The following is a 115,343-nucleotide window of genomic DNA, read 5'->3' on the forward strand; positions in this document are numbered from 1 at the left end:
CGTCCTGCTCAGTTCTCGTGGCCACATGTGTGTGCCCGCAAAACACGCGGTCAATGCGTCCCTGCTTTGCATAAGCGATGGCGCCGCGCGAAACCTTGGAGCACAAACGAAGCCACCGCGTATTGATCCGGTCCAGGAAACGAGAGAACGTTTTCTGGCTACCGTCGAGCTTCTGAATTTCGTAGTACAGGTGTTCGCCGATTCGGCTGATCAGAAAATTGCGCGAGATGAAGCGATCGAATTGATGTCCGTGGATCGCCAGGTGCCGCTTGCCTTCGTAGTGCCACACATATCTCTGGTACACCGGAATCCCAACCAGGTGTGACATCACGTTTGACAGTCCCTGGTCATGATTGCCCTCCACCCACACAACTTCTGTTTTGCGCTTGGGATTTGAGAGCTTGCGAATGTAGGAGAGAAATCGCCAGTGCTCGCCCGTCAGTCTCCGAAAATTCAAATCGGAGAAAATGTCGCCCAGCAATATCAGCCGCCGGAACGAAAGTGATTGCATCAGCTCGAGTGCATCCTGCGCCCGGCTCACTTCGGACCCAAGATGAACGTCGGAGATCAGCACTGTGTCGAGCATCTGGTTCGACATGGTTCAAGTCTGCCGAACCCCGGTTACATCCCTGTGAAGGCCAGATGAATATCTGGAGAACTCGCGTCAGCAAGCGGCATCGCAAAACTCCTGCGAGTTCGCGCCGCATGATGTACATTCATCATGTCCCATGCACCGCCTCAACTACCATCACCTGCTCTACTTCTGCACCGTCGCGCACGAGGGCTCGGTGGCGCGCGCCAGTTCGCGCCTCGGATTAACGCAGCCCACCATCAGCGCACAGATTCACGAGCTCGAAAAGAAACTCGGCTGGCAGCTTTTCGAGCGCAGCGGGCGAGGCCTGCGCGTCACCTCGGCCGGGAAAACCGTTCTGCGTTATGCCGAGAGCATCTTCACCCTCGGTGAACAACTGCTTTCCACCCTCGACGGTCAGCCAGCCGAAATCGCCACGCTCAACATCGGCGTCAGCGCATCGCTTTCTCCCTCGCTACTCGCTCAGATTCTCAAGCCGTTGCTCTCACTCCAGCCGATGCCTGCTCTCACCATCACCGAGGCCGCATCGGAAACACTTGCCTCCAAACTTTCATCGCAGGAATTTCAGTTCGCGCTCGATGACTGTCCTCCGCCATCCACCATCGCGCTGCACAGCCGCGTCCTGCTGCAAAGCCCGCTCGCGCTTTTCGCGCCCGCGCCGCTCGCACAATCCTTGCGCAAGAGCTTTCCCAAGCGACTGGCCGACGCTTCGCTTCTCATGCCTGGTAACCCTGCCATTCGACGCGAAGCTGAACATTGGCTCGCCTCGCATAGACCGCCCATCAACAAACCTGCCGAGCTGCCGCATCCCGAACATTTCGCTTCCGAGGCAAACGCTGCGATCTTTGCTCCTGCGGTCCTTGCCAACTCGCTCAAGAGTTCGCACGCCCTTGTGCTCGTCGCCGAATTACCAGGCACGCACTGGCGGCTTTACGCCATCACCGGAGCTTCCAGCTTCCGGCATCCCGCGCTCGCGGCCATCACCCGCGCCGCAAAAGCTCTTCACTGAGGCCGACAAATGCGATCACGCGCAATGAGCTTTCGGATCACGATCGCCTTCGCCCTCTCACTTGGCCTTCTTGTCTCCTGCAAGAGCGCCAGCGAACAAGCCATCACCGAAGCCCGCCAGCGTGTCGGCGGAGATCCCACTCGTGGTGCTTTCCTCATTCAGCGTTACGGATGCGGCGGCTGCCATCGCATTCCCGGCGTCATCGGAGCCGGCGGCAAAGCTGCTCCTTCGCTTGAGCATCTCACCACCGAGCCGTACATCTCCGGAAACCTGCCAACCACGCCCGATAATGTCATGCGATGGATCGAGTCGCCCCACACCATCCTGCCGCGCACCAAAATGCCCGAGACCGGAATGAGCCATGCTGATGCCCGTGACATCACGACCTATCTTTGGTCCCTTCGCTAACCTGCTGATTTTTCAATTGACCTCGTCCGCCATACGTCGTACTCTTTTTTCGTGAGCATCGCTTCTCCAACCTGCGTTCCTTGCTCCTCCCGTCGATGGTGGTCCTACACCGTCGTGTGCCTCTAGTCCGGGCACGTCTTCTTCGTTTTCCCTACATCCGAACTCAACTTTGCTGCAACGCATTTGCGTTTCGCGCAGGACCAATAGGACGAACTACATGCAAGCAGGCTCAACAAACTCTTCGGCTATTCCGACTACAGCTGCACAGGCTGGGGCCGACAACGTGTCCAACTCCATAGCAGAGTTGCTGCCCCTCCTGCTGGCCTCGCGCGATCTCACGCGCTCCCAGGCCGCGCAACTGGTCAATGCAATGCTTTCGTCCGAAACTCCCGACGCCCAGATCGCCGCTGCCTTCGCCTTGCTCGTCGCCAAGGGAGAAACATCCGACGAACTCGCCGGATTCGCCGATGCTCTCTACGATCGCGTTCAGCCCATCGACATCTCGGCCAATGTGCTCGATACTGCGGGAACCGGTGCAAGCCCGGTGAAGACCTTCAATGTGTCCAGCGCCGCCGCCTTCGTCATCGCTGCCGCCGGATGCGATATCGCCAAGCATGGAGCCCGCGCCTCCACCAGCCGATGCGGCAGCGCCGATGTGCTCACCGCTCTCGGCGTTCGCATTGACTGCGAAACCCAAATCGCCGAGCGATGTTTGCGCGAATTAGGAATCTGCTTCCTCTTCGCGCCCAAATACCATCCCGCCCTCGCCCGCGTCGCCTCTATCCGCCGTGCTCTCGGCATTCGTACCACTTTCAATCTTGTAGGCCCCATGGTTAGCCCCGGACGCGCACAGTACCGCCTGCTCGGCGTCGCCGATGAAGCCCGCATGCCGGTCGTTGCCGGAGCTCTTGCCCGCATCGGCGTCACTCGCGCTTGGGTCCTGCGCGGCGGAGATGGTCTTGATGAGATCACTACCTCCTGCCCCACTCGCATCCTCGAAGTTCATGACGGCCACGTCCGCGAACTGACGTTGTCGCCCCGAGATTTCGGCCTCACCCAGCGCTCCACCGGCGAAGCCAAAGCCGCTACCGTCGAGCAGAATGCCGCCACGGTTCGCGCCGTACTTTCCGGCCAACGCCGGGATGTCGCACGCGATCTCGTCGTGCTCAATGCCGCCGCCGCTCTCCACGTGCGCACCGGCGAAGGACTTCGCGAATGCGCCGAACGCGCCCAGTTTGCCATCGACGACGGCTCAGCCCTGCATAAGCTGGAGGCGCTTGCCACCATGTCGCACACGGCCTGCGAAAACGTCGATGGAGCTGCCCAGTGAGCGCCGAATTCCTCCAACGTGTGATGGACGCGAAGCGTCACGAACTCAGCCAGCTTGGCGACGAGATTCGCGAGCAGGTACGCGATCAGGCCATCGCCGCTCGCCGCGACCGCGCTCCGCGCTTCCGCCGTGAGCTGCTTTCGCACCCTACCGCCATCATTTCTGAGTTCAAGCGACACTCACCCTCCGCCGGAGAAATCCAGGCCGGAGCCGATCCCGTTGCCGTTGCCAGGATGTATGAGCAAGGCGGTGCCGCCGCCATGTCCGTGCTCACCGAGCCCGAGCACTTCAAAGGCTCACTCGACGATCTTAGCCGCGTAGCGTCTGCCGTTTCGCTTCCGCTCCTGCGCAAAGATTTCGCCGTTGATCGCCACCAGGTTTACGAAGCCGCCATCGCCGGAGCCGAAGCCATTCTCGTCATCGTCGCCGGACTCACCGATGCCGAAGCCCTCAAGCTTATGGACGCCGCGCACAACGTGCATCTTGATGCTCTCGTAGAGGTCCACACCGAGCAGGAATTCCGTCGTGCCGTCGCCCTCGGAGCCACGCTCATCGGCGTCAACAATCGCAATCTCAAAACTCTGCAGGTCTCGCTCGATACTTCGCTCGCACTTGCCTCGCTTGCTCCAGCCGAAGTCACTCTTGTTGCCGAGAGCGGTCTTCGCACGCGCCAGGACCTCGAGCGCCTTCAGGCCGTCGGCTACAAGGCATTCCTCATCGGCGAAACTCTCATGCGCTCCGGCGATCCGCTTTCGACCCTGCGCGAATTGCAGGGCATGGAGCAGAGAACGCGATGAAGCCCGTCGAGATCAAGATCTGCGGCATCACCCGCGTTGCCGACGCGCTCGAAGCCATCTCGCTCGGGGCCTCCATGCTGGGGCTGAATTTCTACCCGCGCAGCCCGCGCTCCGTCACTCTCAAGCAGGCGCAGTACATCGCCACTGCCGTCGCCAGGCGCGTAAAACTTGTCGGTGTATTCGTAAATATGAATCTACCGGAACTCCTCGACATCGCCCGCGCCGTGCCACTCGACGCCGTGCAGTTACACGGTGACGAGTCGCCTGCCGACTGCGAAGCCGTTGCCTTCGAGTTCCCGGTCATCCGCGCCCTCAAGGTCGGACCAGACTTCGACGAACGCCGGGCCGCTGCTTATTCCATCTGCCGAGGCCTGCTGCTCGACACACCCAGTCCCGCGCACGGCGGTACGGGCCATAACTTCGAGTGGAACCTTGTGCCATGGGCGCGCCTGCGCCATTCATCTGGAGTATCGCGTCTGTTTCTTGCCGGAGGTCTAAATGCCGCGAACGTCGCCCACGCCATCTCGGTCGCTCATCCCGATGTGGTCGATGTATGCAGCGGTGTCGAGTCGTCCCGAGGCGTAAAAAGCATCACCAGAATGCGCGAATTTGTTGCGGCCGTACGGGCCGCAGAGAGGCAACAGCAATGAAGGATCACGCAGTGTTGGAGAGCCTTTTAAGCGTCTCCGGCGAAGGCTACTTCGGCCCCTACGGCGGCCGCTTTGTAGCGGAAACCCTCATCGAGCCACTCGATGAACTCACCGCCGCCTTTGCCAAAGCGCGCCGCGACCCCAGCTTCCAGCAGGAACTCAGCTCCCTGCTCGCCGAGTTCAGCGGACGTCCCACGCCGCTCTATTTCGCCGAGCGCCTCACGGATTACGCTGGCGGCGCGCGCATATTCCTCAAGCGCGAAGACCTCTCGCACACCGGTTCGCACAAGATCAACAACGCGCTCGGGCAGGTCTTGCTCGCCCGCCGCATGGGCAAGCGCCGCATCATCGCAGAAACCGGAGCAGGGCAGCACGGTGTCGCAACCGCCACCGTCTGCGCGCGCTTCGGCCTCGACTGCATCGTGTATATGGGTGCCGAGGACATGAAGCGGCAGGCCCTCAACGTCTTCCGCATGCGCCTAATGGGTGCCGAAGTTCGCGGCGTCGAGGCCGGTTCCAAGACCCTCAAGGACGCCATCAACGAAGCCCTCCGCGACTGGGTCACCAACGTTCGCGACACTTACTATCTGCTTGGCTCCGCTCTTGGTCCGCATCCCTATCCCACCATGGTGCGCGAGTTCCAGCGCGTCATCGGCGACGAGGCTCGCGCCCAGGTGCTCGCCCGCGAAGGCCGACTGCCCGATGCCGTCGTCGCCTGTGTTGGCGGCGGGTCCAACGCCATCGGCGCGTTCACTGCCTTTGTTCCAGACAAAGACGTTCGCCTCATCGGCGTCGAAGCCGGAGGCCGTGGCGAATCTCTCGGCGATCATGCCGCCCGCTTCCACGGCGGGCTTCCCGGCGTTCTCCAGGGCACCTACAGCTACGTTCTTCAGGATGAAGACGGTCAGATCGCCGCGACCCACTCGGTTTCCGCCGGATTGGATTACGCCTCCGTCGGTCCCGAGCACGCGCATCTTCGCGAACTTGGCCGCGCCGAATACGTTTCGCAAAACGACCGCGAAGCTCTCGAAGCCTTCGATCTGCTCTCGCGTCAGGAGGGCATTATTCCCGCCCTCGAATCCTCGCACGCCGTAGCCTACGCGGTGAAACTTGCCCGCGAGCTCGGCAAGGGTAAATTGATGATTGTCAATCTTTCAGGACGCGGCGACAAAGACGTCGATACGGTCGCCAAGCTCAAGGAAGCTGGTGCCGAATGACCACTCGCTTGCAGCAGGCTTTCCAAGCCCTTCGCGCCACCGGACGCAAGGGCGTCATCCCCTACATCACCGCCGGTGATCCCGATCTCGACACCACCTACGAGCTGCTCGTCTCCATGGCGCGCGGTGGAGCCACAGCCATCGAACTCGGCGTGCCCTTCAGCGACCCTGCCGCCGACGGCCCAGTTATCCAGCGTGCCTGCGAGCGCGCCCTCGCGCGTGGTGTGAAGCTCAACGATGTGATCGAAGTCGCCGGCCGTGCTGCCCGCGATTCTGGCGTTCCCATCGTGCTCTTCAGCTATCTCAATCCCTTGCTGCGTCATGGCCTCGACCGACTCGCTGAAGATGCCGCCCGTGCCGGGCTCGCCGGAGTACTCGTTACCGACCTTCCCGCCGAATCCGCCAAGGGATTCTCCCAGGCGTTGCAGCATCGCGGACTCGACCTTGTCTCGCTAGTCGCGCCCACATCCACCTCCGAGCGCATCGCGCAAATCGCCGAGCACGCCACCGGATTCCTCTATGCCATCTCGGTCACGGGAGTCACTGGCGCGCGCCAGCAGTTAAGCGCCGATGCCTCGGCCCTGCTCGAGCGCATCCGCCGCGTCACTAATCTTCCCGTCGCTGTAGGCTTCGGCATCAGCAACGCCGAGCAGGCGCGCGAAGCGTGGTCTCAGGGTGCCGACGCCGTAATCGTTGGTTCCGCAATCGTCCGCAAGATCGAACAGTCTGGAGCCGAGGCTCCCCAGGAAGTTGAACGTTTCGTGCGCGAAATTCTTGCCGCACAGGCGGTGGAGGCGTAATTTCATGCTCGTATTAATGAATGTGAATGCAACAGAAGAACAGACTCAGGCGGTCTGCAAAAAGGTCGAGCAGCTTGGCTATCGTCCTCATCCGTTGCCCGGAGCCACGCGTTGCGCCATCGGCATTACCGGCAACAAGGGCGCAGTCGAGGCCGATGCGCTCAGCGAAATGCCCGGCGTAGCGGAGGTCATTGCCGTCTCCAAGCCTTACAAACTCGTTAGCCGCGACATGAAAGCCGAGGACACCGTTGTGCGCTTCACGGGTTCCGATGCCACCGTCGGCGGCCCTGAACTGGCCGTCATGGCTGGCCCCTGCTCGGTCGAGAGCCGCGATCAGCTTTTCCGCGTTGCTGAAGCGGTCGCCAAATCCGGCGCGCGTTTCCTCCGCGGAGGTGCCTTTAAGCCGCGCACCTCGCCCTACGCGTTCCAAGGCATGGGCGAAGCCGGACTCGAACTCATGGCTGCCGCCCGCGAGGAGTTCGGGCTGCTCGTCGTCACCGAGGCAGTCGATCACGAGTCGCTCGCGCTCGTCGATCAGTACGCCGACATGATCCAGATCGGCGCGCGCAACATGCAGAACTTCGCTTTGCTCAAGCTTGCCGGACGCGCCTCCCGCCCGGTGCTGCTCAAGCGCGGCATGGCCGCTACCCTCGACGAACTGCTCATGGCTGCCGAATACGTCATGAGCGAAGGCAACTACAACGTCGTTCTCTGTGAACGCGGCATCCGTACCTTTGCCGACCACACCCGCAATACGCTCGACCTCAGCATCGTCCCTGCCGCGCGCAAACTCACTCATCTGCCCATCATCATCGATCCCAGCCACGCCGCCGGAAAGCGCGACAAAGTTGCGCCACTAGCCCGCGCCGGAGTTGCCGTGGGAGCCGACGGCATCATCGTCGAGGTCCACTGCGAGCCCGAGAAGGCTCTCTCCGACGGCGCGCAGTCGCTCTACCCCGATCAGTTCGCCACCATGATCGCCGACCTCCGACGCATCGCCGAAGTCGTCGGACGCACCATGTACGATCCGCAACACTCTGAAGTCGCCGAGGTCGCAGCCAAGTGAGCGCCGTGATTTCCGATTTCGCCGATTTCTGTCGCCTCGCCTCGCACGGTGGGCTCGTCGCCGTTACCGAAACGGTTTCCGCCGACCTGCTCACGCCGCTGTCGGCCTATCTGCGCATCGCGCAATCCGCCGAGCGCTCGTTCCTGCTTGAGTCCGTCGAGGGCGGCGAACACCTTGCGCGTTACTCGTTCCTTGGTGCGGGTCCTGCCATGGTCGTCCGCACCCGCAATGGCGTAACCACGGTCGAAGACGAAAGCGGCACCCGCGAGGAGCCAGGTACTGCCGTCGATGTCCTCCGCCGCGAGTTTGCCAACCGCAAGCTATCTGCTGCCGAGAGCACCGCTCCCATGGCCGGGGGTTGCGTTGGATATCTTGGCTACGCCGCCTCCGCCTGGTTCGATGGAGCCATGCAGGCCGTCCCCGGCTCCGGCGACGAAGCCTGCTTCCTCATCTTCCGCACCGTGCTTGCCTTCGATCACGCGCGCCAGCAGATCCAGATTCGCACCCTCGCCGAAGTCACTCCCGGCGCGTCCGAATCCGAGCTTCGCCAGCGCTTCGACGAAGCCACGGCCAAGAATCGCGAAGTCGTTCGCAAACTCAGCGCCGCCGTCGAGTTGCCGCTCAAATCCATCTCCCTTGCCGGAGCCGGAGAAGCCGATTTCCAATCCAACTTCGCCCGCGTCGAGTTCGAGCGCGCGGTAGCCGAAGGCAAGGAACTGATCTATGCCGGTGAGTGCTTCCAGATCGTGTTGTCGCAGCGCTTCCATCGCAAGACTCGCGCCAACGCCGTCGCGCTCTATCGCGCCCTGCGTGCCACCAATCCGTCGCCCTACATGTTCCTTTTGAATTTCGGACGCACTGCTGAAGGAGGCGAGCGTGCTCTCATCGGAGCCTCTCCCGAAATGCTCGTCCGCTGCCGCCATAGCGAGCTCACCTATCGCCCCATCGCAGGAACCCGGATCCGCGGCGTCAACGCCGAAGAAGACGCCTTGCTCGCCGAGGAACTGCTTGCCGACGAAAAAGAGCGAGCCGAGCACATGATGCTCGTCGATCTCGGACGCAACGACCTTGGCCGCGTCGCCCGCTACGGCACCGTGAAAGTCGCGCGCCTCATGACCGTCGAGAAGTATTCGCACGTCCAGCACCTTGTCACCGAATTGAAAGCCGAGCTCCGTCCCGAGCTCGACCGCTTCGACGCGCTCGGTGCCTGTTTCCCCGCCGGAACCGTCACAGGTGCGCCCAAGATTCGCGCCATGCAGGGCATTGCCGATCTCGAACGCGGCCCGCGTGACGCCTACTCCGGCGCCGTGCTTTACGCCGATTACGCCAACAATCTCGACTCCTGCATTACCATCCGCACCATCGAACTTTCCGGCGACGAAATCAGCGTCCAGGCCGGAGCCGGAATCGTGGCCGACTCCGTCCCCGCCATGGAGTGGGAAGAAACCATCAACAAGTCACGTGCGCTGCGCCGTGCCGTAGCCTTGGCTGAAATCAACGGCTAGCGGAGACAAACTTATGTTGCTTGTCATCGACAACTACGATTCGTTCACCTACAACCTGGTGCAGTTCCTCGGCGAACTCGGAGCCGACCCCGTCGTGCGCCGCAACGACCAGATTCCGGTCGAGGAAATCGCCAACAGCTCCTATCGCGGCATCGTTATCTCACCCGGCCCGGGTGTGCCCAGTGACGCCGGTATCTCGCTCGATGTCATACGCCAGCTCGGAGGCCGCCTTCCCATTCTCGGCGTCTGCCTTGGCCACCAGGCCATCGGAGAGGCTTTTGGAGGCCGCATTGTTCGCGCACCGCAGCCCATCCACGGCAAGAGCAGCCGCGTAAAACACGATGGACGCGGCATCTTCGCCGGAGTTCCCAATTCAATCGAGGTCGCTCGCTACCATTCGCTCGTCATCGAGCCGGAAACTTGCCCACCCGAGCTCGAAGTCACGGCCCAGACCTCCGATGGCATCATCATGGGTGTGCGTCACCGCACCTTGCCGATCGAGGGCGTACAGTTCCATCCCGAATCTGTCCTCACCAGCAACGGCATGCTGATTCTTTCCAATTTCGTACAACTATGCGGTCGAGCCTCCGTTTTGGCATGAACGGATACATCTTTTCCACTTCGATTCGCGTTCTATCTAGCAGGGTAAGAAGGAGATAGAAACGCTATATGAACAACGGAAAGCTGTGTTCCCTCGCTCTTGCGCTCTCGCTGGCTGTGCCGGCCCTTGCCGCTCCCCAGCAGAAGGATGCAGTGCCTCCCGCTGCGGCTCAGGCCGCTGCGCAGAGCTTGGATGCCATCCCAGCCTTGCCGGTACACAAGTCAAAAACTCAGCCGGCCAACGAGGAAGATCGCATCGCACGCGAGGTCCGGCACGAGCTCGTCATGCAGCCCTACTACACCATCTGGGACTGGCTCGCCTTCCGCGTCAACGGCAGCACAGTCGAACTGCTCGGCGACGTCAACAGCAGCGGCCTTCATAGCGACGCCGTCAACAGCGTCAAGCACATTGAAGGCGTCGAGAAGGTCATCGATCACATCACCGACCTGCCGCCCTCGCCCATGGACGACCGCATCCGCCACGAGGTGGCGCGCTCCATCTTCGGCTGGGCTGATCTGTCGCGTTATAGCTGGTCTGCCGTGCCCAGCATTCACATCGTCGTAAACGGTGGCCGCGTCCGCCTCGAAGGCGTTGTTGACACCAAGCAGGACAAGGATGCCGCCTTCCTGCGTGCCAACCAGGTCCCCGGCGTATTCCAGGTGACCAATAATCTCCGCGTCGTCAAAAGCTAATCGCGCAGCAAGAGTCCTCAGGGTGCCCCACCTTTAACTCGCTTGCGAGTTTAGGGTGGGGTCGTTGCTCTTGCTTTTGCTCTTGTGTTTGCTTTTGCCTTTACCCTTGCCTTTGCCCTTGCCTTTAAGTTGTCATCCCGAGCGAAGTTGAGGGACCCCTACCCCCGCCACCGCCCTCGATTGCCCTCGCCCTCGCTAGTGCGCACCCCCCATCCGTCCCTGTCCCAATGTTGCACTTCTCGGTGTCGCCAATCCTTGCATACCGGCAGCTTTTCGGGCTAAGGTCATTCCCGGTCAGGGTTACACAGCAACACCTCGGGAATGAGGCACTTTGCCCTACTGTGCCAGAGTTCACCAAAGATTTACACTGGCTTTATAGCCCTGAAAAGTTAAGGGCGCAGTATTGGATCATTATGCTTCGCAGCACCATGACAGAGAGCACTCCAACACCGTTTGCCAACCTTGGGAAGAAGATCCCCTGGGCGCGTCCGTTTCTCCCTCTCCGCCGTCTGGATCGCATCTACGCAGGCGCGCTTGCCAATCCCGGCGACAACCTTTTCGACGGCATTCTGCGCGAGATGCAGGTTGAGTACACCACGCCCGAGGCCGAGCTCAAGCACGTCCCGACCACAGGACCCGCCGTTGTTTTTGCCAATCATCCTTACGGCATGCTCGACGGCATCCTCATGGGCTCGTTGCTTCTGCATATCCGTCCCGACGTCAAGATTCTTGCCAACCAGCTCCTTGGCTATCTCGAAGAGCTCGCGCCGCACTTCATCATGGTCGATAACATGATGGGCGAGGGGCACGAAGAGGCCAACCGTCGTGGAATCCGCGAAGCTCTCGACTGGCTGCGCAAGGGACACATGCTCGTCGTTTTCCCCGCCGGGGAAGTCGCCTCCTGGAGCCGTCATCACCGCCGCGTGCTCGATCCGCAGTGGAATCGCAACATGGCCCGCATCGCGCGCATGGCCAACGCCACCAGCGTCCCCTGCTACATTTCTGGAAAGAACAGTGTCGGCTTCCATCTCGCCGGAATCATCAACCCGCGCCTGCGTACGCTCTTCCTGCCGCATGAGCTCATCAACAAGCGCGGACGCAACGTCGAGATCCGTCTCGGTGCTCCGGTCGAAGCCGAAACCCTCAAGGCCGTGAAAGATGATGAGAAGGCCATCGACCTTCTCCGCTGGAACAGCTCCTTGCTTTCGTTGCGCGACCGCATTCGTTCTCCGCGCACCCGCTTTTTCCCCACACGTTGGCAGCCCCGGCACGCCGTAGCTCCGCCGCAGGATCCCGCCGTGCTCCGTCGCGAACTTGAGTCGCTGCCGCCCGAAGCTCTGCTCGTCACGGCGAGCAAAATGAGCGTCTATGCCCTCAGTTCCCGCCAGGCGCCGCACATCGTCCGCGAACTCGGACGTCTCCGCGAGCTCACCTTCCGCGCCTCGGGTGAGGGAACAGGCAAGGCTCGCGACCTCGACCGCTTCGACGTGTACTACACCCATCTCGTGCTGTGGAACGAAGAGCGCCAGGAGATCGCCGGAGCCTATCGCGTTTGCAATGTGCAGGATGTCGTGCGCCGCTATGGCCTGCGCGGCCTCTACACTGCCACGCTGTTCCGCTTCAAGCCGCAGTTCTTCGCCAAGGTCGGCCCTGCCATGGAGCTTGGCCGCTCCTTCGTTGCTCTCGATTACCAGAGACAGTACGCACCGCTGCTCATTCTCTGGAAGGGAATTGGCACCTATCTTGTGCGGCATCCGGAGACCCCGATTCTCTTCGGAGCCGTCAGCATCAGTGCCGACTACACTCCGGCCTCGCGCCAGGTGCTTACCAGCTTTCTCAGCGCTCATACGGTCGATGCCGAGTTGCTCAAGATGCTGCGTCCCAAGAATCCGCCGCGCACCTCTGCCGAAAATGTGCAGGAGCCGGAACTCTTCGCCCGCGTCTTCTCTCTCGAAGACATTTCCGATTGGGTCAGCATGTTCGAGAGCGACGGCAAGGGTGTCCCCATTCTCGTCAAGCACTATATGAAACTCGGCGGCAAGTTCCTCGGCTTCAATGTCGATGCCAAGTTCTCCAACGTGCTCGACGGACTTCTTTTAGTGGACCTGCGTCAGGCCAAGCCCGACCTGCTTGCCCGCTACTTTACCCGCGAAGGCGCAAACGAATTCCTCCGAATCCACGGCGCTCTTCCCGCTCCCAAGGTCGAGGAACCCGAGCCCGAACCCGCCCTCGTGCCGTAGCTCTTTACCGGTGCTCCGGTTAGCGCCTTTTCTGGGCCCTACCCGGGTGCCAAACTGTCAGGACCCATGTTCGCCGCAAGCTTTCTCTTCACGGCAGCATGGGATTTTTTTTCGTCTCGATCTTTCAAAAGGCCGACCTCAATCCCCGTTCACTCATACAAACCTCCTGCATTTGCTCCCATCCCAATGATTGCGATATCGTTTTCTTCCCATGGCGGCGACCAACACAAATCAGTGGAATCCGGCAGTGCTCTCCATCGGGCTGCTCACGTTGCTCGACAAGGTCCCTGACCGCGCCAGCAAGAAAAACGTCCATCGTCTGCGCACCACCGTCCGCCGTCTCGAAGCCCAGCTCGACGGCTGTCCTCGCAAGGTGGCGAAATCCCTGAAGTCTCTCCGCAAGAAAGCCGGAAAAGTTCGCGACATCGACGTGCATCTCGGAATTCTCGACACTCCGCTTGTTCACTCGCCCAGCGGTTCTCGCCGCCGCGCCAATGCCAATGCGGATGCAAAGGAGCAGGACAAGCTCTGCCGAATCCTCAAGTCTGATCGCAAGCGCCAGTCCAGCGGCTTGCGCCAGCTTGTCTCCGACTCCGCGCCGCGACTTAAGAAGAAGCTTCCTCCCCTCGCCGAGCAGGCGTCGAAAAAAGAGCCCAATGCGCAGGATGCTCATCAGCTCTGCGCCCGTGCCCGCAAGCAGTTCATGCAGTGGACGCGCACTGTTTCCAGCGATGAAGCCCGCCTGCATCGTCTTCGCATCAACACCAAGATGTTGCGCTACCAACTCGAACCGCTCGAGCACTTTGACGAACCCGCCGAGCTAGCCGAAAAATTCAAGCAGGTGCAGGATGCAATTGGCATCTGGCACGACTGGTCCACTCTCACGCAATTGGCCGAACGCGAGCTGAAGTCTTCAAATGATGGCCGTCTCCACGCTGCGCTTCAGTCCGGAACCCGCCGCGAATATCGCAAAGCGCTCCGGGCCACTCAGAACCTTCACGCATGGATGTCTCGTCCTGCTCACCCCGCTTCCCGGTCCCTCAGACTCGTGCGTAAGGCAAGCTAATCGATGGCGACACTGGCCGCCGTTGATATCGGTGCAAACTCGGTTCGTTTGAAGATTGCGCGTCTCGTGCGCAAGCGCCTTCAGGTGCTGCACGAGGATCGCGAAGTCGTGCGCCTCGGCGAAGCCGTTTTCCGCGGAGGAGCGCTCGACCCTGCGGCCATGGAGCAGACCGTCCGTGTCCTCCGCCGCTTCGGCAAAGCCACTCAGGCTTACGGAGCCAACCAGGTGCGTGTCGTCGCCACCAGCGCTCTGCGCGACGCCAACAACGGACAGGCTTTCGTGCAGTGGGTTCGGGCCGCCACCGGCTGGCGCGTCGAGGTCGTCAGCGGAGTTGAAGAAGGCCGCCTCATTCACCTCGGCGTCATGGCCAACGCGCGCGTCGGCAGCGGACGCGTCCTGCTTATCGATCTCGGAGGCGGGAGTTGCGAACTCATCGTCTCCAGCAAGGGCCAGATCGAGCACGTGTACAGCCTGCCTCTCGGAGCCGTCCGCCTCACCCGCGAATTCCTCAAGCACGACCCGCCGACCGAAACCGAACTCGACCAGATGCGCAGCTACATCGGCGAAGAAGTCGGACGCGTCCGCCGCATCCTCACCGAGCACAAGATCAACCTGACCATCGCCACCTCCGGCACCCCCGCCGCCCTCAGCGACGTATGGTCTGCCGGGCAGGATGCGCCCACCCCGACCGTTCCTCGCGCCGGACTGCTGCGCCTGACCAAGAAGCTGTCTAGCCTCCCCGTCGAGCAGCGTCGCGCGCTCAAGGGCATCGGTCCTCGCCGCGCCGAAATCATCATTGCCGGAGCCCACGTCTTCTCCGAACTGTTCACCGCGCTCGACCTCACCAGCTTCCGCTACCTGCCCTACGGGCTTCGCGACGGAGTCCTCGCCCAGATGGCTGCCGACGTCGAAGACATCGGCATCAGCAAGCAGCTCGAAAGCGAACGCGACAACGCCATCCTTAATCTCGCCGCGCATTACCAGGTCGACTTGCGCTTCGCTTCGCACGTTGCCGAACACGCGCAGCGTTTCTTCAAAATTCTCGAACCCATACACCACCTGCCGTCCGAGTACGCGAGCCTGCTCAACGCCGCCGCGATGCTGCACGAGGTCGGCTCGTTCGTTAGCCGCGCCGGACGCCGCCGCCACGCTTTCTACATCCTCAGTCACTCGGAACTGCTCGGCTTCACCATGCCGCAGCGCCGCTTCATTGCCGCCATCGCGCGTTACCTGGGTAAGTCAAAAATCACGCCCACCAGCCCGCCCGTGCGCGTGCTTGCGCCCGCCGACCGTCTTCTGCTTCCTCGTGCTGTCATGTTGTTGCGTCTGGCTCGTGCGGTAGAGCAGGGGAGACGCGCCGCGGTGCTCAATTTTCGTGCGCGTATTTCGCCCAAGGCCGTGCACCTCACGCTCGTCACTCGCCCCACTGGAGCAGAGTTAGAACTGTGGGCCTTGGCCCGCGAAGCCAATCTTTTTCAGGAAGTCTTTGGCCGTTCGTTGACCTGCGTCGAGGTGTAGGCCGTCTTCAGCAGGCGCGGCGTCACCAGCCAGTTCAGCACGCTGCGCTTCGGACCCATCTCCACCCGCGCCACGCTGCCCTTCTTCATCTCGACTGCCTTCTGGCTCGTGCCATTCGTCACCAGCATCGAGAGAAACTGGCTGAAATTCGGATTGTGTCCCACCACCATCACCGATTCCAGATCCCTGATCTGCATCAGCAACTGCCGGAAGCGTTCGAAATCCGCCGTAGGCAGCAGCGCCGGAGTCCGCTCAATCCGCAGCTCATAATCAATCTCATTACCTACGAATGAAGCCGTCTGCATCGCCCGTTTCAGTGGACTCGACAGTATCAAATCCACATGCGTATCCAGCGCATTCAGAAACCGCCCTGCATACCGGCACTGCTCGATGCCTTCCTTGTCGAGCGGACGCTTGTCGTCCTGCGCCGGATTCGCCCGCTTCTGCCCCGCATTCGCGTGCCGCAAAAAATAGACAATCATCGATCTTCGCGCGCCTTCACTCTCGCCTTTGCCTTCGCTCTTGCCTTTGCCTCTGCTCTTGCCTTTGCCTCTGCCCCTGCTCTTGCCTTTGCCTCTGCTCTTGCCTTTGCCCTTGCCTTTGCTCCAAGTTTCGGTGTCATCCTGAGCGCAGCGAAGGACCCCAGCCGCCGTTAGCATTTGCTCCCCCGCCCCAGGTCACCAACCACAAGGCCCTAAATCTACCGATGCATCACCCTGACCCTCGGCTTCGCCACTCTCCTCCGCACCGGCCTCACCGGAACATCCGGAATCGCCGAAACATCGCGTTTACCTTCGGCCACGTCGATCAGGAAATCCTGTGCGCTGAACGGCGCTGGCTTCCCTTTGTGCTGCAGGTGAACATACGTCCCGCCGCGTTGCAGAATCCGCGCTTTCACGTTGTCCGCCAGGTAGGCTTCCAAAATCTCGTGCCGCACCCGATCCCTCAGCAGCGGATCGCGCAACGGGAACACCACCTCGACACGCTCATACAGATTCCGCGGCATCCAGTCGGCGCTTCCAAGATAAATTTCCTCTTCTCCGCCGTTCTGGAAGTAATAGATGCGGCTATGTTCCAGGAAGCGGCCTACAATGCTGCGCACTCGAATTCTGTCGCTCACTCCGCGAATCCCCGGATTCAGCGAGCATATCCCGCGTACGATGAGGTCGATCTGCACTCCCGCCTGCGATGCGCGATACAACTCCTGCACCACGTTCTTGTCGAGCAGGGAATTGACCTTCGCGATAATCCTTGCCGGCTTGCCTGCCCGCGCATGGTCGGCCTCGCGTGCAATCAGGTTCGCCACACGTTCCGCCAGGTCCACCGGAGCCACCAGCAGCGGGTTGTAGTTCGGCTGCTCCGAGTACGCCGTCAGGAAATTGAAAACATTGTGTACGGCAAACGTAATGTCCGGACTCGCCGTCATCAGGCTCATGTCCGTGTAAAACGCGGCTGTCGTGGGATTGTAGTTCCCCGTCCCCAGATGGCAATACCTTCGCATGACTCCATCCGGATCCTTGCGCACGATCAGCGTCAGCTTGCAGTGCGTCTTCAGCCCCACCAGTCCGTGAAACACCTGCACGCCCGCGTCTTCCAACTCACGCGCCCACTTGATGTTCGACGCTTCATCGAACCGCGCCTTCACCTCGACAACGGTCGTGACTTCCTTCGTTGCCGCCGCCCGTATCAGAGCTTCGATAATCGGAGAATTCGAATTCGTGCGATACAGCGTCTGCTTGATCGATAGCACCGCCGGGTCTTCCGCCGCCGCCTCGATAAACGACACCACCGTGTCATAGTTGTCAAAAGGATGATGCAGCAGTACATCTCTCTGCCGCAGCGCAGCCCATATATCGCGCGTCCCCTTTGGCAGCGACCATTCCTTCGGCTGGAAAGGCTTGAACTTCAGGTCCGGGCGATTCACGCTCGTGTACAGGTCCATCAGCCGCGACAGGTTCACCGGCCCCGGCGTGCGATACACCTGCCAATCCTGCAACTCAAACACCGTCTGCAAACGTGAAACGATGTCGGCGCTTGCGTCCGAATCAATCTCCAGCCGCACCGCATCGCCCTTGCGCCGATTGTGCAGCTCCGTGCGCACCGACTCCAACACCGAGCGCGATTCTTCTTCCTGCAAATACAGATTGCTGTTTCGCGTAATGCGAAACGCGCCTTCGCTCAGAATCTCGTATCCCCTGTACATCCGCCCTGCGTGCAGCCCCACCAGGTCGGCCAGCGGAATAAACGAATCCCCCCGCGAATCAGGTAGCCGCACAAGCCTGGGCAACGAGCGCGGCACGGTTACCACGCCCATATAGTTCGGAGCGTTTGCCCGCGAGCGACGTCTGCGCCGCAGCAGCAATGCCTGGCATAGCGCCTTGTGTATCACTCGTGGAAAAGGATGCGCCGGATCGACCGTCACCGGAGTCAGCAGCGCATCGAGTTCATTGCGGCAGTACTCGTCCACCACCTCGCGCTGCGTATCGTTCAAATCGTCCAGCGAATGCACCCGGATGCGGTGTTCGGCCAGCGCCGGAAGCAGCTTTTCGTTCCAGCACTCATACTGCTCACGCACAAATTCATGCGTAGCGCCTACCAGCAGTTCCTGCTCATCCGCCGGAGTCAGTCCATCCGGCCCGGGCTCCACCTGTCCTTCTTCCAGATGCTGCAACAATCCTGCAATTCGGATTTCAAAAAACTCATCCAGGTTACTGGCCGTGATTGCCAGGAACTTCACTCGCTCCAGCAGGGGATTGCTCTCGTCCTCCGCCTCGGCCAGCACACGACGATTAAAGGCGAGCCACGATAAGCTTCGGTTGAGGTAAAACTCCGGATTCGCAAGCGAGCGAGGCGGCATAGCCAATCAGTGTACTGCGTTCAGAGCTCTCAACGGCGCACCAGCCGCGAATTGTAACCTTGCGTTCATAAATCCCAGCCCGCGCGTCCGCATCCAACTGCTCAGGGTGGCCTCCTCCTCAGGGTGGCCCACATCCGCTATTTTTTGGCGAGTGTGGGAGAGCAGTTCAGCGGATGCCTCTTTGGGAGAGCAGCCCCGGAACGCCCTCTTTTGGCGAAGTAGGAATAGCGGCCTGTTTTACATGCACCCGCCCCTGACCGCATACTTGAACTGTATGGCTCGTTTTTGGCAATGGAAATCCGGACTCGCGCTGGTGCTCTTATTGCACCTGCTCGTGCATCCGGCGGTCCACGACCAGCGTATCCCCGAGCTGCTTTTCGGAACCACCTCCGAGCACACAGTCATTCGCGAAGAGGCCTCCGGACCCTATGATGTCTGCTCGTTGTGCCGAGTGGCTAACGCGCTGCATGCTCCAGCGCCCATGCCCGCCGAAGGCCAGCCGCTGCTTCAGGTTGGCAACCAGACTGCCCCTGCTCCGCTCGCGCCCCGGCCCATCGCAATTTCGCAGCACGCCTCCCGCGCTCCGCCCACCTTCGCCTAGGTCTCATCTCCAGTCGATCGCCTCCGCCCTCAGCAGCGGATATCCGAATTCGAAATAAATCGCCAAGCGATGCGTCGCAGTAAATGGTGTTTATGAAGTCAGCCACTCTCGCGTGGCAAGCGACTTCGACCTATGCGGCTCCGGCGCGATTCGAACACTATGGAGTTTACGAAGGTATGAAAGTTTCCTTTTTTGCTGTAGCCACGGTCCTTGCGGCCAGTTTCTGCGCAACACTTCCGGCTCACTCCGAAGCTGTCCCGGCCCCGGCGCTCAGTTCAGGAACCATCCAGGGCTCCATTACCGATCCCTCCGGCGCCGTCATCCCCGGCGCCACCGTCCAGATACAGAATCGCAATACCAACTACAGCGCCACCGCCACAACCGATGTCGGCGGCCAGTTCGTCTTTCGCAACGTCCCGTTCAACCACTATCACCTCAGCATCAGTGCGCCTGGCTTTGCTCCCATCGAGCGTGATGCCGACGTGAATTCCCCGGTCGCCATCGCCCTCAAGCTCACGCTCAACATCGCTGCCTCGCAGACCGTCGTTGAGGTCCATGGCGGAGAAGCTGAGCTCGTAGAGACCGATCCCACGGCTCACGTGGACGTCAGCAGCGGCCTCATCGATCGTCTTCCGGTCACGGGCAGCTCCGGGCTCAGCTCTGTCGTGCAGCAGACAGCTCCCGGCGTCGTCAGCGACTCCAACGGACTCTTCCACCCGCTCGGCGAACACTCCGATACCTCGTTCGTCATCGACAATCAGCCCATCAGCGACCAGCAGAGCCGCACCTTCTCCAACCAGATTGCGACCAGCACCATCGATTCCATGGAAGTCGTCAGCGGCGTCGCTCCCGCCGAGTTCGGAGACAAGGCCAGCCTCGTCGTCCGCACCTCAACCAAGAGCGGACTCGGCACCCACGGCATCCACGGCGGCATCAGCGGCCAGTACGGCTCCTTCGGCACCGCCTCCACGTCGCTCAATCTCAGCGCCGGCAATGAGCGTTGGGGAAACTTCATCGCCATCGACGGCCTCAACTCCGGACGCTTCCTCGATACACCCGAGTTTCGCCCGCTCCACGCCCACGGCAATTCCGAGAACGTCTTCAATCGCTCCGATTTTCAGCTCACGCCCAACGACACCCTGCACCTCGATCTCTCCGCCGCCCGTTCCTGGTTCCAGCAGCCCAATACCCATGATCAGCAGGCCACCGGACAGGATCAGCGCCAGCAGGTGCGCAGCTTCAACATCGCGCCCGGCTACAACCATCAGTTCAACCCCAGCACCTTGCTCAGCACCAACGCCTGGCTGCGGCAGGATCGCGTCGGATACTTCCCCAGCGCCGACCCCTTTGCCGATCAGCCCGCCACCCTCGCCCAGCAGCGCCGTCTCACCAGCACCGGCATCAAGAGCGATCTTTCCATCGTGAAAGGACGCCACAACTTCAAGGCCGGAGTGCAGTGGCAGCACACCTTCCTCTCCGAGTTCTTCCAGCTCGGCATAACCGATCCGAGCCTGGTTACCCAGTCGCTTGCCCCGTTCGACCTCACCAATGGCGGCTCACTCTTTTCCTTCCGCGGCCGTGCCGATGTCAAAGAAGAGTCCATCTACGCGCAGGACTCCATCAAGCTCAAGAACCTCACTCTCATGGGCGGCCTTCGTGCCGATGTTTACAATGGCCTCAGCAGCGATCACGCCGTACAGCCCCGTGTCGGAGCCAGCTACCTCCTGCCCAAGACCGGTACCGTTCTCCGCTTCTCCTACGGACGCCTCATGCTGACTCCGTACAATGAGAACCTCGTGCTCTCCAGCTCAACCGGCACCGGAGGCCTCAGCGCCAACGTCTTCGGAGCCCAGGCCGAGCATCCTCTCACCGCCGCCCATCGCAATGAATTCGAAACCGGATTCCAGCAGGGCTTCGGCAGATACCTGCGCCTCGACGCCGGATACTTCTGGAAGTTCACCAACGGCGATTTCGATTTCGACACCCTCTTCAACACTCCGCTTGCGTTTCCCATCCAGTGGCGCAAATCCAAAATCGATGGCGTCGCCGTACGACTCAACATGCCTGAAATCCACGGCTGGACCGCCTATTCCGTCCTCGGACACACCCGTTCGCGCTTCTTCGGACCCGAAACCGGAGGCGTCATCTTCAACTCTCCCGTCGATGCCTCGGTCTTCCGCATCGACCACGACCAGGCCTTCCAGCAGAACACTCACCTGCAATACCAGTTCGGCAAAAACCTCCCTTGGCTAGGCTTCTCCTGGGATTACGAAAGCGGCATGGTCGCCGGAAACGTTCCCGACTACACCACCGCGCTCGGCTTCACCGCCGACCAGCAGGCCGCCATCGGACTCTTCTGCGGATCGACCACCGCCACCCTCAACTCGCCCATTCGCTCCTGCGCGCCGGGACTCACCCAGGGTGCCTCACGCATCCGCATCCCCGCCCCCGGCACCGAGAATGACGACCGCAATCCACCGCGCATCGCTCCGCGCCACATCTTTGACGCGGCCATCGGAGACGACAACCTCTTCCGCTCCGACCGGCACAAAGTCTCGCTGCGCTTCACCGTCAGCAACCTGACCAACAACGTTGCGCTCTTCAACTTCCTCTCCACCTTCAGCGGAACCCACTTCCTCGCCCCCCGTAGCTACACCGCCCAACTCGGCTACAGCTTCTAACCTCCTCCGTGCAAACGAAAAGCCTGCCACCCCGGCAGGCCTTTTCTAACTTACTCTCGCACTTGTTTTGTTCTTGTCTTTGTCCTTGCTGTTGCCTTCGCCTTGCTGTTGCCTTCGCCTTGTTGTTGCCTTCGCCTTGCTGTTTTTGTCCTTGCTGTTGTTTCTGTTTTTGTTTGAGGTGTCATCCTGAGTGATCTTGCCCCTGCCAAACGTACCCCATGCTGAGCGATCATCCAATCGCAGTAGGGAGAGCGGAGATGGGGAAGGGGAGACGGGCGCGGTACACGCTGGAGTACAAGCAGGAGGCGGTGCGACTGGTTGAGTCTGGCCAGAGTATCGCTTCGGCGGCGCGAAGTCTGGGTCTGATTGAGCAAACACTGTCCAACTGGGTAAAAGCGCACCGGGAGGGCAAACTCAAGGGCGCCGACCATGGCAAGGCGGTCAGCGCCGAGCAGATGGAGATTAGCCGTCTGCGGGCCGAACTGGCGCGGGTCAAGATGGAGCGCGACATCCTGGAAAAAGCGACGGCGTACTTCGCGAAAGGCCAGAAATGAAATACGCCTTCATCCAACGCCACCGGCGTGTCTGGCCGATCCGTGTGCAGTGCCGGGTACTGCGGGTGAGCGTGGCCGGCTACCATGAACACTTTGCCCGTCGACGCAACGCTCTCCGCCACCTGAGCGACGAAGCACTGCTGGTGCACATCCGCGCGGTGTATGCCGAGCATCGCGGAGCCTACGGGTGGCCGCGCATCTGGCGGCAACTGCGCGAGCAGGGCGTGCGCGTCGGCAAACAGCGGATCCAACGACTGATGCAGCAGCACGGCATTCGAGCCCGCGGCAAACGGCGCTTCCGAGTGATGACTACGAACAGCCGGCACAACCTGCCGATTGCGCCGAACCTTCTGGATCGTAACTTCGCGGCCGCCGCTCCGAACAAAGTCTGGGTTGGAGACATCACCTACATTCCAACCGACGAAGGATGGCTGTACCTGGCGGTGGTGATCGACCTGTTCAGCCGCCGTGTTGTGGGTTGGTCTCTGCGCGATCATATGCGGAGCGAACTGGTGATCGACGCTCTCGAAATGGCTTGGTTCGAGCGCTGTCCGGGCAAACACAGCGGGCTGATCTTTCATAGCGATCGGGGCTGCCAGTATGCCAGCGATGAGTTCAGCCAGCGACTGAAAGAGCATGGAATCCAAGCGTCCATGAGTCGCAAGGGCAACTGCTGGGACAACGCCGTGAGCGAAACCCTGTTTGCCTCGCTCAAAGTAGAGCGGCTGCACGGCAAACGCTTCGCCACCCATCGCCAAGCGAAAGATGAAATCCTGAACTGGCTACGGTGGTATAACCAAACCCGGTTGCACTCAGCTCTGAACTACCTCAGCCCGATTCAGTTCGAACAAACACGAACCAAAGCAGGCTATGGAAAAGCAGGAAAGCAAAAAACGCTTTCCAACTTTCCCACAGCCACGACGACTACGGGGTACGCATTCTGAGGGCAAGGTCAGAGCGAAGCGAAGGACCTCGGGGTTGCTCTTGCTCTTGTTGTTGCTCTTGCTCTTGTTGTTGCTCTTGCTCTTGTTGTTGCTCTTGCTCTTGTTGTTGCTCTTGCTCTTGTTGTTGCTCTTGCTCTTGTTGTTGCTCTTGCTCTTGTTGTTGCTCTTGCTCCGCTGTCATCCCGAGCGCAGCGAGGGACCCCTACCCACCGCAACCCCGCACGCCCACCTTGCGAAACCTCTCCCTACCCCTTATGCTCATGCCTCAAATACGGCGACAAATGCTTATGCGCCATCCCCCCATGCACATGTCTGTGGGAATGAATTAAGTTCGCCGACTCCAGCAGTTCCGTATTCCCCAGCACATCAGCCGGCGCCGCATCGGCCACCACCACCCCACGTTGCAACACCACCGCGCGTTCTGAAATCTCGCTCAGCACTTCCAACTGATGCGTAGCCGTGATGATTGTTTTCTTGCCGTCATTCCACGACTCCAGCAACTCAATCACCTGGCTCTGGCTTCTCGGATCGAGCGATGCCGTCGGTTCATCCAGCAGCAGCACATCCGGATCGAGCACAATCACCGAAGCAATCGCCACACGCTTTTTCTCTCCGCCTGACAATCGGTAAGGCGCGCGGTCCTTCAGATGCGCTGCCCCAATCCACTCCAGCACGCCATTCACGCGATCGAGAATCTGCTCCCGAGGCCAACGCAATTGCAGCGGACCAAACGCAACCTCATCGAACACCGTAGGATTGAAAAGCTGAATATCCGGATTCTGAAACACCAGCCCCACTCGCCGCCTGAAGTCCAACGCAACTGCATCATCTTCCATCGCAGCTTCCTTCAACTCCGCGCCGCGAAAACGAAGCGTCCCTCCGCAGGCAAAATACAGACCATCCAGCAACCGAAGCAGAGTGCTCTTTCCGCTGCCATTCGCTCCCAGCAGCGCAATCCGCTCCCCGGCCTTCACCCGCAGCGAAAGTCCTTGCAGGGCCGCGACGCGCTCATACTCATAGCGCACCTCCACGGCCTCAAACTCCAGCGTCGCTTTGTCTTTCGTGAAAGTCTCTTCCAACGCCTTGCTCGCTATTCCTTATCGTCCCGCCACCACCGCCATCGCAAACGCCACCGCAAATCCGCTCATCGCGACATAATCCCGCCGGCGCATTCGGAAATCCGTCAGCAGCCGCACCTCGCCGCGAAACCCTCTCGCCTGCATCGCCATGAATACCTGGTTCCCCATCTCCAGCGTCTTCGACATCAGCACGCCGCCCGTATTCACCATCAGCCTGCGCTGCTCGCGACCATCCAGAGTGCCCACCATGCGGCTCTGTCGCGACTCAAACATCGAGTTCGCCGTCTCCATCAGCAGCACCACATACCGATGCGTCATCGCCAACAGCGCAATCACTTCTACAGGAACCATCAGCGTGCGCAGCGCCTTCAGCAAATGCATCCACGGAGTCGTCAGTACCAGCAGCGTGCTCAGCGTCACCGCCGTCTCAACTCTTGCAACCAGCAGCATCGCCGCCCTCAACCCCTGAGCCGTAATCGCCAGCGGCCCTAGCATGTACACCGCCTGCCCCGGCGTCAAGAAGAGCGCTGGCAGCGCGATCATCGATGTGAACCCCAGCACCACCATCCACACCCGCTTCGCCAGCGACCACACACTCAGCCGCGAAGCCACGGCCAGCAACACCCCAAGCGCAAATAGAGCGCCCATCACCGCCAGCCTGCGCGACAACGCCGCAGCCACCACCAGCGCCAGCAATCCAACCAGCTTGACTCTCGGATCCAGGGCCTGCAGCAAGCCACGCTCCTGTGCTGTGTTTTCCAGCAGCAGAGTCTTTTCCAGCGCGCGCGTAAATCCGCGAACGGTCTTCGCCAGCACACCCGCGCTCATGACTTGCTCCGCTGCGAAAGGCTCTCCTGCGCGCCACCCAGCTCCGTAAGTTGCGAGTCACCGGAGACGTCTTCTTCGTCTCCCGCCCGTCCGCCAACTCGCTGCAGCACCCACGCCACCGCTACGATCAGTCCCACGCCAAACATCGCCGACAGCATGTAGCCAAATGCCACGCTCTTTATGAACCTCGGAGCATACTCCGGCATCGGAGCCGTCCACACATTCGCCAGCCTTGCCAGCCCCGTCGGCGTCGCCACCGGAGCCTCCACATGCCCGCTCGCCGCCGCAATCTGCGCACGCGATGCTTGATCAGCGAAGTCCTTCGGAGCCCATTCGCCCCACGCCGCACCACTCGCAAGGATTCCCAGAGGCGTCATCAGCAGCACCAGTGCCAGCGCGCCCCACAGCTTCACAGGCCTCGCCGTCTCTGCTCCGGATATCCCCAACAGCGCCGGTTCATTACGCCGCAAATAGCTGAACAGCCCGGCGCTCATCACCGCCTCAGCCGCCCCGGCAATCGTCAAGTGCCCCGCCATCATCGCAGGAATCGCCACGCTCAGCGAGTACGGAGCATACAGCGGCGCGCCTGTCGCATCGCGAAACAGCATCGGCTGAATTCCAAATTCAATCGCCGCCAGCAGTGCCGAGACATTGATCGCCCCGTAGCCCGCCAGCGCTGCGGCCACCAATCTCCGCCGCGAATCCGCAGCCGCCCCCGCACTCACTACTCGGTAGATGGCCCACGCTGCAAACGATCCCGCTATGGCCATGTTGAAGCAGTTCGCACCCAGCGTCGTAATGCCGCCATCGCCAAAGAAAAGTGCCTGAATTGCCAGCGCCAGCGAAATTGCCAGCAGCGAAGCCCACGGCCCGAGCACAATGGCCGCAATTCCCACGCCCACCGCATGTCCCGTCGTCCCGCCCGGCAGCGGCAGATTGAACATCATCGTCACAAACGAGAACGCCGCAAACAGAGCCAGCCTTGGCAGCGTGCGCCCAAACAGCTTCCGCCGCGTCTTGCGCAGCGCCGCCCACCAGCACGGAGCGCTCGCCGCATACATCGCGGCACACGTCGATGGGCTCAGATATCCGTCTGGAATATGCACTTTGGGCTCCCCGCCTAGTTTACTGGATAAAGCTGGCGGTTGCCCCTGCCATACGCAGCATCCCAACATTCATGGGCATCAGTGATCCAGAGCGGCTGATCCTCGCCTGGTCGCAGCAATTCAGTGCCGCCGAACTCACTGTGGAGGACATTCAAGATCGCTTCGCCGTACTTGAACCCCCCGAGAACCTGCCGCCCGCCATCCGAAAGCGCATCCTCGAAGCCAGGCAGGAACTCGACTTCATTCGCTTCGGAATGTGCGAGCGTGGCCAGCGCGACGAAATCACCCGCATCTTCCGCGAACTTGAAGCGCTCATCACCGAGCACAGTTCTGGCTGAGCATTTCAGGAGTGAAGTGGAGTAGCCGTGGCAGCGGCTCTTATTTTGCGATCAGTGTTTACGTCGCCTTGCCTCATCCGAACACTGTGGACATTCACCCACTCGCTCCATCAGATCGTCGGCCAACTTCTCGTAAGTGCTATGGGCACCCGACCCAAGGCCTGACTCCGCGACAGTGAATTGCTGCATCAGCAGCTCGTCATCTTCTCCAGACAAAACCTTTCCTGTCATCGGAAACAGCAGATATTCTTCCTTCCAGATATGTGCCGGATATAGAGCAATAAGACTCTGCAAAGACTCCATCAGTCTCAGGCGTCCACCTTCGGGATCGGCAATGTACAACGCAATGGCCTCAGCGAATTCATCCGTCGATTGCCGTCCTTTGACATGCTCTCCCTTCAGCGCCGCCAGCGGACAGCCCGTAGATGGAACGCCCCTGCTCTCCAGTAACGGAAACAAATAACTCTCCTCTTTACCGTGATGGCATTGATCGCCAAACTCTCTCATGAACCGCACGAGTTCCCGCAGAACATCTGCGTCAATCGCGTGCTTCAATTCCAGTTGTTCGAGAATTCGTGCCATAACGGCAACTGCTTTCTGAATCACTTGATGCTCACGTTCGAGAGCTTCTATTGCTTTGCCCAAAGCATGCTCCTTTCGCTTCACTTTGCATTGATCATAGTGAGATATGTGAGCTGAAGCGAACCGCATCCCGCCCGTTCGCCGCCTGCCTTCGCTTCCTCGCGCTAACCCTGATGAACGCGCCTCAGGGCCGCAATGCGTGCGTCACCAGCAATACACTCTCTTGGTCAGCAGAAACGGCATGCGGAACTCCGGCCGCTACCGGAAGCATGTTCCCGGCAGGCAGTGCGAATGGGTGACCATCTACCGTGAGCACCGCGTTGCCGAGCAAAGTGTGCACCGTGATCGCGCCTGTCACTTGATGCAGTGGCACGTTTCCGTCAGCCCTGACGTAAAGTAGAAAAACCTGCAGCCCCGGAGGGGACGTAATCGTCTTCTTCTTTCGTTCAACAGTACCGGCCACCTCGGCTGCAAACTCGCGAGCTGCCTGCGACAGGTCAATCGCGGCGAACGCTGCAATCTGCTCAGTTCCCATATGCATCACCTCTTCATCTTTCATGCTCAATCAGGCACACGCTGCCCGCTATGACTTTTGTCCCATATGTTCTAAGCAATCACGGCAACTGTTTGATGCCGCATCTGTACCTTCCAACGGAATGCAGTGGCCCACCGGCTGTTCCTGCATTTTGCTTTTGAGATGTCATCCAGAGCGCAGCGAAGGATCCCATCCGACGCCACGCAGCAGGACGAATGTCCAAGGTCACCTCCACGGTCAATGTGCTAATCTTCGGGCTTATGAATTCCGACCTTTATACCAAAATCACTCTCACAATCATTGCTCTCTTGCTTTTCGCAATAGCGAGCCATCAAGGACAACAAGTACCAGTACCAGGCGTAGAGAGAACCAACGTAGTACATAATCTCTATGATGGAGTGCAAATTGTCGCCGGGAACGATTCGATCTACTTCTTCGACATGCGTGCCGGGGACGTTTGGGAGTACAAGGACCTGGGCAAGAAGAGTACGGCCCAATATAGGCTGGAGGCACTGGGTTATCCGCTCCGGTTGCAAAGCGCGAGTGTGACAGCAGTGTACCCGTCAGTCGCAAAGTAACTCTAAAGAAATATGAGCGGGTCCATTTCAATTAGCTGGCCAACAACCGCTATGGCTTAGGCAAACACTGGCGGCTTTGTCGTCCGCAAATTGATCCAGTGTAGAATTCGCCCATCAGAAGCTGGGGATTGCTACTGATCGGAGCGGTTTGGGCTGGCAGCAGTGGTCGCGCAAGTTTTCAATCTCTATTTAGGAACCGGAATGGTCGGAATACGTATTACTGTTTCCGCGCTTAAGTGGCTTCCGAGACAAGCCTCACTTGCGATTGTCTGGTTCTATTATGCGTAATGCTGTTCGGCTGGCTAATCCCCATTTCCCTTCGCATCCGTGGACTGCTCTCGAAAGATGACCACGGAATAGTGAGTGGAAAGCCCTGTTATCGCTAACTAACTGGAACGTGCTGAATTTGGTCTATCCGACGCGAGGTGCGACGTACACAAAGAAGAAGATTCCTAGCATCGTGACAATGGCAAGGATCGTTCCCATTGTCGTGAGCAGCCACACGATTACAGGCTCTCGTCGTTCACTCCTTGAATCGGCAATGAAGAATACGATCCAAGAAACAGATATGACGATCAGCAGAGCGAGCGAAAACAGAGACGCTGCTCCTCTTTGTGAAAGTTCCTGCCTGTACTCCGGAATGCCTACCATAAGGAATCCTGCCCACACTCCGATCCAACTGGTCCACCAGATTCCATTCAGCGTATCCGTCCAGCCCCCGCTGAGTTGCGAGTCCTCAACGACGAACTCGGAGATACCTTCAACAGATTCGATGTGAGCGGGCTTGGCAGTGGAAACCCGCACAAGGCTTCGTCCGGTTGAGTCCTGCCAGCGGGAAACAACTTTGCAGCGGGCTGCACCCAGATGTGGATAGGTTAGAATCGCACGCAGTGGCGTATATGTGAACGATGGGAGTTTGCCTACTAATGTGTGCTCCTGCCCTCCCGCGTCCGTGAATTTGGCAGCAACCGTACCCGGCTGACTTCGGTCTAAGCAGCGGACGATTTGTACGTAGAAGAAGCACATACCGCAATTATAACTATCGATAAATCGCCTTGTAGCTCAGTATCCTGTTCCGGGACAGGTGGAGGGAAGCCCTTCAGTACTCAACAACCGTAGCAATGTCCTCGTCGGCGCAGCAGCTCTTAGCCCAGCGGCGTTGAAGCAGATTCGGCTCCTAGTCGAAAATGGTGAGTCGCTGTCGAAGTTTGCTGTCAGTGGAAGTGTGTCCGTCACCGAGAATTTCGAGCAGATACGCAAAGTCCAGCTTCGTGGCGGCGATTTTGAAGTTAGTTCAACGGAATAGCTAACGTACATCGCCCAGTGTCGAGTACTCCCGAGATGCCTCCCCAGTGCCATAATTCCCCATGCACTACGCCGCCCGATCTTCCATCCACTCTCCCTACACTCACGCCGCGAAGCTCGCTTCTCCGGTTCGCTTCGACCTTCGCTCCAGTGCCGTCCGCCCGGTCTCGCTCGAAGAACTTCCCATCCGCCCCGAGGACCTCGCCCTCGGCCCGTCTGACTCCTACGGCGATCCACTGCTCATCGAGCGCCTCGCCCACCGCACCGGAGTTGCCTCGGAATGCATTGTCCCCACCATCGGCACCTCGCTCGGAAATCATCTAGCTCTTTCCGCGCTCTTCGATCCCGGCGACGAAGTCCTCATCGAGGAGCCGACCTACGACCCACTGCTTCACACCGCGCGCCTCCTCGGAGCCATCATTCGCCGCTTTCCCCGCCGCGCCGAGAACGCCTTCGCCATCGATCCCGACGACATCCGCCACGCCATCACTCCGCGCACTCGCGTCATCGCCCTCTGCAATCTGCACAACCCCACCTCCGCCGCCGTGTCGGCATCCACCCTCCGCGCTATCGGAGAAATCGCCACCAGCAACGGCGCCCACGTCCTCGTCGATGAGGTTTATCGCGAATGCATCTGGGGAGCCGCCCACCAGCACGCGCTTTCTCTCGGCCCGCAGTTCGTCGTCGCCACCAGCCTCACCAAGGCTTACGGCCTCGGCACCCTTCGTTGCGGATGGATTCTTGCCGCCCCCGAACTCGCCTCGCGCATGCGCCTCATGCAGGATCTCTTTACCGGCAGCGCCCCGCACATCTCCGAACACATCTCTGCCATTGCTCTCGGCGCAATCTCGCAACTCGAATCCCGCGCCCGCCTTTCGCTCGAACCCAATCGCGCCGCTTCCGTCGAAATACTCTCCCGCCGCACCGACCTCGACCTCACAATCCCGCCGCACGGCACCGTCATTGCTCCGCGCCTGCTCTCCGGTCCCGTCGAGGACTTCTGCCACCTCCTGTTAAGTAAATATGAAACCGCCGTCGTCCCCGGACACCACTTCGACATGCCCAACTACTTTCGCGTCGGTCTCGGAGGCTCTCCCGATACCACTCGCGAAGCTCTCCAGCGTCTTGCCTGCGCGCTCGATGCCTTTGCCTCTCACTGACCAACGCGAGCCGCTGCCAATAAAAAACGCTCCCTCTTGTGGGGAGCGTTTTCCATTGCACTCTGTTTCAGCTAGGCCGCGTCCTCTTCCTCACTCGGGTCAGGAATCGTCGAGGGCGGGTCGCTGGTCGGGAACGAGTCTGCAAGAGTTTTGTCATGCGCTCTTTCCCTCGTCTGCTGCTGCTCATCTACATCTTCGCCCTTCACCTTCGGACGCTCTTCCGGATCGCGTCGCGACCCGACGTGTTCACGTTCTTCCGGAGTAATCTGCGGAGTTCCTTTTCTGTTCTGTGTCTCTCCTGCCATGTCTCCTCTCGTCCGAATTCGGCCATGCCGAACCCTTGCAATCATCGTTCTGTGTTCAACGTTTTGCTTGCAAGAAAATTAGATGCTCCGGCGAGAGGCGAGGCCGTGCGTTTCGGTCCTCATCAAGGAGGCGCAGATATGTCACTTTGCAGAGGGAAGGGAATAGATCAGGAAGATTTATCCGTGTGCTGCCAGCGCTTTTTCGACTTTCTTAATCACTTCAGCAGGATGCACCGGCTTCAGCATGATTTCAAAGTGGAAGCCTTTCTGTTCGGCCTCGCGCAGCAACTCCACCGTCGCGGCCTGCCCTGAAAACAGCAGTACCTCCACGTTCGGCAGAGTGGTGCGAATCTCAATTGCCATCGCCACTCCGTCCAACCCCGGCATCACCACGTCACTTAACACCAGGTTCGGAGACAACTCGCGCGCAGCATCCAATCCGAGCTGCCCGTTGTATGCCGTGAACGTCTCATACCCCGCGTGTCGGAAGATGATAGAAAGGGTGTCGGCAATTGTGCGTTCGTCATCGACGATCAGTATCCGAGCCGCTGCCATGCCGACATTCTAACCAGATTCTCTCCTCAGAGATGTAAACAAAATGTAAGAAGTTGGACAATGTGTAGTCACATACTCCAGATTACCAACTGAGCATTACTCCCCCGCCTTATCAAATCCTGCTACCCCACCCCCTCCACCCCATGTTAGCCTTCCGAGCAAGCGCATTTATCTCGCTAATTTGGAGACCGCTCGGTGCACGTCATCGCGGCCCGGCGCAGTGCTGTCATACGTTTTAATTACGAAGTAACTATTTTCACCGGATCTTCATGACCTTATCTCTTCTCGATTGGCTCGCCATTCTCGGCTATCTCGCCGTCACCGTTCTTCTCGGCTTCTGGTTCCGCAAGCGCTCCGCACGCAGTGTTGACGACTACTTCGTCTCCGGACGCAACGTGAACTGGTGGCTTTCCGGAACCTCCATGGTCGCCACCACCTTCGCCGCCGACACTCCCTTGGTCGTCACCGGCCTTGTTTACGCCCAGGGCATCAGCGGAAACTGGCTCTGGTGGGGCTCGCTTCTCTCCGGCATGATGACCGTTTTCCTCTTCGCCCGCCTCTGGCGCCGCAGCGGCCTCCTCACCGACGTTCAGTTTGCCGAAATTCGTTACAGCGGACGTCCCGCCGCCTTCCTTCGCGGGTTCCGCGCTCTCTACCTCGGCCTGCTCATGAACTGCGTCATCCTCGGATGGGTCACCAAGGCCATGACTTCCATTGTCGCTACCACTTTGGGCGGCACCCCTCTGCTCCTCACCGTAGCCCGATGGGTCGCGCCCCTCGGAGGCATCTGGGCCTCGCCCGACGGCGCTGCGCTCGCCATCTGTGTCTTCTTCCTCATCCCCTTCACCGGCCTCTACGTCTCTCTCGGCGGCCTCTGGGGAGTCCTCTGGACCGACCTTTTCCAGTTCGTCCTCAAGATGTCCATCGTCATCGCCATCGCCTTCTACGCTATTCGCGCCATCGGAGGCACCTCGGCCCTCATCGCCCGCCTCGCCTCCATGCACGCACAGGCGCCCACTTCCGGCGACCCGCTATCATTCTTCCCCAGCCTCTCCAGCGGCCTCACCGCCGAAATGCTCTGGACCATCCCCGTCGCCACGTTCCTCGTGAACATCGGACTCCAGTGGTGGGCCTTCTGGTACCCCGGTGCCGAGCCCGGCGGCGGAGGCTACATCGCCCAACGCATCTTCTCCGCCCGCGACGAGCGCCAGGGCCTGCTTTCTGTCCTCTGGTTCAACGTTGCCCATTACGCCATCCGCCCCTGGCCGTGGATCATCACTGCCCTCTGCGTCATCGTCCTCTACCCCGGCCTCGCCCATCCCGAAACCGGATACATGCTGGTGATGAACCACTATCTGCCCCACTCCATGCGTGGCCTCGCCATCGCCGGATTCCTCGCCGCCTTCATGTCCACCGTTGCCACCCAGCTCAACTGGGGAGCCTCCTACCTCGTCTCCGACTTCTACCGCCGCTTCCTGCATCCCACGGCCTCCAACCGCCATTACGTCATGATCTCGCGGCTCGCGACCGTTCTCCTGGTCATCGCCTCCGCCTGGGTCTCCGTCCACCTCGACTCCATCGCCAGCGGCTGGCAGGTCGTAATGGAGGTCGGCGCCGGCACCGGAGCCGTCTATCTCCTGCGCTGGTACTGGTGGCGCATCAATGCCTGGTCTGAAATCTCTGCCATGGCCACCTCGCTCGCCGTGACCGTCGCCTTGAATCAGCTCCATCCTTTCCACGGAACCTCACCCGTCGTCTTCGCCAAAACCGCCATGACCACAACGGCCATCACCACCATCGTCTGGGTCGTTGTCACACTCCTTACCCCGGCAGAACCTCGCACGACCCTCGAGGCCTTCTACCGCCTCGTGCGCCCCGACGTCCGCGGCTGGCAACCCATCGCGCGCGAAGTTCACGACCTTCCCCCCACCCGCGACCTCGGAGGTAACCTCACCGCGTGGATGCTCGGCTGTGCCATGGTGTACCTCGTCCTCTTCGGCACCGGCAAACTCCTCCTGCACCACCCAGCCCAGGGCTTCACGCTGCTAGCGATTGCCGCTCTCAGCGCCTTCGCCCTCTATCGCAACTTCATCACCAGCTTTCAACGCGATCCCGACGCCCTCGATCCACGCGAAACCTCCACCACCCTATCCACCCCATAGCATTCCCGAACAGCGGACCTGCGCACGAAACGAGTGGGTAGTTGTCGTTGCTCTTGTTGTTGTTCTTGTTCTTGCTGTTTGATCTTGCCCCTGCCAAACGTACCCCATGCTGAGCGATCATCCAATCGCAGTAGGGAGAGCGGAGATGGGGAAGGGGAGACGGGCGCGGTACACGCTGGAGTACAAGCAGGAGGCGGTGCGACTGGTTGAGTCTGGCCAGAGTATCGCTTCGGCGGCGCGAAGTCTGGGTCTGATTGAGCAAACACTGTCCAACTGGGTAAAAGCGCACCGGGAGGGCAAACTCAAGGGCGCCGACCATGGCAAGGCGGTCAGCGCCGAGCAGATGGAGATTAGCCGTCTGCGGGCCGAACTGGCGCGGGTCAAGATGGAGCGCGACATCCTGGAAAAAGCGACGGCGTACTTCGCGAAAGGCCAGAAATGAAATACGCCTTCATCCAACGCCACCGGCGTGTCTGGCCGATCCGTGTGCAGTGCCGGGTACTGCGGGTGAGCGTGGCCGGCTACCATGAACACTTTGCCCGTCGACGCAACGCTCTCCGCCACCTGAGCGACGAAGCACTGCTGGTGCACATCCGCGCGGTGTATGCCGAGCATCGCGGAGCCTACGGGTGGCCGCGCATCTGGCGGCAACTGCGCGAGCAGGGCGTGCGCGTCGGCAAACAGCGGATCCAACGACTGATGCAGCAGCACGGCATTCGAGCCCGCGGCAAACGGCGCTTCCGAGTGATGACTACGAACAGCCGGCACAACCTGCCGATTGCGCCGAACCTTCTGGATCGTAACTTCGCGGCCGCCGCTCCGAACAAAGTCTGGGTTGGAGACATCACCTACATTCCAACCGACGAAGGATGGCTGTACCTGGCGGTGGTGATCGACCTGTTCAGCCGCCGTGTTGTGGGTTGGTCTCTGCGCGATCATATGCGGAGCGAACTGGTGATCGACGCTCTCGAAATGGCTTGGTTCGAGCGCTGTCCGGGCAAACACAGCGGGCTGATCTTTCATAGCGATCGGGGCTGCCAGTATGCCAGCGATGAGTTCAGCCAGCGACTGAAAGAGCATGGAATCCAAGCGTCCATGAGTCGCAAGGGCAACTGCTGGGACAACGCCGTGAGCGAAACCCTGTTTGCCTCGCTCAAAGTAGAGCGGCTGCACGGCAAACGCTTCGCCACCCATCGCCAAGCGAAAGATGAAATCCTGAACTGGCTACGGTGGTATAACCAAACCCGGTTGCACTCAGCTCTGAACTACCTCAGCCCGATTCAGTTCGAACAAACACGAACCAAAGCAGGCTATGGAAAAGCAGGAAAGCAAAAAACGCTTTCCAACTTTCCCACAGCCACGACGACTACGGGGTACGCATTCTGAGGGCAAGGTCAGTTGTTTTTACTCTTGTCTTGCTCTTGTCTTGCTGTTGCTCTTGCCTTTGTTCTTGTTCTTGTTCTTGTTCTTGCTCTTGCCGTTGCTGTTGTTCTTGTTTTTTGCACTTGCTCTTGTTCTTGTCTTTGTAGCTAGGTGTCATCCTGAGCGCAGCGAAGGATCCCAGCACAGCTCAAACATCAACCGCTACCCAAAGGCACTTCGGCCACCGACACGATTTGCCTTTCAAAAAAGAACGGGCGCTCTTCGAGCGCCCGCACCATTGATTTTACCTTCCTACTTCGCTACCTTCTTCAGCTCCTCCAAAAATTTCTTCGCCACTCCCTCCGGCAGTTCCGACCTCTCTGCCGCCGAGGAAGTCGTGCCATTGAACCAGAACGAAGCCGTCTGCTTCACAATCTTCGTCCACAACACGTCGCCTGTTTCGCTGTCCTTCAGCGTGAACTCAAATCCTGCGTGCGCGCGTCCCGTGCCAAATCCCACCATCAGCCGCTTCGCTGCGCTGCCTGGTTCAAAGTCCACAAGTTTTGCTTCCAGCACCAGAGTCTTCTCCGGCTTTGGCGCTTCTGTCTTTGTTGCCGTCACCAGCGTCGCCTGCTCGAGTTTCGGTTTGTCGGAGGTGACAGCAGCCGCCATTGCTCCAGGCGCAGGCGGTTTCTCTCCCTCCACCGCCGCTCTCAGGCCTGTAGGAGCCGCTGGCGCCGCAGGTTGTGTAGGAGTTGCTTTCTCTGTCGCTGTCGTCACCTCTTTGAACATTGCGCTTTCTTTCAGCGCTTGTGTCACTGCGTCTTGCGTTGCCGCAGGCAGTCCGTACGCGCCCTTCACCGTCGCGTCAAACGGCTTGATCAGCACTACCTTATAGTTGTTGAGATTGATTTTCTTCTCGATCGCCTGCACCGTGGACACAGCGCAGAACACGAACAGCACTACAACACCAAAACAGATCAATCCTGAACGTTTCATTCGAGTGCCCTCTCTTCGCGAAGATGAGAACCACAGGGCCCCAGGCAACATCAGCCATCTCGCGGCCAACGTCGGCCCCGAAAAGCGCAAGAAGTATACTGCTGAAACTGTTTCAGTGCTGCTGAAAAGCTGCCAAGATGGTGGCGACAATTCAAGTGCGATATCCTGCGGGGTATTTCCTCTCCACAGAAACTCTGAGACCCTGAACCACTAAACCTTAAACTCACTTGTGTTCCAAGTTTTGTATCCCCAACGCCTGCAAATGCGGCTATGCTGTAGCTCGTGGCGGTCTCCATCACAGTTCTAGCCTCCGGAAGCCGAGGCAACAGCACGGTCGTCGCGACCTCCCAAACCCGTGTCCTTATCGACTGCGGACTTTCGTGTCGCGAAACATGCCGCCGTCTCGCCGCGCAGGGTATCGCGCCGGAGTCTCTCTCTGCCATCCTCGTTACGCACGAGCACGCCGATCATGTGGCTGGCGTCAACGTCATGGCCAGGAAATATAAGCTTCCGGTTTACATGACGGCCGCGACCCATGGCGCATGGCAGCGACAGTTCAAGGACTCAGCAGGCAACCGCGTACAAGCCGAGCGCCTCGAACTGTTCTCATCAGGTAAGGTCTTCAGTGTGGGAGACATCGAGGTAACGCCGTTCACCATCCCGCACGATGCCGCCGATCCCGTGGGGTTCCGCTTTGTTGCTGAAGGTGTACGAATGGCCATTGCAACTGACCTCGGATTCATGACACAGAACGTCAAGCACCAGCTACGCGGCTGTGACGGCCTCGTCCTCGAATCCAACCACGATCTCGAGATGCTGCGCGTTGGTCCTTATCCGTGGTCCGTAAAACAGCGTGTCATGTCCCGCGTCGGACACCTGTCCAACGAAGCTCTCGCGGAATTCCTTACAACAGATTATGATGGACGGGCAGCATTCCTGATTCTGGCTCACCTATCCGAGCAGAACAATCACCCCGACTTGGCCCGCGTCACCGCCGAGAGGGCATTGGGAATGCGACAGGGGCTGTGGGGCAACCGGCTGGTTCTGGCTTCGCAGGACGAACCTCTGGAAACCCTCACGCTATAAATTCATATGAGTAAATGTATCGATCCATTCGTCGGCAATATCCTCGCGGGTTGGCGCTATGACATCACTGGCCTCGCGCCGGAGATGAGCGGCGACTACGAGGCGCATCTCGCCGAATGCGATCACTGCCGCTCGCGGCAGAAACTCCATCGCACTATCGACATCACGCTGATCGCATTGGCGACAGTCTCGGCCATCGTTTTCGTTTTCGCCTTTGCCGTCATCCATCACTTCAGCCCGCCGCACGCCATCCTCTTCGAGATCGGCTCGCTCTGCGGATTCGCCTTCTCGGCACTGGTCTGGTTGATCGTCGCCGTAGCCACTCCGGCTCCTCTCGTCGTTAAGGATGCGGCTCTTGTCGGAGCCCGAACCCTTCACGACCGTCTTCCGGAAAACCTCCGCGACCGCCTCCCCGAAGAGCTCAGGCTGAAAATCTCCGGCCACTGACCTTCACCATTATCGAAATAGAAAACCCCTCCACCGTGGAGGGGTCACTTATTTCTATATGCATGCCCGCTTGTTAAGCCTAGTTATCGGGGTGTTAACTCCCGCCCACCACCCAGTACCCATCTAACCAAGAATCACTCCGCCGCGCAGACTCGCCACGCTCTCGACGTGTTGCTCCAGACACCAGCGTTCCAACTGCTTCACCAGCCGCTCGCAAGCCCTCGGATCCCAGAAATTCGCTGTCCCCACCTCGACTGCCGTCGCGCCCGCCAGCAGAAACTCCACTACATCCTCCGGCGTACTGATTCCGCCCATGCCAATCACTGGAATCCGCACTGCCTGCGCCACTTCGTAAACCATGCGCACCGCTATGGGCTTGATCGCCGGACCGCTCAACCCCGCTGTGACATTGGAAATACGCGGCCTCCGCGTCACCGGATCAATGGCCATTGCGAGGAATGTGTTCACCAACGACACTGCGTCCGCACCCGCATCTTCAGCGGTCCGCGCCATCTTCGCAATGTCCGTCACATTCGGCGAAAGCTTCACAATCAGAGGTCGCCGAGACACCGCGCGTGCTCCCGCAACAACATCTGCCAGCAGCGAAGCGTCCTGTCCAAACGTGATCCCGCCATGCCGAACGTTCGGACACGAGACATTCAACTCATACGCGGCAATCCCTTCGCCTTCGTTCAGAATGCGAATCGTGGTCTGGTAATCCTCCGAGCAGTACCCATAAACATTGGCGATAACGACCGCATCTCTGATCTTCGCCAACCTCGGCAGCTTCTCTTCGACGAACGCGCGAGCCCCGATATTCTGCAACCCAATCGCATTCAGCATCCCCGCCGCGGTTTCAAACAATCGCGGCGGAGGATTGCCCGCCATCGGTTCACGCGACAAGCCTTTGACTACGAAGCCACCAAGTCGGTCGAGCGAGACTATGTCTTCGAACTCCACTCCATAACCGAACGTGCCCGAGGCCGCAAGAATCGGATTCTTCAGCCGAATGCCCGCAACTTCTACCGCCATGTCCACACTAAGCGGACCCTGCTTTGGCGCGGTCTTGCTGGGCGTGGACTCCGGGGCAGCAGCCTTCACTGGCTCCTGTTGCGAGGCTTTCACGGCGGTGTTGGCTGACTGCTTTGGAGTTCTTTTGCTCATGGTCTAATTTTACTTCGAGCCCTTCGCCGGAGCGACAGCAGCGCCGACCGGATTATCGGTGAAAGCCTCATTCAGCGTGCGTCCCACGGCACTCGCGGGTTTGTTGATGCGCAGCAGTGAACTCAATGTCACGGCAAGGTCCACAGGTTCTACGCTTTCGCGATACACTCCCGGACGGAATGCCGATCCGTAGAACGCGAGTGGCACATGCGCATCGTAGCTGTACGGAAGCGCGTGCGTAGTTCCTGATGGATATCCAATCCAGAACGGCGCCATGAATCCCATCACGTACCAACCCGACACCGGGGAATACGCATTGAGAATCTGTTGCCTGAACACGCCACCATTTCCCGGATCTCCCATGCGTATCTGCGCCTTCGTTGCGTAATTGCGGAAACCATGTTCGAGTAGCAACTCGCCGACGGCTTTCTCCGCGTCAGCCTCGGTTACGTTCAGTCCTGCAAACGCCTGCTCATCTAGGTACACGTTTGCATAATCTACGAACACCACGTATTTGGCTTCTTTGCCGTACTTCTCCTGCAATGACTCGTTCAACTGCTTTTGCAGTTCGAGTCCGCTGAAGTTTCCGCCGGGAATGCGCATCTTCTTCGCAAATTCTGGAAGAGGAGAGATGCCATGATCGGCGCTCAGAGCTACCGCCCAGTTTCCCTTGCCTACTTTCGTGTCGAGATAGTGAAAGAAGCCAGCCAGAGTGTGGTCGAGCGCAACCAGCAGGGCTTTGTGCTCCGGCGAGTCCGGGCCAACCCTGTGTCCCAGCATGTCTGGCGATGAGAAACTGACGGAAATCAAATCCGTTACTGATCCCGTGCCGAGCTTCTCGTTATCAATGATCTGCTTGGCAAGATCGACAGTGTAGTCGTTGCCCCACGGCGTTGGGCCAACAAGATCATAGAATGGCAGATCGCGCCCAGCCGCATTTTTAGCGGGTGCAGTCGAGCGCAACACTTTACCGGAAGCGTCTTTAACTTCCCGATTCAGGTAACTCTCACGTGTCTTACTCGCATTGAATTGCGCGAGCCATGCAGGTGCCTGCTGCATGTAATACGACGAAGTTACGAATGCGCCCGATTGCGGATCGATGAAGAAAGCGGCATCTGCCGAATAGCCGACCGGAAGAATCGCCGCGCGATCCTTCAGTGCGACGCCGAAAACTTTCGCGCGGCCACCTGTTGCAAGCTTCAACTCATCGCCAATCGTGTCGGTCTGCAGGTTGTGCGGCGATGCGCTCCACTTCTCGCCAGGAATGCCTGCGGGAAGGCCCACTGGCTTCGTGCTTTCGTCTTCAACGCTCGTTACCAGGCGGCGCAGCTTCGGGTCCCACCACTCGTTGCCGAGTATGCCGTGACCGAGCGTGTAGGTTCCCGTGCCGAGCGTGGAGTGTCCTGGCGCAGTCTTTGTTGCAGCGTAGTTGTAATAACAGGAGGTGAACCACGCGCCATGATCCATCAGCAGCCGGAATCCGCCCTCGCCGAAATCGTCGTGATAACGCTCGAGAAGATCTCCGCGCAGTTGATCGACTACAACGATGACTACAAGCTTAGGTTTCGCGTCGTAAGCACTGGCAAAAGATGCAATGGCGCACAGGACGAGTACGAAGATGACGATGCAGCTGCGAAGTTGTCGGCGCATGCAATTAGTGTAGTCCAGAGAACGCTGATCGACTACGGTGAGAGCATGTGGCGAGCAGATGGTTCGCACTCCCGTTCCGGTTCTTGATATTCTTTGTACTTATGCTTGATCTTGCATTTGTACGCCAACATCTCTCTGTCGTTGAAGATAAGCTGCGCAGCCGTGGAGCCAATCCCGAACAGGTCCTGGGGAACTTCCGCGAAATCGAGACACGGCGCCGCACGCTGACGCACGAGTTGGAGACCGCGCTGGCGCGGCGCAACGAACTCAGCAAGAAGATTGGCCCACTTATGGGCGCGGAGAAAAAGGGAAGCATCACGCCCGAGCAGAAAGCCGAGTTGCAGTCGCTTACCGCCGAAGTTGCGAAGCTGAAGGAAGGCATTCCGGCGATGGAAGAGCAGGCGAAGGCGGCCGATGCCGAGTTGTACGGCATTCTCGCGACCATTCCCAACCTGCCGCACGATTCAGTTCCGGTGGGTAAAGACGAGACGGCGAACGTAGAAGTTAAGCGCTGGGGCAAGAAGCCCGAATACGATTTCACGCCAAAGCCGCACTGGGAACTGGGCGAGCAACTTGGGGTGCTTGACCTTGAGCGCGCGACAAAGTTGACCGGAGCGCGGTTTGCTCTCTACTGGGATCTGGGCGCGAAGCTTGAACGCGCGTTGATGAACTTTATGCTCGATCTGCATACGCGCGAGCACGGCTACACCGAGGTGCTTCCGCCATACCTGGTGAACTCTGATTCCATGTACGGCACAGGGCAGTTGCCGAAGTTCGAGCAGGATCTGTTCAAGGTTCCACATGGCGAACGCGACTTGTGGCTGATTCCAACTGCCGAAGTTCCGGTTACGAACATTTTCCGTGACGAGACGCTGGATGGTGGTAGGTTGCCGATCTCGCTGACGGCTTTCACTCCGTGCTGGCGCAGTGAGGCGGGGTCTTATGGCAAAGATGTACGCGGCATTATCCGTCAGCATCAATTTCAGAAAGTCGAACTGGTCAAGTTCACCAAGCCTGAAGAGAGCTACGAAGAACATGAGAAACTGACGCGCGCAGCCGAGGAAGTTCTCGAGCGATTGGGTTTGCACTATCGACGCATGCTGCTCTGCACGGGCGATATGGGTTTCAGCTCGGCAAAGACGTACGATCTGGAGGTCTGGTTGCCGGGGCAGGGTTTGTTCCGAGAAATCTCCTCCTGCTCGAACTTCGAGAGCTTCCAGGCACGGCGTGCCAACATTCGCTACCGGCCTGAAGGAAAGAAGGGGACAGAGCTAGTTCATACGCTCAACGGCAGCGGCTTGGCGATTGGACGCACGTGGGTCGCCATTGTCGAGAACTATCAGCAGAAGGATGGAAGCGTGCTGATCCCCGAGGTGCTAAGGCCTTATATTGGGGCGGAGAAGATCGAACCGCGCAAGATGTAGGATTGCGGCAGGGAATGAACTAAACTGGATGCGTATGAAGAATCTGTGGGCAACAATCAAAAGCTATTTCTGGTGGACTCATCAGCGGGGATCGCTGCATTACGACGTGATGGTCTCGCTGATTCTGCTGTTCATCTTTGTGAGCCCGCTGTTTATCAATTACAAGGACAAACCTGCCGAGCGATTGCCGCGTCCTAGGAGCGTGCTTGTCATCCCGGATGGCGGCAAGGGGTTCATCTTCCGGGTGGATGCTCGCGATGTTCCGGGTAAGACACAATCCGAGCAGAGCGCACAGATCCTGCAGGTTATCGAGCCGATAGTTGGCTACGTCAAGCTGGACCACTGGGCCCCGGAGCAGGACAACCAGGGCAATCTTGTTGGCTATCACGTGTGGGTCCGGCGGTAAGAGAGAGCGAAATGCGCAAGTGGGTTCTTGCTGTGTGCGTGGCAGTCCTCATGGTCACGCCCTCCTTTGGTCAGGCGAAACAAGCGAATGTGGAGCAAGTGCTGAACCTGCTCGACAAAGCCAGTTCCAACTTCAAGTCGCTGCAAACAGACTTTGTGTGGGACCAGTACCAGAAAGTGGTGGATGAGCACTACTCGCAGCAGGGCGTAATGTATTTCCGCCGCTCGGGCAGCAATGTTGAAATGGCTGCTGACATCCAGAAGCCCGATCGCAAGTATGTGTTGTTCACCGGCCAGGACTTGCAGGTGTATCTGCCCAAGGCCGACCAGGTCACGAAGTATGCCGCGGGCAAGAACCGCCAGGATTTCGAGACGTATCTCGTTCTTGGGTTCGGCGGACGAGGTCACGATCTGCCGAAGAGCTTTGACGTGAATTATGCCGGCACCGAGGCGATTGGGGGCAAGCAGACCTACAAGCTTGAGCTGGTTCCTAAGGCGCAGAAAGCTCGAGCGATGTTTCGTCTGATCACGCTGTGGATCGATCAACAATCGGGCATGAGCGTGCAACAGAAGTTTCAGGAGAATGGTGACGATTACCGTCTCGCAAAGTACACATCCATCAAGTTGAATCAGAAGGTGCCCGACGGCGCATTCAAGCTGAAGACTACGGGCAAGACAAAGTACATCACGCCCAACAGCTAGCCTGAAGATCTCAAGTCCCCGCGAACCGGGCACTAAGTTTTGTTAGAACACCTTCGCAAGTGCCGTGATTTGTTGGCGAGCGTAGCGACTACCGCCGAGCTGTTTTGCCTTAGCTGTACAACCGAACTCCGCTCATTCGCGTCCTATTCGTGAAGAGGAAATTCATGAGCAAAGCAAAAGTGGTCATTATTCCCGCAAGGCCCGATCCCAGCGCTCGCGACCGCGAACGAACCAATGATCCGCGATACCTGGAAGGGCAGCGCCTGCTCGTGAACGCGATGAAGTATCTGTTGCAGACGGACAGGGATGCCAACCGCCAAGCTACCGAACTGCTTAGCGAGCACGTGCGGACGATGTTCCGCATGAGCGACTCCCCATTGCACACCGCGCAGTAGATCTCAGCGAGTTTAGGAATCAAAGGCCGGGGCTAAAGCTCCGGCCTTTTTACGCTTCAACGGACGTCGCTCTTCCGCGCGCGAGCCGTTTCGTCTGCCACCAAGTAAGGAATGAGGCGGCAAGCACAAGTACAAACGGGTAGCACTCCAGCGTGTAGCGGTCCTCGCTGGCTCCGGTTGTCGCCAGGAAAACTGAGCGCACGATTGGATACGTCAACAGCAACGACAGGCATCGAATATGCCTGCGCAGGATCCATGCGGCGCAGATTGCGGCAGCCACGTAAGCAAAATTCATGAGGGCCAATGCGATGTCGCACAACGCGTCATGTGGGTCTGCGATGATCTCCCAGAAGTGGGTGTCGAGTGGCAGCATCTCGCTGCGGGGACGGAACCACATATCGAGCATGCGTGCCGCGGGCAGTGTGAAGTAGTAGCGCACGGGATGCAGGCGGATATTTTCGGCGGCCAAGACCGCGAACTGCCGGTCAATGTCGGGCGTCATCTGGTGGTGAACGTTGTACTGGTCCAGAAGTTGATGCACCAGTGTGCGCTGTTCTTCTGAGGTGTACGCGCGTTCGGGGATGTCTCCTACATCAATCGGTTCGCCCGGGACTTTGAATCCCACGTCTTCCACGCTTGCGTAGTCGATCAGCCACGTTTTGAACCAGCGCTCCCAGCCCGTAGGAAGGTATTCTCCCGGATCGCTGGCGTGCGTGGTGACCAGCGGCTGAAATACATGGAACACCCGCCAGTTCCGGATTGTCCAAGGAACTAGAGGCGCCAGCGACACGGCCCCGAGCAAAATGAGTGCCAAAAGCAACTCGCGCCTGCGCTGCGTGTTTGTAAACATCAGCAGGGCTACGGGGATGGCAATACATCCGAGGATTAATCCACCATCGGGGCGAAGGAGAATCGCTCCGGCGGATGAGGCACCGCAAACAGCCCACCAGCGGAGGCTTCGGCGATCAAGGGCGATGATGGCGCAGTCGATCGCCGCCGAGATGAAGAAGATTTCCAGGCACTCGGTGAGCGGCGTGGCCACATAGTTGATCAGGAATGGGCAAAAAGCAGTCAGGACAAATGCCCAACGGCCCGCCCTGTCGGAGAGAACACGGCGAGCGATGTCCGCTACCAAATAACAGTTCAGCACGTCGAACACTAGTTGGAAGAGCATCGCGCCGAAGTAATGGTCTTGACCGAAAAGAAGAAAGGTGAAGGCAAGGAAGAAAGGATAGCCGGGGAGGCGAATCAAGGTTGGCTCCCAGCCGGAGAGCTTCTCCATGCCGAACATGTGATTGTTAATCAGACATTTGGCAATATCGCCATAGATAAGGGTATCGCCTGCCATCACGGGCATTCGTACGACGAAATACATTCGCACCATAATGGCGGCGAAAGTGACGGCCAGAAACCACCAGCGATGCCTGTTGATCAACGAGAGCACGAACTGAACATAGCAGAAGCCTGCCGCGGCTGGCGAGTCGCAAAGGCTCTGCGTCGCACGGGGGACTCCGAAGGTTCATTGACGGAGCGATGTGTGAACCATACGATAAGAAGTACGGCAAATAATAATGTCCAAGCCCATATTTTTTGATCCTGATCGGCGACGCTGGAAGCGCATCCGCAAGACGCTTGACGTTTCCGTTGTGATTTTGAGCCTGTTGATTGTCTTTTTCGCAATCACAGTCGTTCGCAAGATAAGTATTCCCACCGTCCTGCTCGCAGATCAGAAGAAGAACTATCGCGCGCTGAAGCTGAAGGAACCCAAGAAGCCGCTCAAAAAGGGAACTCATCGCAAGACGTTGACTCCGCCATCGCAGGTCGTGCTGAACTCTGGCGAAGGTATCCGGGGCGCGTTCTATGTGACCTGGGACGCGGCGAGCTACAGCTCGATGCGCGAGTACATCCATCAGCTCGACTTCGTATTTCCTGAGTGGTTGCACGTCATTGGACCGGATGGGCGCCTACAGGCGGTCAAGGAAAACAACACGTTTTTTGACGTGATCAACAATGGGCACGCTGCGACCATTGACGTGAAGTTGATGCCGCTGATCAAGAGCAGCAACGCTCAGGTGGATGTGCTGCCGCTGGTCAACAACTTCGACACGATCAAGAATGAGTGGCGCACGGATATTTCGCAGATGCTGAACTCGCCCGAGGCGCGCAATCGCTTTCGGCATGAGGTTGGGTTGTTCCTCGCCAGTGACAACTACAAGGGACTGACGCTCGATATTGAAGGCTTCGATGAGAGTGCTCAACCGGGCTATCGCCAATTGATTGCCGAACTGGCCTCCGATCTGCATCAGCACAATCAGAAGCTTTACCTCAGCGTTCCTGCCAGCAATCCCGATTTTGATTATCCGTTCATGTCCAAGCTGGCTGACGGTTTGATCTTGATGAACTACGACCAGCACTATCCGGGGGGCGCACCAGGTGCCATAGCTGGCCAGGATTGGTTCGTTCAGAATCTCGTCAAAGCCCTGAAGGTCATCCCTCGCGAGAAGATCATCTGCGCGATCGGCAACTACGGCTATGACTGGACGACAGCCAAGGGCGGACAGCCCGGGTTGGGCGGAGTGCACAACGTTAGCGTGCAGGAGGCGTGGCTTGAAGCGCGTGACTCCGAGTCGGACATCAATTTTGATTCCGACATGCTGAACCCGCACTTCACCTACCTTGACGGTGATAATGCGCGTCATGATGTGTGGTACCTGGATGGAGTCACGGCGCTGAACCAGATGCGCGCCGCGCGCCAGTTGGGGATTTCGACCTTTGCGCTTTGGCGTCTTGGGTCGGAGGATCGCGCACTGTGGAAGGTGTGGGACTCACCGAATGCGACCGACGCATTCGATAAGCTGAAGGTTGTAGATCCTGGTCAGGACGTGGACATTGAAGGCGAAGGCGACATTCTACACATTGCCAGCCGTCCGCTGCCGGGAACGCGAGATATAACGGCTGATCCTAGCGGCCTGATCACCGACGAGATCTTCCGCGAGCTGCCAAGCCCCTATCGCCTGGATGCGTATGGCGCACCGGGCAAGCGCGTTGCTCTTACATTCGACGATGGTCCGGACCCTGAGTGGACGCCGAAGATCCTCGACGTGCTGAAGCAATACAACGTGAAGGCAACGTTCTTCACCATCGGCCTCGAGGCAGAGAAGTATCCCGGGCTGCTCAAGCGCTACTACCGCGAAGGGCATGAGATCGGGAATCACACGTTCACGCATCCCGACATCAGCAACATCAGTGCGCAGTACGCTCGGGTGGAGTTGAACCTCACGGAGCGGCTGCTTGCTGCAAAACTTGGCATCAAGCCAGTGCTCTTCCGCCCGCCGTACTCCATCGATCAGGAGCCTGATACCGCCGACGAAGTGCGTCCGCTCGAACTGACGCAGAATATGGGCTATATCACGGTTGGCGACAAGATCGATCCAGATGACTGGCGTGATGATCCGCGTCCGACGCCCGAGCAGATTACACAATCTATTCTTGACCAGCTCGGACGTGGTTCCGTGATTCTGCTTCATGACGGCGGCGGCAATCGGACGAACACGCTGAAGGCGCTGCCAATGATCATTACGGCGTTGCGCGCACGCGGCTATCAGATTGTTCCCGTGCACGAGCTGCTGGGCAAGAGCTACGCAGACGTGATGCCGCCGATCTCGAAGAACGAGCAGTTCTGGGCCATGGTGGATTCCGCCGGGTTCCTGATCTTCGGCGCCGTCAACAGCTTTATCGTTTTCGTGTTCTTTGTCGGCGATATCCTGATGAGCGGACGCCTTGTTTTCGTGGGTTGCACGGCCATTTTCGACAGACTGCGCCGCCATGGTACGGACAAGGCGACAGGTGATTCGGAGTATCATCCCGGTGTTGCCGTGCTCATACCGGCCTACAACGAAGAGAAGGTGATCGATCGCACGATCCGCAGCGTTCTCAACTCTACATATCCGAACCTCCATGTGGTGGTGATCGATGATGGTTCCAGCGACCACACTTACGATGTGGCGCGCGAAATGTTTGCCGATGAGATTGCGCGCGGTCGAGTGACGGTTTTGCGGCAGGAGAACGGCGGCAAAGCCAAAGCGCTCAACTACGGACTTCAATTCGTTGCCGAAGAGATCTTCGTCGGCATCGATGCGGATACGCTCATCGCAAGCGATGCCATCAGCTATCTTGTGCCGCACTTCCAGGATGCGAAGGTCGGGGCGATGGCTGGCAATGCGAAGGTCGGCAATCGAGTCAACCTCTGGACGCGGTGGCAGGCGCTGGAATACATCACCAGCCAGAACTTCGATCGACGCGCGTTAAATACATTCAGCGCTGTGTCGGTGGTTCCCGGTGCAATCGGGGCGTGGCGTACGGAAGCAGTGCGTGCAGCCGGAGGCTACAAGACCGACACGGTTGCGGAAGATGCCGATCTGACGATGGCGCTGCTGCAAAACGGTTACAAGGTGGAGTACGAAGATCGCGCGCTCGCCTACACCGAGGCTCCGACAACCGCGAATGGCTTGATGCGGCAGCGGTTCCGCTGGTCATTCGGAATCCTGCAAGCTGTGTGGAAGCATCGGTCGGCGTTTGCTCGCAAGGGCGCACTCGGATTTCTTGCGCTGCCCAACATCGTGATCTTCCAAATCTTGCTGCCGCTGGTATCGCCGTTCATCGACATCATGTTCCTGGTCGGAACGCTGAAATATCTGATCTGGGACAAGCATTTCCATCCAGAAACAGCGGACCCGGCGAGCTTCCAGCAACTTGTGCTGTTCTTTATGATGTTCCTGGTGATCGACTTCATCGCCTCGGTGATTGCGTTTTCACTGGAGCGGCGACATGGACGCGACCGTCGCGACTGGTGGCTGCTCGGGCACGTCTGGCTGCAGCGATTTGCCTATCGCCAGCTGTTCTCGGTTGTGCTTATCAAGACGTTGCGGCGAGCGATTGATGGACGCCATTTCTCCTGGGATAAGTTGGAGAGAACGGCGACGGTCACTGAGCCTCCAGAGCGCCGTCGAACGCTCGAGAGTCAGCCATAAGTAGCGTCGGAATAGCCTTGTGATTCATCTAAAACAGAGCGGTCGCCAAGCGGCCGCTCTACTACTTGCGTTGTACGCAATCGCGGTGAGAATCTTACAACAACGTGCCCATGCAAAAGCAATCCGATAGCAATGATCCCGAAGCGCTCTCTCCCTCGGCGCTCAAATTGCGCCTGCTCAAAAGCCTGAAATGCACAACAAAGTACGAGAAGGCGGCTTGGGAGAGCGGCGCAAAGTTCGTTGCGGGCGTGGATGAAGTCGGGCGTGGATCGCTCTTTGGCTGCGTGGTGGCTGCAGGCTGTATTCTCAATCCCGAGGATCGAATTCGCGGGTTGCGCGATTCAAAGCTCCTGACCGAAGAGGAACGTTTGAAACTGGCGGAGCGCATTCGTCGCCGAGCAATCGCATGGTCGGTTGCTGAGGTGGATGTGAGCCAGATCGAGCAGATCAATATCTATCACGCGAGTTTGATGGCGATGAAACTGGCGGTCGAGCGGCTGAATCCGCGTCCGGATTATCTGCTGGCGGATGCCGTTAAGGTTGACTTCGATTGCGCTCAGAAGAAGATCATCCATGGCGATGCACTTTCGGCTTCGATTGCGGCTGCGTCTATCCTGGCCAAGGTGCACCGAGATGCGATCTTGTGCGCATGGGATCCTATTTACCCGCAATATGGACTCGCCAGCAACAAGGGATATTCGACGCCATATCACAAGCGTGCTCTGCGCGAGTTCGGACCGACGCCGCTGCATCGGCAGGCATATGCGCCAGTGGCCGCATGCGGAGAAGATTGGCAGCAGACTTTGGAGTTCGTGAACGAGGAAAGTGAATGTTGAGGCTGCTTGTTGTTACCGCCCATCCTGATGATGAGGCGGGCTGCTTTGGTGGAGTTCTTTCCAAGTATTCTGAAGCCGGGGTCGAGTGCTCGGTCATCTGTCTCACGGCCGGTGAACGCGCCGCGAACCGTGGTGGGCTTGCGGAGGATGAGGCGCTAAAAGCAAGGCGACGGCTGGAGTTCCAGGATTCGTGTCGCTATCTCGGAGTCACTCACTGCAAGGTGCTGGACTACGCAGATGGAGCGCTGGACCGCGCTGATTTCAATCACGTCACCGACTCGCTTGTGCGTTCGATACGTGAGTTGCGGCCTCATGTGATTGCGACATTTGGTGCCGACGGTTACGTCACGGCGCATCCCGATCACGGCATGGCAGGACTGTTCACAACTGCGGCGTTTCAATTTGCAGCGCGCAAAACGCGTTACACGGTGCAACTCGAGAATGGCCTGAGACCATGGCAGACGCGGAAGCTTTACTACGTCACTACCGTGTTCTCACTGCCGGAACGTCCTGTGGTTTCGCTTGCACCAGTGACAGCGCGAATCGCGGTGGCACCATACATTCAACGCAAGATCGAGGCATTCTCGAAACACACAACGCAGCTTCCTTTGTTGCCCATCTTCGAGAATGCGCAGCGACAGGCGGGAGAAGACGAATTATTCCATCTTGTCGCGACGGCACAGGTCACGCCGATGGGAATGGAGACCGATCTGTTTGCTGGCGTGCAGGAGTGAAAGAAAACAGAAAGCAACTTGGAGGTCATTCCGGCTTCTATTTTGTTCTGAAAAAAGTGGACACTGCGCTAAAAAGCAACAGCCCTGAACCTAGTTCAGGGCTGCCGCTATTCGTATTCGAGCGCTTACATTCCGGGCATTTTCATTCCGGAGAGGCGCTTGGCGAAGCTTGGCTTTGACATCGACTTGAACATCTTGCGCATTTGCGCGTACTGCCGCAGAAGGTTGTTCACCTCGGGGACGCTCGTTCCGGAGCCGCGGGCAATGCGCTTACGGCGCGAACCATTGATCGACTCATGGTGATCGCGTTCATATGCGGTCATCGAGTTGATGATTGCCTCAACACGCAGAAGCTGCTTTTCGTCCACCTTGTCGCTGACCTGGTGCATCTGCGCGAAAGGACCGATTTTCGGAAGCATGCCGATGATCGATTGCAGAGATCCGAGTTTCTTCACCTGCCGCAACTGATCGCGAAAATCTTCGAGCGAGAAGCCATCCCCGCTTAGGGCTTTCTTGGCAAACTCCTCGGACTTCTTCTTGTCGAGTTTGTCTTCTGCCTTTTCGATCAGCGAGAGGATGTCGCCCATGCCGAGAATGCGTCCGACAACGCGGTCGGGATGGAATGGCTCGATGGCATCGTATTTTTCACCGATGCCAAGGAACTTGATCGGCTGTCCGGTGACGGCGCGGATCGAGAGCGCAGCGCCGCCGCGCGCGTCGCCATCCATCTTGGTGAGCACAACGCCAGTCAGCGTCAGCTTGTCGTGGAATTCCTTGGCAGAGTTCACTGCATCCTGGCCGGTCATGGCATCAGCCACGAAGAGCACTTCCTGCGGAGTGAGCAGCCCCTTGAGCGACTGCATTTCGTCCATCAACTGCTCGTCGATGTGCAGGCGTCCGGCGGTATCCACAATCAGTACGTCACAGCCATTGATGACTGCTTCGCGACGTGCTTCCTTCGCCAGGCGGACCACGCTGTCAGTGTTGCTTTCGACATTGGCGCCCTCATAGAGGTGCGCACCAATCGCCTTGGCCACCACTTTCAACTGCTCACGCGCTGCAGGTCGATAGACGTCAACGGAAACCAGCATGGGCCGGTGTCCGCCCTTCTTGAACCAGCCTGCAAGCTTGCCCGAGGTCGTCGTCTTACCAGAACCTTGCAGACCGGCCATCAGCACTACGGTCGGCGGTTGCGACGCGAACTTGAATTTCGCAGTGTCGCGCCCCAAGGTTTCGACCAGTTCGTCACGCACGACCTTGATCACCATCTCGGCAGGGGAAAGCGCGGTCATGACTTCGGTGCCGACGGCCTTCTCGCGAATATGATCGACCAGGTCTTTGACTACCTTTAAGTTAACGTCCGCCTCAAGCAGGGCGAGACGGATTTCCTTTAAGGCCTCGTCCATGTTTTCCGCGGTCAGCGTTCCCTGGCCGCGAAGATTCTTGAATGCGCGCTGAAGTTTGTCTGTAAGATTCTCGAACATCAGATAAGTCCGGTGAGGGGCGCGAGGCGCTCCAAAGTGAAGTTGCCTGCTGATTCCAGACGTGCAGGCCCGCGAGGCCCCAGAATATCACGCCACGAGGAAAGCGTGTCCGGGGTTGGGAAAGGCGCCAAGACAGCGACAAACCATCATTGCCCCTACCTGACGTCCTTTGCCGTCGTGGACGGGGAATGCCGTGGCCTCAACCGGAGCGCAGCAATCACCTTGCCGGATCAGCAGATTTGTCCTCACGACCTTGCCTTCATAGGCGGCCTGCGCAAGAGGCAGTTCCTCGGAATCCAACATGCGTTCGCCCTCGCGATCAAAGATTGCAAGCATTTGGCGACAGTCGTCCATGCAAATGTTGTTCTCGAGGTCGATCTCATTGAACAGATTTTTAGCCGCCGAGTTGGCGAACACCATCTGCCCACGCGAGTCACAGGCGATCACGGAATCAATCATCATGGCGGTGACTTTCAGCAGTCGGTCAAGTTCACGGGATACTTTCTGCATGCTTAACCTCCTAGGGCAGGGTGAATGTATATGCGGGAGCACGCTATTTAGCTGCTTCCCCTCCCACCCCGACCGTTGTGCTTGTGCAGTTACTTGACCGGGGTCACACCGCAAACCGATTACTGGGCCCGCCGATTTTGTACAAGATGCAGCCAAGAAGTCCTACGCTGCATTTTTAATTAACAAAAAGTGAGTGGAAAGAGAGGTCTTTCGATTCAATCCGGCGAGTATCGCAATTATTGTGGCGATGTGGCGAACAGTTGCTTGGCTGCCATAACCGTATTGGTGTGGATTGCCACCGTATCATCCGGGTCCTGTGAATAACCTCCCGCAAATGTGGTCATGATTGGGCATCCGAGGTCGCGCGCAAAGTTGTACACCATGCGATCGCGTTCCATCAGGCCGTCCATGGTAAGTGCCAAACCGCCAAGTTGATCATCTTCATACGGATCCGCCCCGGCTATGTAACAAATTAACTCCGGCTCAAAGTGCTGCTGTGCGAGCTTCAAAGCTTTTTCCAACCACCAAAGATAGTCGGCATCATTGATTCCGTCGGGAAGATTTACGTCAATGGAGGATGGCGGCTTCCAGTGCGGGTAGTTGCTTTCCTGATGCAGTGAAATCGTATAGACGTCGCGGGCAGCGCTGGTCTTCATGTGAGCCTCGCGACGGTGCGACATTATGCTCGGCACCCATGTAGAGCTCTGAGGAAAAGGCTCTGGTAAGCCATTGCCGAATATTGCAGCGGTGCCATTTCCTTGGTGCACGTCGCAATCTATCACCATGGCGCGGGCGATATGGCCATCGCGTTGCAAGCGACGGATCGCCACGGCTACATCGTTGATGAGGCAGAACCCCTCGCCATGATCGGCGAATGCATGGTGAAACCCTCCACCAATGTGTATGCAGCAACCGTCTCGAAGAGATTGTTGCGCGGCCACGATGGAGCCGCCGGTGACGCGCCAGAACGCATCCACCAGCTCTTTACTATAAGGGACTTCCAATTCAAGTTCTTCGCGGGTGCTCAGGGTTCCATTCTTTAGCTTTTCCACCCAGAGCCTGGTGTGGACCAGCAGCACGTCCTCATCGCCGCAACACGGAGCGTGAATGAAATCGGATTCGCAGAATGCGCCAGACTTCACCAACCGCTCCCGAACCGCGCGATACTTACTTGCGTGGAACACATGAGCACCGACCGGTAATGTCCCAACCGAGTACACCAAGCGCAGCGGAGAATGATTCATCAGGCCCTTCTCTCTTGTACCGCCCGGAGAGTTTGATGCCGCACCCCAACTAGAATCCTACTTACGATAGTCCCTATCGCGGCTTCCCGCCAGCGCATCGCAATACAGACGCATGAAACGCCAACAGAAATCCCGCAGAGAGACGCGCGTCGGCTACGTTACGAGTCACCCTGAACTCGACGCGTTGGTGGATATCACCGGCCCCGCACTGGTCGAGTCTCCGCTGCCCGCGGGGGATCAGAAGCGCAAACCCATCATCTCCATCGATGGCAGAGACGTGGAAGACGTTCCAAGTACCGCGACTCCCGCTACCCGCAATCGCGCCGCCTGATCCCCGTTGAATCACTCTGCCCGCGATGCCTCGATCCCAAATTTCTAAATCAACTGATACAATACTCGGGTTGCTATAAGTATCCTCACCCTGAGTGACTCCAGCCGGTGCTGGAGCGCTACAAATCTCGAGGCTTCGGCTTACCTGTGCGCAAATTCATGATTCAGTATCGTCCTCTATCGCTCGCCCTGGTTGTGGGCCTGCTCTGCCTGTCGATCTCCTGTAAGAAGCAGGCGCAGGCTCCGGCTGCTATGCCGGCCTTCCCGGTCCAAGTGCAAAAAGTGAGCCTGCAGCAGGTCGGCGACTCGTCAGAGTTCCTGGCTACGCTGCAATCCCGCAACTCTGCCGTGCTACAGCCCGAGGTGGAGGGCCAAATTACCAGGATATTTGTAACTTCTGGGACACACGTCAGCGCTGGCCAGCCAATTATGGAAATCGATCCGCGGCGTCAGCAGGCAACGGTGAACCAGCAGGTTGCGACCAGGCAATCGCAACAGGCCACGCTGGCATATAACAAGGCCGAACTGGAACGCTCGCGCAAGCTCTTCGAGGCTGGAGTTATCAGCCGCCAGGCATACGACAATGCCGTGAGCGCCTATGACGCCTCGAAAGCGACGGTTCAGGCCACTGAAGCCAACATTAACCAGCAGCAGGTTCAGCTCCACTACTTCACCGTGCGGGCGCCCGCGGCTGGAATCATTGGCGATATTCCTGTTCGCGTTGGAGACCGCGTGGTCAACAACACGGTTTTGACCACGCTTGATCGCGGGGGTGAGCTCGAGGCCTACATCAATGTTCCATCGGAGCGCGCCGGAGAGGTGCGCCCAGGAACCCAAGTTGATCTGCTGAATGAAGATGGAACGACAGCGGTGTCCACCAAGGTCAATTTCATCTCGCCGCGCATCGACACGACGAATCAGCTTCTGCTGATCAAGGCACCGGTTCCCAATGCAGACCACCGATTCCGCAACGACCAGGTGCTGCATGCGAAAGTTATCTGGCGACAGGTGAACAAGCCAACGGTTCCCGTTACAGCCATGACGCGCCTGGGAGCGCAGTCGTTTGTCTTTGTTGTGGGCAAGGGGCCTGCGGGGACGGCGGCTTTACAACGCCCTGTGAAGCTGGGCGCGCTGATAGGCAACAACTACGTGATCGAAGAGGGACTGAATCCTGGAGACACGGTGATTGTAGGCGGAACCCAGAACCTGATCGACGGCATGCCGGTTGTTCCACAGGCATAGGCGCGGAGGACACATTGTTCGTTGATTTCTTTATTCGCCGTCCGGTGTTTGCCACCGTGTGTTCGTTGCTCATCATCCTCGGCGGCGGCATAGCTATTCCAACGCTGCCCATCGCTCAGTTTCCTGTACTTGCTCCGCCACAGGTGTCGGTCAGTGCGTTCTACACCGGAGCCAACGCGCAGGCTGTAGAGAGCGGCGTCACCACACTGCTCGAACAGGCCATCAACGGTGCTGAAGGCATGCGCTACATGTCGTCAAACAGCGGCAACGACGGCTCGGCCTCCATCACGGCAACATTCCGGCTCGACCGCAGTCTCGATATCGCAGCCGTGGACGTACAGAACCGCGCATCGACCGCGCAGGGACGTTTGCCCGCCTCGGTGCAACAGACCGGTGTGACGATCAACAAGAACTCGGGTTCGTTCGTGATGGCCTTCGGCTTCTATACGCTGGACAATCGCTACGACCCGCTGTTCATTTCCAACTATCTCGATGTGTATGTTCGCGATGCTCTGAAGCGGGTACCGGGCGTTGGCGATGTCATCATCTTCGGCGAGCGCAAATACGCCATGCGTTTGTGGCTTGACCCTGTTCGTCTCGCCAAGCGCGGGCTGACGGCGGTGGATGTGACCAATGCGTTGGCCGAGCAGAACGTGCAGGTCGCAGCCGGGCAAATCGGTCAGCCTCCTGTTCCCGCAGGACAGCTTTACAACCTCAGCGTGCGCGCTGCCGGACGTCTTGTCGATCCGCAGCAGTTCGAGAGCATCGTAGTGAAGCAGTCGAAGGACGGCTCGATCGTGCAGCTGCGCGACGTGGGTCGTGCTGAACTCGGCGCAGAAGATTACTCGTCAAATCTGACTTTCAGCGGATATCCCGCGATCGGCATCGGCATCCAGCAGTTGTCGAATGCGAACGCACTCGACGTTGAGGCGGGCGTGAAGGCGGAGATGGCGCGGCTCTCGAAGACTTTTCCTTCGGGCCTTAAGTACCAGGAAGCATTCAACACCACGACCGCGGTTCGCGACTCGATCAGGGAAGTGCTGAAAACGCTTGGGGAAGCCATCCTCATCGTTATCATCGTTATTTTCTTCTTCCTGCAAACCTGGCGCAGTACGTTGATTCCAGCGGTAACGATTCCGGTGTCGCTGATCGGTGCGTTCGCGTTCGTTAAGCTCTTTAACTTCTCGATCAACACGCTGACCTTGTTTGGCATCACCCTCGCCACGGGACTCGTGGTCGATGATGCCATCGTGGTGATCGAAAACGTGGAGCGCCATCTCGAGGAAGGCATACACGACGCGCGCCGCGCGACTTCGGTCGCAATGAGCGAAGTGACTTCCGCGGTAATCGCGACCTCCATCGTGCTGATCGCTGTGTTCGTTCCGGTGTCGTTGTTCCCCGGAACAACCGGGCGCCTCTATCAGCAGTTCGCGCTAACGATCGCCTTCTCTATCGGGTTGTCGGCGTTCAACGCGCTGACGCTCACGCCTGCATTATCGGCTCTGCTGCTGAGGCACACCGACCGGCAGGCGAACCCGATATTCCGGACCTTCAATCGTGGTATCTCCTCTATGACGGACGGCTACCGCCGCCTGCTCACGCGCATGGAGAACACGAAGACGTTGGTCGTAGCCCTGTTCATCCTTGGGCTGGCTCTTACTGCGTGGGTTTACAAATCCGTGCCCACCAGCTTTGTGCCGGAAGAGGACCAGGGGTATTTCATTGTCGTCGTGCAGGCGCCGGATGCAGCCTCCTTGGAATACACATCGAAAGTCGCCGCACGCGCCAATGCTGCGATCATGAACAATTCCGATGTTGCTGGCGTATTCGCTGTCCCGGGATTCAGTTTTGGTGGCGCGGCGCCGAATCGTGGATTGATATTCGTAAATCTCAAGCCTATTGCGGAGCGCAAGGGAGACCAGCATTCGCTCGCGGCGATCATCAATTCTCTGCGTGGTCCGCTAGGCTCTATCAATGAGGCAAACGTGATTCCGTTTGCGCCACCGGCGATTCAGGGCCTGAGTGCTTTCGGAGGATTCACTTTCGAACTGCAGCAGACCGGCTTCAGCACTCCTGAGGAACTGGAAGGAACTCTGCAGAAGTTCCTCGGTGCTGCCCGTCAACGTAAGGAACTTTCGGCGCAGTCGGTATATTCGAGCTACACGGCGCGAACCCCGCAGGTGCTGGTGGAAATCGATCGAGAGAAGGCGAAGAGTCTCGGCGTGCCGTTCTCGCAAATTAACTCGACTTTGCAGACTTACATGGGCTCGACATATGTCAACGATTTCGATTTCAACAATCGTTCGTATCGAGTCTATGTGCAGGCCGACAAGCAGTTCCGCGTGAACCCCTCCAATCTGACGCAGTTCTATGTGCGCTCGGATACCGGAGCCATGGTGCCGCTGTCCAACATCGTGACGTTGAAGGACACGGCTGGACCGAGCATCATCAGCCACTACAACCTGTTCCGCTCGGCTGAAATCAACGGCTCTGCCGCGCCCGGATTCAGTTCCGGACAGGCCCTGAGCGCGATGGAAGACGTTGCTCACCAGGTGTTGCCAACAGGCTACGGGTTCGAATGGACCGGACTTGCGCTCGAAGAAATCCAGTCTGGTAAGCAGGCCTTCCTGCTCTTCGGACTCGGACTGCTGGTGGTGTACCTCGTGCTTTCGGCGCAGTATGAGAGCTTTGTTCTGCCATTCATCATTCTTCTCTCGGTGCCCATGGCAGTACTTGGAGCTCTGGGTGCCCAGTCGCTACGTGGCTTGCAAAACGATGTTTACTGCCAGATCGGACTGGTGATGCTGATTGGCCTCGCCAGCAAGAACGGCATTCTCATCGTGGAGTTTGCCGAGCAACTGCAGCGCAATGGAATGGAACTGTTCCCGGCTACGGTCGAGGCCGCGCGCTTGCGCCTGCGCCCCATTGTTATGACTTCGGTCGCGTTCATTCTTGGCGTGCTGCCGCTGGTGTTTGCTACTGGCGCGGGTAGTGCAGGACGTCACTCGGTCGGCACCACGGTGTTCGGCGGAATGATTGTTTCAACCATCCTCAACCTGTTCCTAATCCCGATTCTTTACGTCATCGTGCGCAGCCTCATTCCTATGCCCAGGGTTGCGGCGGCTGAGCCCGAGACGGCACAGTAGAGCAGGGAAGAGCATCAATCGTGAGGGGCGCGGTTTTCATCCGCGCCCTTTGCATTGAAAGATTGAGTCACCCGCACGATATACTTTTCGGCGTGCTGCCCACTCCAGCGTCTCGCGCTTCCGATCTCCGCTCTTCGTTGAACATGCCGTCCCCTCGTCCGGAGGGCGTGGGAGTCACGGCGCTGCTCATGTCCGTGTTTCTGGCAATCGACTACATCACGAGCCTCGTACATCTCTCGGGAGGGTCACTGGGTGCGCTGTTTACTCATGCCAATGCTTACAGGCTCATCGGCGGTCCTCTCGTGGTCGGCGTCGTGTACTTCGTGATCTGGAGTTTCTATCAGGGGGAACAGTGGAGCCGAATTCTCGTCCTTATATGGTCGGGGCTCATTGCTCTTGAAGGTGTATCGACCGTGTGGGAGCACGGTGGCAGTCTTGCGTCGGCCATGGCGCACCCTGTTCTGTTTCTAAAGTGCGCGCTTGCTGTGTTTCTGCTCTATTGGCTGAACACGCGTCCCCTGCGCGCGTTCTTCGCGGGTACTCCAAGCGCGATGGACCAATTGAGTCAGCGCCTCGGGGGGAAACTGTGTACCTCGGTGGAGAGCTACGCGACGGCACCAGGAAATGAGGGCTGGCGCATCGCGTTCGAGCATGACTCGGAACTGTTTCTGGACTGCCCATGGCGCTTGGTGGTGGATGGCAATCTGAGCTGGGCTTCGCATCCGGGAGCGACACCCACACCGGAGGTCCACCCCAGACAGCTTCTGCAGAATGTGCGCGTCCAGAGCGTGCGAGTGGCTCCGCGCACCTCAGACCTTTTTGTGGCGTTCGAAATGGGAATCGAACTCCAGACCTGGAGCCTCGATCCGAAAAGTTCACAGTGGAAGTACGCTGACCCCGCATTTACCGTTGCAGCTCAGGGCTCAGCACTGGAATCACAGGCACTCGCGAATCATATTTCTGTGGAGCGTGGGGGTGAGAACGCCTAAGCAACTCCGCGTATGCTAGGATTTCTAAGTGCGGCATCTTCTGCCGCACAGAGTCGGGGCGTAGCGCAGCCTGGTAGCGCACCTGCCTTGGGCGCAGGGGGTCGGAGGTTCGAATCCTCTCGCCCCGACCATTCCTTCCTATTTACTTTCGGCCAGTGAAATTCCTGCTCAGCCTTGGACGAACCCCTGCAGTGGCCGCAACTGTACTTGTCTCACCTCGCATCTGACAGAGGCCTGGTCTGTCAGGAGGCCTTGTGGGTCCTGCTTCTTCCGTTAAATCGGCTACTGGAGCGGCCGTGCGCCGCGGTGGACGGAATGTGGTCGGTCGTGGAATCCACGAATCTCGACAACCGTTCGTTTGGATTGAACGACGAAGTCAACCTCGTTACGCTCGACCGCACACTCGCCAACCAGCTTGCGGAGCAGTACGTACAGGACCTGACGCGCTCTCAACGCGTGAGCTATGACCAGTGGAAGCGTCCGCTGTGGGAACGTGCCCTCGAAATGGTAGGCTCGTTAGTCGAGCGCCAGCCGTGATGACGCGCTCTGGCTCGTTCAACCAGCCGACTCCATTCATCATCGCGAAGGAGTGATGGGCTGGGGGCATTCATGCATCGAATCGGAGTGTATGTGAGTAAGAATCGCTTGTTGCTTTTGATCGTCTGCGCGTGTGGCTTAATGTTGGTAGCCCAAACCCCGAAGCCCCAAAAGACAGTTGCCGACGGGGCAAAAAGGTTTTTCGCTCCTTATGTGGATGTAGCGCGTCTTCCAAATGATCTAGTTCAAATCCATTCGCAATCCGGAGTTCGATATTTCACGCTCGCGTTTGTGAATTCCGCTCAGGGGTGCACTCCGACCTGGCCGGGCGGCAACGCAGTATCCAGCGACACGACGATCGCTGAAAATGTAAAAGGGCTTCGCGCGCATTCTGGAGATGTCATTATCGCCTTCGGTGGCTATGAAGGAACTGAGCTCGCGCAGGCCTGTAGCGATGTACCCTCTCTACAGAGTGCGTATCAGAAGGTAGTGGACAAATACCATCCCACGATTCTTGATTTCGACATAGAGCACCTCGCGATCGAGGACCAAGCGTCGATAGACCGACGCAGCGCCGCGCTCCGCCTTCTCGCAAACGCAAATCATGGACTGCAGATTAACTTCACATTACCGGCAACTCCAGCCGGACTAACCGCCCAAGCAGTGAACGTGCTGAAGAGCGCGGTGGCCAAGAAAACACCTATCGCCATCGTGAATGTAATGACGATGGATTACGGCCCTGCAGCAACATCCAAAGATATGGGGGCAAATGCGATATCGGCCATTGAGGGTGCGCAGAAGCAGTTGAACGAGCTTGGGTTAAATGCAAAGCTCGGGATCACGCCTATGCTCGGTATGAACGATGTTGCGGGTGAAATATTCACACTTGCTGATGCGGCTGCCGTGGTTTCGTACTCTCAGAAGAATCGGAACGTAGCGCTTCTAGCGTTCTGGTCCATTGGCCGCGACAACGGATCCTGTTTGGGTTCGGTATCTCCATCTTGCAGCGGCATTGCGCAGAAGACGTGGGAGTTTTCGCATGTATTCGCGGCGTTTCATTGACTCGCGTCTGTAGCGCGAGAATCCATGATGGCTAAATCGAAAGGCGTTTCGTGATTTACGCAATCACTGCAGCAGAGCTGATTTCTGGTGATACGCGGATTCGCGAGCCCTTGGTGTCGGTGGAAGATGGCAAAGTGCAGGCAGTCGTTTCGCGTCAGTCGCAAGAAATCCCGGCGAGCGCAAAACACCTGGCTTTTCCTGATGCGGTGCTTGTGCCCGGCTACATCGATCTCCACATTCATGGTTCTGCCGGATACGACATCATGCAGGCCGAGGATGACGGGCTGCTCGGCATGTCGAGATTCCTTGGTTCCCGCGGTGTCACGTCATTTCTGGCGACCACGGTGACAGCGGGGCAGAGAGTGCTCACCCGCGCCGTACAAAGAATTGCAGAGCAGATTCATCACTGGTCAGCCGTCGGCGCCGCAAGGCCCATCGGCATTCACCTTGAAGGTCCCTGCATCAGTAGGGCTCGTCGTGGCGTTCATCCTGCATGCGACATCAAGAATCCCACCGTGGAGCTGTTTGACAGCCTTCATAGAGCTTCAGCCGGTACGTTGAGATTGATCACCATCGCCCCAGAACTGCCCTGCGCGATTGAGGTGATTCGTGAAGCGGTAAAGCGCGGTGTAACGGTTTCCATCGGCCACACCGACGGCACAGCCGATGATGCACTGGCGGCCATTGAAGCGGGTGCGACTCACGTGACACACGTGTTCAATGCCATGCGCCCGCTTGAACATCGCTCGCCGGGAGTAGTCGTTGAGGCGCTCCGAAACCCAGTGCTCTCAGCAGAGATCATCGCGGACGGTGTGCATGTCGATCGCCGCGTGGTGGATTTGTTCCTTCGCTGCAAAGGGAAAGACCGGGCGGTTTTGGTGACGGATGCCATATCCGCTACGGGCATGGGCGATGACCGCTACAGGCTGGGTTCAGTCAAAGTGGAGGTGAAAGGATCTCGAGCGGTGTGCGGGGGGCGCCTTGCCGGGAGCGTACTAACGCTCGACCAGGGAGTTCGCAATGTGATGGAGTTCTCTGGACTGTCGCTCGCAGACAGTACGCGGCTCGCAAACCGCAATCCAGCCAATGTCCTGCGAGATACGAGCATAGGAACCATTGCTCCAGGCATGCGCGCGGACATTGCCGTCCTTTCGCCGCAAGGGCAGGTTCTGCAAACTTTCATTTCTGGAGTTCCAGTGCTTAGCTGACGTGCTCGGAGTGCAGCGTCTATAGCTGCTTAGCAACGATAGAAAGAGCTCCGATATTCGCTAGTACGAAGGGGAGTTCGCGCTTTGGGGCAATGCGAAATATCGCTTCCAGAAGTCGAAGTTCTTGGGTTCAGACGGTTTGATCGGTTCGCATTTTGCGCCCAGTCGCATTACCGAGGGAACTGCGGGATCCACCGGATTCCAGCGTGGCACAGTGTCTCCGTTCGGATCGCCCTTGCCCGCCATATTCTTCCAATACGTCATCATCATTCTTGATATCTGGAAGTCCACTGCTTCCCAGGGACGTTCCATCATCGTGAGATTTCCGAAGGTGTATGGAATTTCGCCTGTGTGAAATGCGCCGAATTCGGGATGAGTCGGCCAGGGAATCGCGCGATCGAAGTAGTAGGTGAAGACGGGGTTTTTGTGAGTCCTGGTTCTGCGGCTTGCCCATAGGTACATCCCCGAGCGATAACGGTCCCGCGCACTTGCTGCGTCTGCCTTCTTAACATCCTCATCGGCAAGGGCTGGGTACAATTTCAGAAACTCCTCTCCCATCGCCCCGTATCTTTTCTGAGCCTGCTCTTGGTACGTGGAGACTGTTGACGGATGGACGGCGCTCATCAACGAGTCGTCCTGCTGGAAACCGGTGATGACAGGTACATCATTGTCCTTGCCAGCCTCAGTGGTCACGACTGCGGGACTCTCGGGTAACACCCAGCCGTCGATGACGGGTGAGAACGCCCCATTGTCTCCGGAGAGTAGATCTTGTGCGCTAAGCGCGCGTAGAGCTTTAGCGGAAGGTGCATTCTTGCTCGCGGCGAAGTTCACGCCAAGCTTTTCGGCATCGGGCAGTGCTTTCATCGCGTTTGCGACCCCGTTGATTCCGCTGTCGGCAATGGCCGCCTGGAACAGGCCGCGTCCGAGTGGCGATGCTACCAAATCCCACACGCTCCTTGCGCCTGCCGACTGTCCGGCGATTGCGACATGAGCCGGATCTCCACCGAAGGCTGCGATGTTTTGTTGTACCCATTGCAGCGCGGCCAACTGATCCAACAGGCCATAGTTGCCTGAGCTGTGGTGTGCGGACTCGGCCGTGAGATCAGGATGCGCTAGAAAGCCGAACACACCTAAACGGTAGTTGAGGGTGACAACCACCATACCGGTCTTCGCCAATTGCTCGCCGTCGTAAATGGGAACGTCCCCAGAACCGGCGCGAAACGCTCCGCCATGGACGTAAACGAGCACAGGCAAATTCTCAGCCTGTCCGGTTTTTGGAGACCAGATATTGAGATACAGGCAATCTTCGCTGGCAGGTGTGAGGTATAGGAATTCCTTGGTCCACGGACCGAACTCTTTATTCGGACCTTGCATGCACGTCCCGCCAAAGTGATCTGCCTTCAGCACGCCTTTCCACGGAGCGACCGGCTGAGGCGCGCGCCATCGCAGCGACTCTACGGGAGGCGCCGCGTACGGCACCCCTTTGAAACTTGTCACAGAGCCGTCTCTGTTTAGGACACCCGATACCATGCCGTACTTGGTCTCGACCTGACTGTCTGCTGGCTGCCGATTTGCAGCGGCGCACACTGCCGCAAACAGCAGGAGAAATCCCGTGACAAGTGTCTTCTTCATTTGATCTTTCCCTTGCGTATCAGCCTGTAATCGGACGCGTAGATTCGCGAATAACTAACTCCGGCTCGACGTGAATGTCTTCAGGTGATGACAGCGTGCCGGCGATTCGCTTCAGTAGCGTTGACGCCGCGAGTTCTCCCATGTTCTTTAGCGGCTGTCGCAGAGTTGTCAGTCGTGGGGTCTGGTACGCGGCAGCTTGAATATCATCGAAGCCAATTACTGAGATATCTTCCGGCACCCGGATTCCGGCGTCATGCAGCGCGCGAATTGCGCCGATCGCGGTGACATCGTTGAACGCAATCAGTGCTGTAAAGGAAATCCCTTTTGCCAACTGCTTGCGCACAATCTCGTAGCCTTCTTCCGGAACCGAAGGACCGTGAGTTCGATCATTCGATGGGAGTTGCATCACGAGCTTGGGAGAGAGCGTGATCCCGAAATGCGCAGCTGCGTTCGATATGCCTTCCCAACGCTCCTGGGCGGCAACTCGCCATGAATGTCCTTTGATCACGGCAATGCGGCGATGACCCTGCGCTGCGAGATGCTCCAGCGCGAGCCAGCCGCCACGATGATTGTCCAGTGCAATGCGCGTTACGCCTTCGGCTTGTGCCTGCCGTCCGATGGAGACCGTGGGCAAACCGAGCGGAACAGCCAGTGGCGTATTCAGTAAGATAAATCCCTCGACGGCGCGCTGCTGCAGTGCTCGCGGAAACTCGTCAATGAGCTCCTGCTTTCCGCGATGATTCGCGAGGTAGTAGAAATATTTCTGCGATACCAGGTGCTCATCGATTCCGCTTACGACCGACGCGGAGAAATCCTCACTCACCTCGGGGAGAAGCACGGCAATCGTGTAGCTGCGCTTCGTTGCCATGTAGCGCGCGTAAAAATCGGGACGATAATCGAACTTTTCGGCGGCTTCGAAGATGCGTCTTCTGGTTTCTTCTGGGATGGCCTGTGCGCGCTCGGCTCCGTTCATCACCAGTGAGACAGTGCTCGGCGAGAGCCGGAGATAGTCGGCGAGAAACTTTTGAGTGACCGGCTGTCCCTTCCCCTTCTTGGGTGCGTCCACAGTGTTCTCCTGTCTGAATCTCAAGATAAACCATCGTGCTGCCCCTTGCTGCTCGTAACTACACATATGGACTGACGAGACGAAAATCATTGACATGCCAGAAGCAACATAGGATAGTTCTTAATGTTTAATCAAGCGCTTTAATAGAATTGTTTCGCCCAACAACGGGAGAGCTGCTTTCGCTATGTCCTGCCCTGAGGCTCCAGCCGAGATCTCCGAACGCGTACCGCAATCCGCAGTCGTCGGTGTAGGCAGCTATCGCTGGCGCATCTGCGCTCTACTGTTCTTCGCAACCACCATCAACTACATGGATCGCGCAGTGCTCGGCATACTCGCGCCCGCTCTGCAAAAGAGCATCGGCTGGACCGAGGTCCAATACGGCTACATCGTCATGGCATTCATGGCGGCTTACGCCGTTGGCATTCTCCTGGTGGGCAGATTTATCGACCAAGTCGGTACGCGAATCGGATATTCGGTTGCGGTTGGTGTCTGGAGTCTGGCGGCAATGGGCCATGCGCTGGTTCATTCTGTGCTGGGCTTCGGTGCTGCGCGCTTCATGCTCGGCCTTGGCGAGTCTGGAAACTTCCCAGCAGCGATAAAGACAGTCGCTGAGTGGTTTCCGAAAAAAGAGCGTGCTCTTGCGACCGGCATCTTCAATTCCGGCACAAATCTCGGAGCGACCATCGCGCCGCTGGTGGTGCCTTGGATTGCGATGAATATGGGCTGGAGATGGGCGTTTCTGTTTACGGGTCTGTTCAGCACGATGTGGTTAGTTCTCTGGTTTTCCACCTACGAAAAACCACAACTTCATCCACGCCTAACGTCAGGCGAACTCGCCTACATCAATAGTGATTCTGTCGAGCCAATTGGAAAAATATCGTGGCTGCGCCTGTTGCCACATCGGCAAGCGTGGGCCTTCCTCGTCGGCAAACTCATTTCAGATCCTGTCTGGTACTTTCTGCTCTTCTGGCTGCCTAAGTTTTTCAATGCCAAGTATGGGCTTTCGGCGAAGCAATTCGCACTACCGCTCATTGTCATTTACAACGTCGCGGCCGTCGGCAGTATCTACGGCGGATGGCTATCAGGAAAGTTTCTAAAACTCGGCTGGAGTCTGAATCGCGCTCGCAAAACCGCCATGTTCATCTGTGCGGCGGCGTGGGTACCCATGATTTTCATCTCGCGGTTCAACAACGTCTGGCTTGCCGTGGCTTTCATCAGCATTGCGGCAGCGGCGCATCAGGGATGGTCGGCCAATCTGTTCACCATCGCGTCCGACATGTTCCCGCGCCGCGTCGTGGCTTCCATTGTGGGCATCGGTGGATTTGCTGGAGCAGCGGCCATGATCGTCGTCGCGCTCTCGGTCGGCGTGCTTCTTCAGGTTTCGGGCAACAACTACGGACCCATCTTTGCAGTAGCAGGTTCAGCGTATCTATTGGCGCTGCTGCTCATTCATGCACTCGTACCCACACTGGCGCCAGCGGATATTCGGCGGGAATCGGCATCTGCGGCGGCAGAGTGCGACTAATAAGAATTCGATCCAGGGGTTAGGTTCATGTCGGTACATTCGCAGTTGGAAATCGGCGGTAAAACGGCAGTCATCGTCGGAGGAACCTCCGGCATAGGATTCGCCATCGCAAAAGGCTTTGCCCTCGCCGGGGCTCATGTTGTCCCAACCGGGCGGCGCGCGGACCTTGTGGCCGCGGCCTGCAATGAGGTTCGTCAGGCCGGTGCCCGGACTCTGGAGTTCCCATGCGACGTCACTGACGCGAAGAGCGTCCAGGAGTTGTCCGATCGAGTGCATGCCGAGTTCGGCGCAGCAGACATCCTCGTCAACTGCGCAGGACGCATCCAGCGGAAACCCACTCTCGATGTTTCCGAAAGCGAGTGGAGTCAGATTCTGGAGACGAATCTCAATGGGACTCTGCGGGCGTGTCAGGTCTTTGGCCGCCATATGGTGGAGCGCAAATACGGTCGCATCATCAATATCGCTTCTCTCACGTCGTTTGTCGCGCTGCACGAAGTAGCCGCGTACTCGGCCAGCAAGGCGGCGGTGGTCGCACTGACTCGATCATTGGCGATTGAGTGGTCGCGGTACGGTGTCTGCGTGAATGCCATCGCGCCCGGCGTCTTCAAAACCGATCTGAATAAGGCTTTGCTCGAGGGCACACCGCGCGGGCACGAACTGCTGATGCGCACCCCTATGCAACGCTTTGGCAAAGTCGAGGAACTTATCGGCGCAGCAATCTTTCTTGCTTCGAATGCAGCCAGCTTCGTCACCGGCCAGACGATTGTTGTCGATGGCGGTTTCCTGGCGAGTGGCGTCAATCAGTGAGCAGAGATCAAGTTCGAAGGGATGGTTTTATGTCCGGATTCATTCATGACGATTTCTTGCTGAGCACCGCTACGGCAAGAAAGCTGTATCACACCTACGCCGAAAATGAGCCCATCCTCGACTACCATTGCCATCTCTCTGCCAAAGACATTGCGGAGAATCGGCGGTTTCAGAATCTCGCAGAGATCTGGCTCGAAGGCGACCACTATAAGTGGCGTGCCATGCGAGCCAATGGTAGTGACGAACGTTTCTGCACCGGAGAGGCCGCCCCATACGAAAAGTTTCTCGAGTGGGCGCGCACCGTTCCACACACGTTAAGGAACCCGCTGTATCACTGGACGCATCTTGAGCTGAAGCGTTACTTCGGCATTGATGAATTGCTGAGTGAAAGCACGGCCTCTCGCATTTGGGAGCGTGCAAATGCCGAACTGGCCTCTGGTGCTCTAAGCGCTCACGGAATACTGAAGAAATTTCATGTTGCGGCGCTATGCACGACAGACGATCCAGCCGATGACTTGTGGCACCATCAGCGGATTGCCCGCTCGGAGTTGAGCACTCGAGTCTATCCGACCTTTCGTCCGGACCGCGCCCTGCAAACGCAGGACCCAGAGGCATTCAACAGCTGGGTCAAGCGATTGGCAATCACCAGCAACACTGATATCCGCAACTTCTCCTCATTCCTTTCTGCGCTTAAGCAGCGGCATGACTTCTTTCACGAACTGGGCTGCCGCATTTCCGACCACGGCTTGAGCCATTGCTATGTGGATTTCCGCTCGGAGGCGACCGCGGCGGGAATCTTCGATAGAACCTGCGCCGGGCAGGTTCCAACCGAAGCCGAACAGTTGCACTTTGCTTCGTTCATGATGCTCTACTTCGGCTATCTCGACGCGGAGAAGGGGTGGACACAGCAACTCCATCTCGGCGCCCGGCGCAACGTGAACACTCGCAGCTATCGCGATCTGGGACCCGATACAGGCTTTGACACTATCGGAGATTGGCCGCAGGGGGCATCGCTCGCGGCTTACCTCGACAAACTGAACCAGCAGAATATGCTTCCGAAGACGATCATCTACAACTTGAACCCCGCGGATAACTACGTTTTCGCTGCGATGGCGGGAAACTTTCAGGACTCGTCGGTCCCGGGCAAGATGCAGTACGGCAGCGGTTGGTGGTTTCTCGATCAGAAAGACGGTATTGAGGCGCAGCTCAAGGCGCTTTCCAACAACGGCCTGCTGTCCCGTTTTGTCGGCATGCTGACCGACTCTCGCTCATTCATGTCGTATCCTCGCCACGAGTATTTTCGCCGTGTGCTGTGCAACCTGATCGGCAGGGAAGTCGAGAGCGGGGAACTGCCCAATGATGAGCAGCTAGTGGGGTCGATGATCCGCAATATCTGCTTCAACAATGCGCGGGCCTATCTGGACCTGGAACTGGGCGCCGAATTCTCACCCGCAACCCAAGCACAGCATAACTAAAACGCGATACCCGGGCGCGAGCTGAACAAGAGGAGTAAATCTTCATTCATGGTGATCGGAGCTGGAAATACAGACCGGTATCTGAGCGATGTCGAATTGCGGCAGATTGTCTCGGAGTCAATTGCGAATTCGGCATTTGACGGCAAGCGTGTACTGATCATCATCCCTGATGGCACGCGCACCATGCCGATGCCGCAGATGTTCGATCTGTTCGACGAACTCCTTAAGCCTCGAGCGAAGGCGCTTGACTATCTAGTGGCCTTGGGCACTCATCCACCGATGTCCGACGAGCAGTTAAGCAAGCTCATCGGGCGCAGGGTGATCGATGGCAAGACCGGGCAGAGCCGTGTCTTCAATCATCATTGGGAGGAGCCATCGACCTTTGTTCAGCTTGGCACGGTACCCGCCACCGAGATTTCTCGGCTCACTGGCGGGTTGATGTCGTGCGACGTGCCAGTGACGCTGAATAAACTGATCCTCTACTATGACCATATCGTCATCTGCGGCCCGGTGTTTCCGCACGAAGTGGTGGGATTCTCTGGTGGCAATAAGTATTTCTTTCCAGGCATAGCCGGCGCGGAAATCATCAACTTCACCCATTGGCTCGGCGCGCTCATTACGAGCTTCGACGTCATCGGTGCCGGATACACTCCGGTACGGGCTGTGATCGATCGAGCAGCGAGCCTGATTCCGAAGCCCGTGTCCTGCTTCGCGCTGGTAGTCGCGCACGAAGGGCTTGCAGGGATGTATTTCGGAACTCCTCAGGAGGCGTGGACCGCAGCCTCATCGCTCTCAGCGAAAAAACATATCGTGTACCTCGATAAGCCTCTGCGTCGGGTCCTCTCTGTGATGCCGGAGATGTATGACGATCTCTGGACCGCCGCCAAGGGTATGTACAAGCTCGAGCCTGCAATTGCCGACGGCGGAGAAGTGATCATCTACGCGCCGCACATCAGCGAAGTAAGCTACACACACGGCAAGCTGATCGACGAAGTCGGCTATCACTGTCGCGATTACTTTATGAAACAGTGGGACCGCTATAACAGTTACCCCGGCGGAGTGTTGGCGCACTCAACCCACCTTGCGGGCTTGGGTAAATATGACGTTGCGAATGGAGTCGAAACACGCCGGATCCAGGTGACGCTTGCCACCGGAATTCCAGAGGAACGCTGTCTTCGCATCAACCTCGGCTATTTCGATCCACGCTCCATCGACCTTGGCGAATGGAGTGGACGTGAGTCTGAGGGCATCGCTATCGTTCCCCGGGCCGGAGAGACTCTGTTCCGTCTGAAGCAGCAGAACACAGCGAAAATGAACTGACGCAGGAGAAGAGATGGCATACAAGATTGGCGTTGTCGGTTTGGGCGTCATGGGCGCAAACCTCGCGCTCAATATGGAACGTAACGGATTTCCTGTAGTTGGATATGATCTCGATTCGGCGAAGACGAACGCATTCCTCGAGGGACCGGCAAAGGGGAAGAGCATCATCGCTGTCGATTCTGCGGCGGCATTGATGCAGGCGTTGGAAAAGCCACGCCGCATTCTCATCATGGTTCCGGCCGGTGCTGCCGTCGATAGTGCTATCGACCATCTGAAGCCGTACATGGATACAGGCGACATCCTGATGGATGGCGGAAACTCTCACTTCCTTGACACCGAGCGCCGATGCAAATCACTTGAGGCGGAAGGGTTCAACTTTGTGGGAACCGGTGTTTCTGGTGGTGAAGAGGGTGCGCTGTGGGGACCAGCGATCATGCCCGGCGGTTCGCGGCAAGCTTGGGAAGCCGTCGCGCCAATCCTGCGCGCAATCGCCGCTCGCGCCGAGGACGACGAGCCGTGCGTGGAGTACATGGGAGAGCGCGGAGCAGGTCATTACGTGAAGATGGTTCACAACGGCATCGAGTATGCGGACATGCAGTTGATTGCCGAGTCGTACGATCTGCTGCATCGTGGACTTGGTATTCCAGTCGAGCAACTGCATGGCATCTTCAGCCAGTGGAACCAGCGCGAACTGAAATCGTATCTGATCGAGATTACCGCCAACATCTTTTCCAAGCGCGACGAAGAAACTGGAAAGCCTGTACTCGACTTCATTCTCGATGAAGCGCAACAAAAGGGCACAGGTAAATGGGCGAGTCAGAATTCGCTCGACATCGGTGCTCCCATTCCGACCATCAATGCGGCCGTTGAGAGCCGAATACTTTCAGCGCTCAAGCGTGAGCGAGTCGAAGCAAGCAAAGTGTTGCATGGTCCCACAGCCGGCACGTACGTAGGTGATCGCGACATGCTGATCGATGCCGTTGAGCAGGCGTTGTATGCGAGCAAAATCACCGCGTACGCACAGGGATTGGCGCTCATGCGGATCGCATCTGACGAGTACGGTTATGGTCTGCGTCCCGGAAAGATTGCCAAGATCTGGCGAGCAGGGTGCATCATCCGCGCAACGTTGCTGCAGGAAATCATGTCGGCCTATGACCGCGATCCAAATCTGCCCAATCTGCTGTTGGATGACCGCTTCCGCGAAGCTGTCGAAAGTCGGCAACAAGCGTGGCGGCTGGTTGTGCAGACTGCGATTGGCATGGGCATTCCGGTGCTCGCCATGAGCTCCGCACTTGCTTACTTCGATGCTTATCGCACCGAGCGTCTGCCTGCAAACTTGACACAGGCCCAGCGCGACTACTTCGGCGCGCACACATACAGACGTACTGACAGGGAAGGTGTGTTTCACACCATCTGGGCGGAGCCTCAGTACGCGACGAAATCATAGATGCGGCGCGTTATGTCGCCTGCGAGTTTCATATTGGAGAACTTGTTATGAGTCTTGGATTCGCCATTCCTGAAAAGGGAGCGCTCGACCTGCTTTCTCTGGGCGCTCTCGTGCATCGAATCGATCCTGGTATTCGTCCTTTTCGCAAGGCGACAGAGTGTGCCATTCACGTGAGTGGTGGGGAGTTCAATGTTGCCGCGAATCTTTCTGACTGCTTTGGAATGCGTACGGCAATTGCCTCTGCGATGGTGGCCTACCCAATCGGCGATCTGATCCATGAGCGCGTCAGAGCCATGGGTGTTCGCGGCATCTATCGCAACTTCGAACATGATGGCACTCGCGGTCCGAACATGGCGGCCGTGTATAGCGACCGCGGATTCGGCGTAAGAGCTCCAGTGGTTTTTTACAACCGCAGTAACGAAGCTGCTGCCCTGCTGAAGCCGGGAGATTTCGACTGGAAGACGATCTTTGCCGCTGGAGTTCGGTGGTTTCACAGCGGTGGAATTTTTGCTTCTCTTTCGGAAACTACGGCAGAACTGGTGATCGAGGCCATGAATGCGGCGCGCGCCGCTGGAGCCGTGTGTTCCTTCGACCTGAACTATCGTGAAAAACTTTGGAGGTCGTGCGGTCCTGTCGAGCGTGCACGCGAGGTTCTCGGACGCATCGTCGAAAACGTGGATGTCCTGCTTGGTAACGAAGAAGACCTGCAGAAGGGGCTCGGTTTCGCCGGTCCGGAAGTGGCTCGCAATTCAAAGCTCGATCCCGCTGCATTCTTCTCGATGATGGAGCAAGTGATCGAGCGCTACCCGAACATCAAAGTCGTCGCTACGACAATGCGCGAAGTGCACAGCACGAACCATCACAGTTGGAGCGCTGTGGCCTGGGTCAATGGAGCTACGGTCATCGCGCCGACGTGTGAATTGAACATCTACGATCGCGTAGGTGGTGGAGACGGCTTTGCGTCGGGCTTCATCTGGGGCCTGCTCAACGGCGAATCTCCAGAAGAGTCGATCAGGCTCGGCTGGGCTCATGGAGCACTGCTGACCACCTTCCCAGGCGATACCACGATGGCCACCATCGAACAGGTAAGAAACTTCGCTCGCGGAGGATCCGCCAGAATTCAGAGGTAGTGCACTCGTCGCATTAGATCAGAAGGCTTGCCTGCGCTGACGAAGCGAGGCAAGCCTTTTGCGATTCATTCCGTCACCTGCTTATAGATCCTGATACGGCCAACCCGGCGCTACTTGGAATATTGCAGACATCTTCACGCCAGAAACTCGCATACGAAATAGGTGAAGATCGGAGTGACCCGTCCATGCCAATGACCTACGAATACACCGCCCTGCCTGAATCGGCAGTTCCGCGAGCGGCGGTGCCTGTCTTTCAGCATCTGCTCGATACTTATGCCAGTGAGACGAACAAGGTAATTTCTGGTTGGCGCTGCTTCGATCCGGCAGACATGACGTTTTCACCCGATGCAAAGTCGCGCACGGTGCTCGACATCATGAAGCATCAGCTTTTGTCCGAGCGTCGCTTCTTTGCCGAGTTTATGGGAGTGCCTGAACCTCCGGCGGATCAAGTGCTGCCTGCCGGCAATCACCCACGCCAATACTGGGTGCGCATGCAGGAACTCGCGCAGCCACGGCTCAACCACCTTGCGCCGCAGACTCAGGAGTGGTGGCTTCAGCCTGTGCCGTTTTTCGATGTCACTCGGCAGCGCATTTGGGTGTTCTGGCGTCGAGTGCTGCACACCTGTCATCACCGAACTCAGCTATCGACTTATCTGCGCGCTCTTAATAAGACAGTCACGCCCGCCTACGGACCCACGGCAGATGTCTCTTGGCAAGGAGCCGATCCTACACAAACGGTGGAAGCTGCCGGGCGCCGCGGAAAACCGTGAACGGCAATGCATTGCTATAGGAGGAGGCTACCGATGCTTCGCTGCGCGCTTTTGCCGAGTTGCAGAAATGCGCTCCAATCGCAGTGCCGCTGCCGCCGCTGTAAATCGCACGGCATCCTTCTCGTCATCGAGCGAGCCAAAGGCAGTTGCCAGCAACTTAGGATCGTCGCGGCGGGCGATTGCGTCGAGCGCAGCCGCTCTCACCAGCCAGCTCTTATCGAGCACGGCTTCCTTCAGCGCTTTCGCGCTGCGAGGGTCAGGATCCTTCGCCAACGCTTTGGCAGCGGCGGCCCGCACGGGAGAACTGTCATCCCTGGTCAGTGTCTTCAAGGCCGTATAGCCGATGCCTCCGAAAGGAACGAACCCCATCCCCTCCTGTACACCGAACATCATCATCTTCTTGGGATCCTTCAACATCTTTTGTTGGTCTTCCAGCAGCCCCTTCCCACTCTTGCGCTCGCCGGTCAGAACAGCGTAGTACACCTGGTACGCCGCGGGGTCGTGCATCATCCGCAGCGAATTGGCTGCCGCCAGAACTACGGAAAGTTCCTTGTCGTGCAGTGCGGCGCGAAGCTTGGGTTTGGATCGTCTCGATCCCATGTCGCCCAGTGCTGCCGCACCTGCGGCGCGTACTTCGGCTCTCTCGTCGTCCAGAGCTTTTTCCGCAAGCTTGGCTGCAGCAGCATCATTCGAAAGTAGCCCAAGCGCGTGAATTGCCGTCGCTCGCTTTTCGTAACTGCGTTCCTCTGCGCCAGACTTCAGCATCTCCCACGCCCGTTTTCGGGAATTCAGCTTCGAGCCAGTTGCCTTTTCCGGCGTAGGGAGTTCTGCTTGCGGTTTACTCTGCTCAGCGGATTGCTCCGGTTCCTGTGCGGGGGCCTCTGATGCGTCGTTCTGTGTAGCTTTTTGTTTCTTTTGTTGCTCAGGGCTTTCGGTAGGAGCGGACGCAGGTGTCTGGGGTGCGGATTCCGTTTCCGGTTTTTGTGGCGGGGCCTCACCTTGTTGTGCTGGCGAGATGCATGGGGAGATCAGCGCGATCAACAGCAGAATAGATTGGGCCCTACAGCGGGCAAACAACATCTGCAGCTCCCTCACTTATGCAAAGACTCCACTCACGCCTCGAGAGATGTACGCACGCTCGAAATTGCGATTCCAAAATTTGTGAAGGATTGGTATTCCTCCTTCGCGCCTGCACGATGTAAGATGCTGGCCTGGGCTGCTCCTCCGCATTTGGGTGCCTTCGATCTCATCCTTTGTTCGTCTGGTAAGCTCGCTTCGTATTCTCGTATGGTGGAACTCAGACAAAGCGCACTGGACCGTTCACCTTATCTTCGCCTTGGCGTCGCGGTAGTCTTGGTTGCTGCAGTCTCTCTCGTGCGCGTTGTTCTTATTCATCTGGCTGGGGTAGAGCTCCCACCGCTCATCACGTTCTGTCCCGTCGTGATGATGGCGGCTCTCATTGCAGGGCTTTGGGCGGGAGTGCTGGCCAGCGTTTTGGCCGTAGCATTCGCTTACAACTGGCTCTTCGATCCTGCAGGACACTACTCCGTGGCCTCGCGCAGTTCCGGACTGCTGGCACTCTCGGTTTTCTTCGTCATGGGAGTCTTTGTCAGCATTGTGGCCGATCGCTATCGCCGCAACACTCTGCAGATTGCCGACTATCAGCGCGAGCGTGAGCTCTGGATTGCGGAAGAAAGGCTGCGCCAGAGCGAGGAACAGATAGAGTCGCTCGAAGACGAGCAGCGTAAGACCGAGCAGGGCCTTCGCACCATCGAAGCGAAACTTCAGGCCGTTATCGCATCCGCCATGGACGCTGTTGTCTCCGTTGACGAGCAACAGCGCATCGTTGTTTTCAATCGGGCAGCCGAAGCGGTCTTCAAGTGTCCGGCCTCTGAAGCGATTGGCTCCTCGCTCGATCGCTTTATTCCGTCCCGTTCCCGCGAAATGCATCGCGAGCAAGTGCGGCGCTTTGGGCTTGAGCACGCAACTGCCCGTTCCATGAACTCTCCCGGGACGCTTACGGCCGTGCGTGCCACTGGCGAAGAGTTTCCGATTGAGGCCACGATCTCGCAAATCGAAACGGAGGGCGAGCGGCTCTATACGGTGATCCTTCGCGATATCACCGAACGCAAGAGAGCTGAAGAAGCTATTCGCCAGAGCGAGGCACAGTTTCGCACCCTGGCAGACGCGATCCCGCAACTGTGCTGGATGGCTGGCGCGGATGGCTCCATCTTCTGGTACAACCAGCGCTGGTATCAGTACACAGGGACCATTCCCGAACTGATGCGGGGTTGGGGATGGCAGGCGGTTCACGATCCGGCAACGTTGCCTGTTGTGCAGGAGCGATGGAGACACTCTCTTGCCACCGGGGAACCGCTCGACATGGTCTTTCCCCTCCGGGGTGCCGACGGCGTGTTTCGTCCCTTCCTCACACGGATGATGCCGTTGAAGGATGCCGATGGCAACGTCGTGCGCTGGTTCGGAACCAATACGGATATCAGCGAACAGAAGCAGATTGAAGAGGAACTGCGCAAGAGCAATACGCGACTCGACCTTGCCGTTGAGGTTGCGAGCCTCGGCGAGTGGGATATTGATCTGAAGAAGGAAACCGGGTTCCGTTCCTCACGCCACGCACAGATTTTCGGGTACACTCCTGATCAGCACGAATGGAGTTTCCAGCAGTTTTTCAGTCACTTACTGCCTCAACACCGCGATGAGGTCGAGAGCAGAATGAGGCAGGCGCAAGCGGAGCGTCGGCCCTGGGATTTCGAAACGCAGATCCGGCGTGCCGATGGCGAAGTGCGATGGGTATGGGTTCGCGGGCGCTTGCTGCTCGACGAAAATGGCCAGCCCGCACGCGCGCTAGGCACGGTTACCGACATAACGGATCGCAAGATGTCAGAGCAGGCCCTGTTGCGTAGCGAAAAACTTGCGTCCGTGGGACGCATGGCCGCGAGTATTGCGCATGAGATTAACAATCCTCTCGAGGCGACTACCAATGCACTCTACATTGCATTGACCGTGAAGGATCTGCCACCCATCGCCCGCGAGTATCTGGAGATGGCTGACGCCGAACTGAAGCGCATTGCGCACATTACACGGCAGTCGCTCGGCTTCTATCGCGAATCCAATGCTCCGACTCTCGTGGCCGTCGATTCCGTACTTGATTCTGCCGTCGAACTGCTCAAGAGCAAGATCAACAAGAAGCGCGCCTCGATTGAGAAGCAATGGCACGAGAAGGTGGAAATCATCGCCATCGCCGGCGAATTGCGCCAGGTGTTCTCCAACCTTATCGTCAACAGCCTCGACGCCATGAACGAAGGTGGCACCATTCAGTTGCGCATCTCCACCGCTCGTGCAATCAAGAATGATGGGCGTCGCTGGGTTCGCGTCACCATTGCAGATAGTGGGGCTGGCATTCCCGCCAGCCAGCGCGCTCATCTTTTCGAGCCGTTCTATACGACCAAGGGCGCTGTGGGAACCGGACTCGGCCTATGGGTCAGCAAACAGATCATCGACAAACATGACGGCAGCGTGCGGGTTCGCTCCTGGACGGAAGGCTCGAAAACGGGAACCGTGTTCTCCATCCTGCTACCCGCAGAACCCGCATCATCCAATCCGCGCGGCACGATTGCGAACTGATTCCAATATTACTTCTTCGCTTCCAGTTCGTTCAGGGCCGCCAGCACTTGGGCGCTGTGTTCAGTTGGTTTTACGTCTTCAAACACGCGGGCGATCTTTCCGTCCGGCGAGATCAGGAATGTATTGCGGGCCGCGTGAGTGAATCCAGTTTCGGTCAGTGTGCCGTACTGTTTAGAGACTGTGTGATCGGTGTCAGACAGTAATTTGAAGCTCAGTCCCTCTTTCACACAAAACTGCTTGTGCGAGTTCGCGTCGTCCACGCTCACTCCCACGATCACGGCATTGCGTTGCTCGTATTGCGCCAGGTCGCGCTGAAAGTTGTGTGCCTCCACCGTGCAGCCACTGGTGAAATCCTTGGGATAGAAGTAGAGCACAACCCACTTGCCGTGAAAATCCTGCAGACTCACCGATGTCCCGTCCTGCGATTTCAGGGTGAACTGCGGCGCCGCCGACCCCGGCGTTGGATGAGCAGCAAACAGCAGCACCGGCACAAGCACTGCCGCCGCGCACAGCAATAGGGATATCTTCTTCACCATCGTTTCCTCCGAAGTCAAAGCCTCGTGTTTTGCCTTGAGACCCGCAATATTGGATGCCGGACTTCACGTGCAGGTCACATCCTATCTGGCTGCTCTTGCGATCGGGTTTGCACTCTTCATTTTCGTATCGCGCTCAGGATTCCTCTATTCGTCTCCAGGTACTATGATTGAGAGTTCCTCGAACATAGACATATTCGGAGACTTCATCCTGTGCGACGACTCTTATTACTGCTCTCATTTTTCCTGCTGACAATTCCACTCTGCGCTCAGTCGCGCTTCGTCCACACCCAAGGCAAAAACCTCGTCACCCCGGAAGGCCAGAAGCTCATTCTTCGCGGCACCAACCTCGGTAACTGGCTCGTTCCTGAGGGCTACATGTTCCACTTCGATCGCGGCCCGCAGTCTCCGCGTGAAATCGAAGCCTTCGTCACGCAGATGATCGGTCCCGAACAGGCAGCGAAGTTCTGGCATGAGTATCGTGACCAGTACGTAACGGAAGCCGACATCAAGTACCTCAAGTCACTCGGCTTCAACTCCATTCGCATTCCGATTCACTACAAGTTCTTTACCCCCGGCAACGACGAAGGCTTCGTCCTGCTCGACCGCGTTATCGAGTGGAGCCATAAAGCCGGACTCTACGTCATCATCGATCTTCACGCCGCACCCGGCGGACAGACCGGCACCAACATCGACGACAGTTGGGGATACCCGTGGCTCTTCGAGAGTCCCGAAGCTCAGCAGCAGACCATCGATCTCTGGGAGCGCATTGCAAAACACTATCGCGACAATCCCACCGTCATTGGCTACGATCTGCTCAATGAACCCATTCCTCATTTCCCGCAGTTGAGAAAGTACAACTCAGAGCTGGAACCACTCTTCCGTCGCATCGTCACGGCCATTCGCCGGGTCGATCAAAATCACGTCGTCATCCTTGGCGGCGCGCAGTGGGACAGCAACTTCAAAGTGTTCGGACCTCCGTTCGATAAGAATGTGATGTACACCTTCCACAAGTATTGGACTGCTCCCAGCAAGGACGTGATCCAGGAGTATCTCGATTATCGCGACAAGTACAACGTGCCCATCTGGTGCGGAGAAACGGGCGAGAACAAGGATGAGTGGATCGCCCAATTCACCAAGACCCTCGATGAGAACGAGGTGAACTGGAGCTACTGGCCTTACAAGAAAATGGACGCGACTTCGTCCATTGTCAGCTTCTCGCGCCCCGAGCATTGGGATGCTATCGTCGCTTTTGCCCAGCAGGCTCGCGGCACTGGACAAGCTGAGAAACTGATCGCGGCGCGTCCTTCTCTTGAAGACTCGCGCGCTGCCTTTAACGACTTGTTGCAGAAGGTGCGCTTCGCAAATTGCCGCCCCAATCGCGCTTATATCGAAGCGCTCGGCGCGAAACTCCCGTAAATTGCGGCTCCGGCGCTGGTCATATCGCGATCAGCGCCGGATTTCGTGTTGACAATCCAGCTCGCTTCCATCAGAATCAGATGACAATGAAACTCCAGCACACAACATTGCAACCTCTCCCGCGACCGTCGGTCGAGGGCCAGTGTGCTTGGGGAGAGCTACAGGATTCGTAAGTCATAAAGCACTCATCTCCAAGCCCGCAGGCAACAACTGCGGGCTTTTTTATACCCATTGCTCGCACTCAACTATTTGTGTTCAAACGTTTTTGTAGCTCTCGGTTGGCAGCACAGATTTCAGGTTTCTCATTTAACCCTGGCCAGCCGTGCGGGATGAAAAGGACTCATGACATCATTCAGCGAAGAAGTCACTCTTGAAGGTCACATCATCGATTCGTGGACCCTCCCACGCGCCTTTGACACCATCATGGACATGGGCGGCACCTTTGATGTTGAGGAAATTCAGGTTGGCCGCGCCAAGGACGAAGTTTCCTTCGCGCGTCTCAAGGTTCACGCCAGCTCGGACAAGAAGCTCGAGGCAATCCTGCTGGCGCTCCAGACCTACGGAGCCGTGCTTGCCTCCCGCGACGACGTCGCCTACAAGCCAGCTCCCGCAGACGGTATCCTGCCGCCGGACTTCTACTCCACCACACACTTGCCAACGCAGGTACGACTGAATGGCCGCTGGACCAACGTCCAGAACACCGAGATGGATCTTGCCATCGTAGTCAGTCCGGCTTATTCCGAAGCGCGCATGATCCCCGCTTCCGCTGTTTGCAAAGGCGAGCTTGTCGTCGTTGGTCACGAAGGCATTCGCGTTCTGCCGCCCGAGCGCTCGCGCGATCGCGAAGTTTTCAGTTTCATGGGCAGCGGTGTTTCATCCGAGCATCCCAAGCGCCTCGTCATCGAAGAGATCGCTAAGCAAATGCGCGAAACTCGCGCCAAGGGCGGCAAGATTCTCATCGTCGCCGGACCTGCGATTGTGCACAGCGGCGCTGGTCCTCATCTCGCCAAGCTCATCCGCGATGGTTACGTGCAAGTGCTTTTCGGCGGAAACGCCATTGCCACGCACGATGTCGAGAGCGTGCTGTTCGGCACATCACTTGGCGTTTGCCTTCGCAACGGTCGCCCCGTCCCAGGCGGACACCGCAATCACATGGCTGCGATCAACGCCGTGCGCACTGTGGGTTCGCTGCGCAATGCGGTCGAGAGCGGAGTGCTCAAAGAGGGCATCATGTACGAGTGCGTCAAGAACAACGTCGAACTCGTGCTCGCCGGATCGGTTCGCGATGATGGTCCCATGCCCGACGTCATCACCGACACGGCGAAGGCGCAGGTGAAAATGCGCAAGGCCATCGAAGGTGTCGAGATGACGCTGATGATCGCCACGATGCTGCACTCCATTGCCACGGGCAACATGCTCAAAGCCTCGGTAAAGGTCGTAGCCGTTGACATTAACCCGGCAGTCGTAACTAAACTCGCCGACCGCGGCACCTTTCAGGCACTCGGACTCGTAACGGACGCCGAACTCTTTGTTCGCGAACTCGCCAGCGCCCTAGAAGCGCAGGAAAAGAACGAAGCGCCCGCAGAACTTCTCGAAACCGAAATCCTGTAGGTCAGAAAGCTGCGGTCCAGCAAAAACGCCCCGCTTACGGGGCGTTTTCTTCTGTCGGGATTTTCAGCTCTCGCCAGCCAATTGCAATACTTGAACATCGTCGGGTACAGTCATTGCCATGGCTGGCTTGGTTACCGCATTGGGCTACGCGGTGCGAGTGCGCTGGTTCCTAAGCTCCTTTGTGCTCATGACCGCGACTCTTGTGCTACTGGTGTGGGCACCCGGTATTGAGTGGCGCTGGACAAGGCTTCTAGTCCGAGTCATCGGAGCGCTGCTCATTGTGTTCACCGTCATCATCGTTGGGTATGGAATGCTTCTAACCCCCAAGTGAACATCTCTGGCTCTAGATACCGTGAATCCCATGCCACCCATGGCCTGACATCATTCTCAGGAACCACGGCACGAACATTGCCAGCGCCGAGACGGTCATTCCCGCGACGGCCATCGCCAGCGAAGCTGTAGAAGCTTGCAGGTCATGTTCCTTCAGCAAACGTGCCGTTCCAAAGCCATGCGACGAAGTTCCTATTGCCGCACCCATCGCGAGATCGTGTTTCACGCCGCAAAATCGCAGAATCTCCGGCCCCAACAGGTTTCCGATGACTCCTGTTACCAGCGCCATCGCCGCAGCAATCTCGGGCAGTCCATGCAACTCGCGCGCAATATCCATCGCGATCGGAGTTGTCACCGACTTAGGCACCGCGCTTGCGATGAACTCCTTCGGAGCTCCCATGAGCGCCGCGCAAACCGCTGCCGTAATCATGCCTACGGCCGAACCCACGCCAATTGCCAGCGAGAGTGGCACGGCGGACTGGCTCAGCTTTTTGCCATTCTTGTACACCGGGACACCCAGCGCGACCACGGCGGGCCCCAGCAGATAGGTGATCATGTCGCCGCCCACCGCGTAATTCTCCAGCGGAACGTGCATCAGTTTCACCGTGAGCATCAGTCCTACGCAGGTCGTCACTAGCGGATGCGCCCAACTCAGCTTTTTGTGCAGCAGCAGTCCTGCCGCATAAAACAAAATCGTCAAACCCGCGCCAAACACGGGAGAGGCAGTGAATGCGTTCATCGTTCTGTGGCACCTTTCCTGTGCAGCAGAAAGTCCGCCACAACTCCCGTGGTGATCATGACGGCCAGGGTGCTCACCAGGATGCTCACTCCGAGCGCGGCCCAGTTGGCCTTGATCGTCGGAGCCAGTCGCATCGTCAGTACGGTCATCGGCACAAAGAACAACAACATATGTTTCAACAGCAAGCTCGTGGTCGATTCCACCCACTCGAGCTTGATCCATCCCAAAAAGAGGGAAGCCGTGAACAGGAACAATCCCAATACGGCCCCCGGCATGGGAACGCCGGCAGCGTGAACTACCGCGCCGGCAAACTGAAATGCAGTAAGAATTGCAAAACCCCGCATGTTTAATATGCTAACGCGCTATATACCCCTGCTCTCATCAGTAATTCCTATAGGTGCTATGCAATGATTTGAATGCGTCCTGTGGAGTATTTGTGTCATCGCGCACCATGGCCGCGTGCTGTTCTATAATTGGATACATTCGTTGCATCATTGAGGAGCGCGCACCATGCCCATGAAAACCACTGAGAAAATCTGGCACAACGGAAAGCTGATCAATTGGGACGACGCAAAACTTCACGTCATGGCCCACGTTGTGAACTATGGATCTTCTGTTTTTGAGGGCGTACGTTGTTATGAACTGCCGAGTGGTCCTGCCATCTTCCGCGCGCAGGAGCACATGCAGCGCCTGCTGGACTCGGCCAAGATTTACCGCATTCCTGTCTCATACACCTGTCAACAGCTCGTCGATGCGATGGTCGAAACCGTTGCTAGCAATGGCGTTTGGCCCTGCTATATTCGCCCGCTCATCGTCCGCGGATACGGCGAAATCGGTGTCAATCCTATCGGCGTTCCGACCGAGTGCTACATCGCGAACTATCCCTGGGGCAAGTATCTTGGCGGCACCGAGGATGTAGGTGTGGATGTCTGCGTTTCGACCTGGACACGCATGGCGCCCAACACTCTTCCTGCTCTGGCCAAGGCTGGCGCCAACTACATGAACTCGCAGCTAATCAAGATGGAAGCGGTGCTTAACGGCTACGTCGAAGGCATTGCCCTCGACATCAACGGCTATGTCAGCGAAGGCTCGGGCGAGAACCTCTTCCTCATTCGCAACGGCAAGCTCATCACGCCGCCGCTTGGTAATTCGGTCCTCTCCGGCATCACGCGCGACTCCGTCCTGCGCATTGCCGAGGACCTCAGCATTCCCATCGTTGAGCATCAGGTTCCGCGCGAACTTCTCTACCTTGCCGACGAAGTCTTCTTCACCGGCACCGCGGCTGAAGTCACGCCCATCCGCTCGGTGGACAAGATCACGATCGGCGATGGTCAGGTTGGACCTGTTACCAAGGCGATCCGCAGCGAGCTGTTCAGCATCTTCGATGGCTCCAAGCCCGACCGCTATAACTGGCTCACCCCAGTGCCGGTCCGCCAAAAAGTCGGCGCGTAAAGCGAACGCAAACAGACACAACGAGGCCCCAGGTTTTCTTTGGGGCCTTTGCTCTTTTGAACATGTTGGCCGGGGTCTCTAACGCCCCTCCACCCACATTGGCATTCCGCCCTTTGGCCTCAGCGTGAACAGCGCCTCTGGCACTACCTCGTGCTGCTCGTCATGGCGCAGCTTCCATCTTTGCGCCAGGGTCGCCAACACCAGTACGCCTTCCATCCAGGCAAAAGCTTCTCCAATGCATTGCCGCGGCCCCATGCCAAACGGAAAATATGTGCCCTTCACTCGCGAGACCTTTGCCGCCGCCGTGTGTCGTTCCGGGTCGAACCTTAGCGGGTCAGGGAAGTACCTTGCACCGCGATGCATGACGAACTGACTCGCCAGCACGGTGGTTCCCGCCGGCAGCCTGTACTCGCCGACCTCAAACTCATTTACCGCCTGCCTGCCCATTGCCCACGCCGGAGGATACAACCGCATCGATTCGGCGATGATCATTTCCGTGTAGCGCAATTGCGGCAGATCCTCATAGCTTGGCAGTCTTCCCCCGAGTACGCGATCGATCTCCTCATGCATCTTTGCCTCTGCATCGGGATTCTGGGACAGCAGATACCAGGTCCACGTCAGCGCAATCGCCACCGTCTCGTACCCCGCAAGAATTACGGTCATTACTTGCTCGCGCACGTGCTCGTCGCTCCACTCGTTCGCCTTTTGTGCCTCCAGCAACATGGTGAGTAGATCGGAGCCTGTTGCATCACAGTCGCGCCGCCGGTGCTCGGCAATAAGCTGATCGATCGCCGTATGCAGCTTTGCTCGCGCGTGCACAAACTTTCGCAGCGGAGTGAATGGGACGTGCAGCAGCAACCGTATTCCCGGCAGCAACACTATCGCGTTGTACACGTCCATGATGTTGGCCATCGCGCGGTTCAGGGCGTGCACTTCGTCTCCCAGATCGGTGCGAAACAGCGTTGCGCCAACGATTCCCAGCGCCAACGTCATCATTTCGCGATGTGCGTCGTGCCGCTCTCCGGCGCGCCAGCCATCGCGTAAGTAGGCTGCCCTGCGCACGATCTCCGCTGCGTGTGTCGCAATCTTTTGCCGATGAAAAGCTGGAGCCGACGCCTGCCGCTCCTGTTTGTGCATGGCTCCATCGGCTGTAATCATACCTTGGCCCAGCAGCAGCTTGGCCCGTTGCTGCGTGCGCTCCTTGACGAAGTTCGCGTGCTGCACGATGAACACGTCGCGAATGTATTCCGGATGATTAAGAAATACGATGTGCCTTCTGCCCAGCTTGTAATGCGCAATGTCTCCGTACTTTGCTGCCAGATTCTGGAAATGCGCAATGGGATCGACCCAGCGCTTCTGCTTCAGTACTGAGCCCAACAGGTTTACGCCCGGGCCCGGAGGCAGTCGCAGTCCAGTGCTCTTTTCCTGCTTGCTTTTCACCACATCTTCAGTCTGTATTGCCATTGGGCATATAGATGCTGCCTGGCTGCGCGTTGTCTCAGCCGCTCTGGCCTGCCTAAATGCAAAAACGCCCTCCGCACGTGCAAGAGGGCTCCAGATAAAAAAAGTTTTCACCCTAGTCGCGCCGGGGCTGCATCTCCTTCGGCAAAATCTCCTTTAGCGCCCAGTCCACTCTCTCAAACGCGTTGGAGGTGCGTTGGCGGCACTCAGGGCAGAGCATCTGGGTATTGATGATTACTTGCATCGAGTTCCGCACATGATGATTCAACTCATCCACCGCCGCTTTGAGTTTTGCCTCGTAGCGGCGCCTGAAAGCCTCGTGAATCCAGACCACCACCAATCCCATCACAAGCCCCAGCAGGAGCTCGTCAAACAGAGTCGCCTCGAGGTTCACTCCAGCAGTCCGTATCACTGGCCGCAATATCATGCCTTCGGCAACGTTCATCGCGATGATTGCCGTCACTATGGCCAGCCGAATTCCGAGTAAGCGCATGCGTCCAGACTACCGCTTTCCGGCTTCTTCTGTGGTGCGAAAACGTGCTTGCCCGACATGCGTTCACCTTACTCCCCTGAAGCAGCAACTCCGTCGAATCCCCTATTCCCGTGTACCTGGAGCACAGTCGCCGTGATCCAGCGCGGTCTAGGTCCTATAGTTCATTGCACCTGCCCCATCAACGTGTTAAGTTTCGATGTACTCTCGTTCCAGAAGAGATGATTTGATGACGATTGATGACCTGTTGCGCATAGCCGTTGAGAGAAAAGCGAGTGACCTTCACCTTAAGGTCGGCAACTATCCTCATGTGCGCGTCGATGGCGAACTTGTTCCCTTGACCGAGCAGCCCCGCGTCACCGGCGAAGACATGTTGAACATGGCCTTCAGCATGATGTCCAACCGCCAGAAGCAGAAGTTCAAGGAATGCGCCGAGATCGACCTTGCCTACGGTGCCGCTGGTCTCGGGCGTTTCCGCGTCAACGTCTTTCAGCAGCGCGGGAATGTAGGCATCGTGCTCCGCGTCATCCCCACCAAGATCCGAGCTCTCGAAGAGCTTTACCTGCCGGCCGTTACCGAGCGCATCTGCGAAGAAGCGCGCGGCCTCGTGCTTGTCACCGGAGTCACCGGTTCCGGCAAATCCACCACTCTTGCGGCAATGGTGGACCGCATCAACTCCTCACGCCCTGAGCACATCATCACCATCGAGGACCCCATCGAATTCCTTCATCGTGACAAGAAGGGATTCGTGAACCAGCGCGAAGTCGAGGTCGACACGCCTTCGTTTGGCAGCGCGCTTCGGGCCAGTTTGCGTCAGGATCCCGATGTCATTCTCGTCGGCGAAATGCGCGATCTTGAGACTATCTCTACAGCGCTGCATGCCGCCGAAACCGGCCACATGGTATTCAGCACCCTGCATACGCTCGATGCTGTTGAAACCATCAACCGCATCATTTCAGTCTTTCCGCCGCCCGAACAGAAGCAGATCCGCTTACAGCTCGCCGCCACTTTGCGCGCCATCATCAGCCAGCGCCTCGTAAAGCGTAGTGACGGAGCAGGTCGCGTGCCTGCCTGCGAAGTTCTGATCTCCACTGCATATATTCGCGAGTGCATCACCGTTCCCGAGAAGACTCGCAACATCAAGGAAGCGTTGCAGCAGGGCACATCGCAGTACGGCATGCAGACGTTCGATCAGTCGCTCTACGATCTCCTGCAGAAGGGTCTCATTTCCTATGAGACCGCGCTTGAGAATGCCAGCAACGCCGATGATTTCAAGCTTCGCGTTCAGGGTATTTCGGGAACTGCAGAATCCACACGCGATCAACTCTCGCAACAGATCGGGCGATTCTAAGCAAAGTCTATGCGCAGTGTTGTCACCTTTGAGACCTCGGTCCCAAAGGCAGGCAGCCTCGTGTCAAAAATCTCCTTCCTAGTGCCTAACCCCGACGCTCGGGACAACAGGAGATTCGAAATGCGCAAGATGGCATTTCTGTTCGTGTGCTTCGCCATGCTTTCGGTTGCGGCTCACGCCCAAAGCAAAGCCGAAGCCTATTTTGGCTACTCACATTTCACCAGTGGGAAGAATGGTTGGAATGGCACCGTTGGCTACGGCATAAACAAAGATTTCGACGCTGATGCCGATTTCGGCGGCTATTACAGTCACAACAACACAATTCACTCATTCATGTTCGGCAGCAGGTTTCAAGCCACCCGTCGCCATAGTGGATTTCAGCCTTGGGGACGCATTCTCCTCGGCGGATCGCATGTGAGTAACCTCAGTGGTGCTTCCGACACAGCGTTTTCATGGGCTCTGGGGGGCGGCGTTGATACCCATACCCGAAACGGCCTCGGTGCACGTCTCAGCGTCGATGCTTTCCACACGCATTTCTACGACAACGGTGACTGGCACTTGCGCCTCGGCGCGGGTGTGTTCTACCGATTCTGAATACAGCTTGGGATGCTTCCGTCGGAGACATCCCAAGCTCACCAGTTCATCCCACTTGATTAAATCCCGCGCCGGTCACAAACTGATTGTGCGATGGCCTGGAAGAAGAGCGCGGCGAAACATTACACAGAAGACACTCTCTACGAGTATGCCGTCGGTGCGCTGGGGCGCCGCATGCGAACAGTCGCCGAGTTGAAGCGTCTCATGCGCACTCGTGCAGGCCATCAACCTGACTGCGAATCGCTCGTCGAGGCTGTTACCGAGCGTCTCAAGCAACAGCGCTATCTGAACGACACCAGCTATGCATCTTCCTACTCGGCCATCCGACGCGATACCGAAAAGTTCGGTCGACTCCGTGTCGTGCAAGATCTCCGCGCCAAGGGCGTCCACCCTGATGTAATCGAAAAGACCGTCACCGAGACTTACAGCGAAATTGACGAACGCACGTTGGCGCAGCAGTTCATTGACCGCAAGCGCCTCAAACAGCCAACCGATCAGAAATCAGCCGCGCGCATTTTTCGCATGATGGTCCGAGCCGGGTTCTCCTCGCGCGTGATTGTTCATTTGCTGCGCGACTGGAAAGTAGAAGACGAAACTCTCTCTGCCCTCGAGCAGGAGCGCGAGAGTGCCGAATCCAATCCCCTCGGCGAGGATGAACTGTGAGTGCAAACGGACAGTGTGACTGGACCGAAGCCATCGAACATCTCCGCGCGGCCGATCCTAAAATCGCCGCTCTCATCGCGCAGGTTGGGCCGTGTACCATCGAGATCCCGCATCACTTCAGTATTTTCTTTTCGCTTGCTCGCTCCATCGTTTATCAGCAACTCGCCGGAGCCGCTGCTGCAGCCATCATGGGACGCGTCGAGGCACTTTTCCCCAAGGGCCGCATGACTCCCAAAGCGCTGCTTGCCATGGACGACGCGACCTTGCGAGCCGCCGGTCTGTCGCAGAACAAACTTCTAGCCCTGCGTGACCTCGCCGCCAAGTGTCTCGACGGAACCGTGCCTAGCAAACGCGCCCTCGCCCGCATGAGCGACGATGAAATCATCGAGCGCATCTCGCAGGTGCGCGGCATTGGCCGCTGGACCGTGGAGATGATGCTGCTGTTCCGGCTTGGCCGTCCTAACGTCCTGCCCGTTGACGACTACGGCGTGCGTAAAGGTATGCAGCGCCTCTACAAAATGCGCGAGCTTCCCAATAAAGACGCTATGCGCCGACGCGCGCGCAAATGGCACCCCTGGTGCTCAGTCGCAAGCTGGTATATGTGGCGCTGCGCCGAACTCCCTGGCCCCAAGCCGCGCAAATCCGACAGCAAGCCGGCTGCAAAGAAAACGGCCCGCAAACGGGCCGTGAAGAAAACCGCCTAATCATTTACTCGGGAGAGCTATTTCAAGACAACGTCAAAGGTAGCCTTGCATCGAACATCGGGTTGAAACTCTACATTCGCCCACTTGTCGTCTTTGCTGACGTAGATATAGATCGGCTTCTTCGGCACTTCCGGCAGCTTCACGATTTTCACTTGCCCATTTGCGCTGGTGAAAGTCTCAAGATCCAATTTCTTTACGCCCATTACGCCGTAACGAATACGTGTGCTGACCTTAGCGTTGTACACCGGCTTGCCATCAGCTCCCGTTACGCTGATCAATGCCGAGCAGGTCCCCATGTCCGCGGAGATTTCGGTTGGTGGCACGTTTGGTTGTGTACCTTGAGCAAAGCTGACGAGCGGATTACAAACAAGAAAACTGAGCAGGGCTATGGCAGAAAACAAAAAGTTGCGCATGCCCTTAGCCTAACCCAGCTCTGCTTATCGCTGCACGTTTTTCAGTACTGTTGTCAGGTTCTCCTGTGCATCGTTCAGCCATTGAAGCGTCTGTGCTTCCACAAATGTCTGTTCACTTTCAAGACGTTCACGCAGCACCGCCACGAGTTGATGGATCTTCTCCATCTGCGACAGAGCCCTCTGCTTCAGCGTACTAGAATCGGTGTGATTCATCGCCAGTGTCTTTAGAAGTCTCTGCAGCTTTTCCTGGCCGTCGAATCCGAGATCACACCACAGCAGCCCCATTCCTACCGACGCGCGCGAAGAGCGCACTTCGGCCACAGCTTCAAACTGCAGGCCATTGATTGTGAACTGCCCGCTTATGGTTTCTCCTACTTCCGCCACGTTCACCGTCTGGACGTAACAGCCGCCTGCGCCAACATCTCGCACACTGCCCCAGATCGGAGTTGAAAAGGATGCCGAGCGCAAGGACACCGAACCGGCGCAAGGATAGCGTTCGTCTACGCGCCGGTCACCAGCCGAATCTTTATGCAGTTGCTCTCGCCACGGGCTTCTGCCTTTTTCAAGGCATTGCAAGCCAGACTGATACGTGCCGTCGCGGTTCGCCGCCACCCATGAGACCTTGAAGCGGCACTTGTCCCCGCTACTCTGCAATCCCACGATGTCGCCCGGAGTCAGCTCCGCCCGCAGCCCCGTAATGCGCACACCGGACAGGCTGATGTCGAGGGTGATCGCCGCCTGATGAAACGGCTTCCCCTTGCAGTCAATTCCGAGCACTCGAACGTTGAGTGCCGCGGGTAGCCGTGATTCTTTGCGTTTTGGCGGCGCGGCCTGGCCGCTGACTTTGAACGCAGGATCCATTTCTGCCTCACTTGTGTGACAAACATTATGGCCGTGACGTGAACATTGTCCCAGTATTTTCGCTATTCCGAAACAAGGCTTTTATGTCGCCAGGTTACGAATGGCACCGCATTCCCGTATCTGACGCATGCTCACGGCGGGAATTCGGGAATGATAAAATCGTCTTTTCGTCTCCCTCCAAGCGTCTGCCGCGCCTCTGCCGCGCCATGCGGCGCCCCGGGATTCATCGAAAGTGACTCAAATGCCTACCGGAAACGAAGTTCGACGCATGTTCCTGGACTTTTTCGTCCAGAAGGGCCATCGCCAGGTGCACAGCTCCTCGCTGGTCCCGGCCAACGACCCAACCCTGCTGTTTACCAATGCAGGCATGAACCAGTTCAAGGACGTCTTCCTCGGCGCAGAGAAGCGCGACTACTCCCGCGCCACCACCTCGCAAAAGTGTGTCCGCGCCGGCGGTAAGCATAACGATCTGGAGAACGTCGGCTTCACCAATCGCCACCACACGTTTTTCGAGATGCTCGGCAACTTCAGCTTTGGCGACTATTTCAAGCAGGATGCCATAGCCTACGCTTGGGAACTCGTGACCTCGCCGAAGTGGTTCGGCATGTCACCCGATAAGCTCTACGTCACCATCTTCAAGGGCGAAAACGCCGTTGCACGCGACAGCGAAGCTTACGACTACTGGCTCAAGGTTGGCGTGCAGCCCGAGCGCATCTTCGAACTCGGCATGAAGGAAAACTTCTGGCAGATGGGCGACACCGGCCCGTGCGGCCCTTGCTCGGAAATCCACTACGACATGGGCATCGCCTCGAGCGACAAGCACCTGCCTGAGTGCGCCGCTGGCGAGTGCAAGTTCCCGTGTGAATGTGGCCGCTACGTCGAAATCTGGAATCTCGTTTTCATGCAGTTCGACCGAAGCTCCGACGGCGTCCTCACTCCACTGCCCAAGCCTTCGATTGATACTGGAGCCGGACTCGAGCGCGTGACTGCCGTCCTGCAGAATGTGGTCAGCAACTACGACACCGACTTGTTCATTCCGCTCATCAAGCGGGCTGCCGAACTCACTGAAACTGGAAACAAGAAGAGCAGGGAAGCGGGTGCCAATAGCGCCGCCTCGCTCCGTGTTATCGCCGACCACAGTCGTGCCGCCACGTTCCTCATCAGCGATGGAATCGTGCCTGCCAACGAGGGCCGTGGATACGTACTGCGCAAGATCATTCGCCGCGCAATTCGCCACGGGAGACTGCTTGGGCAAACGCAGCCGTTTCTCTACAAGATGGTTGAAGCCGTCATAGAAGAAATGAAGGGCGCGTATCCCGAACTCGTCGAGTCAGCGCCTCGCGTGGCCAAGGTCATCGAAACCGAAGAGACCCGCTTCGCTTCGACTGTTGCCATCGGTCTCTCAAAACTTCAGGATCTGCTCGACCAAGCGGAGAACAGCACACTCTCCGGCAAGGAAGCGTTCAAGCTTTACGACACATTTGGCCTACCGCTTGATTTCATGGTCGATGCTGCCCGCGATCAGGGCGTCACCTTCGATCAGGCTGGCTTTGATGCGGCAATGGAAGAGCAGCGCACGACCGCTCGAGCCAGTTGGAAAGGCGGCTCGCAGAAGACAGCCTCGCCTGTGTTCGCTTCGCTGCCGCACACGGCCTTTGAAGGTTATCGCCAGGAGCAGTCTTCCAATTGTGAAGTGCTCGCCCTCGTTGTCAACGGCAATGCCGTGCAGCAGGTGGCTTCTGGACAGCAAGTCGAACTGGTTTTCGACCACACGCCCTTCTATGCGGAAAGCGGCGGTCAGGTCGGCGACAAAGGCTGGCTCTACTCCGCCGACCGCACCGTGCTCGTCGCCGAAGTCGAAGGCGTTCAGTCTCCGGTGCAGGGCGTGCGCGCGCACAAGATCACGGCGCGGCAGCCCATCATGGTTGGCGACAAGCTTGTAGCCGTGGTCGATTCCGACTTGCGCTCCGCTACACGCCGCCATCACACGGCGACTCATCTGCTTCACGCCGCGCTGCGCCAGGTTCTCGGAACTCACGTCAAGCAGGCGGGTTCGCTGGTTTCGCCGAACTACCTGCGATTCGATTTCTCGCACTTCTCTTCAGTGAACGACGAAGAGTTGCAGGAAATTGAGGACATCGCGAACCGCGAGGTTCTCCTGAATCTGCCTGTGCAGACGCTGGAAGACGTTCCGATCGATGAAGCGATCCAGAAGCACAATGCGATGGCGCTCTTCGGCGAAAAGTATGGCGAGCGTGTGCGAGTGCTGAAGATCGCTGACTTCTCTACGGAGTTGTGCGGTGGCACGCATGTGTCGGCTACGGGCGAGATCGGATTGATAAAGATTCTCAAGGAAGGAAGCGTTTCAAGCGGTGTACGCCGCATTGAAGCCGTAGCTGGAGAGCAGTCCCTGCGCCACTTCCGTCAGGATCATGAGCTGGAAGGAATGGTTTCGACGCTGGTGGGGCGCAGCGATGTGTCGCCTGCGGTGGCGCTGAAGCTGGAACTCGACAGGCGCGAAGAAGAGCTGAAGAAGCTGCGCAAAGAACTCGACCAGGTTCGCATGAAGTCGGCGGCATCGGCGGTGGCGAGCGCGGACGATAACGTGCGTGAGGTGAAGGGCGTGAAGGTTCTGGCACATCGTGCTGATAACTTAGAACGCCCCCAGTTGCGCACTCTCGTTGACAACTTCCGCAATAAGATCGGCTCAGGCGTGGTCATTGTCGGATCGGTCACGGACGGCAAGGTTGCTGTTATCGTCGGCGTCACCAAGGATCTAACGGCGAAGCTCCAGGCTGGCAAGATCGTCGGACAGGTTGCGCAAAAGGTGGGAGGATCCGGTGGCGGACGTCCCGACATGGCCGAGGCTGGAGGCAAGAATCCCGAAGCCCTCGACCAGGCATTGAAGGAAAGCTACGCCACGGTCGAGTCCCTTATCGGCTAGCTCGGAGCGACATAGAAAGTGTTCGAAGCCCCATCCTGTGGAGGTAGCAGAGATGGGGCTTTTGCTTTGGCCAAAATGCGCGTGCGCGGTGCCGGATGCTCCAGCGCCCATGAACCCTCGTAACCGCTATGTTGCTTCAGTACGTGATTTACCCCGTTCACTTCCTCGATTCCTTGTGTCTGAATGATTGCTGTAGGAACGAGCGAGACTTATAATCCAGTCACTCTGTGTACAGTTTTTGTTGCGTAATCACCGCATCGGCAACGGCCTGATCCGGGTTATGACAATGATGAGAAATGTGTGGACATCCCGAGCCTCGTCTGGCCAACGCCTGCGTTCTGCGGTGTTGGTGGCGGCGCTGCTCGCTTGCTCCACGCTGTTGTCGGCGCAATCGATTCAGGCGACATCGGATAGCGGGCGTATGGTTTACACCAACGATGGCCCGGTTGAGAGCAAGAGCGGGAATGCGAGCGCAGTCCGCTCCAGTGTTGGCAGCGGCGCGAGTGCGAGGCGACGTACATCACTGCTCTTCTACTGGAGCAACACGGAGCAGCGCTACAAGGTGATACGGTCGGCGAGCCCGGCGGCGATACGGTCGGCAAGAGTCGTCGCAGGCGAGGTTTCCACGTTCATTGAGTCGCGGCCGAAGATCGATTCCACGACTCGCGTCAGCGGGAAGCTGGCCGAACAGGATCCGAACTATTCCGTGGCGGCGGACAATCGTCGCGTGACCTCGACGGAAATCGATCGCTATATAAATGAAGCGGCAGCACGCCATCATGTCGATCCGAATCTCGTGCGGGCGCTGGTGAAGGTGGAGTCGAACTTCAACCCGCGTGCGGTTTCCAACAAGGGAGCGATGGGGTTGATGCAGTTAATGCCCGCGACAGCAAAGATGTACGACCTTCGCAATCCTTTCGATGCGGCGCAGAATGTGGACGCCGGAGTGAGGCACCTGAAAGGGCTTCTGCAGAATTTTGGCGGCAATGTTTCGCTTTCACTCGCTGCTTACAATGCCGGGCAGGGCGCGGTGCAGCGCAATGGCGGAATTCCGCCCTACACGGAAACTCGTAACTATGTGAAACGCATCACGAATCTGATGGGTGGCGGCGTCACGAGTGAAGTTCGCTACACCAGTTTGCAAATTCCCGTTCGCGTAACCCGCGATGAACGTGGCAAACTGTTTATCAGCAACACGGATTAGTCCAGCTTGTGTAAGTTGAAGGATATTGCAGTTGATGACGGGACAAACATACAGGTGGGAATGGAAGCGCTCGATTACCGCGCTTTTCTTGCTCTGTCTTCTCGTCGCCCCGGCTTTCTCGGCCTCCCCCCAGCTCAAAAAACAACAGGCCCGCACGCAATTCGAAGTCGCGGAACGTATGCGCGAAGAGCTGAATGGTTTGCCGCAGCGCGATCGCACGCGACGCTCCTATCAGCGAGTGATCGACGCGTACCGCGCGGTGTACTACACGTCACCAGCGAGCAGTAAGGCGGACGCCAGCTTGGTCGCCGTTGCTGAACTGCTGGCTGAAAGCGGGCGCTCGTTCAATGACACGAAGTCGCTTCGCGCCGCTATCGCGCAATATGAGTTCCTGCGCCGCGAGTACCCCGGCAGCAAGTATCGTTTCAATGCGCTGTTTACCATCGGACAGATCTATAAGGATGACCTCGAAGAGAACGACAAGGCTCGGGAGACTTTCCAGGAAGTCGTTCATCGCTATCCGCATCTGCAACTTGCAGCCGATGCACGCGAGGCAATCGCCGAACTCGATCAGCAGGCACGCGGCAAACGTCCGCGAGCGGTAGCTCCCAAGGCGCAGGAGTCGAGTGCGCGCGAGAGTAAGCCTGGGGTGGAAGCCCGCTCGGCGGAATCGAAGCCGCTCGATACCAAGACTCAGGACACCAAGGCTCAAGATACAAAGGCGCCGGAAGCGAAGGCCCAAGATACAAAGCCGCAGGAAGCAAAGTCTCAGGAGACCAAGTCGCAGGAGGCGAAGTCTCAGGAAAACACAGGCGAGACTCCTGCTCGCGCCACTCTGCCTCTCGTCACAGGCATCCGCCACTGGTCCACACCTGACTACACTCGCGTCGCTATCGATCTTGAACAGGAAGTGAAATACGAAGCGGGACGGGTGCCTCATCCGGACCGGATCTTCTTTGACCTGCACGACACGAAGCTTGCGTCGACGCTGGTGGGCAAGAGCTTTGACGTCTCGGATGGTTTTCTCCGTCGCGTGCGCATCGGGCAATTCCAGAAGGGGATGGTTCGCGTAGTTCTCGAGGTGGATGAGGTATCGGACTACTCGGCTTTTCTGCTGCCGAATCCCTATCGCCTGATCATCGACATTCATGGCCGCAAGCCGGGAACGCAGCCGCAGACCCTCGTGTCACAGGCGCAGAAGCAGGAAGAGAGCAAGTCGCAGGCGTCAGCGACGCCGCCTCCAACCAAGCCCGAGAAGCCGGCGGTAGCTCCGTTCTCTGCGCCGCTGCCCTCGAAGGTGCCGAGCGTGGCGGAGTCAAAGCCCGGTCGGGCAGTCGATTCCACGAAGAAGGCTGCCGTAGAGTATGGCCCGCGCATGGCGGATGGCAGTTTTGTGTCGTCGCAGTCGCAACCTTCAACGGACGCGGCGACCGCGGAAACAACGTCCTCCTCGACACCAGTTACGTCTTCAGAGTCCACGAACTCCGAAATGGCCAATCTCAAAGGGTCGGAGTTGAAGGCCACCGACAAACCAACGTCGCAGCCAACGGTTCAGGTGGTGGCGCCACGCGAAACCGACAAGAAGCCGCTCAGCGCAGGGAAGCGGTCACAGAACTATCCTGCCATCCGACAGGCGCAGCCCAGCGCCGATGGCCAGCGCTCGCTGATTCGCGCTCTGGGATTGAAGGTTGGGCGCATAGTGATTGACGCCGGACACGGTGGGCACGACACGGGAACGATCGGGCCGAACGGTCTGCTGGAAAAAGATCTGGTGTTGGACGTCTCTCTCAGGTTGGGAAAGCTGCTCAAGACGAAGATGGGCGCTGATGTCATCTTCACGCGCGATGATGACACCTTCATCCCGCTGGAGACGCGCACGGCGATTGCAAATCAGCATCAGGCGGATCTGTTCGTCTCGGTACACGCGAACTCGAGCCGCGATCCGAATGCTCGCGGGGTGGAAACCTATTACCTCAACTTCAATCCTTCTCCCGATGCACTCGAGGTTGCAGCGCGCGAGAACGCAGTCAGCGAAAAGTCGGTGCACGAGCTTGGCGACCTGGTGAAGAAGATCACGTTGAAGGAAAAGGTGGATGAGTCGCGCGAGTTTGCGTCGGACGTGCAGCACTCGCTGTATCAGGGGCTGGTCGGCAAGGAACAGAACACGACGCTGCGCAACCGCGGAGTGAAGAAAGCTCCGTTCATCGTGCTGATTGGTGCGAACATGCCGTCGATCCTTGCCGAGATTTCGTTTGTCTCAAATCCCGCAGACGAACGCCGTCTGCAGACGGCCGAGTATCGCCAGCGCATCGCGGAATCGCTCTATCGGGGGATTTCGCGCTACATCAACGGATTGAGCGGTGTGAAGGTCGCCAGCAAGGGCGGAGTGAGTGAAGGCGATTAGTTTGCTGTAGCTGTGTCGTCGTTAATGGCGAAGATCCGGGCCGTGGTGCTCTCCCACATTCGCCAAAGGAGGGCGGCTGGGGGCCACCCGTGAAGTTAAGGGCAAGAGCAAAGGCAACTAGCCCATCCAGGGCTCTCGTAGCGCGCTCTCAGCTATATATCAAATACAAAAAGGCCGCCACCATTCGGTAGCGGCCCTTGATCTTGCCGAAGAACTAGTCCTTCGGTTCTTTGCGAATCTTCTTCTGTGCCCGCTTGCGAGCCAGAGCCTGCTTGACGCGCAGCTTCGCACCCGGCTTCAGATAGTAGGAATGACGCTTCACTTCCTTGATGATGTCTTCCGTCTGAACCTTGCGCTTGAAGCGACGCAGGGCGCTCTCAATGCTCTCGCCCTCTTGCAGTCGAATTTCTGCCAACTAGATCACCACCCAACTCAGCCTATTGGCCACGCAACAAGTCTAACACGTGTGATCTCGATTCGACCACATCGCAAGCAGGGCCATTGCGGATGCACTTTTATTGCGATGAAAGCCGACATGGACAACTTACTCTGCATCTCATGTGCTGCCCTCTTTCAGAGCGGCCGAAGCCAATCACTGAGGAACAAGAGAATGCGTGGAAGACTCTTTAGCATAGGAGTGATGATCACCATGCTGCTGCCTATCTCGGGACAGGCGCAAACAGGGTGTCAGGCGATCCTCAAGGCATTGGGAAAGACTGCGACTAACGTTACCTGCTTCGTCAGCCCAGACTTGACTACTGCCAACCCATCTACCACCCCGCCCAACAACAGCCTTGCGAACTGGCCGGCAGGCGCCTATACGCCGGTGACGGATCGCAGCGTCATCTCTCCGGCGACGAACCCGACGACGATCACCAAGGCAGTGCCCGGCATTCAGGTCGAGGGCTACTTCGCCGAGGACCCCTCGCACGAGGCTCGCTTCCTGCTGCGCTTCCCCGACGATTGGAATGGCAAGCTGGTGATGGCCGGCGCTTCCGGCACACGCAGCGAGCACAACGGCGATTATGCCTGGAGCGACTACGTTCTGCAGAAAGGCTACGCCTATGCTTCGCAGAACAAGGGCATCATGAACCTGTTCATCACCACGCCGACCGATCCGCTGGGGTGCAGGCTGAATCCGCAGGCGGGTGCGAATACCTGGGTCCATTTCTACGACAACGATCCTGCAAAGCCGTTCACGACCTGGACGCAGTACATCATCGAAGCCACGGTGCTGGCGAAGAAGGCCGTGCAGCAACACTATGGCAAGCAGGCGAAGTACACCTACGTCGTCGGCACGTCGAACGGCGGCTACCAGGTGCGTCGCGCGCTGGAAGCGGCTCCGCAACTCTATGACGGCGGCGTGGACTGGGAAGGCACGTTCATCGATCCGCGTGGCCCGAATCTGCTGATCGATCTGCCGCCGGTGCTGGCGAACTTCCCGGCATACCTGGCTGCGAACTTCGATCCCAACAGCCAGGCAGTGCAAAACATCGAAGCCGCAGGGTATCCTCCGGATATCGTCTCGGGCTCGACCTCTTTGTGGGCGATGTATAACGCATCGTTCTGGGAAGTGACAATGTGCCAGTGGCAGAAGCGGCTCGACCCGACGTATGACACCTATGCCGCAGGACTGGCCAACTACAACTACTTCCAGCGGATTTTCGCGACGCATGGGCAGGTGTTCAAGAATCTCGAGCAGATCGCGACGACGGGAGAGATTGGAAAGCCTCTCATCACGGTGGCCGGAACAATGGACGCACTGCTGCCGATCAAGCGCGATGCTCGCCAGTATGAAGAGCGAGTGCTTGACCGAAAGCATCACCCGGAATACCGGCTCTATGAGATTCAGAACGGAAACCACATCGACGCCTATGCGGCGGTGTTCCCTCAACTGCAAACCATTCAGCCGCACGCGCAACACGCCTTCGACTTGATGGTCAATCATGTGGAGCAAGACGCGCCGTTGCCGGAGAGTCAGTGCGTCGCAGTGGGTGGAACAATCTCGGCGACTCCAGCGCAGGCGGGTCACTGTTCGAGTCTCTACGTGCCGTAGTGAAGTGAGATGTGCGAACGTTCGACGCGTCAGTTTATCGCTGACGCGTTTTTCTTTTTCGCGGAGAAACGAAAAGGCCGCCCGGCAACTGGGCGACCTTTTCTTCAAGGGAGAATAGTTCCAACGGAGGCTAGACCGTCAAAACTTTCTGAAGAAATACTATGAGCCTGTAAAACAGGGTGTCAAGCGAATTCTCGGAATTAAATGTGTTTAAAATCAATGAGTTACGTTTTTGGCCCAAGATTGCACAAGTGACAAAAACTGTCACTTGTGGGTGAATTTACCCCGTAAATCGTTAGCCTATGGCAGCTTAGGGCCATTTCCCTCAGCGCAGGTCGAGGCGGATCATTTCGCCGTCATCGCGCGGCTCGGACGCCTTGTTGCCCCGAAAACGGGGCAAATAGACGCGGGAAAATCCGAATACCGCACCAGCTCCGACGGAGATCAGGAACAGAATGGCCGCGAGACTCAAGGCGGCGATGACGACGTTTCCGATGTTGTCGCGCTTGCTCTGCCCTGCGTTCTCGTTCCAGGTGACGTTGGCGTCGTAGTTGATGCTGGCGAGCATGCGATTGGCGTCGCTGCGAGAGATGTTGCCACGAACGAGGGCGATGATGGGGCCGGTGCGCTTGGCGGCCGTGGTCTCTGCAGCAGAAGCCGGGGGCAGATGCTCGAACGCTGAGAGCTTCTCAATGGCAATGTGCGGCGTGGGATAGGAGACGAGAAGGAGTTCGGCAGAGCCGGGGGCTTCGCCGTTCATGCGCGCCCAGAGGACTTGGGGACTCTTGCCGAAGTCGATGAGCTCGGGGCTGACATTGATGTTGAGAGCGGAGTAGGCGGCAGGGCCAATCAGGTAGCGCGCGGTTTCGGGCACGAGTTGCTTGCGCGGCAGGTGGTTGGGAAGAGTGGGCAGCACGCCTACGTTGCCCTTGGCCTCGGGCAGAGACTTGGCGAGCTCGCGAAGCTGAGCGCCACTCATGCCGGTGACGTGATCGAAGCTGGCGTCCACGAGAATGTTGCCGGAGAAGAAGAGCACGCGATCATTGAGAGATGCGGCGAGCACTCCGACGTCCTCCTGTCGCATGAGGGGCTGGCGATAGAAGGTGAATGCGGCGTAGGCACCTTCGGCGTCCTGAAAACGTGCAGCGCGAACGGTGAGTGTTCGGTCTTCGCGCTTGTAGGTGGCTACCTCGAAGTCGGTGAAGCGATCCTCGGTGAGGACGGAGGAGGAAGCGTTATCGATAGCGCGTGGATCGGTGCCCGTCTTGGGCGTGCCGCTCAGCTCCCATCCGGCGAAAGCGTCGGGCAGCATCTTCGGAGCTTGCGGCTGGGCTTTGGCGGGAGCGCAGACGGCGGGCGCGGCAATCAGCAGGGCCATGAGCGCGGCGCAGAAAGAGCGAGACAAAGATTTCATGAGTTCGGAACTGTCCTTCTATCTATTAGACCACGATCAACGCGAAGAAGTTTCGTGCTCATCGGATAGGATGTGGAGTTGGCGATAGAAGCAATCACACACAACCCTCCTGCTGGCGGCGGGCATGAGCGTTGCGGTGAATCCAACCCGCGCCAGCGGCATGCTATCCTAGAAGTACGCAGTGCACCCCGCCTCCTGGCTCCAGCACTCACTCAGAAAATCATGATTTCAGTTTCCAGCGTTTCTATGCGCTACGGCGCAAAAGTATTGTTTGAAGAAGTATCCACCGCATTCACGCCGGGACGGCGTTATGGCCTGACGGGGCCGAACGGGGCTGGCAAGTCCACGTTTATGAAGCTACTGACGGGCGAACTCGAGCCTCAGAAGGGAACGGTCGTCCGCCCGAAGAAGTTCGGTGTGCTCAGTCAGGACCAGTTTGCCTTCGACGCCTATCGCGTCATCGACACGGTGATCATGGGCAACAAGCGCCTGTGGAAGGCGATGGAGGAGCGCGAGGTCATCTACGCCAAGTCCGAACTCACGAATGAGGACGGCATGCGTCTGGGCGAACTGGAAGGAATTGTAGGCGAAGAGGACGGCTACTCGGCTGAAACCGACGCCGCGCTGCTGTTGCAGGGACTTGATCTTCCGGACGAGCTTCACGAGCGCAAGATGGGCGAGTTGCAGGGCGGCCAAAAGGTCCGCGTGTTGCTGGCTCAGGCGTTATTCGGGCATCCGATGGCCCTGCTGCTCGACGAACCTACAAACCACCTCGATCTTGACTCGATTCACTGGCTGCAGAATTTCCTGAACAGCTACGATGGCACGCTGATTGTGATCTCGCACGACCGCCACTTCCTGAACAGCGTGTGCACTCACATCGCCGACATCGATTATGAGACGATCATCACCTACACGGGCAATTACGACGATATGGTGATGGCTAAGACGCAGGTGCGCTCTCAGTTGGAAGCGCAGAACCTGCAGCGTGAGAAGAAGATCTCGCAGCTCAATGACTTTATCGCCCGCTTCTCGGCCGGAACGCGTTCGAGCCAGGTGCAGTCGCGCCGCAAGGAAGTCGAGCGCCTTCAGGTAACGGAACTCGCGAAGTCCAACATTCAGAGGCCGTATATAAAGTTTGAGCAGAAGCGGCCCTCGGGCAAGCACATTCTCGAACTCGAAGGCGTCACGAAGTTCTACGACGACGTCGAGGTTCTTCGCGGATTTACGGCAAGCCTGACCCGCGGAGAGAAGGTCGGGTTGATGGGCAGGAACGGCGCGGGTAAGACTACGCTGATCAATGCCATCCTTGCGAACTCGCCCACCACTCCGATGAAGGAGTTGCGCGAAACGAGCGGCTACGATGGTGAATTCGTCAGCTCGGGGAAAGTCATCTGGGGACATGAGGCCTCGGTTGGCTACTTTGCCCAGGATCATCGGGCGCTGATTACGCCGGGCATGACGGCCTTCGAGTGGCTGCACCAGTGGGACCCGGGCGCGGTGGATGAAGAGATTCGCGGGCTGCTGGGGCAGATGATGTTTGCCCGTGATGAGGCGAACAAGCGCACGGATGTGCTCTCGGGCGGAGAGATGGCGCGGCTGCTGTTCTGCAAGCTGATGTTGCAGAAGCCGAACGTGCTGGTTCTGGATGAGCCGACGAACCATCTGGACCTGGAATCGATTAATGCTCTGAACATCTCTTTGCAGCGCTACCAGGGAACGGTGATCCTGGCGACTCACGATCATGACTTGATCGATGAGGTGGCAACTCGCATCTGGCATGTCGAGGGTGATCACGGCATTACGGACTTCAAGGGGACTTACGCGGAGTTTCAGGGCGTGGTGGTATAGGTCTCGAGTTGGAGAGTGTGCTTTCCCACATTCGTCGCAAAAGCGGCGGCGGATGTGGGCCACAAGGTTTTACTCACTCACGCTCACTTACTTCCCCTTTTCTCTCCCTATTTGGCATTTCCTTCCTCAAAGACTAGGCTTCCTCTATGGCCGGGTGCCGATATGCCTCGCATCTGGCATCATGTTTAGCGTGGCTTCATCCAGGACGAACAGCAGATGATGGAATTTCACATTTCCAGAGCTGTACGCAATCGATATCAGTTTCCAGATAGCCTCTTTTCCTTCACGGGCAATGTTGTCTTTGCGAATATCGCGGCGAGCCGCCAACTGGCTTATCGCATGAACCTGGTTCGAGATGCCAAGCGGCATCCCGAGCGCGCGGTTAACGCCGGTGCTCTCTACGCGATGGGTCTGATTGATGAGGCCAGCCATGCTGTGATGGCGCGGTATCGTGAGCAGTTCGATCCGAACGTGATGGTGGACGCTCTTTATTACTTCTCGGAGCAGGTCGGCTCGGAGCAGCTCGAGAAGATGCTGCTGACGTTTGTAGAGCAGTTTCCGGGAACGAGTGTTTATCGCGGAGAGCAGACCGCTCGGGAGTGGCTGAAGGGATCAACTCAGGGCATTCCGCACCGTGCGGCGGCGTTCGAAGAGATGATGCTGTTGTGGATGGCGAATCGAAATGAGGCCTTTCGCCCTTTCGAGGAACTGTTTCGCGATGCCGACCTGGCGGCAAAGACGGCCTATCGGCAAGTTGCGCTGCAACTTCCTGCTTACTTCGCCACGCGGCCGCTGATTCCGGTGGAAGGCGCCACGGCGGTGAACCTCTATGACTTTCTGCGCGCTCCGGCAGTGAACGCTCCGGGCTCGCTGAGCGAGCAGCTGTCCGTGATTCGCAAGAAGTGGAAGACGCTGATCGGGGATAGCCTCGATCGGCTGCTGCTGATCGGGGGCGAGATCCTGCAGGAAGAAGATCTTGCAATCTGGGCGATGTTCAATCCTCCGAATGCAGAGGCAGAGGCTGCCGCCCGTGCTGCGGCCGCAAAGGCCGCCGAAGAAGCTGCGCGCAGACGACGCGAGATGGGAACACAGCAATGGCCCGGGATGAGCGGCCACTCGGACGTGCCGACGTTTGGCGATCCGGCGAATGAGTACGAAAAGTTCAGCGCCGATCTGGCCTGGATGCCTACGGCGGTGCTGATTGCCAAGAGCACCTATGTGTGGCTGGCGCAGCTTTCGCGTAAGTACTCGAGAGACATCAGCCGACTGGATCAGATTCCAGATGAGGATCTCGACGATCTGGCGCGGCGTGGGTTGAACTCGCTGTGGCTGATTGGAATTTGGGAGCGCAGCCGGGCGTCGAAAACCATCAAGCAGCTTTGCGGGAATCAGGACGCGGTGGCGTCGGCGTACTCGCTCTTCGATTACCGGATTGCAGACGATCTGGGCGGGGAGGCGGCTTACATCTCTCTGCGCGACCGGTGCTTCCGGCGCGGAATTCGACTGGCCAGCGACATGGTGCCGAATCATATGGGCATCGATTCGCCTTGGGTGGTCGAGCATCCTGAGTGGTTCATCTCGCGGCAGGACTTGCCGTATCCGGCTTACAACTTCGATGGGCCGGATTTGTCTTCAGACCCGCGGGTCGAAATCAAGATCGAGCGGCACTACTACGAGCAGACGGATGCAGCGGTGGTGTTCATGCGCCGCGACAGACACTCGGGCGATACGAGATTTATCTACCACGGCAACGATGGCACGAGCTTTCCGTGGAATGACACGGCGCAGCTTGATTACCTGAATCCGGCGGTGCGCGAGCAGGTGATCCAGACGATTCTGCATGTGGCGCGGCTGTTTCCGGTGATTCGGTTTGACGCGGCGATGACGCTGGCGAAACGGCATTTTCAGCGACTGTGGTTTCCGAATCCGGGGAGCAGCGGGGCGATTCCTTCGCGGGCAGAGTATGGGATGACGACGGAAGAATTCAACCGCATCATGCCGCATGAGTTCTGGCGCGAGGTGGTGGATCGCGTGGCGGCCGAAGTGCCCGGAACCCTGCTGCTTGCGGAAGCTTTCTGGCTGATGGAAGGCTATTTCGTCCGCACGCTGGGCATGCATCGCGTGTACAACAGTGCATTCATGAACATGATGCGCGATGAAGACAATGCCAAGTATCGCTCGGTGATCAAGAATACGCTGGAGTTCGACCCGGACATCATGAAGCGATACGTCAACTTCATGAGCAATCCGGACGAGCGCACGGCGATTGACCAGTTTGGCACAGGAGACAAGTGCTTTGGCGTCGCTACGGTGATGTCCACTCTGCCGGGGTTGCCGATGTTTGGACATGGGCAGATTGAGGGTTTCACCGAAAAGTATGGGATGGAGTATCGCTGGCCGCGATACCAGGAAGATCCCGACCCGTGGCTGGTTGCGCGACATGAACGGCAGATTGCTCCGCTGCTGCACAATAGGGCACTGTTTGCGGAGAGCGCGAACTTTCTGCTGTATGACTTCTATCGCGCAGACGGCAGCGTGGACGAAAACGTTTTCGCATACTCGAACCGGCTGGGGAATCAGCGCGCGCTCATCCTTTACAACAACAAATACGCGACGACGCGAGGGACGGTGGATACGTCGGCAGCGTACGCCGATAAGCAGGCGGGACACTTGCGGCAGCGGCGGTTGAAGGAAGGTCTGGATCTGCATCCCGATTCGGCGGTGGTGCTGGCGTTCCGTGATTCGCTGACGGGACTGGAATATCTGCGGCGGTCTGTCAATGTGGCGGAGCACGGATTCACGGTCGAGCTACATGCGTATCAGTGTCACGTGTTCCTGGATTGGCGTGAGCTGCGGGCGACGGCAGAAAAGCCGTGGGACCGGCTGTGCGATCATCTGGGCGGGCGGGGAGTGGCTAGTCTCGAAGACGAATTGATTCTGCTTGAACTGCAACCGGCTCACGATTCGGTGCGGCGATTGCTGGAGCCGGCGCTGGTACGCAGCGTTGCGGATTACACGGAGCACGCGCCACTCGGATTCGAGAAGGTTGCGAGCGATAAGCTTCCGGCGGAGAAGAAAGAGTCGATTCAGGTGGGGCTGGAGGAAGTTCTGGATGCGGCGTGGCGTCGCACAAGGGAGTTCCTGCGCGAATCACAACTGTTCTATCGCACTCACAACGGGCATCACGAAGCATTGGAAATCGCGACCCCGGCGTCGATGGAAGCTGAGTTCCGCGAACGCACGAGGGCGGCGATGCGTGCTTCCGCGCTGGAGACGCTATTCCCGGAGCGGTGGCCTGCGGCGGCGCGGCGGGTGCTGCCAAGCCATAGCCCGCAGAAGATTGCGACGTCGATGTGGGGACCGGTGGTGGCGTGGAGTTCGCTCGAACTGCTTGCTTCGTCGATTGACAAGCAACAGACGGGGCGCACGGCGGTGGACCTGTTCGACCGCTTACGTCTGCGTGAGCCGCTCGGGCAGGCGTTCGGGGCTCTGGGATTTGAAGGCGAAGAGCGCTGGCGGGTGGCGGCGCGTATCAAGGTTTCGCTGCTGATCGAGGCAAAGGTGTTCTCGTCGCAAGAGCCGGAGAAGACAGCGACGGAACCGGCGGAACTGACGCGGATCAACGTGGAGCCGGTGGTAACGGCCGAGGAGAGCGAGACGGTAGCGGACTCGATTCCGGAGACGATTGAATCGGCTCCGGTGGAGGTTCCGATGTACTCGGCTTCGTTCTGGCAGGACCCGGATGTACGGTGGCTGACCGGAGCGCATGAAGACAAGGGCGTTACGTACATCAAGAAGGAATCGTTTGAAGAACTCGTGTGGTGGCTGCAGCTTCCGGCGCTATGCAGGCTGGCGGCGCAGGCGGAGCCTTCGCGAGAGACGATTGCGGCGATACTCGCGGCAGTGAACGAGGCTGCGACGGCCGCTTCGGAAGCCGGTTACCGTCTGGATAAGTTGCTGGCGAAGGCTGCGGGAGAGGAATCAAAAGCGGAAGTCCGAGAGCCGGAGCCAGTGACGGAGCCGGACGAATAGAGCACAGAGCTAATTCGTGGCAGGGCAGAATCGCTGTGTACTATCTAGCCTTGAGTGGAGGTACGGATACGTCATGCGACCGCTTCGGTATTCCATCAATGTCACATTGGACGGGTGCTGCGATCATCGTGAAATGATCGCGGACGAAGACTTACATCGCCACGCGGTCGAAAACCTCAACCAAGCCGATGCTCTCATCTTTGGCCGGGTGACTTACGAAATGATGGAGACAGCGTGGCGGGCTCCGGCGCAGACTGGCGTGGGTCCTGATTGGATGGCTGATTGGGGGTTACCCTTTGCGCGGACAATCGACGCGGCAAAGAAGTACGTCGTGTCGAGCACCCTGGACCATGTAGATTGGAACGCGGAACTCGTGCGCGGAGATGTGGGGAAGGCTGTTCAGCAGCTTAAGCTCGAACCGGGTAAGGGACTGCTCGTGGGGGGCGTGAAGCTTCCGCTGGCGCTGGCGGAACTGGGACTGATCGATGAGTACGAGTTGGTGGTGCATCCCAGGCTGGTGGGCCACGGGCCAACGTTGTTCGCGGGGCTATCGAAGCGTGTCGATTTGAGGCTCGTGAGCCGGGTGGAGTTTGGCTCAGGGGCGGTAGCAATGCGGTACGAGGTTAGAAGATAGCTCGACATTAGTTACGCTTGACTGTCGAAACTCACCGAAAGCTGGAAGAGTGCCGCTCTGCGAGCGAGTTTGAGCAGTTCATGTTAGCTGTCGTATCGAAATCTTTGTAGCAAGATTACCCACCTCAGAACGCCCCTAGCGTTTCCAATAATTTTCCTCCTTGTTCAAAGCCGTTCCATCTCACCTGCCAAAGAGACGTACCTCACAGCCAGCTTGTAATTCCGTGCAATACGATTTTCTGTTCTCTACTTAATGGCCCTGGAACGTCTCTTCTACGTCCGGGGAGTGGTGTGAAAGAGGAAGCATGCAGGAAATTATTCACGACGTACTCATACTAGGAACCGGCCTCGCGGGACTTCGGGCGGCGGTCGAAATCAGCATACAAACCAAGGGAAAGGCCGATATCGGCATCATCTCGAAAGTGCAGGTGATGAGGGCGCACTCGGTCTGCGCTGAAGGTGGAACGGGCGCGGTGATGCGTCCGGAAGAGGGCGACAGCTTCGAACTGCACGAGTGGGACACCATCAAGGGCTCGGATTTTCTCGCCGATCAGGATGTGGTGGAGCGCTTTGTTAAGACTTCGCCGGATGAGATTCGGCTGCTGGAACACTGGGGCGTGCCGTGGTCGCGACGAGAAGATGGACGCATTATGCAGCGTCCGTTTGGAGGCCATACGTTTCCGCGTGCGTGCATGGCGGCGGACAAGACCGGCTTCTTCGAGATGCAGGCTCTGTATGACACGCTGGTGAAGTACAACAGTTTCACCCGCTACGATGAAGGTTTTGTCACGTCGATCCTGATTGAGAACGGCGTGTTTGCGGGGCTTACGCTGTATCACGCGCCGACCGGAGAATTCCAGGTTATACGCGGCAAGGCGCTGCTGCTGGCCTCCGGCGGACTGGGAACGCTGTACGGGTTCACGACCTATTCGCAGACGGTGACGGGAGACGGACAGGCGATTGCTTTCCGGGCCGGGTTGCCGATGGAGGATCCGGAGTTTTTGCAGTTCCATCCGACGGGACTGGTGCCCTCGGGCATTCTGATGACGGAAGGTTGCCGCGGAGAAGGCGGATACCTGCGCAACAGCAAGGGCGAGCGCTTCATGGAGAAGTACGCGCCCAAGATGATGGAACTGGCTCCACGCGATATCGTTTCGCGCTCGGAGATGACGGAGATACTGGAGGGTCGCGGATTCAAGGGGCCGGATGGATTGGATTACATTCATCTCGACCTTACGCATCTTGGCGCGGACGTGATCAATAAGCGGCTGCCGCTGATCCGCGAAGTGTGCATCAAGTTCCTCGGGCTGGACCCGATCACGCAGCAGATTCCGATTCGTCCGGTGGCGCACTACTCGATGGGCGGAATTGAAGCCGACATCAATGGCCGCACGAAGGTGGAAAACATCTGGGCGGCGGGCGAGGTCGCTTGCCACTCGATGCACGGAGCCAATCGCCTGGGCTGCAACTCGACGGCGGAGTGTCTTGTGTGGGGCGGCATTACGGGCGGGGAGATCGCGAAGTATCTGGGCACGAATCCGGCACTCGCCGAGGTTCCGCAGACGAAGGCGTGCGATGAGCAGAAGCGAATCTTCATGGGACTGCTGCAGCAGCGCGGCGCGGAAAGCCCTGCGGCGATTCGTCGCGAGCTTCGCACGGTGATGGATCAGCACGCGGGCGTGTATCGCAATGGCGACTCCATGCAGAAGGGGCTCGACAAGATTCACGAGCTGCGCGAGCGGTTCAAGGGCATTCGTATCGAGGACAAGAGCCGCATTTATAACACCAATCTGATTCAGGCTCTGGAAACGGAAAACATGCTGGAGCTGGCTGAGGTGCTGATGATGGCAGCCCTGGCGCGCAAGGAATCGCGCGGCGGACATGCACGCACCGACTATCCGGTGCGCGACGACGAGAACTTCCTGGCGCACTCGATGGTGTATCACACGGGCGCAACGCCGCGTCTCGAATACAAGCCGGTGACTATTAACAAGTGGAAGCCCGTCGAACGCAAATACTAATGTCATTTATTCAACGGAATTCAAACGGAGTAAGAAATGTCTGAACTTAAGCGGCACGACAATCGGTTGGGCGTGTGGGGATGGCTGGGAGGCGGACGCTGGGGCGTCGAGCGCTACGCATACATTCTTCATCGTCTTACCGGACTCGCAATTCTCGTTTACCTGCTCATGCACACGGTAGTGACCAGCCTGCGCGTCAAGGGAGTGTATCTCTGGACGGAAGGTCAGTTCTTTCATCAGCCCATCTTCAAGCTGGGCGAGTTCGCGGTGGTGGCGGCGTTTGCGTTCCACGCCTTCAACGGACTGCGCCTCGTTCTGGTCGAGCTCGGTTTTGCGGTGGGAAAACCGATCGAGCCGATCTATCCCTACAAAACTTCAGTGGGAGTGCAGCGGCCATTGCTGATTGCGGTGATGGCGATTGCGTTCGTCTTCCTGCTGGTGGGTGGGTACAACTTCCTGGGCTTGGCAAAGTAGAAGGGAACTGAAATGAGCAACGGAACAAAATATTGGACTTGGCACATGGCTGCCGGAGTGGTGCTGCTCGGGCTGCTCGGACTGCACATGGTGATCATGCATATGGGCGGCACGGCCCATCTCTTTGCCCCTCACGGTTCGGACTCGGTTTCGATGGAGAACGTGCAGTGGCGCGACAGCAAGATCTGTTTCACCCTGACCTATGTCGTTCTGCTGGGCGTGGGACTGTACCACGGACTGTATGGCCTGCGCACGATCCTGCTTGAACTGACACTGAAGCCAGCCGTGGAGAAGGCGCTTACGGCAGTTCTCTTCATCGTGGGCGTCGGGCTGTTTTCGCTGGGAACCTGGGCGGCTTTTGTCGCTCATGCAGCCGCGCAGACCGTGGCACTTGCAGGAGGTCGATAGTCATGGGTGAATCGAAAACGATAAAGACCATCAACTTCCATGTGACTCGCTATAACCCGGAGAAGGATACGAAGCCTTACGTGCAGACCTACGCGGTTCAGGTTGCGGAGGGTATGACGGTTCTGGATGGACTGCACTGGATCAAGGAGAATCTGGATCCCACGCTGGTGTGGCGCTACTCGTGTCGCATGGGAATTTGCGGATCGTGCGGGATGCTGATCAACGGCTCGCCCACACTGGCATGCAATACGCAGATACTGCACATCACGGATCACGATGTAGCGGTAGGGCCGCTGCCGAACTTTGAAATTATTCGCGACCTGGTTCCTGACCTGGTCTCGATGTTCGACAAGCATGCTTCGGTACGGCCTAACATCATTCGGGATGAAGTCGAGTTGAATAGCCGCAAAGGCGAGTTTTATCAGTCGCCGGAGGAACTGGAAGCGTATCTGCAGTTCACGTACTGCATCAAGTGCGGATGCTGCATGGGAGCTTGCCCGACGCTGGCGACGGACGTTCGCTACCTTGGGCCGATGCCGCTGACGGCGTTGCAGCGGTATAACTCGGACACTCGCGACGAAGGTTTTGCGATTCGCGCGGAAGTTGCGGGTGGCGAGGGTGGTGCTTTCCGCTGCCACTACGCGGGCGAGTGTTCGCGCGTGTGCCCGAAGGGAGTCGATCCGGGGAAGGCGATTCAGCTACTCAAGCGCAAGCTGGTGCTGGACTATCTTCACCTGGCGCGGGCCAAGCAGCCATGCAAGAAGCTGGAAGGCCCGGGCGAAGGCAAGTTGCTGCCGAATATGACTCCTCCGGCGCGAACGATTGCGCAGGAAGAGCCAGCGACCACAGGCAAGTAAGAGGCAGAGCTGCAAGTGTAAGGCGGAGGCTAATGGCCTCCGCTTTTTTGCTTTGAAAACAGTACAACCTGAGGGCACCAGCAAGATTCCTTCCGCACACCTTTCGAAAGGAGTTTACACATGAAGGTCCTGACTCTGATTCTCGTTGCGGTGCTCGCCATTCCCGGCATGCTCTTCGCACAATCGAAAACTCAAGACAAAGCAAGCACGACGACGCGGCGTTATATGAATCTGCCGACGCACAACGCGCAACTTCCATTCAGCGACGCGGTGATGGTGGGCAACACTCTGTATATCGCGGGCCGAATAGGTTACGACCCGAAGACGAACAAGGCTCCTGACGATCTCGATCAGGAGATTCACATGCTGCTCGACGGCTTTAAGTCTGTTCTATCGCAGGCTGGTATGACGATGGACGACCTCGTGATGGTGCAGGTGTTCTGCCCCGACGTCACGCTCTATGACCGATTCAATGCCGTGTATAAAACTTATTTCTCCAAGGACTTTCCAGCTCGCGCGTTCGTTGGCTCTGGCCCGCTGCTGCGCGGAGGACATTTTGAGATGAACGGCATTGCGGTGAAACGCTAAGTGTTGAAGCTCGCAGGATTACAATGGCTGTGCAGAAAGAGCGAAGGGAATCATGCGAGCAGCAATTCTTACGATTAGCGATAAAGGTTCTCGAGGCGAGCGCGTCGATGAGAGCGGCCCAGCGCTGTCACAGTGGTTGAAGGAGCGCGAAGTAGAAGTGGTCTCCACGGGAATCGTTCCCGATGAGCAGGAACTGATCGGGCAGATGCTGATTCGCTGGTCTGAATCAACATTTGTCGATCTGATCGTCACCACGGGAGGGACAGGAGTTTCGCCGCGCGATGTCACTCCGCAGGCTACGCAGAAGGTGCTGGACCGCACGATACCCGGGATTGCAGAAGCGATGCGAGCGGCGAGTATGGCGAAGACCCCGCATGGCATGATTTCACGCGCGATCTGCGGAATCCGGCAGCGAACAATGATTCTGAACCTGCCCGGGAGTCCAAAGGCGGCGATTGAAAATCTTCAGGCGGTGTGGGCGGCGATTCCGCATGCAGTTCGCAAAATGCAGGGTGATCCGAAGGATTGTGCGGGAGAGTAGCGGCGGAGGAGAGAGCCCAGAGTCGGAAAATCACCAACTCTGGGCCACCTGAATGACCTGGCGTTTACTCCGCTACAGGGTGCTGCTCGGTGTGTTCCGCCGGAACAGGTAGAGATACGACCACAGAGTCCACGCTGACCCATCTTGAGGTGGCCGCTTTCATCCATAGCCGCGATGCAATCTGCGCGAGGGTGACTAACTCCAGCAAAAGGAAACTTAACGCAGTAGCAGCGTGTGGCACAGATATCCAGATGGCGATGCCCAACGCGAAAGTCAAAACCGCGAACGCCGCGATTCCCAGGTAGGATGCGTATAGCTTTCTCCAGCGCAGGGCGAGTCTGAAGCTGTAGCCAAGGACTCGCAGCAAGCGGTGTTCGTTGTCGCGGACAACGTGCACCTGTGCGACGTCAAACCACATACGCACAAAGATTGCGATCATCAGTAGTATGAGCATTCCTGTGAGGCCCACCACGAATCCGGTGCGATCCCAGGCAGCATCGTCGGCGAGCTTGCCAGCCCACTTTTGCAACGCGCCCTGGGCGGCAGCGATGAGTGCGAAGGGAGCAAGCGAGAGCAGCGCCAGTCGCACCATTCGCCAGAAGTAAAGGCCCGAGGCTTCGAAGAACTCTGCCCGGTTCAGCTTTCTGTCTTCGAGATAGACGGTGAGCACGCCGCCATCGATGAACAGAAGATAGACCAGGAAAAGCAGCATGGCAGCAATCGCGCTGGGCGCAAGAATCCGGGTGGAAACATCGGGGCGCTGGAGCATGAGACCGAAGGATTCGACATCGAAGCTGGTCACCAATTTGGACGACTGCAAGCTGCGGTCGAGAACCGAACTCAAGGTCGCGCGGGTGGGTAGAGAGCTGAGCCACGCGAGGACGAGGTTCACAACGAAGATCCACCAGACCAGCCGCTGATGCCGCCAAACCAAACCCGCAGCGCTTCTCGTGCTTCCGTTCATCGATAGCTCCCGTTCTAAGCCAGCCAACTGAGTAGCTGTTGCAACCATTGCGTCAGAAGAGTCCAATACCCGGCGATCTTTCCGGTGGCGCGGCGATCTGCTTTCGCGATCCAACTGTTGTTGAAGGGATCGCGGTCGAGGACGTAGCCGTGGTCGGGATCGACCTCGGCTGAGACGAGCTTGGCTTTTCCGTCCCAGGCGAAGCTATGCCAGCGGTCTTTGCCATCCCAACGCTCGCGAACGGTGGTGCCATCGTCGAACTTCGCCTGGATGACGACGGGCAGGTCGAATTCGCCGCGTCGATGCACGAGTACCTCGCTGTGATAGACGGTCGTGCCCTTCTTCTCGTCCTGCTTGCTCCACCAGTCCACGCGCTCGGAACTGGCTCGGAGAATGCGATCGTCCAGGGTCTGAGTGCCGTAGATCGCTTGTTTCCAGTACCAGTCGAGGTTCTGTCCCGCGACCTCGTTCATGGTCGAGGTGAAATCTTCGGGTCTTGGGTGCTTGAACTTGTATCGATCGAAGTAAGTGTGGAGCCCGCGCATGACGGTTTGCTCGCCGATGAGGCTTTCGAGGGTGAGCAGCATGAGTGCGGTTTTGGCATAGGTAGTCCCGCCATAGGCAGCCAGGTCCTCGAACATCCATGCCGGACGGGAGAGCGGATCACGATCTGCTCGCGCCACGTAGCCAAGCCGATCTTGACCGCGCTCGCCCAGGGTTGCGATGCGGGAGTTCAGATTGGACGTCCACTTGCCGTAGAGCGCGTCCATCACTTTGGCTTCGGTGTACTGGTTGATGCCCTCGTCCATCCACGCATTTTCAAACTCGTTGGTGGCGACCATGCCATACCAATACTGATGGCCGAACTCGTGCTCGACGACGACCTCGGGCTCGAGCAGGGATTTCGGCATCCACCAGGTGGTGTCGGCGGTGATAAGCGTGGGGTATTCCATGCCTCCGGCAGCGCCGCCACCGTGAGGCGGATCGACGACGGTGATCTGGGGATAGGGGTATGGCCCGATCCAATCGTCGAACTTGCGCATGGTTCCTTTCAGGGCGTCCATGTAACGCGGCGAGGTGGCCATGTGTCCGGGCTGCATGAGCATGCGAATCTTGACCGGGCCCTGGCGGAGTCGCACGGAGTCCTCAACGATTCTTGTGTTGGGATCGGCGGTCCACGCGAAGTCGTGTACGTCTTCGGCATGGAACGCAACGGTCTGCGTGCCGTTGCCATTGTCTTTGGCGGAGGTCTGCAATCCGGTCGCACCGATGTTCCATTTCGAAGGAAGAGTGAGCTTCACGTCGTAGGTTCCGAAGTCGGCGAAGAATTCGGTTGAAGCGTGGAATTGATGGCAGTTCCAGAAACCGTTCCACCAGACACCCACTTTTGGAAACCACTGACCGGCCATGAGGAAGTCGCGCTTGTAACCGGTGCGCGCTACTACCTCAGGGAACTTTGCCAAGAAGTGAATGCGGAACTGGATGCTGGCGCCAGGAGCGAGAGGCTTGGGCAGGGCGACTTCAAAGACGGTGCGGTCGTTGGCGTTGCCGTCGTCGGGCGATACAAACTTCATCTGCTTTGTGAGGTCGCCCACGCCGACGACTTCCAGCGATTTCACCTCGTTGGAGCCGAAGTGCTTGTCGTCCCATTCCTCGCCTTCTTCGGAATCGCGTTGTCCTCCGCGCCGGGCTTCGGTCATCCACGTGGACTGGGGTTGGAAGGCATTGAGATAAAGATGGAAGGGAAACTTGGTAAGCGTGGTGCCGGTGCGGTTCGTGTAGGTGAGCAACTCGGTTGCGTCGAGCGTGTGCGCCTTGGAATTGTAGGTGCCCTCGATCTGGTAAGCCACGACGCGCTCACTCAGCGGAGGCGCTTCGGCCAGAGCCGCTCCGAGGGCCAGGATGCTGGTTGTTGCAAGCCACGCGATTCGCCGTCGAAATTCCATCGCTTCTCCTTGCGCCCAACAGCATACCAGTGACGAGGGCTGGGAGTTCTGAATGCTCCGTCCGCCGAAAGCTCTTTGCCCCAGGTTTCGCTTTCAGGCTACACTTCCAGCATGCGTGTCCTAGGGGTTGACTGCGGCGGGGAATACACAGGCTATGGCGTCGTCGAAGGAGACGGACGCAAGCTGGAAGCTCTGGCCGTGGGAGCAATCCGACTCTCGCCGCGCGAGGCTTTGGAACTGCGTCTGAAGAAGGTATTCGAGGGGCTCTCCGAGCAAATCACACGGTTTCAGCCCGAGGTGGTTGCGATTGAGGACGTGTTCTATTCGGTGAACGCCAAGAGCGCACTGAAGCTGGGGCATGTTCGCGGAGTCGCGATGATGACGGCAGCGCAGCATGGGTTGGGAGTGGTCGCCTATGCGCCGCTGGCCATCAAGTCTGCGGTGGTTGGATACGGGCGGGCGGAAAAATCGCAGGTGCAGGTAATGGTGGCGCGGTTGCTGCATCTGGAGGTGGTTCCCGAGCCGGCCGATGCGGCGGATGCGCTGGCGATTGCCATTTGCCACATCCATACCTCGGCTACTCTTCTTCGACAGTCTGCAACAGCGAAATCCTGAATGGGAACGATGAGAACCTTTGCGCTAGCTCTGCTCCTGACTCTTGCTTCTACGGTACTTGCGCAGCCAGCCACTTCCGCACATGTCACGTTTTCTGAGCGCTGGCCGACGCGCGATCCGCAGTTTTTCGAGTTCACGATTCAGGCGGACGGAAGCACGAGGTATCGCTCGGTGCCAATTCATAATGCCAACTCTGATGGGGATAAGACGCCCGAGCCGTTTGAATTCAGCTTTACATTGTCTGCGCAAGCGAGAAAGCTGATTTTCTCGGTAGCACCACAGGTTCGCGAATTGCAGAATACGCTCGACAAGGTGAAGGTCGCCTATACGGGGACGAAGACTTTTGCATATGACCCGGGCAGCGGCGCTCCAGCGAAAATCTCTTACAACTACAGCTCGTCGCCGGAACTCTCGCGAGTGACGCAGCTGCTGCAGAATGTCTCCTCTACGATTGAGATGGGGGAGAGCCTGAAGTTCCAGCTTCGTTTCGATAAGCTCTCTCTGGATAATGCGCTAAAACGAGTGGAAGACCTCGCCACCTCGGGGCAGCTTGGGGAATTGCAACTACTGCACCCGGTGCTCACGAAGATTGCTGATGATCCGACGGTATTGAACATTGCCCGTCAGCGTGCCCGGCACATACTGCAGATTCGGACTTCGGAAGTCAGCGACACAAAAGTTAAATGATCTTTACTTCTTTGCGAATCTTTCTGCCTGACAACGAGTTCATACTGTTAATGGCAGGAGTGTCATCCATGACCACCCATAGAGTTCGGCTGTTCGGTGTAGCTGTCGTGCTCTTCGTTCTTACCGCCATTCCAGCTTTCGCCGCCAATAACATTCGCATCGTGCGCCTCAGCCTGGCTCAGGGAGACGTGCAGATTGACCGCAATGCAGGCGACGGCTGGGAGCAGGCCATCAACAATATGCCAGTGATCGCCGGGGCTCGCATATACGCGGCGGAAAACGCCAAAGCTGAGCTGGAGTTCGAAGACGGAAGCAGTGTCCGTCTGGTCGGCCCTTCGCAGATCACGATGCTGGCGCTCTCGGCCAACGATAATGGCTCGAAGGTGAACCAGGTTCAGGTCGATTCCGGACAGGTGTATGTGAATGCGCGGCTGCACCATCATGACGAGTTTCGGGTGCTTGCGCGGAGCGGAGAGGTATTTGTCATCAATAAGCCTTCGAAGCTGCGCTTCACGGTAGATGAGCAGACGGCTTCGTTGTCGCTGCTGCAGGGAGAGGTTTCCGTAGTCGATGGGCCGCAGGAAGCCAAGATCCGCAGCGGTGAAACCTATAACTATGTTCT

General features: G+C 58.1%; 103 protein-coding genes and 1 tRNA gene (2 of these 104 only partly in view). 71 read left to right on the forward strand and 33 right to left on the reverse strand.

The features are described from left to right. Positions 1 to 598, reverse strand: partial view of a UDP-2,3-diacylglucosamine diphosphatase gene (locus AC6IY8_RS01245; protein ID WP_497776823.1) — the 5' portion only. The gene continues 212 nt to the left of window position 1, outside the view; only the first 598 of its 810 coding nucleotides appear in the window; its start codon is at positions 596 to 598; the stop codon falls past the left edge of the window. Between the two features lie 130 nt (positions 599 to 728). On the opposite strand from AC6IY8_RS01245, the gene AC6IY8_RS01250 reads away from it, so the two are divergent. From AC6IY8_RS01250 to AC6IY8_RS01315, 14 genes are all read left to right on the forward strand, one after another. Then, on the forward strand, positions 729 to 1,601 hold the full coding sequence (locus AC6IY8_RS01250) for a LysR family transcriptional regulator (protein ID WP_497776825.1): 873 nt from the start codon (positions 729 to 731) through the stop codon (positions 1,599 to 1,601). A 9-nt stretch (positions 1,602 to 1,610) separates the two neighbouring features. Further along, the gene (locus AC6IY8_RS01255; RefSeq protein WP_497776827.1) at positions 1,611 to 2,009 is read left to right on the forward strand and encodes a c-type cytochrome; all 399 of its coding nucleotides are present in this window, start codon (positions 1,611 to 1,613) and stop codon (positions 2,007 to 2,009) included. Between the two features lie 217 nt (positions 2,010 to 2,226). Beyond that, complete coding sequence (trpD, locus tag AC6IY8_RS01260; protein ID WP_497776829.1) at positions 2,227 to 3,339, forward strand: anthranilate phosphoribosyltransferase; 1,113 nt, start codon at positions 2,227 to 2,229, stop codon at positions 3,337 to 3,339. Continuing rightward, on the forward strand, positions 3,336 to 4,136 hold the full coding sequence (trpC, locus tag AC6IY8_RS01265) for an indole-3-glycerol phosphate synthase TrpC (RefSeq protein WP_497776831.1): 801 nt from the start codon (positions 3,336 to 3,338) through the stop codon (positions 4,134 to 4,136). Before trpD ends, trpC begins: the two co-directional genes overlap by 4 nt. Beyond that, entirely contained in the window at positions 4,133 to 4,786 is a 654-nt protein-coding gene (locus AC6IY8_RS01270) for a phosphoribosylanthranilate isomerase (protein ID WP_497776833.1), read from the forward strand. Before trpC ends, AC6IY8_RS01270 begins: the two co-directional genes overlap by 4 nt. Continuing rightward, positions 4,783 to 6,003, forward strand: a complete 1,221-nt coding sequence (trpB, locus tag AC6IY8_RS01275; RefSeq protein ID WP_497776834.1) for a tryptophan synthase subunit beta — start codon at positions 4,783 to 4,785, stop codon at positions 6,001 to 6,003. The genes AC6IY8_RS01270 and trpB overlap by 4 nt, the downstream gene beginning before the upstream one ends. Next, positions 6,000 to 6,803 (forward strand): tryptophan synthase subunit alpha, encoded by an 804-nt coding sequence (gene trpA, locus AC6IY8_RS01280; RefSeq protein WP_497776835.1) that lies wholly within the window; start codon positions 6,000 to 6,002, stop codon positions 6,801 to 6,803. The genes trpB and trpA overlap by 4 nt, the downstream gene beginning before the upstream one ends. Before the next feature lie 4 nt (positions 6,804 to 6,807). Continuing rightward, the gene (gene aroF, locus AC6IY8_RS01285; protein WP_497776836.1) at positions 6,808 to 7,869 is read left to right on the forward strand and encodes a 3-deoxy-7-phosphoheptulonate synthase; all 1,062 of its coding nucleotides are present in this window, start codon (positions 6,808 to 6,810) and stop codon (positions 7,867 to 7,869) included. Further along, on the forward strand, positions 7,866 to 9,374 hold the full coding sequence (locus AC6IY8_RS01290) for an anthranilate synthase component I family protein (protein WP_497776838.1): 1,509 nt from the start codon (positions 7,866 to 7,868) through the stop codon (positions 9,372 to 9,374). The genes aroF and AC6IY8_RS01290 overlap by 4 nt, the downstream gene beginning before the upstream one ends. Positions 9,375 to 9,387: 13 nt before the next feature. Beyond that, entirely contained in the window at positions 9,388 to 9,975 is a 588-nt protein-coding gene (locus AC6IY8_RS01295) for an anthranilate synthase component II (protein WP_497776840.1), read from the forward strand. A 68-nt stretch (positions 9,976 to 10,043) separates the two neighbouring features. After that, complete coding sequence (locus tag AC6IY8_RS01300; protein ID WP_497776841.1) at positions 10,044 to 10,667, forward strand: BON domain-containing protein; 624 nt, start codon at positions 10,044 to 10,046, stop codon at positions 10,665 to 10,667. A 413-nt stretch (positions 10,668 to 11,080) separates the two neighbouring features. Further along, positions 11,081 to 12,907: a bifunctional lysophospholipid acyltransferase family protein/GNAT family N-acetyltransferase gene (locus AC6IY8_RS01305; RefSeq protein WP_497776843.1), complete on the forward strand. Its 1,827-nt coding sequence runs from the start codon at positions 11,081 to 11,083 to the stop codon at positions 12,905 to 12,907. A gap of 211 nt (positions 12,908 to 13,118) precedes the next feature. Then, positions 13,119 to 13,973: a CHAD domain-containing protein gene (locus AC6IY8_RS01310; protein WP_497776846.1), complete on the forward strand. Its 855-nt coding sequence runs from the start codon at positions 13,119 to 13,121 to the stop codon at positions 13,971 to 13,973. A 3-nt stretch (positions 13,974 to 13,976) separates the two neighbouring features. Beyond that, complete coding sequence (locus AC6IY8_RS01315; protein ID WP_497776847.1) at positions 13,977 to 15,491, forward strand: Ppx/GppA phosphatase family protein; 1,515 nt, start codon at positions 13,977 to 13,979, stop codon at positions 15,489 to 15,491. Here AC6IY8_RS01315 and sixA read toward each other — a convergent pair. Then, complete coding sequence (gene sixA, locus AC6IY8_RS01320) at positions 15,449 to 16,150, reverse strand: phosphohistidine phosphatase SixA (RefSeq protein WP_497776848.1); 702 nt, start codon at positions 16,148 to 16,150, stop codon at positions 15,449 to 15,451. The genes AC6IY8_RS01315 and sixA overlap by 43 nt on opposite strands. A gap of 41 nt (positions 16,151 to 16,191) precedes the next feature. After that, the gene (gene ppk1 / locus AC6IY8_RS01325; RefSeq protein ID WP_497776850.1) at positions 16,192 to 18,348 is read right to left on the reverse strand and encodes a polyphosphate kinase 1; all 2,157 of its coding nucleotides are present in this window, start codon (positions 18,346 to 18,348) and stop codon (positions 16,192 to 16,194) included. Between the two features lie 274 nt (positions 18,349 to 18,622). Between ppk1 and AC6IY8_RS01330 the strand changes: the two genes are divergently transcribed. From AC6IY8_RS01330 to AC6IY8_RS01340, 3 genes are all read left to right on the forward strand, one after another. Further along, positions 18,623 to 18,949: a hypothetical protein gene (locus tag AC6IY8_RS01330; protein ID WP_497776852.1), complete on the forward strand. Its 327-nt coding sequence runs from the start codon at positions 18,623 to 18,625 to the stop codon at positions 18,947 to 18,949. 92 nt (positions 18,950 to 19,041) lie between these two features. After that, a complete protein-coding gene (locus AC6IY8_RS01335) occupies positions 19,042 to 21,630 on the forward strand; it encodes a carboxypeptidase regulatory-like domain-containing protein (RefSeq protein WP_497776854.1) in 2,589 nt (862 codons plus the stop codon). A gap of 257 nt (positions 21,631 to 21,887) precedes the next feature. Next, a protein-coding gene (locus AC6IY8_RS01340; protein WP_497775837.1) for an IS3 family transposase occupies positions 21,888 to 23,128 on the forward strand; the annotation gives its coding sequence in 2 pieces (ribosomal slippage) (positions 21,888 to 22,146 and positions 22,146 to 23,128; 1,242 coding nt in all). Here the strand turns inward: AC6IY8_RS01340 and AC6IY8_RS01345 are convergent. The 4 genes from AC6IY8_RS01345 to cbiM form a co-directional block, all read right to left on the reverse strand. Then, complete coding sequence (locus AC6IY8_RS01345) at positions 23,109 to 23,309, reverse strand: hypothetical protein (RefSeq protein WP_497776855.1); 201 nt, start codon at positions 23,307 to 23,309, stop codon at positions 23,109 to 23,111. The two genes, AC6IY8_RS01340 and AC6IY8_RS01345, sit on opposite strands and share 20 nt — an antisense overlap. A 64-nt stretch (positions 23,310 to 23,373) precedes the next feature. Then, positions 23,374 to 24,207 carry an energy-coupling factor ABC transporter ATP-binding protein gene (locus AC6IY8_RS01350; protein ID WP_497776857.1) on the reverse strand — a complete coding sequence of 278 codons (834 nt, stop codon included), beginning with the start codon at positions 24,205 to 24,207 and terminating at the stop codon, positions 23,374 to 23,376. 18 nt (positions 24,208 to 24,225) lie between these two features. Next, positions 24,226 to 25,035 carry a cobalt ECF transporter T component CbiQ gene (gene cbiQ, locus AC6IY8_RS01355; protein WP_497776858.1) on the reverse strand — a complete coding sequence of 270 codons (810 nt, stop codon included), beginning with the start codon at positions 25,033 to 25,035 and terminating at the stop codon, positions 24,226 to 24,228. Continuing rightward, entirely contained in the window at positions 25,032 to 26,141 is a 1,110-nt protein-coding gene (gene cbiM, locus AC6IY8_RS01360; protein ID WP_497776860.1) for a cobalt transporter CbiM, read from the reverse strand. Before cbiM ends, cbiQ begins: the two co-directional genes overlap by 4 nt. Before the next feature lie 71 nt (positions 26,142 to 26,212). Here cbiM and AC6IY8_RS01365 point away from each other — a divergent pair, with 71 nt between their 5' ends. Beyond that, entirely contained in the window at positions 26,213 to 26,479 is a 267-nt protein-coding gene (locus AC6IY8_RS01365) for a hypothetical protein (RefSeq protein ID WP_497776862.1), read from the forward strand. A 51-nt stretch (positions 26,480 to 26,530) separates the two neighbouring features. Here the strand turns inward: AC6IY8_RS01365 and AC6IY8_RS01370 are convergent, their stop codons facing one another. Together AC6IY8_RS01370 and AC6IY8_RS01375 are read right to left on the reverse strand one after the other, a co-directional pair. Further along, complete coding sequence (locus AC6IY8_RS01370) at positions 26,531 to 27,190, reverse strand: hemerythrin domain-containing protein (protein WP_497776864.1); 660 nt, start codon at positions 27,188 to 27,190, stop codon at positions 26,531 to 26,533. 55 nt (positions 27,191 to 27,245) lie between these two features. Beyond that, on the reverse strand, positions 27,246 to 27,620 hold the full coding sequence (locus AC6IY8_RS01375; protein WP_497776865.1) for a cupin domain-containing protein: 375 nt from the start codon (positions 27,618 to 27,620) through the stop codon (positions 27,246 to 27,248). 191 nt (positions 27,621 to 27,811) lie between these two features. Here AC6IY8_RS01375 and AC6IY8_RS01380 point away from each other — a divergent pair, with 191 nt between their 5' ends. Further along, a complete protein-coding gene (locus AC6IY8_RS01380) occupies positions 27,812 to 28,174 on the forward strand; it encodes a hypothetical protein (RefSeq protein ID WP_497776866.1) in 363 nt (120 codons plus the stop codon). Positions 28,175 to 28,585: 411 nt separating this feature from the next. Here AC6IY8_RS01380 and AC6IY8_RS01385 read toward each other — a convergent pair whose 3' ends face one another. Next, positions 28,586 to 28,978: a hypothetical protein gene (locus tag AC6IY8_RS01385; protein WP_497776867.1), complete on the reverse strand. Its 393-nt coding sequence runs from the start codon at positions 28,976 to 28,978 to the stop codon at positions 28,586 to 28,588. A 563-nt stretch (positions 28,979 to 29,541) separates the two neighbouring features. Between AC6IY8_RS01385 and AC6IY8_RS01390 the strand changes: the two genes are divergently transcribed. Beyond that, a complete protein-coding gene (locus AC6IY8_RS01390) occupies positions 29,542 to 30,639 on the forward strand; it encodes a pyridoxal phosphate-dependent aminotransferase (protein ID WP_497776868.1) in 1,098 nt (365 codons plus the stop codon). A gap of 71 nt (positions 30,640 to 30,710) precedes the next feature. Here AC6IY8_RS01390 and AC6IY8_RS01395 read toward each other — a convergent pair whose 3' ends face one another. Both AC6IY8_RS01395 and AC6IY8_RS01400 read right to left on the reverse strand, forming a co-directional pair. Beyond that, on the reverse strand, positions 30,711 to 30,944 hold the full coding sequence (locus tag AC6IY8_RS01395) for a hypothetical protein (RefSeq protein ID WP_497776869.1): 234 nt from the start codon (positions 30,942 to 30,944) through the stop codon (positions 30,711 to 30,713). A gap of 177 nt (positions 30,945 to 31,121) precedes the next feature. Continuing rightward, entirely contained in the window at positions 31,122 to 31,499 is a 378-nt protein-coding gene (locus AC6IY8_RS01400; protein WP_497776871.1) for a response regulator, read from the reverse strand. A 269-nt stretch (positions 31,500 to 31,768) separates the two neighbouring features. Between AC6IY8_RS01400 and AC6IY8_RS01405 the strand changes: the two genes are divergently transcribed. Next, positions 31,769 to 33,661: a sodium:solute symporter family protein gene (locus AC6IY8_RS01405; protein WP_497776872.1), complete on the forward strand. Its 1,893-nt coding sequence runs from the start codon at positions 31,769 to 31,771 to the stop codon at positions 33,659 to 33,661. 145 nt (positions 33,662 to 33,806) lie between these two features. Continuing rightward, positions 33,807 to 35,047 (forward strand): IS3 family transposase gene (locus tag AC6IY8_RS01410; RefSeq protein WP_497775837.1). Its coding sequence is split into 2 segments (ribosomal slippage): positions 33,807 to 34,065 and positions 34,065 to 35,047, totalling 1,242 coding nucleotides; the frame shifts between segments, so codons are not numbered across the junction. 288 nt (positions 35,048 to 35,335) lie between these two features. On the opposite strand, the gene AC6IY8_RS01415 is transcribed toward AC6IY8_RS01410, so the two are convergent. Then, a complete protein-coding gene (locus tag AC6IY8_RS01415; protein WP_497776873.1) occupies positions 35,336 to 36,022 on the reverse strand; it encodes a DUF4410 domain-containing protein in 687 nt (228 codons plus the stop codon). 282 nt (positions 36,023 to 36,304) lie between these two features. Between AC6IY8_RS01415 and AC6IY8_RS01420 the strand changes: the two genes are divergently transcribed. After that, entirely contained in the window at positions 36,305 to 37,108 is an 804-nt protein-coding gene (locus AC6IY8_RS01420) for an MBL fold metallo-hydrolase (protein ID WP_497776874.1), read from the forward strand. A 6-nt stretch (positions 37,109 to 37,114) separates the two neighbouring features. Beyond that, complete coding sequence (locus tag AC6IY8_RS01425) at positions 37,115 to 37,555, forward strand: hypothetical protein (RefSeq protein ID WP_497776875.1); 441 nt, start codon at positions 37,115 to 37,117, stop codon at positions 37,553 to 37,555. A 123-nt stretch (positions 37,556 to 37,678) separates the two neighbouring features. Here AC6IY8_RS01425 and AC6IY8_RS01430 read toward each other — a convergent pair whose 3' ends face one another. Both AC6IY8_RS01430 and AC6IY8_RS01435 read right to left on the reverse strand, forming a co-directional pair. After that, on the reverse strand, positions 37,679 to 38,719 hold the full coding sequence (locus AC6IY8_RS01430) for a dihydroorotate dehydrogenase (protein WP_497776876.1): 1,041 nt from the start codon (positions 38,717 to 38,719) through the stop codon (positions 37,679 to 37,681). 9 nt (positions 38,720 to 38,728) lie between these two features. Further along, entirely contained in the window at positions 38,729 to 40,369 is a 1,641-nt protein-coding gene (locus AC6IY8_RS01435) for an alkaline phosphatase family protein (RefSeq protein ID WP_497776877.1), read from the reverse strand. A 101-nt stretch (positions 40,370 to 40,470) separates the two neighbouring features. Between AC6IY8_RS01435 and serS the strand changes: the two genes are divergently transcribed. The 4 genes from serS (at position 40,471) to AC6IY8_RS01455 (ending at position 43,295) form a co-directional block, all read left to right on the forward strand. Next, on the forward strand, positions 40,471 to 41,793 hold the full coding sequence (serS, locus tag AC6IY8_RS01440; protein ID WP_497776878.1) for a serine--tRNA ligase: 1,323 nt from the start codon (positions 40,471 to 40,473) through the stop codon (positions 41,791 to 41,793). 34 nt (positions 41,794 to 41,827) lie between these two features. Further along, positions 41,828 to 42,199: a hypothetical protein gene (locus tag AC6IY8_RS01445; RefSeq protein ID WP_497776879.1), complete on the forward strand. Its 372-nt coding sequence runs from the start codon at positions 41,828 to 41,830 to the stop codon at positions 42,197 to 42,199. Positions 42,200 to 42,210: 11 nt separating this feature from the next. After that, positions 42,211 to 42,900, forward strand: a complete 690-nt coding sequence (locus AC6IY8_RS01450) for a LolA family protein (RefSeq protein ID WP_497776880.1) — start codon at positions 42,211 to 42,213, stop codon at positions 42,898 to 42,900. A 164-nt stretch (positions 42,901 to 43,064) separates the two neighbouring features. After that, positions 43,065 to 43,295, forward strand: a complete 231-nt coding sequence (locus tag AC6IY8_RS01455) for a hypothetical protein (protein ID WP_497776881.1) — start codon at positions 43,065 to 43,067, stop codon at positions 43,293 to 43,295. A 49-nt stretch (positions 43,296 to 43,344) separates the two neighbouring features. Here AC6IY8_RS01455 and AC6IY8_RS01460 read toward each other — a convergent pair whose 3' ends face one another. Further along, positions 43,345 to 44,739 carry an ArnT family glycosyltransferase gene (locus AC6IY8_RS01460; protein ID WP_497776882.1) on the reverse strand — a complete coding sequence of 465 codons (1,395 nt, stop codon included), beginning with the start codon at positions 44,737 to 44,739 and terminating at the stop codon, positions 43,345 to 43,347. Positions 44,740 to 44,866: 127 nt separating this feature from the next. Here AC6IY8_RS01460 and AC6IY8_RS01465 point away from each other — a divergent pair, with 127 nt between their 5' ends. The 3 genes from AC6IY8_RS01465 (at position 44,867) to AC6IY8_RS01475 (ending at position 49,895) form a co-directional block, all read left to right on the forward strand. Then, a complete protein-coding gene (locus AC6IY8_RS01465; RefSeq protein ID WP_497776883.1) occupies positions 44,867 to 48,325 on the forward strand; it encodes a trifunctional glycoside hydrolase family 18/polysaccharide deacetylase/glycosyltransferase family 2 protein in 3,459 nt (1,152 codons plus the stop codon). 110 nt (positions 48,326 to 48,435) lie between these two features. Then, positions 48,436 to 49,161 carry a ribonuclease HII gene (rnhB, locus tag AC6IY8_RS01470; protein WP_497778595.1) on the forward strand — a complete coding sequence of 242 codons (726 nt, stop codon included), beginning with the start codon at positions 48,436 to 48,438 and terminating at the stop codon, positions 49,159 to 49,161. Continuing rightward, positions 49,155 to 49,895 (forward strand): PIG-L deacetylase family protein, encoded by a 741-nt coding sequence (locus AC6IY8_RS01475; RefSeq protein ID WP_497776884.1) that lies wholly within the window; start codon positions 49,155 to 49,157, stop codon positions 49,893 to 49,895. Before rnhB ends, AC6IY8_RS01475 begins: the two co-directional genes overlap by 7 nt. 125 nt (positions 49,896 to 50,020) lie before the next feature. Here AC6IY8_RS01475 and ffh read toward each other — a convergent pair whose 3' ends face one another. The 3 genes from ffh to AC6IY8_RS01490 all read right to left on the reverse strand — a co-directional run bounded on the left by ffh (position 50,021) and on the right by AC6IY8_RS01490 (position 53,133). Further along, positions 50,021 to 51,379 (reverse strand): signal recognition particle protein, encoded by a 1,359-nt coding sequence (ffh, locus tag AC6IY8_RS01480; RefSeq protein WP_497776885.1) that lies wholly within the window; start codon positions 51,377 to 51,379, stop codon positions 50,021 to 50,023. Between the two features lie 87 nt (positions 51,380 to 51,466). Beyond that, positions 51,467 to 51,889, reverse strand: coding sequence for a hypothetical protein (locus AC6IY8_RS01485; RefSeq protein ID WP_497776886.1), 423 nt, complete (start codon positions 51,887 to 51,889; stop codon positions 51,467 to 51,469). A gap of 236 nt (positions 51,890 to 52,125) precedes the next feature. Further along, positions 52,126 to 53,133, reverse strand: coding sequence for a histone deacetylase family protein (locus AC6IY8_RS01490; protein WP_497776887.1), 1,008 nt, complete (start codon positions 53,131 to 53,133; stop codon positions 52,126 to 52,128). Positions 53,134 to 53,245: 112 nt separating this feature from the next. Here AC6IY8_RS01490 and AC6IY8_RS01495 point away from each other — a divergent pair, with 112 nt between their 5' ends. The 8 genes from AC6IY8_RS01495 to nagA all read left to right on the forward strand — a co-directional run bounded on the left by AC6IY8_RS01495 (position 53,246) and on the right by nagA (position 61,647). Further along, positions 53,246 to 53,464, forward strand: coding sequence for a hypothetical protein (locus AC6IY8_RS01495; protein WP_497776888.1), 219 nt, complete (start codon positions 53,246 to 53,248; stop codon positions 53,462 to 53,464). A gap of 146 nt (positions 53,465 to 53,610) precedes the next feature. Then, complete coding sequence (locus AC6IY8_RS01500; RefSeq protein ID WP_497776889.1) at positions 53,611 to 54,705, forward strand: efflux RND transporter periplasmic adaptor subunit; 1,095 nt, start codon at positions 53,611 to 53,613, stop codon at positions 54,703 to 54,705. Positions 54,706 to 54,719: 14 nt separating this feature from the next. Beyond that, positions 54,720 to 57,851: an efflux RND transporter permease subunit gene (locus tag AC6IY8_RS01505; protein ID WP_497776890.1), complete on the forward strand. Its 3,132-nt coding sequence runs from the start codon at positions 54,720 to 54,722 to the stop codon at positions 57,849 to 57,851. Positions 57,852 to 57,994: 143 nt separating this feature from the next. Next, positions 57,995 to 58,840 (forward strand): hypothetical protein, encoded by an 846-nt coding sequence (locus AC6IY8_RS01510; protein ID WP_497776891.1) that lies wholly within the window; start codon positions 57,995 to 57,997, stop codon positions 58,838 to 58,840. Between the two features lie 54 nt (positions 58,841 to 58,894). After that, positions 58,895 to 58,971: transfer RNA gene (locus AC6IY8_RS01515), tRNA-Pro, on the forward strand. Between the two features lie 121 nt (positions 58,972 to 59,092). Further along, a complete protein-coding gene (locus AC6IY8_RS01520) occupies positions 59,093 to 59,377 on the forward strand; it encodes a phospholipase D-like domain-containing protein (protein WP_497776892.1) in 285 nt (94 codons plus the stop codon). A gap of 93 nt (positions 59,378 to 59,470) precedes the next feature. Continuing rightward, entirely contained in the window at positions 59,471 to 60,439 is a 969-nt protein-coding gene (locus AC6IY8_RS01525) for a chitinase (protein WP_497776893.1), read from the forward strand. A gap of 50 nt (positions 60,440 to 60,489) precedes the next feature. After that, a complete protein-coding gene (gene nagA, locus AC6IY8_RS01530) occupies positions 60,490 to 61,647 on the forward strand; it encodes an N-acetylglucosamine-6-phosphate deacetylase (RefSeq protein ID WP_497776894.1) in 1,158 nt (385 codons plus the stop codon). 60 nt (positions 61,648 to 61,707) lie between these two features. Here the strand turns inward: nagA and AC6IY8_RS01535 are convergent, their stop codons facing one another. Together AC6IY8_RS01535 and AC6IY8_RS01540 are read right to left on the reverse strand one after the other, a co-directional pair. Next, on the reverse strand, positions 61,708 to 63,279 hold the full coding sequence (locus tag AC6IY8_RS01535; RefSeq protein ID WP_497776895.1) for a carboxylesterase/lipase family protein: 1,572 nt from the start codon (positions 63,277 to 63,279) through the stop codon (positions 61,708 to 61,710). A 19-nt stretch (positions 63,280 to 63,298) separates the two neighbouring features. After that, entirely contained in the window at positions 63,299 to 64,345 is a 1,047-nt protein-coding gene (locus AC6IY8_RS01540; RefSeq protein WP_497776896.1) for a LacI family DNA-binding transcriptional regulator, read from the reverse strand. Positions 64,346 to 64,529: 184 nt separating this feature from the next. On the opposite strand from AC6IY8_RS01540, the gene AC6IY8_RS01545 reads away from it, so the two are divergent. The 7 genes from AC6IY8_RS01545 to AC6IY8_RS01575 all read left to right on the forward strand — a co-directional run bounded on the left by AC6IY8_RS01545 (position 64,530) and on the right by AC6IY8_RS01575 (position 72,819). Then, positions 64,530 to 65,870, forward strand: coding sequence for an MFS transporter (locus tag AC6IY8_RS01545; RefSeq protein ID WP_497776897.1), 1,341 nt, complete (start codon positions 64,530 to 64,532; stop codon positions 65,868 to 65,870). Between the two features lie 27 nt (positions 65,871 to 65,897). Further along, positions 65,898 to 66,677 (forward strand): SDR family NAD(P)-dependent oxidoreductase, encoded by a 780-nt coding sequence (locus AC6IY8_RS01550; protein ID WP_497776899.1) that lies wholly within the window; start codon positions 65,898 to 65,900, stop codon positions 66,675 to 66,677. Between the two features lie 29 nt (positions 66,678 to 66,706). Then, on the forward strand, positions 66,707 to 68,152 hold the full coding sequence (gene uxaC / locus AC6IY8_RS01555; protein WP_497776900.1) for a glucuronate isomerase: 1,446 nt from the start codon (positions 66,707 to 66,709) through the stop codon (positions 68,150 to 68,152). A 48-nt stretch (positions 68,153 to 68,200) separates the two neighbouring features. Next, entirely contained in the window at positions 68,201 to 69,472 is a 1,272-nt protein-coding gene (locus AC6IY8_RS01560; RefSeq protein WP_497776901.1) for a lactate racemase domain-containing protein, read from the forward strand. Positions 69,473 to 69,485: 13 nt separating this feature from the next. Beyond that, the gene (gene gnd / locus AC6IY8_RS01565) at positions 69,486 to 70,919 is read left to right on the forward strand and encodes an NADP-dependent phosphogluconate dehydrogenase (protein WP_497776903.1); all 1,434 of its coding nucleotides are present in this window, start codon (positions 69,486 to 69,488) and stop codon (positions 70,917 to 70,919) included. A gap of 47 nt (positions 70,920 to 70,966) precedes the next feature. Next, positions 70,967 to 72,049, forward strand: coding sequence for a PfkB family carbohydrate kinase (locus tag AC6IY8_RS01570; protein ID WP_497776904.1), 1,083 nt, complete (start codon positions 70,967 to 70,969; stop codon positions 72,047 to 72,049). A 185-nt stretch (positions 72,050 to 72,234) separates the two neighbouring features. Continuing rightward, entirely contained in the window at positions 72,235 to 72,819 is a 585-nt protein-coding gene (locus AC6IY8_RS01575) for a DinB family protein (RefSeq protein WP_497776906.1), read from the forward strand. Positions 72,820 to 72,846: 27 nt separating this feature from the next. Here AC6IY8_RS01575 and AC6IY8_RS01580 read toward each other — a convergent pair whose 3' ends face one another. Continuing rightward, positions 72,847 to 73,584: a HEAT repeat domain-containing protein gene (locus AC6IY8_RS01580; protein ID WP_497776908.1), complete on the reverse strand. Its 738-nt coding sequence runs from the start codon at positions 73,582 to 73,584 to the stop codon at positions 72,847 to 72,849. Positions 73,585 to 74,106: 522 nt separating this feature from the next. Here AC6IY8_RS01580 and AC6IY8_RS01585 point away from each other — a divergent pair. Then, complete coding sequence (locus AC6IY8_RS01585) at positions 74,107 to 76,461, forward strand: PAS domain S-box protein (RefSeq protein ID WP_497776909.1); 2,355 nt, start codon at positions 74,107 to 74,109, stop codon at positions 76,459 to 76,461. 8 nt (positions 76,462 to 76,469) lie between these two features. Here AC6IY8_RS01585 and AC6IY8_RS01590 read toward each other — a convergent pair whose 3' ends face one another. After that, complete coding sequence (locus AC6IY8_RS01590; RefSeq protein WP_497776911.1) at positions 76,470 to 76,997, reverse strand: peroxiredoxin; 528 nt, start codon at positions 76,995 to 76,997, stop codon at positions 76,470 to 76,472. A gap of 210 nt (positions 76,998 to 77,207) precedes the next feature. Here AC6IY8_RS01590 and AC6IY8_RS01595 point away from each other — a divergent pair, with 210 nt between their 5' ends. From AC6IY8_RS01595 to AC6IY8_RS01605, 3 genes are all read left to right on the forward strand, one after another. Beyond that, complete coding sequence (locus AC6IY8_RS01595; protein ID WP_497776912.1) at positions 77,208 to 78,413, forward strand: glycoside hydrolase family 5 protein; 1,206 nt, start codon at positions 77,208 to 77,210, stop codon at positions 78,411 to 78,413. Between the two features lie 342 nt (positions 78,414 to 78,755). Continuing rightward, complete coding sequence (locus tag AC6IY8_RS01600; protein ID WP_497776913.1) at positions 78,756 to 80,024, forward strand: ornithine cyclodeaminase, nickel-pincer nucleotide-dependent; 1,269 nt, start codon at positions 78,756 to 78,758, stop codon at positions 80,022 to 80,024. A 118-nt stretch (positions 80,025 to 80,142) separates the two neighbouring features. Continuing rightward, positions 80,143 to 80,355, forward strand: coding sequence for a hypothetical protein (locus AC6IY8_RS01605; protein ID WP_497776914.1), 213 nt, complete (start codon positions 80,143 to 80,145; stop codon positions 80,353 to 80,355). A gap of 12 nt (positions 80,356 to 80,367) precedes the next feature. Here the strand turns inward: AC6IY8_RS01605 and AC6IY8_RS01610 are convergent, their stop codons facing one another. Both AC6IY8_RS01610 and AC6IY8_RS01615 read right to left on the reverse strand, forming a co-directional pair. Next, a complete protein-coding gene (locus AC6IY8_RS01610) occupies positions 80,368 to 81,093 on the reverse strand; it encodes an LrgB family protein (protein ID WP_497776915.1) in 726 nt (241 codons plus the stop codon). After that, a complete protein-coding gene (locus AC6IY8_RS01615; RefSeq protein WP_497776916.1) occupies positions 81,090 to 81,437 on the reverse strand; it encodes a CidA/LrgA family protein in 348 nt (115 codons plus the stop codon). Before AC6IY8_RS01615 ends, AC6IY8_RS01610 begins: the two co-directional genes overlap by 4 nt. Positions 81,438 to 81,603: 166 nt before the next feature. On the opposite strand from AC6IY8_RS01615, the gene AC6IY8_RS01620 reads away from it, so the two are divergent. Next, the gene (locus tag AC6IY8_RS01620; RefSeq protein WP_497776917.1) at positions 81,604 to 82,545 is read left to right on the forward strand and encodes a branched-chain amino acid transaminase; all 942 of its coding nucleotides are present in this window, start codon (positions 81,604 to 81,606) and stop codon (positions 82,543 to 82,545) included. A 78-nt stretch (positions 82,546 to 82,623) separates the two neighbouring features. On the opposite strand, the gene AC6IY8_RS01625 is transcribed toward AC6IY8_RS01620, so the two are convergent. Together AC6IY8_RS01625 and AC6IY8_RS01630 are read right to left on the reverse strand one after the other, a co-directional pair. After that, positions 82,624 to 84,009, reverse strand: a complete 1,386-nt coding sequence (locus AC6IY8_RS01625; RefSeq protein ID WP_497776918.1) for a cytochrome P450 — start codon at positions 84,007 to 84,009, stop codon at positions 82,624 to 82,626. A 112-nt stretch (positions 84,010 to 84,121) separates the two neighbouring features. Beyond that, on the reverse strand, positions 84,122 to 84,499 hold the full coding sequence (locus tag AC6IY8_RS01630; RefSeq protein ID WP_497776919.1) for a hypothetical protein: 378 nt from the start codon (positions 84,497 to 84,499) through the stop codon (positions 84,122 to 84,124). Between the two features lie 226 nt (positions 84,500 to 84,725). Between AC6IY8_RS01630 and AC6IY8_RS01635 the strand changes: the two genes are divergently transcribed. The 4 genes from AC6IY8_RS01635 to AC6IY8_RS01650 all read left to right on the forward strand — a co-directional run bounded on the left by AC6IY8_RS01635 (position 84,726) and on the right by AC6IY8_RS01650 (position 87,808). Then, positions 84,726 to 85,847, forward strand: a complete 1,122-nt coding sequence (locus AC6IY8_RS01635; RefSeq protein WP_497776920.1) for a type IV pilus twitching motility protein PilT — start codon at positions 84,726 to 84,728, stop codon at positions 85,845 to 85,847. Positions 85,848 to 85,967: 120 nt separating this feature from the next. Next, positions 85,968 to 86,441: a hypothetical protein gene (locus AC6IY8_RS01640; RefSeq protein ID WP_497776921.1), complete on the forward strand. Its 474-nt coding sequence runs from the start codon at positions 85,968 to 85,970 to the stop codon at positions 86,439 to 86,441. 93 nt (positions 86,442 to 86,534) lie between these two features. Beyond that, positions 86,535 to 87,104, forward strand: coding sequence for a regulatory protein RecX (locus tag AC6IY8_RS01645; RefSeq protein ID WP_497776922.1), 570 nt, complete (start codon positions 86,535 to 86,537; stop codon positions 87,102 to 87,104). Next, positions 87,101 to 87,808 carry a DNA-3-methyladenine glycosylase family protein gene (locus AC6IY8_RS01650; protein ID WP_497776923.1) on the forward strand — a complete coding sequence of 236 codons (708 nt, stop codon included), beginning with the start codon at positions 87,101 to 87,103 and terminating at the stop codon, positions 87,806 to 87,808. Before AC6IY8_RS01645 ends, AC6IY8_RS01650 begins: the two co-directional genes overlap by 4 nt. 17 nt (positions 87,809 to 87,825) lie before the next feature. Here the strand turns inward: AC6IY8_RS01650 and AC6IY8_RS01655 are convergent, their stop codons facing one another. Together AC6IY8_RS01655 and AC6IY8_RS01660 are read right to left on the reverse strand one after the other, a co-directional pair. Further along, positions 87,826 to 88,131 carry a hypothetical protein gene (locus tag AC6IY8_RS01655; RefSeq protein WP_497776924.1) on the reverse strand — a complete coding sequence of 102 codons (306 nt, stop codon included), beginning with the start codon at positions 88,129 to 88,131 and terminating at the stop codon, positions 87,826 to 87,828. Between the two features lie 114 nt (positions 88,132 to 88,245). Then, on the reverse strand, positions 88,246 to 89,082 hold the full coding sequence (locus AC6IY8_RS01660) for a PilZ domain-containing protein (protein WP_497776925.1): 837 nt from the start codon (positions 89,080 to 89,082) through the stop codon (positions 88,246 to 88,248). A gap of 241 nt (positions 89,083 to 89,323) precedes the next feature. Here AC6IY8_RS01660 and alaS point away from each other — a divergent pair, with 241 nt between their 5' ends. The 3 genes from alaS to AC6IY8_RS01675 all read left to right on the forward strand — a co-directional run bounded on the left by alaS (position 89,324) and on the right by AC6IY8_RS01675 (position 95,634). Beyond that, positions 89,324 to 92,026, forward strand: a complete 2,703-nt coding sequence (alaS, locus tag AC6IY8_RS01665) for an alanine--tRNA ligase (protein WP_497776926.1) — start codon at positions 89,324 to 89,326, stop codon at positions 92,024 to 92,026. Positions 92,027 to 92,312: 286 nt separating this feature from the next. Continuing rightward, positions 92,313 to 93,230, forward strand: a complete 918-nt coding sequence (locus tag AC6IY8_RS01670) for a lytic transglycosylase domain-containing protein (RefSeq protein ID WP_497776927.1) — start codon at positions 92,313 to 92,315, stop codon at positions 93,228 to 93,230. A gap of 34 nt (positions 93,231 to 93,264) precedes the next feature. Continuing rightward, positions 93,265 to 95,634, forward strand: coding sequence for an N-acetylmuramoyl-L-alanine amidase (locus tag AC6IY8_RS01675; RefSeq protein ID WP_497776928.1), 2,370 nt, complete (start codon positions 93,265 to 93,267; stop codon positions 95,632 to 95,634). A gap of 214 nt (positions 95,635 to 95,848) precedes the next feature. Here the strand turns inward: AC6IY8_RS01675 and rpsU are convergent, their stop codons facing one another. Continuing rightward, positions 95,849 to 96,049, reverse strand: coding sequence for a 30S ribosomal protein S21 (gene rpsU, locus AC6IY8_RS01680; protein WP_497776929.1), 201 nt, complete (start codon positions 96,047 to 96,049; stop codon positions 95,849 to 95,851). Between the two features lie 195 nt (positions 96,050 to 96,244). Here rpsU and AC6IY8_RS01685 point away from each other — a divergent pair, with 195 nt between their 5' ends. After that, a complete protein-coding gene (locus tag AC6IY8_RS01685; protein ID WP_497776930.1) occupies positions 96,245 to 97,690 on the forward strand; it encodes a 3-hydroxybutyrate oligomer hydrolase family protein in 1,446 nt (481 codons plus the stop codon). A gap of 325 nt (positions 97,691 to 98,015) precedes the next feature. Here AC6IY8_RS01685 and AC6IY8_RS01690 read toward each other — a convergent pair whose 3' ends face one another. Then, the gene (locus tag AC6IY8_RS01690) at positions 98,016 to 99,104 is read right to left on the reverse strand and encodes a DUF6599 family protein (RefSeq protein ID WP_497776931.1); all 1,089 of its coding nucleotides are present in this window, start codon (positions 99,102 to 99,104) and stop codon (positions 98,016 to 98,018) included. Between the two features lie 222 nt (positions 99,105 to 99,326). Here AC6IY8_RS01690 and AC6IY8_RS01695 point away from each other — a divergent pair, with 222 nt between their 5' ends. The 9 genes from AC6IY8_RS01695 to AC6IY8_RS01735 all read left to right on the forward strand — a co-directional run bounded on the left by AC6IY8_RS01695 (position 99,327) and on the right by AC6IY8_RS01735 (position 110,509). Then, positions 99,327 to 100,955, forward strand: a complete 1,629-nt coding sequence (locus AC6IY8_RS01695) for an ABC-F family ATP-binding cassette domain-containing protein (protein ID WP_497776932.1) — start codon at positions 99,327 to 99,329, stop codon at positions 100,953 to 100,955. Positions 100,956 to 101,171: 216 nt separating this feature from the next. Further along, positions 101,172 to 104,987, forward strand: a complete 3,816-nt coding sequence (locus AC6IY8_RS01700; protein WP_497776933.1) for an alpha-amylase family protein — start codon at positions 101,172 to 101,174, stop codon at positions 104,985 to 104,987. Positions 104,988 to 105,060: 73 nt separating this feature from the next. Next, positions 105,061 to 105,621, forward strand: a complete 561-nt coding sequence (locus AC6IY8_RS01705; protein ID WP_497776934.1) for a dihydrofolate reductase family protein — start codon at positions 105,061 to 105,063, stop codon at positions 105,619 to 105,621. Positions 105,622 to 105,925: 304 nt separating this feature from the next. Continuing rightward, on the forward strand, positions 105,926 to 107,641 hold the full coding sequence (locus AC6IY8_RS01710; protein ID WP_497776935.1) for a succinate dehydrogenase/fumarate reductase flavoprotein subunit: 1,716 nt from the start codon (positions 105,926 to 105,928) through the stop codon (positions 107,639 to 107,641). 36 nt (positions 107,642 to 107,677) lie between these two features. Then, complete coding sequence (locus tag AC6IY8_RS01715) at positions 107,678 to 108,115, forward strand: succinate dehydrogenase/fumarate reductase transmembrane subunit (protein ID WP_497776936.1); 438 nt, start codon at positions 107,678 to 107,680, stop codon at positions 108,113 to 108,115. A 12-nt stretch (positions 108,116 to 108,127) separates the two neighbouring features. After that, positions 108,128 to 108,523 (forward strand): succinate dehydrogenase/fumarate reductase transmembrane subunit, encoded by a 396-nt coding sequence (locus AC6IY8_RS01720; protein WP_497776938.1) that lies wholly within the window; start codon positions 108,128 to 108,130, stop codon positions 108,521 to 108,523. Positions 108,524 to 108,525: 2 nt separating this feature from the next. Beyond that, the gene (locus AC6IY8_RS01725) at positions 108,526 to 109,380 is read left to right on the forward strand and encodes a succinate dehydrogenase/fumarate reductase iron-sulfur subunit (protein WP_497776939.1); all 855 of its coding nucleotides are present in this window, start codon (positions 108,526 to 108,528) and stop codon (positions 109,378 to 109,380) included. A gap of 120 nt (positions 109,381 to 109,500) precedes the next feature. Continuing rightward, on the forward strand, positions 109,501 to 109,968 hold the full coding sequence (locus AC6IY8_RS01730; protein WP_497776940.1) for a RidA family protein: 468 nt from the start codon (positions 109,501 to 109,503) through the stop codon (positions 109,966 to 109,968). A gap of 52 nt (positions 109,969 to 110,020) precedes the next feature. Continuing rightward, positions 110,021 to 110,509 (forward strand): MogA/MoaB family molybdenum cofactor biosynthesis protein, encoded by a 489-nt coding sequence (locus tag AC6IY8_RS01735; protein ID WP_497776941.1) that lies wholly within the window; start codon positions 110,021 to 110,023, stop codon positions 110,507 to 110,509. 64 nt (positions 110,510 to 110,573) lie between these two features. Here AC6IY8_RS01735 and AC6IY8_RS01740 read toward each other — a convergent pair whose 3' ends face one another. Together AC6IY8_RS01740 and AC6IY8_RS01745 are read right to left on the reverse strand one after the other, a co-directional pair. After that, complete coding sequence (locus AC6IY8_RS01740) at positions 110,574 to 111,473, reverse strand: hypothetical protein (RefSeq protein WP_497776942.1); 900 nt, start codon at positions 111,471 to 111,473, stop codon at positions 110,574 to 110,576. Between the two features lie 14 nt (positions 111,474 to 111,487). Next, positions 111,488 to 113,419, reverse strand: a complete 1,932-nt coding sequence (locus tag AC6IY8_RS01745) for a M1 family metallopeptidase (protein ID WP_497776943.1) — start codon at positions 113,417 to 113,419, stop codon at positions 111,488 to 111,490. A 111-nt stretch (positions 113,420 to 113,530) separates the two neighbouring features. On the opposite strand from AC6IY8_RS01745, the gene ruvC reads away from it, so the two are divergent. The 3 genes from ruvC to AC6IY8_RS01760 form a co-directional block, all read left to right on the forward strand. After that, positions 113,531 to 114,034: a crossover junction endodeoxyribonuclease RuvC gene (gene ruvC, locus AC6IY8_RS01750; RefSeq protein WP_497776945.1), complete on the forward strand. Its 504-nt coding sequence runs from the start codon at positions 113,531 to 113,533 to the stop codon at positions 114,032 to 114,034. Beyond that, positions 114,035 to 114,721 carry a hypothetical protein gene (locus AC6IY8_RS01755; protein ID WP_497776947.1) on the forward strand — a complete coding sequence of 229 codons (687 nt, stop codon included), beginning with the start codon at positions 114,035 to 114,037 and terminating at the stop codon, positions 114,719 to 114,721. A gap of 68 nt (positions 114,722 to 114,789) precedes the next feature. Continuing rightward, on the forward strand, positions 114,790 to 115,343 hold the 5' portion of the coding sequence (locus AC6IY8_RS01760) for a DUF6600 domain-containing protein (protein ID WP_497776948.1). 1,132 nt of this gene lie beyond the right edge of the window; 554 of the gene's 1,686 nt are visible here — the first part of the coding sequence; the start codon lies at positions 114,790 to 114,792; its stop codon lies off the right edge, out of view.

It is taken from the genome of Koromonas soli (assembly GCF_059726265.1).

Coding starts and splice junctions, on each gene's coding strand:
- ruvC (WP_497776945.1), top strand. CDS start 113,531: ATGCGTGTCCTAGGGGTTGACTGCGGCGGGGAATACACAGGCTATGGC.
- AC6IY8_RS01635 (WP_497776920.1), top strand. CDS start 84,726: ATGACGATTGATGACCTGTTGCGCATAGCCGTTGAGAGAAAAGCGAGT.
- AC6IY8_RS01575 (WP_497776906.1), top strand. CDS start 72,235: ATGCCAATGACCTACGAATACACCGCCCTGCCTGAATCGGCAGTTCCG.
- AC6IY8_RS01670 (WP_497776927.1), top strand. CDS start 92,313: ATGATGAGAAATGTGTGGACATCCCGAGCCTCGTCTGGCCAACGCCTG.
- AC6IY8_RS01430 (WP_497776876.1), bottom strand. CDS start 38,719: ATGAGCAAAAGAACTCCAAAGCAGTCAGCCAACACCGCCGTGAAAGCC.
- AC6IY8_RS01295 (WP_497776840.1), top strand. CDS start 9,388: ATGTTGCTTGTCATCGACAACTACGATTCGTTCACCTACAACCTGGTG.
- AC6IY8_RS01330 (WP_497776852.1), top strand. CDS start 18,623: ATGGCTCGTTTTTGGCAATGGAAATCCGGACTCGCGCTGGTGCTCTTA.
- AC6IY8_RS01725 (WP_497776939.1), top strand. CDS start 108,526: ATGGGTGAATCGAAAACGATAAAGACCATCAACTTCCATGTGACTCGC.
- AC6IY8_RS01710 (WP_497776935.1), top strand. CDS start 105,926: ATGCAGGAAATTATTCACGACGTACTCATACTAGGAACCGGCCTCGCG.
- ffh (WP_497776885.1), bottom strand. CDS start 51,379: ATGTTCGAGAATCTTACAGACAAACTTCAGCGCGCATTCAAGAATCTT.
- AC6IY8_RS01625 (WP_497776918.1), bottom strand. CDS start 84,009: ATGGCAATACAGACTGAAGATGTGGTGAAAAGCAAGCAGGAAAAGAGC.
- AC6IY8_RS01425 (WP_497776875.1), top strand. CDS start 37,115: ATGAGTAAATGTATCGATCCATTCGTCGGCAATATCCTCGCGGGTTGG.
- AC6IY8_RS01455 (WP_497776881.1), top strand. CDS start 43,065: ATGAGCAAAGCAAAAGTGGTCATTATTCCCGCAAGGCCCGATCCCAGC.
- AC6IY8_RS01465 (WP_497776883.1), top strand. CDS start 44,867: ATGTCCAAGCCCATATTTTTTGATCCTGATCGGCGACGCTGGAAGCGC.
- AC6IY8_RS01745 (WP_497776943.1), bottom strand. CDS start 113,419: ATGGAATTTCGACGGCGAATCGCGTGGCTTGCAACAACCAGCATCCTG.
- AC6IY8_RS01300 (WP_497776841.1), top strand. CDS start 10,044: ATGAACAACGGAAAGCTGTGTTCCCTCGCTCTTGCGCTCTCGCTGGCT.
- AC6IY8_RS01315 (WP_497776847.1), top strand. CDS start 13,977: ATGGCGACACTGGCCGCCGTTGATATCGGTGCAAACTCGGTTCGTTTG.
- AC6IY8_RS01700 (WP_497776933.1), top strand. CDS start 101,172: ATGATGGAATTTCACATTTCCAGAGCTGTACGCAATCGATATCAGTTT.
- AC6IY8_RS01255 (WP_497776827.1), top strand. CDS start 1,611: ATGCGATCACGCGCAATGAGCTTTCGGATCACGATCGCCTTCGCCCTC.
- alaS (WP_497776926.1), top strand. CDS start 89,324: ATGCCTACCGGAAACGAAGTTCGACGCATGTTCCTGGACTTTTTCGTC.
- AC6IY8_RS01590 (WP_497776911.1), bottom strand. CDS start 76,997: ATGGTGAAGAAGATATCCCTATTGCTGTGCGCGGCGGCAGTGCTTGTG.
- AC6IY8_RS01630 (WP_497776919.1), bottom strand. CDS start 84,499: ATGCGCTTACTCGGAATTCGGCTGGCCATAGTGACGGCAATCATCGCG.
- AC6IY8_RS01270 (WP_497776833.1), top strand. CDS start 4,133: ATGAAGCCCGTCGAGATCAAGATCTGCGGCATCACCCGCGTTGCCGAC.
- AC6IY8_RS01475 (WP_497776884.1), top strand. CDS start 49,155: ATGTTGAGGCTGCTTGTTGTTACCGCCCATCCTGATGATGAGGCGGGC.
- AC6IY8_RS01250 (WP_497776825.1), top strand. CDS start 729: ATGCACCGCCTCAACTACCATCACCTGCTCTACTTCTGCACCGTCGCG.
- AC6IY8_RS01370 (WP_497776864.1), bottom strand. CDS start 27,190: ATGCGGTTCGCTTCAGCTCACATATCTCACTATGATCAATGCAAAGTG.
- sixA (WP_497776848.1), bottom strand. CDS start 16,150: ATGCTAACGGCGGCTGGGGTCCTTCGCTGCGCTCAGGATGACACCGAA.
- gnd (WP_497776903.1), top strand. CDS start 69,486: ATGGCATACAAGATTGGCGTTGTCGGTTTGGGCGTCATGGGCGCAAAC.
- AC6IY8_RS01740 (WP_497776942.1), bottom strand. CDS start 111,473: ATGAACGGAAGCACGAGAAGCGCTGCGGGTTTGGTTTGGCGGCATCAG.
- trpD (WP_497776829.1), top strand. CDS start 2,227: ATGCAAGCAGGCTCAACAAACTCTTCGGCTATTCCGACTACAGCTGCA.
- AC6IY8_RS01365 (WP_497776862.1), top strand. CDS start 26,213: ATGGGCATCAGTGATCCAGAGCGGCTGATCCTCGCCTGGTCGCAGCAA.
- AC6IY8_RS01615 (WP_497776916.1), bottom strand. CDS start 81,437: ATGCGGGGTTTTGCAATTCTTACTGCATTTCAGTTTGCCGGCGCGGTA.
- AC6IY8_RS01695 (WP_497776932.1), top strand. CDS start 99,327: ATGATTTCAGTTTCCAGCGTTTCTATGCGCTACGGCGCAAAAGTATTG.
- AC6IY8_RS01450 (WP_497776880.1), top strand. CDS start 42,211: ATGCGCAAGTGGGTTCTTGCTGTGTGCGTGGCAGTCCTCATGGTCACG.
- trpA (WP_497776835.1), top strand. CDS start 6,000: ATGACCACTCGCTTGCAGCAGGCTTTCCAAGCCCTTCGCGCCACCGGA.
- AC6IY8_RS01720 (WP_497776938.1), top strand. CDS start 108,128: ATGAGCAACGGAACAAAATATTGGACTTGGCACATGGCTGCCGGAGTG.
- AC6IY8_RS01495 (WP_497776888.1), top strand. CDS start 53,246: ATGAAACGCCAACAGAAATCCCGCAGAGAGACGCGCGTCGGCTACGTT.
- AC6IY8_RS01400 (WP_497776871.1), bottom strand. CDS start 31,499: ATGGCAGCGGCTCGGATACTGATCGTCGATGACGAACGCACAATTGCC.
- AC6IY8_RS01685 (WP_497776930.1), top strand. CDS start 96,245: ATGCGTGGAAGACTCTTTAGCATAGGAGTGATGATCACCATGCTGCTG.
- AC6IY8_RS01610 (WP_497776915.1), bottom strand. CDS start 81,093: ATGAACGCATTCACTGCCTCTCCCGTGTTTGGCGCGGGTTTGACGATT.
- AC6IY8_RS01345 (WP_497776855.1), bottom strand. CDS start 23,309: ATGACAGCGGAGCAAGAGCAACAACAAGAGCAAGAGCAACAACAAGAG.
- serS (WP_497776878.1), top strand. CDS start 40,471: ATGCTTGATCTTGCATTTGTACGCCAACATCTCTCTGTCGTTGAAGAT.
- AC6IY8_RS01390 (WP_497776868.1), top strand. CDS start 29,542: ATGCACTACGCCGCCCGATCTTCCATCCACTCTCCCTACACTCACGCC.
- AC6IY8_RS01690 (WP_497776931.1), bottom strand. CDS start 99,104: ATGAAATCTTTGTCTCGCTCTTTCTGCGCCGCGCTCATGGCCCTGCTG.
- AC6IY8_RS01405 (WP_497776872.1), top strand. CDS start 31,769: ATGACCTTATCTCTTCTCGATTGGCTCGCCATTCTCGGCTATCTCGCC.
- AC6IY8_RS01510 (WP_497776891.1), top strand. CDS start 57,995: ATGCCGTCCCCTCGTCCGGAGGGCGTGGGAGTCACGGCGCTGCTCATG.
- AC6IY8_RS01380 (WP_497776866.1), top strand. CDS start 27,812: ATGTCCAAGGTCACCTCCACGGTCAATGTGCTAATCTTCGGGCTTATG.
- AC6IY8_RS01415 (WP_497776873.1), bottom strand. CDS start 36,022: ATGAAACGTTCAGGATTGATCTGTTTTGGTGTTGTAGTGCTGTTCGTG.
- AC6IY8_RS01620 (WP_497776917.1), top strand. CDS start 81,604: ATGCCCATGAAAACCACTGAGAAAATCTGGCACAACGGAAAGCTGATC.
- AC6IY8_RS01560 (WP_497776901.1), top strand. CDS start 68,201: ATGGTGATCGGAGCTGGAAATACAGACCGGTATCTGAGCGATGTCGAA.
- AC6IY8_RS01395 (WP_497776869.1), bottom strand. CDS start 30,944: ATGGCAGGAGAGACACAGAACAGAAAAGGAACTCCGCAGATTACTCCG.
- AC6IY8_RS01490 (WP_497776887.1), bottom strand. CDS start 53,133: ATGAATCATTCTCCGCTGCGCTTGGTGTACTCGGTTGGGACATTACCG.
- trpB (WP_497776834.1), top strand. CDS start 4,783: ATGAAGGATCACGCAGTGTTGGAGAGCCTTTTAAGCGTCTCCGGCGAA.
- AC6IY8_RS01660 (WP_497776925.1), bottom strand. CDS start 89,082: ATGGATCCTGCGTTCAAAGTCAGCGGCCAGGCCGCGCCGCCAAAACGC.
- uxaC (WP_497776900.1), top strand. CDS start 66,707: ATGTCCGGATTCATTCATGACGATTTCTTGCTGAGCACCGCTACGGCA.
- AC6IY8_RS01645 (WP_497776922.1), top strand. CDS start 86,535: ATGGCCTGGAAGAAGAGCGCGGCGAAACATTACACAGAAGACACTCTC.
- AC6IY8_RS01570 (WP_497776904.1), top strand. CDS start 70,967: ATGAGTCTTGGATTCGCCATTCCTGAAAAGGGAGCGCTCGACCTGCTT.
- rnhB (WP_497778595.1), top strand. CDS start 48,436: ATGCAAAAGCAATCCGATAGCAATGATCCCGAAGCGCTCTCTCCCTCG.
- AC6IY8_RS01535 (WP_497776895.1), bottom strand. CDS start 63,279: ATGAAGAAGACACTTGTCACGGGATTTCTCCTGCTGTTTGCGGCAGTG.
- ppk1 (WP_497776850.1), bottom strand. CDS start 18,348: ATGCCGCCTCGCTCGCTTGCGAATCCGGAGTTTTACCTCAACCGAAGC.
- AC6IY8_RS01730 (WP_497776940.1), top strand. CDS start 109,501: ATGAAGGTCCTGACTCTGATTCTCGTTGCGGTGCTCGCCATTCCCGGC.
- AC6IY8_RS01485 (WP_497776886.1), bottom strand. CDS start 51,889: ATGCAGAAAGTATCCCGTGAACTTGACCGACTGCTGAAAGTCACCGCC.
- AC6IY8_RS01310 (WP_497776846.1), top strand. CDS start 13,119: ATGGCGGCGACCAACACAAATCAGTGGAATCCGGCAGTGCTCTCCATC.
- AC6IY8_RS01605 (WP_497776914.1), top strand. CDS start 80,143: ATGGCTGGCTTGGTTACCGCATTGGGCTACGCGGTGCGAGTGCGCTGG.
- AC6IY8_RS01545 (WP_497776897.1), top strand. CDS start 64,530: ATGTCCTGCCCTGAGGCTCCAGCCGAGATCTCCGAACGCGTACCGCAA.
- AC6IY8_RS01375 (WP_497776865.1), bottom strand. CDS start 27,620: ATGAAAGATGAAGAGGTGATGCATATGGGAACTGAGCAGATTGCAGCG.
- AC6IY8_RS01335 (WP_497776854.1), top strand. CDS start 19,042: ATGAAGTCAGCCACTCTCGCGTGGCAAGCGACTTCGACCTATGCGGCT.
- AC6IY8_RS01580 (WP_497776908.1), bottom strand. CDS start 73,584: ATGCTGAAGTCTGGCGCAGAGGAACGCAGTTACGAAAAGCGAGCGACG.
- AC6IY8_RS01435 (WP_497776877.1), bottom strand. CDS start 40,369: ATGCGCCGACAACTTCGCAGCTGCATCGTCATCTTCGTACTCGTCCTG.
- AC6IY8_RS01445 (WP_497776879.1), top strand. CDS start 41,828: ATGAAGAATCTGTGGGCAACAATCAAAAGCTATTTCTGGTGGACTCAT.
- AC6IY8_RS01600 (WP_497776913.1), top strand. CDS start 78,756: ATGACATCATTCAGCGAAGAAGTCACTCTTGAAGGTCACATCATCGAT.
- AC6IY8_RS01755 (WP_497776947.1), top strand. CDS start 114,035: ATGGGAACGATGAGAACCTTTGCGCTAGCTCTGCTCCTGACTCTTGCT.
- AC6IY8_RS01550 (WP_497776899.1), top strand. CDS start 65,898: ATGTCGGTACATTCGCAGTTGGAAATCGGCGGTAAAACGGCAGTCATC.
- AC6IY8_RS01675 (WP_497776928.1), top strand. CDS start 93,265: ATGACGGGACAAACATACAGGTGGGAATGGAAGCGCTCGATTACCGCG.
- AC6IY8_RS01705 (WP_497776934.1), top strand. CDS start 105,061: ATGCGACCGCTTCGGTATTCCATCAATGTCACATTGGACGGGTGCTGC.
- AC6IY8_RS01715 (WP_497776936.1), top strand. CDS start 107,678: ATGTCTGAACTTAAGCGGCACGACAATCGGTTGGGCGTGTGGGGATGG.
- aroF (WP_497776836.1), top strand. CDS start 6,808: ATGCTCGTATTAATGAATGTGAATGCAACAGAAGAACAGACTCAGGCG.
- AC6IY8_RS01640 (WP_497776921.1), top strand. CDS start 85,968: ATGCGCAAGATGGCATTTCTGTTCGTGTGCTTCGCCATGCTTTCGGTT.
- AC6IY8_RS01585 (WP_497776909.1), top strand. CDS start 74,107: ATGGTGGAACTCAGACAAAGCGCACTGGACCGTTCACCTTATCTTCGC.
- AC6IY8_RS01735 (WP_497776941.1), top strand. CDS start 110,021: ATGCGAGCAGCAATTCTTACGATTAGCGATAAAGGTTCTCGAGGCGAG.
- AC6IY8_RS01305 (WP_497776843.1), top strand. CDS start 11,081: ATGCTTCGCAGCACCATGACAGAGAGCACTCCAACACCGTTTGCCAAC.
- cbiQ (WP_497776858.1), bottom strand. CDS start 25,035: ATGAGCGCGGGTGTGCTGGCGAAGACCGTTCGCGGATTTACGCGCGCG.